This is a genomic window from Pseudomonas sp. LAMO17WK12:I5 (genome assembly GCF_900215165.1).
Lineage (GTDB): Bacteria > Pseudomonadota > Gammaproteobacteria > Pseudomonadales > Pseudomonadaceae > Aquipseudomonas > Aquipseudomonas putida_A.
Window position 1 is genome coordinate 225659 of record NZ_OBDS01000003.1, and the last position, 113118, is coordinate 338776.

The 113118-nt window shown below is 59.9% G+C and carries 109 protein-coding genes and 1 pseudogene (2 of these 110 only partly in view); 44 read left to right on the plus strand and 66 right to left on the minus strand.

Annotated elements, in window-relative coordinates; all coding sequences use genetic code 11:
* The 9 genes in view from CRO59_RS06490 to CRO59_RS06525 are tightly spaced (at most 28 nt apart) and all read right to left on the minus strand, a layout consistent with a single transcriptional unit that may run on beyond the window.
* Positions 1 to 282: the 5' end (the start) of an O-antigen ligase gene (locus CRO59_RS06490; protein WP_097088751.1), read on the minus strand. The gene continues 1089 nt to the left of window position 1, outside the view; 282 of the gene's 1371 nt are visible here — the first part of the coding sequence; the start codon lies at positions 280 to 282; its stop codon lies off the left edge, out of view.
* Positions 279 to 1370, minus strand: a complete 1092-nt coding sequence (locus CRO59_RS06495) for a glycosyltransferase family 4 protein (RefSeq protein WP_097088753.1) — start codon at positions 1368 to 1370, stop codon at positions 279 to 281. Before CRO59_RS06495 ends, CRO59_RS06490 begins: the two co-directional genes overlap by 4 nt.
* On the minus strand, positions 1367 to 2959 hold the full coding sequence (locus CRO59_RS06500) for a Wzz/FepE/Etk N-terminal domain-containing protein (RefSeq protein ID WP_097088755.1): 1593 nt from the start codon (positions 2957 to 2959) through the stop codon (positions 1367 to 1369). Before CRO59_RS06500 ends, CRO59_RS06495 begins: the two co-directional genes overlap by 4 nt.
* 17 nt (positions 2960 to 2976) lie before the next feature.
* A complete protein-coding gene (locus tag CRO59_RS06505) occupies positions 2977 to 4002 on the minus strand; it encodes a polysaccharide biosynthesis/export family protein (protein ID WP_097088757.1) in 1026 nt (341 codons plus the stop codon).
* Between the two features lie 21 nt (positions 4003 to 4023).
* Entirely contained in the window at positions 4024 to 4671 is a 648-nt protein-coding gene (locus tag CRO59_RS06510) for a CpsD/CapB family tyrosine-protein kinase (protein ID WP_041066276.1), read from the minus strand.
* Positions 4671 to 5345: a sugar transferase gene (locus tag CRO59_RS06515; protein WP_371917803.1), complete on the minus strand. Its 675-nt coding sequence runs from the start codon at positions 5343 to 5345 to the stop codon at positions 4671 to 4673. The genes CRO59_RS06510 and CRO59_RS06515 overlap by 1 nt, the downstream gene beginning before the upstream one ends.
* On the minus strand, positions 5300 to 5407 hold the full coding sequence (locus tag CRO59_RS29205; RefSeq protein WP_227698836.1) for an ESPR-type extended signal peptide-containing protein: 108 nt from the start codon (positions 5405 to 5407) through the stop codon (positions 5300 to 5302). The genes CRO59_RS06515 and CRO59_RS29205 overlap by 46 nt, the downstream gene beginning before the upstream one ends.
* 28 nt (positions 5408 to 5435) lie before the next feature.
* Complete coding sequence (locus CRO59_RS06520; protein WP_097088761.1) at positions 5436 to 6473, minus strand: NAD-dependent epimerase; 1038 nt, start codon at positions 6471 to 6473, stop codon at positions 5436 to 5438.
* Positions 6470 to 7822 carry a UDP-glucose/GDP-mannose dehydrogenase family protein gene (locus CRO59_RS06525; protein WP_096796216.1) on the minus strand — a complete coding sequence of 451 codons (1353 nt, stop codon included), beginning with the start codon at positions 7820 to 7822 and terminating at the stop codon, positions 6470 to 6472. The genes CRO59_RS06520 and CRO59_RS06525 overlap by 4 nt, the downstream gene beginning before the upstream one ends.
* Before the next feature lie 389 nt (positions 7823 to 8211).
* On the opposite strand from CRO59_RS06525, the gene CRO59_RS06530 reads away from it, so the two are divergent.
* The 7 genes from CRO59_RS06530 (at position 8212) to CRO59_RS06560 (ending at position 15653) form a co-directional block, all read left to right on the plus strand.
* Positions 8212 to 9909: a sulfatase-like hydrolase/transferase gene (locus CRO59_RS06530; protein WP_097088763.1), complete on the plus strand. Its 1698-nt coding sequence runs from the start codon at positions 8212 to 8214 to the stop codon at positions 9907 to 9909.
* A gap of 304 nt (positions 9910 to 10213) precedes the next feature.
* Positions 10214 to 10867, plus strand: a complete 654-nt coding sequence (locus CRO59_RS06535; protein WP_097088764.1) for an ABC transporter ATP-binding protein — start codon at positions 10214 to 10216, stop codon at positions 10865 to 10867.
* Positions 10864 to 13335 carry an FtsX-like permease family protein gene (locus CRO59_RS06540; protein ID WP_097088766.1) on the plus strand — a complete coding sequence of 824 codons (2472 nt, stop codon included), beginning with the start codon at positions 10864 to 10866 and terminating at the stop codon, positions 13333 to 13335. Before CRO59_RS06535 ends, CRO59_RS06540 begins: the two co-directional genes overlap by 4 nt.
* Entirely contained in the window at positions 13325 to 14395 is a 1071-nt protein-coding gene (locus CRO59_RS06545) for a lipocalin-like domain-containing protein (RefSeq protein ID WP_097088768.1), read from the plus strand. Before CRO59_RS06540 ends, CRO59_RS06545 begins: the two co-directional genes overlap by 11 nt.
* A gap of 151 nt (positions 14396 to 14546) precedes the next feature.
* Positions 14547 to 14789: a hypothetical protein gene (locus CRO59_RS06550; protein ID WP_097088770.1), complete on the plus strand. Its 243-nt coding sequence runs from the start codon at positions 14547 to 14549 to the stop codon at positions 14787 to 14789.
* A gap of 11 nt (positions 14790 to 14800) precedes the next feature.
* Positions 14801 to 14983, plus strand: a complete 183-nt coding sequence (locus tag CRO59_RS06555; RefSeq protein WP_027611616.1) for a hypothetical protein — start codon at positions 14801 to 14803, stop codon at positions 14981 to 14983.
* Positions 14984 to 15068: 85 nt separating this feature from the next.
* Positions 15069 to 15653 (plus strand): hypothetical protein, encoded by a 585-nt coding sequence (locus tag CRO59_RS06560; protein ID WP_097088772.1) that lies wholly within the window; start codon positions 15069 to 15071, stop codon positions 15651 to 15653.
* A gap of 329 nt (positions 15654 to 15982) precedes the next feature.
* Here CRO59_RS06560 and CRO59_RS06565 read toward each other — a convergent pair whose 3' ends face one another.
* Complete coding sequence (locus CRO59_RS06565) at positions 15983 to 16789, minus strand: glycosyltransferase family 2 protein (protein ID WP_097088773.1); 807 nt, start codon at positions 16787 to 16789, stop codon at positions 15983 to 15985.
* Between the two features lie 215 nt (positions 16790 to 17004).
* Here CRO59_RS06565 and CRO59_RS06570 point away from each other — a divergent pair, with 215 nt between their 5' ends.
* Entirely contained in the window at positions 17005 to 17817 is an 813-nt protein-coding gene (locus CRO59_RS06570) for a VanW family protein (RefSeq protein ID WP_097088775.1), read from the plus strand.
* A 37-nt stretch (positions 17818 to 17854) separates the two neighbouring features.
* Here the strand turns inward: CRO59_RS06570 and CRO59_RS06575 are convergent, their stop codons facing one another.
* From CRO59_RS06575 to CRO59_RS06650, 16 genes are all read right to left on the minus strand, one after another.
* Positions 17855 to 18352 (minus strand): hypothetical protein, encoded by a 498-nt coding sequence (locus tag CRO59_RS06575; protein ID WP_097088777.1) that lies wholly within the window; start codon positions 18350 to 18352, stop codon positions 17855 to 17857.
* Positions 18345 to 18737 carry an Imm50 family immunity protein gene (locus CRO59_RS06580; protein WP_097088779.1) on the minus strand — a complete coding sequence of 131 codons (393 nt, stop codon included), beginning with the start codon at positions 18735 to 18737 and terminating at the stop codon, positions 18345 to 18347. Before CRO59_RS06580 ends, CRO59_RS06575 begins: the two co-directional genes overlap by 8 nt.
* A gap of 377 nt (positions 18738 to 19114) precedes the next feature.
* A complete protein-coding gene (locus tag CRO59_RS06585) occupies positions 19115 to 19735 on the minus strand; it encodes a hypothetical protein (RefSeq protein ID WP_003226256.1) in 621 nt (206 codons plus the stop codon).
* A gap of 234 nt (positions 19736 to 19969) precedes the next feature.
* Positions 19970 to 20356, minus strand: coding sequence for a hypothetical protein (locus CRO59_RS06590; protein WP_097088781.1), 387 nt, complete (start codon positions 20354 to 20356; stop codon positions 19970 to 19972).
* Between the two features lie 249 nt (positions 20357 to 20605).
* A complete protein-coding gene (locus CRO59_RS06595; protein ID WP_097088783.1) occupies positions 20606 to 21076 on the minus strand; it encodes a hypothetical protein in 471 nt (156 codons plus the stop codon).
* A 333-nt stretch (positions 21077 to 21409) separates the two neighbouring features.
* On the minus strand, positions 21410 to 21742 hold the full coding sequence (locus tag CRO59_RS06600) for a hypothetical protein (RefSeq protein WP_045122541.1): 333 nt from the start codon (positions 21740 to 21742) through the stop codon (positions 21410 to 21412).
* Positions 21743 to 21744: 2 nt separating this feature from the next.
* A complete protein-coding gene (locus tag CRO59_RS06605) occupies positions 21745 to 26412 on the minus strand; it encodes an RHS repeat-associated core domain-containing protein (RefSeq protein ID WP_097088784.1) in 4668 nt (1555 codons plus the stop codon).
* Positions 26412 to 27149 carry a DUF4123 domain-containing protein gene (locus CRO59_RS06610; protein ID WP_097088786.1) on the minus strand — a complete coding sequence of 246 codons (738 nt, stop codon included), beginning with the start codon at positions 27147 to 27149 and terminating at the stop codon, positions 26412 to 26414. The genes CRO59_RS06605 and CRO59_RS06610 overlap by 1 nt, the downstream gene beginning before the upstream one ends.
* Positions 27139 to 29181 (minus strand): type VI secretion system tip protein TssI/VgrG, encoded by a 2043-nt coding sequence (gene tssI / locus CRO59_RS06615; protein WP_097088788.1) that lies wholly within the window; start codon positions 29179 to 29181, stop codon positions 27139 to 27141. Before tssI ends, CRO59_RS06610 begins: the two co-directional genes overlap by 11 nt.
* Before the next feature lie 133 nt (positions 29182 to 29314).
* A complete protein-coding gene (locus tag CRO59_RS06620) occupies positions 29315 to 29830 on the minus strand; it encodes an Hcp family type VI secretion system effector (protein ID WP_003226246.1) in 516 nt (171 codons plus the stop codon).
* Positions 29831 to 30287: 457 nt separating this feature from the next.
* On the minus strand, positions 30288 to 31676 hold the full coding sequence (locus CRO59_RS06625) for a VOC family protein (RefSeq protein ID WP_097088791.1): 1389 nt from the start codon (positions 31674 to 31676) through the stop codon (positions 30288 to 30290).
* A gap of 88 nt (positions 31677 to 31764) precedes the next feature.
* Entirely contained in the window at positions 31765 to 32985 is a 1221-nt protein-coding gene (glcF, locus tag CRO59_RS06630) for a glycolate oxidase subunit GlcF (protein WP_097088793.1), read from the minus strand.
* Between the two features lie 2 nt (positions 32986 to 32987).
* Positions 32988 to 34037, minus strand: a complete 1050-nt coding sequence (gene glcE / locus CRO59_RS06635; protein ID WP_096796514.1) for a glycolate oxidase subunit GlcE — start codon at positions 34035 to 34037, stop codon at positions 32988 to 32990.
* A complete protein-coding gene (gene glcD / locus CRO59_RS06640) occupies positions 34037 to 35536 on the minus strand; it encodes a glycolate oxidase subunit GlcD (RefSeq protein WP_097088795.1) in 1500 nt (499 codons plus the stop codon). Before glcD ends, glcE begins: the two co-directional genes overlap by 1 nt.
* A gap of 174 nt (positions 35537 to 35710) precedes the next feature.
* Positions 35711 to 36637 (minus strand): alpha/beta fold hydrolase, encoded by a 927-nt coding sequence (locus tag CRO59_RS06645; RefSeq protein WP_096796512.1) that lies wholly within the window; start codon positions 36635 to 36637, stop codon positions 35711 to 35713.
* Between the two features lie 21 nt (positions 36638 to 36658).
* A complete protein-coding gene (locus tag CRO59_RS06650) occupies positions 36659 to 38110 on the minus strand; it encodes an NAD(P)/FAD-dependent oxidoreductase (RefSeq protein WP_097088797.1) in 1452 nt (483 codons plus the stop codon).
* A gap of 190 nt (positions 38111 to 38300) precedes the next feature.
* Here CRO59_RS06650 and CRO59_RS06655 point away from each other — a divergent pair, with 190 nt between their 5' ends.
* Together CRO59_RS06655 and CRO59_RS06660 are read left to right on the plus strand one after the other, a co-directional pair.
* Positions 38301 to 39374 carry a diguanylate cyclase gene (locus tag CRO59_RS06655; RefSeq protein WP_097088798.1) on the plus strand — a complete coding sequence of 358 codons (1074 nt, stop codon included), beginning with the start codon at positions 38301 to 38303 and terminating at the stop codon, positions 39372 to 39374.
* A 208-nt stretch (positions 39375 to 39582) separates the two neighbouring features.
* Complete coding sequence (locus CRO59_RS06660) at positions 39583 to 40818, plus strand: M20/M25/M40 family metallo-hydrolase (RefSeq protein ID WP_097088800.1); 1236 nt, start codon at positions 39583 to 39585, stop codon at positions 40816 to 40818.
* A gap of 419 nt (positions 40819 to 41237) precedes the next feature.
* Here CRO59_RS06660 and CRO59_RS06665 read toward each other — a convergent pair whose 3' ends face one another.
* From CRO59_RS06665 to CRO59_RS06700, 8 genes are all read right to left on the minus strand, one after another.
* Positions 41238 to 42107: an oxaloacetate decarboxylase gene (locus tag CRO59_RS06665; RefSeq protein ID WP_007968750.1), complete on the minus strand. Its 870-nt coding sequence runs from the start codon at positions 42105 to 42107 to the stop codon at positions 41238 to 41240.
* A 185-nt stretch (positions 42108 to 42292) separates the two neighbouring features.
* Positions 42293 to 43327: an arginine N-succinyltransferase gene (gene astA / locus CRO59_RS06670; protein ID WP_027611635.1), complete on the minus strand. Its 1035-nt coding sequence runs from the start codon at positions 43325 to 43327 to the stop codon at positions 42293 to 42295.
* A gap of 61 nt (positions 43328 to 43388) precedes the next feature.
* Positions 43389 to 44405: an arginine N-succinyltransferase gene (locus tag CRO59_RS06675; protein WP_097088802.1), complete on the minus strand. Its 1017-nt coding sequence runs from the start codon at positions 44403 to 44405 to the stop codon at positions 43389 to 43391.
* Positions 44406 to 44524: 119 nt separating this feature from the next.
* Positions 44525 to 45874: an APC family permease gene (locus CRO59_RS06680; protein WP_097088804.1), complete on the minus strand. Its 1350-nt coding sequence runs from the start codon at positions 45872 to 45874 to the stop codon at positions 44525 to 44527.
* An 85-nt stretch (positions 45875 to 45959) separates the two neighbouring features.
* A complete protein-coding gene (locus CRO59_RS06685) occupies positions 45960 to 46712 on the minus strand; it encodes an N-formylglutamate amidohydrolase (protein ID WP_097088806.1) in 753 nt (250 codons plus the stop codon).
* Entirely contained in the window at positions 46696 to 48027 is a 1332-nt protein-coding gene (locus CRO59_RS06690) for a glutamine synthetase (protein ID WP_097088808.1), read from the minus strand. The genes CRO59_RS06685 and CRO59_RS06690 overlap by 17 nt, the downstream gene beginning before the upstream one ends.
* The gene (locus CRO59_RS06695; RefSeq protein ID WP_097088810.1) at positions 48024 to 48668 is read right to left on the minus strand and encodes an isochorismatase family cysteine hydrolase; all 645 of its coding nucleotides are present in this window, start codon (positions 48666 to 48668) and stop codon (positions 48024 to 48026) included. The genes CRO59_RS06690 and CRO59_RS06695 overlap by 4 nt, the downstream gene beginning before the upstream one ends.
* Before the next feature lie 2 nt (positions 48669 to 48670).
* Entirely contained in the window at positions 48671 to 49525 is an 855-nt protein-coding gene (locus tag CRO59_RS06700) for a MurR/RpiR family transcriptional regulator (protein ID WP_027611641.1), read from the minus strand.
* Between the two features lie 336 nt (positions 49526 to 49861).
* Between CRO59_RS06700 and CRO59_RS06705 the strand changes: the two genes are divergently transcribed.
* Positions 49862 to 50431: a histidine phosphatase family protein gene (locus tag CRO59_RS06705; RefSeq protein WP_097088811.1), complete on the plus strand. Its 570-nt coding sequence runs from the start codon at positions 49862 to 49864 to the stop codon at positions 50429 to 50431.
* Complete coding sequence (cobF, locus tag CRO59_RS06710) at positions 50431 to 51186, plus strand: precorrin-6A synthase (deacetylating) (protein ID WP_097088813.1); 756 nt, start codon at positions 50431 to 50433, stop codon at positions 51184 to 51186. The genes CRO59_RS06705 and cobF overlap by 1 nt, the downstream gene beginning before the upstream one ends.
* Before the next feature lie 107 nt (positions 51187 to 51293).
* Here the strand turns inward: cobF and ftrA are convergent, their stop codons facing one another.
* A complete protein-coding gene (gene ftrA, locus CRO59_RS06715; RefSeq protein ID WP_097088815.1) occupies positions 51294 to 52268 on the minus strand; it encodes a transcriptional regulator FtrA in 975 nt (324 codons plus the stop codon).
* A gap of 102 nt (positions 52269 to 52370) precedes the next feature.
* On the opposite strand from ftrA, the gene CRO59_RS06720 reads away from it, so the two are divergent.
* The 4 genes from CRO59_RS06720 (at position 52371) to CRO59_RS06735 (ending at position 56023) form a co-directional block, all read left to right on the plus strand.
* A complete protein-coding gene (locus tag CRO59_RS06720; RefSeq protein WP_027611645.1) occupies positions 52371 to 52799 on the plus strand; it encodes a rhodanese-like domain-containing protein in 429 nt (142 codons plus the stop codon).
* Positions 52800 to 53044: 245 nt separating this feature from the next.
* The gene (locus CRO59_RS06725; RefSeq protein WP_003226194.1) at positions 53045 to 53824 is read left to right on the plus strand and encodes an ABC transporter substrate-binding protein; all 780 of its coding nucleotides are present in this window, start codon (positions 53045 to 53047) and stop codon (positions 53822 to 53824) included.
* Positions 53825 to 54023: 199 nt separating this feature from the next.
* Positions 54024 to 55136, plus strand: a complete 1113-nt coding sequence (locus CRO59_RS06730) for a M14 family metallopeptidase (RefSeq protein WP_097088817.1) — start codon at positions 54024 to 54026, stop codon at positions 55134 to 55136.
* Between the two features lie 170 nt (positions 55137 to 55306).
* Positions 55307 to 56023, plus strand: a complete 717-nt coding sequence (locus CRO59_RS06735; protein WP_097088820.1) for an alpha/beta hydrolase — start codon at positions 55307 to 55309, stop codon at positions 56021 to 56023.
* A 3-nt stretch (positions 56024 to 56026) separates the two neighbouring features.
* Here the strand turns inward: CRO59_RS06735 and CRO59_RS06740 are convergent, their stop codons facing one another.
* Together CRO59_RS06740 and CRO59_RS06745 are read right to left on the minus strand one after the other, a co-directional pair.
* Complete coding sequence (locus CRO59_RS06740) at positions 56027 to 56593, minus strand: hypothetical protein (protein ID WP_086792572.1); 567 nt, start codon at positions 56591 to 56593, stop codon at positions 56027 to 56029.
* A gap of 88 nt (positions 56594 to 56681) precedes the next feature.
* The gene (locus CRO59_RS06745) at positions 56682 to 57464 is read right to left on the minus strand and encodes a hypothetical protein (RefSeq protein WP_097088822.1); all 783 of its coding nucleotides are present in this window, start codon (positions 57462 to 57464) and stop codon (positions 56682 to 56684) included.
* A gap of 131 nt (positions 57465 to 57595) precedes the next feature.
* Here CRO59_RS06745 and CRO59_RS06750 point away from each other — a divergent pair, with 131 nt between their 5' ends.
* Positions 57596 to 58132 (plus strand): chalcone isomerase family protein, encoded by a 537-nt coding sequence (locus CRO59_RS06750; protein WP_097088823.1) that lies wholly within the window; start codon positions 57596 to 57598, stop codon positions 58130 to 58132.
* A 71-nt stretch (positions 58133 to 58203) separates the two neighbouring features.
* Complete coding sequence (locus CRO59_RS06755) at positions 58204 to 59523, plus strand: Nramp family divalent metal transporter (protein ID WP_097088892.1); 1320 nt, start codon at positions 58204 to 58206, stop codon at positions 59521 to 59523.
* A gap of 195 nt (positions 59524 to 59718) precedes the next feature.
* Here CRO59_RS06755 and CRO59_RS06760 read toward each other — a convergent pair whose 3' ends face one another.
* Genes CRO59_RS06760 through CRO59_RS06770 form a run of 3 tightly spaced genes read right to left on the minus strand, consistent with a single transcriptional unit; the run spans position 59719 to position 62300 of the window.
* Entirely contained in the window at positions 59719 to 60900 is a 1182-nt protein-coding gene (locus CRO59_RS06760) for an acetyl-CoA C-acetyltransferase (RefSeq protein ID WP_047601805.1), read from the minus strand.
* Between the two features lie 11 nt (positions 60901 to 60911).
* Positions 60912 to 61577, minus strand: coding sequence for a CoA transferase subunit B (locus CRO59_RS06765; protein ID WP_096796497.1), 666 nt, complete (start codon positions 61575 to 61577; stop codon positions 60912 to 60914).
* A gap of 24 nt (positions 61578 to 61601) precedes the next feature.
* Positions 61602 to 62300, minus strand: a complete 699-nt coding sequence (locus tag CRO59_RS06770) for a CoA transferase subunit A (RefSeq protein ID WP_007919568.1) — start codon at positions 62298 to 62300, stop codon at positions 61602 to 61604.
* 150 nt (positions 62301 to 62450) lie between these two features.
* Here CRO59_RS06770 and CRO59_RS06775 point away from each other — a divergent pair, with 150 nt between their 5' ends.
* Positions 62451 to 63326, plus strand: a complete 876-nt coding sequence (locus CRO59_RS06775) for a LysR family transcriptional regulator (RefSeq protein ID WP_097088825.1) — start codon at positions 62451 to 62453, stop codon at positions 63324 to 63326.
* A 107-nt stretch (positions 63327 to 63433) separates the two neighbouring features.
* On the opposite strand, the gene CRO59_RS06780 is transcribed toward CRO59_RS06775, so the two are convergent.
* From CRO59_RS06780 to CRO59_RS06795, 4 genes are all read right to left on the minus strand, one after another.
* The gene (locus CRO59_RS06780; protein ID WP_097088827.1) at positions 63434 to 64276 is read right to left on the minus strand and encodes an NAD-dependent protein deacetylase; all 843 of its coding nucleotides are present in this window, start codon (positions 64274 to 64276) and stop codon (positions 63434 to 63436) included.
* Between the two features lie 152 nt (positions 64277 to 64428).
* Positions 64429 to 65475: a methyltransferase domain-containing protein gene (locus tag CRO59_RS06785; protein ID WP_097088829.1), complete on the minus strand. Its 1047-nt coding sequence runs from the start codon at positions 65473 to 65475 to the stop codon at positions 64429 to 64431.
* 310 nt (positions 65476 to 65785) lie between these two features.
* Positions 65786 to 67087 carry an ATP-binding protein gene (locus CRO59_RS06790; protein WP_097088830.1) on the minus strand — a complete coding sequence of 434 codons (1302 nt, stop codon included), beginning with the start codon at positions 67085 to 67087 and terminating at the stop codon, positions 65786 to 65788.
* Positions 67084 to 67824, minus strand: coding sequence for a response regulator (locus tag CRO59_RS06795; RefSeq protein WP_027611658.1), 741 nt, complete (start codon positions 67822 to 67824; stop codon positions 67084 to 67086). The genes CRO59_RS06790 and CRO59_RS06795 overlap by 4 nt, the downstream gene beginning before the upstream one ends.
* Positions 67825 to 68120: 296 nt before the next feature.
* Between CRO59_RS06795 and CRO59_RS06800 the strand changes: the two genes are divergently transcribed.
* On the plus strand, positions 68121 to 68384 hold the full coding sequence (locus tag CRO59_RS06800) for a DUF2790 domain-containing protein (RefSeq protein ID WP_097088832.1): 264 nt from the start codon (positions 68121 to 68123) through the stop codon (positions 68382 to 68384).
* 44 nt (positions 68385 to 68428) lie between these two features.
* Here CRO59_RS06800 and CRO59_RS06805 read toward each other — a convergent pair whose 3' ends face one another.
* Entirely contained in the window at positions 68429 to 68890 is a 462-nt protein-coding gene (locus CRO59_RS06805; protein WP_096796491.1) for a GNAT family N-acetyltransferase, read from the minus strand.
* A gap of 228 nt (positions 68891 to 69118) precedes the next feature.
* On the opposite strand from CRO59_RS06805, the gene CRO59_RS06810 reads away from it, so the two are divergent.
* Positions 69119 to 69391, plus strand: a complete 273-nt coding sequence (locus CRO59_RS06810; protein ID WP_007962415.1) for a DUF4242 domain-containing protein — start codon at positions 69119 to 69121, stop codon at positions 69389 to 69391.
* A gap of 30 nt (positions 69392 to 69421) precedes the next feature.
* Complete coding sequence (locus CRO59_RS06815) at positions 69422 to 70234, plus strand: class I SAM-dependent methyltransferase (protein ID WP_097088834.1); 813 nt, start codon at positions 69422 to 69424, stop codon at positions 70232 to 70234.
* Positions 70235 to 70372: 138 nt separating this feature from the next.
* On the opposite strand, the gene pcsA is transcribed toward CRO59_RS06815, so the two are convergent.
* Positions 70373 to 71095 carry a phosphatidylcholine synthase gene (gene pcsA, locus CRO59_RS06820; RefSeq protein ID WP_096796489.1) on the minus strand — a complete coding sequence of 241 codons (723 nt, stop codon included), beginning with the start codon at positions 71093 to 71095 and terminating at the stop codon, positions 70373 to 70375.
* Between the two features lie 250 nt (positions 71096 to 71345).
* Between pcsA and CRO59_RS06825 the strand changes: the two genes are divergently transcribed.
* From CRO59_RS06825 to ligD, 4 genes are all read left to right on the plus strand, one after another.
* On the plus strand, positions 71346 to 72113 hold the full coding sequence (locus CRO59_RS06825; protein WP_097088836.1) for a tellurite resistance TerB family protein: 768 nt from the start codon (positions 71346 to 71348) through the stop codon (positions 72111 to 72113).
* Between the two features lie 165 nt (positions 72114 to 72278).
* Entirely contained in the window at positions 72279 to 73658 is a 1380-nt protein-coding gene (locus tag CRO59_RS06830; RefSeq protein WP_097088838.1) for an iron-containing redox enzyme family protein, read from the plus strand.
* 10 nt (positions 73659 to 73668) lie between these two features.
* On the plus strand, positions 73669 to 74622 hold the full coding sequence (locus CRO59_RS06835; protein ID WP_097088840.1) for a class I SAM-dependent methyltransferase: 954 nt from the start codon (positions 73669 to 73671) through the stop codon (positions 74620 to 74622).
* Positions 74623 to 74639: 17 nt separating this feature from the next.
* Positions 74640 to 77258 carry a DNA ligase D gene (ligD, locus tag CRO59_RS06840; RefSeq protein ID WP_097088842.1) on the plus strand — a complete coding sequence of 873 codons (2619 nt, stop codon included), beginning with the start codon at positions 74640 to 74642 and terminating at the stop codon, positions 77256 to 77258.
* Here the strand turns inward: ligD and CRO59_RS06845 are convergent, their stop codons facing one another.
* Positions 77259 to 77681 carry a hypothetical protein gene (locus CRO59_RS06845; protein WP_096796484.1) on the minus strand — a complete coding sequence of 141 codons (423 nt, stop codon included), beginning with the start codon at positions 77679 to 77681 and terminating at the stop codon, positions 77259 to 77261.
* A gap of 68 nt (positions 77682 to 77749) precedes the next feature.
* Positions 77750 to 78064 carry a DUF2388 domain-containing protein gene (locus tag CRO59_RS06850; RefSeq protein WP_007962425.1) on the minus strand — a complete coding sequence of 105 codons (315 nt, stop codon included), beginning with the start codon at positions 78062 to 78064 and terminating at the stop codon, positions 77750 to 77752.
* A 188-nt stretch (positions 78065 to 78252) separates the two neighbouring features.
* Between CRO59_RS06850 and CRO59_RS29210 the strand changes: the two are divergent.
* From CRO59_RS29210 to mqo, 3 genes and pseudogenes are all read left to right on the plus strand, one after another.
* Positions 78253 to 79008: pseudogene (locus CRO59_RS29210) on the plus strand (MCP four helix bundle domain-containing protein); the annotation flags it as partial.
* Between the two features lie 132 nt (positions 79009 to 79140).
* Positions 79141 to 79866 carry a methyl-accepting chemotaxis protein gene (locus CRO59_RS29215; RefSeq protein ID WP_371917806.1) on the plus strand — a complete coding sequence of 242 codons (726 nt, stop codon included), beginning with the start codon at positions 79141 to 79143 and terminating at the stop codon, positions 79864 to 79866.
* Between the two features lie 448 nt (positions 79867 to 80314).
* Positions 80315 to 81961: a malate dehydrogenase (quinone) gene (gene mqo, locus CRO59_RS06860; RefSeq protein ID WP_007962427.1), complete on the plus strand. Its 1647-nt coding sequence runs from the start codon at positions 80315 to 80317 to the stop codon at positions 81959 to 81961.
* Positions 81962 to 82030: 69 nt separating this feature from the next.
* Here the strand turns inward: mqo and CRO59_RS06865 are convergent, their stop codons facing one another.
* The 3 genes from CRO59_RS06865 to CRO59_RS06880 all read right to left on the minus strand — a co-directional run bounded on the left by CRO59_RS06865 (position 82031) and on the right by CRO59_RS06880 (position 84973).
* Positions 82031 to 82462 (minus strand): nuclear transport factor 2 family protein, encoded by a 432-nt coding sequence (locus CRO59_RS06865; RefSeq protein ID WP_097088846.1) that lies wholly within the window; start codon positions 82460 to 82462, stop codon positions 82031 to 82033.
* Between the two features lie 606 nt (positions 82463 to 83068).
* Positions 83069 to 83935, minus strand: a complete 867-nt coding sequence (locus tag CRO59_RS06875; RefSeq protein ID WP_097088847.1) for a CAP domain-containing protein — start codon at positions 83933 to 83935, stop codon at positions 83069 to 83071.
* 264 nt (positions 83936 to 84199) lie between these two features.
* Positions 84200 to 84973, minus strand: coding sequence for an alpha/beta hydrolase (locus CRO59_RS06880; protein WP_097088849.1), 774 nt, complete (start codon positions 84971 to 84973; stop codon positions 84200 to 84202).
* Between the two features lie 112 nt (positions 84974 to 85085).
* On the opposite strand from CRO59_RS06880, the gene CRO59_RS06885 reads away from it, so the two are divergent.
* Positions 85086 to 86045 (plus strand): aldo/keto reductase, encoded by a 960-nt coding sequence (locus CRO59_RS06885; protein WP_177408962.1) that lies wholly within the window; start codon positions 85086 to 85088, stop codon positions 86043 to 86045.
* Between the two features lie 4 nt (positions 86046 to 86049).
* Here the strand turns inward: CRO59_RS06885 and CRO59_RS06890 are convergent, their stop codons facing one another.
* Positions 86050 to 86943: a LysR family transcriptional regulator gene (locus tag CRO59_RS06890; protein WP_027611674.1), complete on the minus strand. Its 894-nt coding sequence runs from the start codon at positions 86941 to 86943 to the stop codon at positions 86050 to 86052.
* 97 nt (positions 86944 to 87040) lie between these two features.
* On the opposite strand from CRO59_RS06890, the gene CRO59_RS06895 reads away from it, so the two are divergent.
* Positions 87041 to 87517 carry a cupin domain-containing protein gene (locus tag CRO59_RS06895; protein WP_027611675.1) on the plus strand — a complete coding sequence of 159 codons (477 nt, stop codon included), beginning with the start codon at positions 87041 to 87043 and terminating at the stop codon, positions 87515 to 87517.
* A 94-nt stretch (positions 87518 to 87611) separates the two neighbouring features.
* Here the strand turns inward: CRO59_RS06895 and paoC are convergent, their stop codons facing one another.
* The 4 genes from paoC to CRO59_RS06915 all read right to left on the minus strand — a co-directional run bounded on the left by paoC (position 87612) and on the right by CRO59_RS06915 (position 93414).
* A complete protein-coding gene (paoC, locus tag CRO59_RS06900; RefSeq protein WP_097088852.1) occupies positions 87612 to 89807 on the minus strand; it encodes an aldehyde oxidoreductase molybdenum-binding subunit PaoC in 2196 nt (731 codons plus the stop codon).
* The gene (locus tag CRO59_RS06905) at positions 89804 to 90760 is read right to left on the minus strand and encodes a xanthine dehydrogenase family protein subunit M (RefSeq protein ID WP_097088854.1); all 957 of its coding nucleotides are present in this window, start codon (positions 90758 to 90760) and stop codon (positions 89804 to 89806) included. Before CRO59_RS06905 ends, paoC begins: the two co-directional genes overlap by 4 nt.
* Positions 90757 to 91380: an aldehyde dehydrogenase iron-sulfur subunit PaoA gene (gene paoA / locus CRO59_RS06910; RefSeq protein ID WP_097088855.1), complete on the minus strand. Its 624-nt coding sequence runs from the start codon at positions 91378 to 91380 to the stop codon at positions 90757 to 90759. The genes CRO59_RS06905 and paoA overlap by 4 nt, the downstream gene beginning before the upstream one ends.
* 279 nt (positions 91381 to 91659) lie before the next feature.
* Positions 91660 to 93414, minus strand: coding sequence for an L-lactate permease (locus CRO59_RS06915; RefSeq protein ID WP_097088857.1), 1755 nt, complete (start codon positions 93412 to 93414; stop codon positions 91660 to 91662).
* 241 nt (positions 93415 to 93655) lie between these two features.
* Between CRO59_RS06915 and CRO59_RS06920 the strand changes: the two genes are divergently transcribed.
* The gene (locus CRO59_RS06920; protein WP_096796473.1) at positions 93656 to 93862 is read left to right on the plus strand and encodes a hypothetical protein; all 207 of its coding nucleotides are present in this window, start codon (positions 93656 to 93658) and stop codon (positions 93860 to 93862) included.
* Positions 93863 to 93907: 45 nt separating this feature from the next.
* Here CRO59_RS06920 and CRO59_RS06925 read toward each other — a convergent pair whose 3' ends face one another.
* Positions 93908 to 94180, minus strand: a complete 273-nt coding sequence (locus tag CRO59_RS06925) for a hypothetical protein (protein ID WP_003226119.1) — start codon at positions 94178 to 94180, stop codon at positions 93908 to 93910.
* 303 nt (positions 94181 to 94483) lie between these two features.
* On the opposite strand from CRO59_RS06925, the gene CRO59_RS06930 reads away from it, so the two are divergent.
* A complete protein-coding gene (locus tag CRO59_RS06930; protein ID WP_097088859.1) occupies positions 94484 to 95563 on the plus strand; it encodes a hypothetical protein in 1080 nt (359 codons plus the stop codon).
* Positions 95564 to 95565: 2 nt separating this feature from the next.
* Complete coding sequence (locus tag CRO59_RS06935) at positions 95566 to 95919, plus strand: DUF1428 domain-containing protein (protein WP_027611682.1); 354 nt, start codon at positions 95566 to 95568, stop codon at positions 95917 to 95919.
* 251 nt (positions 95920 to 96170) lie between these two features.
* Here the strand turns inward: CRO59_RS06935 and CRO59_RS06940 are convergent, their stop codons facing one another.
* Positions 96171 to 96365 (minus strand): hypothetical protein, encoded by a 195-nt coding sequence (locus CRO59_RS06940; protein WP_027611683.1) that lies wholly within the window; start codon positions 96363 to 96365, stop codon positions 96171 to 96173.
* A gap of 105 nt (positions 96366 to 96470) precedes the next feature.
* Here CRO59_RS06940 and thpR point away from each other — a divergent pair, with 105 nt between their 5' ends.
* Positions 96471 to 97010, plus strand: coding sequence for an RNA 2',3'-cyclic phosphodiesterase (gene thpR, locus CRO59_RS06945; RefSeq protein ID WP_097088860.1), 540 nt, complete (start codon positions 96471 to 96473; stop codon positions 97008 to 97010).
* Positions 97011 to 97252: 242 nt separating this feature from the next.
* On the opposite strand, the gene CRO59_RS06950 is transcribed toward thpR, so the two are convergent.
* From CRO59_RS06950 to CRO59_RS06970, 5 genes are all read right to left on the minus strand, one after another.
* Positions 97253 to 98350 (minus strand): polyamine ABC transporter substrate-binding protein, encoded by a 1098-nt coding sequence (locus CRO59_RS06950; RefSeq protein ID WP_097088862.1) that lies wholly within the window; start codon positions 98348 to 98350, stop codon positions 97253 to 97255.
* A 222-nt stretch (positions 98351 to 98572) separates the two neighbouring features.
* Entirely contained in the window at positions 98573 to 99445 is an 873-nt protein-coding gene (locus CRO59_RS06955; RefSeq protein ID WP_097088863.1) for an ABC transporter permease subunit, read from the minus strand.
* Complete coding sequence (locus tag CRO59_RS06960) at positions 99442 to 100323, minus strand: ABC transporter permease subunit (RefSeq protein WP_371917807.1); 882 nt, start codon at positions 100321 to 100323, stop codon at positions 99442 to 99444. The genes CRO59_RS06955 and CRO59_RS06960 overlap by 4 nt, the downstream gene beginning before the upstream one ends.
* A gap of 29 nt (positions 100324 to 100352) precedes the next feature.
* Positions 100353 to 101495: a polyamine ABC transporter ATP-binding protein gene (gene potA, locus CRO59_RS06965; protein WP_041073459.1), complete on the minus strand. Its 1143-nt coding sequence runs from the start codon at positions 101493 to 101495 to the stop codon at positions 100353 to 100355.
* A 368-nt stretch (positions 101496 to 101863) separates the two neighbouring features.
* The gene (locus CRO59_RS06970) at positions 101864 to 102625 is read right to left on the minus strand and encodes a gamma-glutamyl-gamma-aminobutyrate hydrolase family protein (RefSeq protein WP_097088867.1); all 762 of its coding nucleotides are present in this window, start codon (positions 102623 to 102625) and stop codon (positions 101864 to 101866) included.
* 282 nt (positions 102626 to 102907) lie between these two features.
* Here CRO59_RS06970 and CRO59_RS06975 point away from each other — a divergent pair, with 282 nt between their 5' ends.
* The 4 genes from CRO59_RS06975 to CRO59_RS06995 all read left to right on the plus strand — a co-directional run bounded on the left by CRO59_RS06975 (position 102908) and on the right by CRO59_RS06995 (position 108331).
* Positions 102908 to 104284: a glutamine synthetase family protein gene (locus CRO59_RS06975; RefSeq protein ID WP_027611689.1), complete on the plus strand. Its 1377-nt coding sequence runs from the start codon at positions 102908 to 102910 to the stop codon at positions 104282 to 104284.
* Positions 104285 to 104466: 182 nt separating this feature from the next.
* A complete protein-coding gene (locus tag CRO59_RS06985) occupies positions 104467 to 105957 on the plus strand; it encodes an aldehyde dehydrogenase (protein ID WP_097088869.1) in 1491 nt (496 codons plus the stop codon).
* 51 nt (positions 105958 to 106008) lie between these two features.
* Entirely contained in the window at positions 106009 to 107292 is a 1284-nt protein-coding gene (locus CRO59_RS06990) for an FAD-binding oxidoreductase (protein WP_097088871.1), read from the plus strand.
* Between the two features lie 490 nt (positions 107293 to 107782).
* Positions 107783 to 108331, plus strand: a complete 549-nt coding sequence (locus CRO59_RS06995) for a cupin domain-containing protein (protein WP_003226097.1) — start codon at positions 107783 to 107785, stop codon at positions 108329 to 108331.
* 152 nt (positions 108332 to 108483) lie between these two features.
* On the opposite strand, the gene CRO59_RS07000 is transcribed toward CRO59_RS06995, so the two are convergent.
* On the minus strand, positions 108484 to 108798 hold the full coding sequence (locus CRO59_RS07000) for a hypothetical protein (protein ID WP_097088873.1): 315 nt from the start codon (positions 108796 to 108798) through the stop codon (positions 108484 to 108486).
* A 369-nt stretch (positions 108799 to 109167) separates the two neighbouring features.
* Here CRO59_RS07000 and CRO59_RS07005 point away from each other — a divergent pair, with 369 nt between their 5' ends.
* Complete coding sequence (locus CRO59_RS07005; protein WP_096796462.1) at positions 109168 to 109452, plus strand: hypothetical protein; 285 nt, start codon at positions 109168 to 109170, stop codon at positions 109450 to 109452.
* Between the two features lie 77 nt (positions 109453 to 109529).
* On the opposite strand, the gene CRO59_RS07010 is transcribed toward CRO59_RS07005, so the two are convergent.
* Positions 109530 to 109961: a hypothetical protein gene (locus CRO59_RS07010; RefSeq protein ID WP_097088875.1), complete on the minus strand. Its 432-nt coding sequence runs from the start codon at positions 109959 to 109961 to the stop codon at positions 109530 to 109532.
* A gap of 166 nt (positions 109962 to 110127) precedes the next feature.
* On the opposite strand from CRO59_RS07010, the gene CRO59_RS07015 reads away from it, so the two are divergent.
* From CRO59_RS07015 to CRO59_RS07025, 3 genes are all read left to right on the plus strand, one after another.
* Entirely contained in the window at positions 110128 to 110517 is a 390-nt protein-coding gene (locus CRO59_RS07015; protein ID WP_027611695.1) for a hypothetical protein, read from the plus strand.
* A gap of 15 nt (positions 110518 to 110532) precedes the next feature.
* Positions 110533 to 110955, plus strand: a complete 423-nt coding sequence (locus tag CRO59_RS07020) for an HD domain-containing protein (RefSeq protein WP_097088877.1) — start codon at positions 110533 to 110535, stop codon at positions 110953 to 110955.
* 86 nt (positions 110956 to 111041) lie between these two features.
* Positions 111042 to 112061 carry an AbrB family transcriptional regulator gene (locus CRO59_RS07025; RefSeq protein ID WP_097088878.1) on the plus strand — a complete coding sequence of 340 codons (1020 nt, stop codon included), beginning with the start codon at positions 111042 to 111044 and terminating at the stop codon, positions 112059 to 112061.
* A 160-nt stretch (positions 112062 to 112221) separates the two neighbouring features.
* Here the strand turns inward: CRO59_RS07025 and CRO59_RS07030 are convergent, their stop codons facing one another.
* The gene (locus tag CRO59_RS07030) at positions 112222 to 112998 is read right to left on the minus strand and encodes an NAD(P)H-dependent oxidoreductase (protein WP_097088880.1); all 777 of its coding nucleotides are present in this window, start codon (positions 112996 to 112998) and stop codon (positions 112222 to 112224) included.
* Positions 112999 to 113082: 84 nt separating this feature from the next.
* Between CRO59_RS07030 and CRO59_RS07035 the strand changes: the two genes are divergently transcribed.
* Positions 113083 to 113118: the 5' end (the start) of a LysR family transcriptional regulator gene (locus tag CRO59_RS07035; RefSeq protein WP_177408963.1), read on the plus strand. 858 nt of this gene lie beyond the right edge of the window; the window shows 36 of its 894 coding nt (coding positions 1-36); the start codon lies at positions 113083 to 113085; its stop codon lies off the right edge, out of view.

A 113118-nucleotide genomic window follows, 5' to 3' on the forward strand; every position in this document is an offset into this window, starting at 1 on the left:
CAGGCGATCGCCGGGAATCTGGTGCAGGGCCAGTTGCAGCATCACGATCACCGCCAGCGAGGCGCCGATCAGTTTGCTTCCGGACAGTGCACTGTCCTTGAAGAAACCTTCAAACGGTACCAGCGCGGCAATGCCCAGCAGGCCCCAGGTTGGCTTGCGGTACAACACCGTGAACCCCACAAGACCAATGACCGCGCCGGGTGCGAGAAACGGATAAGGGCTGGCGAGCAGACCGATGCACACCATGCCGAGCAGGGTGACGATCGAGAGCGGGAAAATCATGCGCGTGCCTCCCGTGCCGTGCGGATGTACAGCTGCGACCAGCGTTCGGCCAGGGCCTTGAGGTCGTAGCGATCCTGTTGCGTACGCTTTGCGTTGTCGCACAAATGCCGGGCCAGCTTCGGCTCGCTCAGCAGGTTGTCGAGCTGACGGGCGAGGTCGGCGCTGTCGGCGGGTGTCGCCAGCAGACCGTTATGCCGGTGCTCGAGCACATCGGGTATGCCGCCGACGGCGAACGCCACCACCGGCACGCCGCTCTGCATCGCTTCGAGCAGAATCATCGGCGTGCCTTCGGTGCGCGAGCTGATCACCAGCGCATCCAGGCGCTGCCACCACGGTTGCATGGCGGTCTGGTAGCCGGGCAGACGAATCCGTTGCTGCAAACCTGCGGCGTCGATCCGCTCCTGCAGCGCCTCGCGTTCCGGGCCGTCGCCGAGCATCACCGCGTCCAGTTGCGGATGCTGGTGACACAGCGGAATCAGCGCATCGAGAAACAGGTCCGGGCCTTTCTCGCTGCTCAGGCGCCCGACGTAACCGGCGAGCCAGCGCTGGCGGTCAACGGTGCTGACCAGCGCGGCGGCGGCGGGCAATCCATTGGGGATCACCTGGAGTTTGTCCGCCTGCACGCTGGCCTGACGGTGCAGCACGGCGATGCTCTCGGCCACACACACCACCCGATCCACCGACGCCGTGCGGCACAACTGCAAACTCAGCCAGGTGTAGAACTTCTGCTTGCGGCTGCGCGGGGTGAAGCCGTGTTGGGTGATGACCAGCGGCAAACGCAACAGCGTCGCGCCGACCCAGCCGAACAACAGCCCTTTGAAGTTGTGCGTATTGATCAGCGGCCGTTCGCTGCGCCGGGCCCGCAGGTGGCGCAACAACTCGCCGAGCCCGGAGCAGCCACGGCAATCCACCCCGGCCTCGCGAAAGCGCGCGATCAACGCCGGCGGTGCATCGAGGAACAGCACCTGGTGCTGCCCCGGTGTCGCCAGACAGTGATCGAGCAACATGCGCTCGGCCCCATAGAAGCCGCCGCTGCTGAGCAAATGAATGATCGGCAGCGCGGCGTTCGGGGTGGACAGCGTGTTCAATTGCGCACCCAGTGCACGAAGCTTGGCACGGTCCAGTTCTTGTGCGGATTGCTCGGCAGCACGTTTTCGTCGTTGATCACCAGCAACACCGGCAGGCCCAGTTCGTGGGTGATTTGCGCCGGGTGTTTGAAACGGTGATCGAAGAACTCACGCACATAGACCAGGGCAATCGCCAGCAGCAGACCGGTGAACAGCCCGAACGGAATGATCAGCAGCGGTTTGGGGAACGCCGGCTCGGTAGGCTCGAACGGCGGGCTGAGCACCTTGGCGTTCGACAGGTCGTCGTTGAGCGAACCGGCGGTGCTGCTTTCGGCAAAGCGTTGCGCGTAGGTCGAGAACGCCGTGTGCAGCGCGTCGATTTCCGTGTCCATCTGCCGCAGCTTGCTCTGGGTCTGCTGCAAGGTGTGGATGCGGTTCTTGAACTCGGCGATGCGCGCGGTTTTCTGATTGATCACCTGTTGCACCACGGCCAGATCGTTGGTGCGCTCCTGAATGCGGTTGCTCACCACTTTGAGGAACTGCTGGCGAGTGCGGGCGATCTGCTCGCGGGTCAGCAGCATCGGCTCGCTGCCGGGCTGGAACACCGCGAGGTCATTCATGTAGCGGCTGACCTGAGTGGTCAGTTGCTCGCCCAACTGTTTGATTTCCCGATCCTCGAACGCCACGTTATCGACGGTGGTGGTGAAGGTGAAGGGGAAGGTGTAGTCGTTGAGCTTGTTGCTGCTGGCGGCCGTCAGCGCGGTTTTCAGGTATTCGAGCCAGCGCTGGCTCTGTAGCAGACGATCCTGGTACAGGTTCAGGGCTTGCTCTTCGGTGTTGATCGCGTTCAGGCGGAAGGTGATTTCTTCCTTCGGATCGGACGATGCAACACTTTCCAGCAGCGCTTGCCGATTACCTTCCAGCCCGTCGAGACGCACCTGATACAGGTGCTTCTTGGTTTCGTAGAAGGATTGCGGCAGGTCGATCGATTGCAGCGCCTGACGGCTGCCCAGATAGTTCTGCAGCAGGGTGGCGACGAACGTCGTGCCCTGATGCGGATCGGGGAAGCTGTAGACGATCGAAATCACGTTGGAGCCTGGGAGGGTCTCGATTTTCAGGCTGTTGATCGCATCTTGCGTCAGGCCGTCGAGCACGGTGTCACGTACCGGATCGGTTTGCAGCCCGAGCATGTTGCGCAGCGGGTTGATCAGGTACTGCCGCAGCGGCGACGTGACATAGCGGCGGAACGGTTCGCTCACCAGTTTGGCGAACACGCCCACCGGCGGGTTGTACTCGCCCTTGTCGCGCAGCTCGCTGATGGTCTGGCGGATCAGCGCCGGGGACCGCAGGATGTTGCTTTCGGTTTCCATGTCCGCCAGCGACGGCGGAATGAAGGTGGCGTTATCGACCGTCAGTGACGTGGTGGCGTCACCCTGGGAGAGTTTTTTCGACTGCACGATCACCTGGGCGGTGATATCGAAGCTCTGCTTGAGCACCAGCGGCAGTAGCAACGCGATGACTGCAAAGATCAGGAAGACCCGTTTCACCAATTGCTTGTTGGCGAAGAAGATCCTGAAGAACTCATGCAGGTAGTTTTCCTTTGGATTCATGATCGGTCACCTGAGAGTCAGTTGTTGTTACTGTCTTTGTTGTCGACGCGGTAGCCGAAGCTGAAGCCCACGCCCTGGAACAGCACCACGTCCGCCAGTTGCCGAGCCAGCTCACCGGCACTCGCCAGTTTGGTTTTCGGCACAAACAGCATGTCGTCCGGTTGCAGGTAGGCGATCTGCGACGCGTCGCCCGAGAGAGCTTTTTCCACGTCGTAGTGCACGGCCTGCACCTGGTTGCCGTTGCGGCGCATGATCACCACCGAGTCCAGACGCGCCTTGACGTTGGTGCCGCGCGCCAGGGTCAGCGCTTCAAGCACCGACACTGGACGGCGGATCGGGTAGGAACCCGGTTGGCCGACTTCGCCGAGCACGTAGATCTCGTTGCCGGCGGTGGACTTGAGCATCACATCGACGCTCATCCGCCCCGGCAATTGCGCGTACTTCTGGTTGAGGAAAGTTTCCAGTTGGTTGATGGTCATGCCTTGCAGCGGCACCGCGCCGATTTCCGGAAAGCTTGCATAACCGTCATTGCCCACGGTGATCTCGCGGCTCATGCCGGTGGCCGGGTGATTCAGTGCGCTTTTCAGGTTCTGCTCATTGGTCAGCGGGCTGATGACTTGCACCGTCAGCTGATTGCGGTTGGGCTGGAACAGTTGTTTGCGCTGGTAGGCACGCTGGATTTCATCGCGCGCCTCGTCGGCAGTCAGACCGGCGATTTTCACCGAGGTGTTGGCGCCTGGCAGGTTGATGGTGCCGTCGGGCAGCACCAACTGGTTGCCGTTGAGCTGGCTGGCAGCGGTGAAGTTCAGGCCGATCTGGTCACCCGACTGCACGCGGTAGGCGTCCGAACCGCTGGTGCTGATGTGGAAGATCACATCCAGCACGTCTTGCGGGCGAAGGGTCTGTTCGACCTTCGGCATATCGGTGGCCTGGGCGTTGGCCGGGGTGGCGGTGAGAATGTTCACCGGCATGTTCTGGGTTTCGGAAGTGCTGGAGCAGCCTGCAAGCGGCAGCATCAGCAGAACAAGTATCTTGGCGTTCATGGCGTCATCCTTCGCGTTTGCTTACAGGTTTTTGTAGAGCCACTTGGGCATGTAGTACTTGCGCCGGTTGAACACGCTGCCGACTACTTTCGCGCCGGCCTGGGTCAGGCGTTGCACGGCGGCCTGGGCGACTTCCCAGCGGGTGTCCTCGGCGCGCACCACGAACACCACGCCATCGACCTGAGTGGCGAGCACCAGCGTGTCGGCGGCGGAATACACCGCGTCACCGTCGATCACCACGAAGCGGTACTGGGTGCCAAGTCGGTCGAGCAGCGGGCTCAGGCGCTCGGCGGTCAGGTGTTCGAGGGTGCGGATCGGCCGGCCATTGGGCAGCACATGAAACGGCAGGCTCGAGACCTGCACCACGCAGTCCTGCAACAGCGGCGGGTTGTCCGGGTTGAACAGCAGGTCGCGCAGGCCACGCTCCTTGCCCAGGTTCAATTGCTGCGTGAGGCTGCCTGCCGACTGGCTGGCATCGACCAGCAACACCTGGCCGCTGCTCATCTGCGCCAGTTGGCTGGCCAGTGCCAGGGCACTGGTGGTGGTGCCCGCGCCGGGGTTGGCGGCGGTCAGGAACAGGATCCGCAGATCCAGATCCAGCACGGTCGAAATCAGGTTCGATTCGCTGGGGTTGGCAATACTCAGGCTTTTGTTGGTTGAACCGTCCATTAGCTTGCTCCGTGGCCGCTGAATACTTTGAAGGGGGTTTTCAACAAGATCTTCAGATCAAGCAAAAGGCTTTGCTCGGCGATATAGCTGAGGTCCAACTCAACGCGCTGGTCGAAGTCGATGTTGCTGCGCCCGGAGATCTGCCACAGGCCGGTCATGCCGGGGTAGATGCTCAGGCGTGCAAGGTGGTTGTCCTTGTAGCGGTAGGCGTTGAACGAAGTCGGCCGTGGGCCGACCAGGCGCATGTCACCGCTGACCACGTTGAACAGGTTGGGCAGTTCATCGAGGCTGGTACGCCGCAGGAAACCGCCGATGCCGGTGATGCGTGGATCCTTGTCGATCTTGAAATCGATGGCGTCGACCCCGTGCTTGTTGAGGTGACGCAGCGATTCCTTCAGTTCTTCGGCGTTGCAGACCATGGTGCGGAACTTGTACATGCCGAAAGTGCGGCCGCGATAACCGGTGCGTTTCTGCACGAACATCACCGGTCCCGGGCTGGTGAATTTGATGGCCAGCGCCAGGCCCAGCAGCAGCGGCAAAAACACCACCAGAATCAGCAGCGCACCGAAGCAGGCCAATACCCGGTTGGTGCGTGACAGCGTCCATGGCCGGCCGCCGTCGCGGCCGGTCAGCCAGCCACGGCCCTGCCGGTGGATGGCGCTATCGAGGCGCATTCGGTGCTCGGGATCCATGCGCTTGTCGCGGCGCATCTGATTGATCGGTACACCTTGTTCATGTCCAGTCATGGGGTCCTCCGCTGATGTTCAGCCGCGAGCGGCGCGTGGGCGATAGGCAGTGGGGTAGTAGTCGCGAAACCAGGCGATGAAACGCCCCAGTCCTTCATCCAGCTCGATCCGGGGCTGGAACCCGGTGGCCTGGGCCAGATCATCGGTCTCGGCACAGGTGTTGAGCACATCGCCCGGTTGCAGGGGCAAGAGCTCGACAATGGCTTTCTGGCCGAGGTGTTTTTCCATCAGCGCCAGATAGGTTTTCAGCTCCACCGGGTGGTGGCCGCCGATGTTGAACAGGCACCACGGCGCCATGCTGCTGCCCGCGTCGGGATGTTCACGATCCCACTCCGGGTGGCTGTGCGGCGGATGGTCGGTGAGGCGCGCGATGCTTTCGACGATGTCGTCTATATAAGTGAAATCGCGCTGGTGCTCGCCGTAGTTGAACAGCTTCAGCGGTGTGCCTTCGGTGATCGCCCGGGCAAACTGAATGGGCGACATGTCCGGCCGACCCCATGGCCCGTACACGGTGAAAAAGCGCAGGCCGGTGCTGGGAATGCCGAACAGGTGGCTATAACTGTGGGCCATCAGCTCGTTGGCTTTTTTGGTCGCGGCGTACAGCGACAGCGGATGATTCACCCCGTCATGCACCGAATACGGCGTGTGCTGGTTGGCGCCATACACCGAGCTCGACGAGGCGTAGATCAGATGCTCGACCGGATGATGCCGGCAGCCTTCGAGAATATTCAGGAAACCGCAGAGGTTACTGTCGAGGTAGGCCTTCGGATTTTCCAGCGAGTAGCGCACCCCGGCCTGCGCCGCGAGGTGGATCACCACTTGCGGTTGCTCGCGGACAAACAGCGCTTCAATCGCGGCGGCATCGGCCAGATCGATCCGCGCCAGCGGGAAATGCCCGACCTGATCGCGCACCCATTGCACCCGATCGTGTTTCAGTTGCGGGTCGTAATAGCCGTTGAAGTTATCCAGGCCGACCACCGCATGCCCGTCGCGCATCAGCCGCAACACGCAATGGGCGCCAATGAAGCCGGCTGCGCCGGTGACCAGGATTTTCATGGGCGCAGTCCTTCCGGAGCGATGTGGCGCAGGCCGATGCCGCTGTAATGCAGACCGGCGGCGGCCACGTGTTCCGGGTTGTAGAGGTTGCGACCGTCGACAATCACTTTCGAGCGCAGCTTGCTCGCCAGCAGCTCGAAATCCACTACGCGAAAATTCTTCCACTCGGTGCAGATCACCAGCGCATCGGCATCTTCCAGGGTGTCGTCGCGGGTGGCGCACAGGTGCAGGTCGTTGCGATAGCCGTACAGGCGCCGGCATTCGGACATGGCTTCCGGATCGTAGGCCTGCACGCTGGCGCCTTCGGCCCACAGCGCGTCCATCAGGTAGCGGCTGGGGGCTTCGCGCATGTCATCGGTATTGGGTTTGAACGCCAGGCCCCAAATCGCAATCGACTTGCCGGCCAGACCCTGCGGAAACTGCGCCTTGAGTTTGCCGAAGAGGATGTGCCGCTGGCTGTCGTTGACGTCGGTGACGCTGCGCAGCAATTTCAGCGGCATGCCGTTGTGTTCGGCGGTGTGCAGCAGGGCGCGCAGATCCTTAGGAAAGCATGAACCGCCGAAGCCGCAACCGGGATAGATGAAGTGGTAGCCGATGCGCGGGTCTGAGCCGATGCCTTTGCGCACCGCTTCGATGTCGGCGCCGAGCAGTTCGGTGAGGTTGGCCAGTTCGTTCATGAAGCTGATGCGCGTGGCGAGCATCGCGTTGGCTGCGTACTTGGTCAGCTCGGCGCTGCGGTTGTCCATGAACATCAGTTTTTCGTGGTTGCGGCAGAACGGCGCGTACAGCTCGCTCATCTGCTCGCGGGCTTCGTCATCGCGGGTGCCGACGATGATCCGGTCCGGGCGCATGCAATCGGCGAGGGCGCTGCCTTCCTTGAGGAATTCGGGGTTGGACACCACGCGGACCTTGAGGGCACTTTTGCCGCGACGGAGCAACTCTTCGCTGGCTTTGGCGGCGACCTGGTCAGCCGTGCCGACCGGCACCGTGGACTTGATGATCAGGGTGCGATCGGCCTCCATGTGCGAGGCGATCTCCCGAGCCACGTTCAGCACATGGGTCAGGTCGGCGGAACCGTCTTCATCGGCCGGCGTGCCCACGGCGATGAAAATCAGCTCGGCATGCTCCACCGCGTCGCTGGCCTGAGTGCTAAAGAGCAAGCGGCCGGCCTTGATGTTTTCTTCGAGGGTGCTGGAAAGACCAGGCTCACTAATAGGTGGCACAGCTTGTTGCAGTTGCTTGATCTTGTTGGGGTCAATATCGACACATAAAACCCGATGCCCTACATCTGCAAGTGCGGCGGCTTGAATTAATCCGACATAGCCGGTGCCAAATACGCTCACGTCCATCTGCGCACCCTCGATAGAGCGAAAAGAAGAAGTTCGGAAGAAGACTGTAAAAGGGGTATAGCGCAGGGTTTGGAAAGCGTGTCAGCAAAATGACATGTTGCACCTGTATAACACTTGAGCGCTTTTTGGCGATTGGCCATCAAGTCATTGCTGCGATTGGATTTGTTGTTTTTTTGCAGATTTGTTCAGATTCAAAATAAGCGATAAACGGTTGTAAGTCTTTAATTTAAAGGCTTGTAGCGTTTGGTGTGTGTCAGATTTGAGTCACCGGTTTTTTGACGCTTTCTAAAGAAAACAGTCAATTCTTGCGCTTTGATGGCTGGGTGCTAGTGTCAGGTTCTGACCGACAAACCTTTGACTCCCTGCCGTTTTGCACGAGCGGTATCGCCATGTTCAGATATGCCAAAGAATTACTTTTAATTGTTTATTTGCTGCTTTATTCCGGATATTACATTGATCGGTTAAATGCTATCGGCGTCGGTTTTGCTGTACTTCTTTTTGGCGCGATGTTTTTGGCGCTTACTTTAGCGTTATATCTAACGGCTTATATTCGTCAGGCTCTCATTCGCCACTTATTCGCAATAACACTGTTTGTCTCGGCGGTGTTTTTCGATGTCTATACCCGGGTCACCGCGGATTACCTGAGCTACAGCAGTTTTGTCTCGCTGGTGTACTCCGGCGGCTTCATTCAGGAGGCCGCCTACCAGTATCGCGACGCGATCATTCATGGCGCGCTCAGTGGTCTGCTGTTGCTGTTCGGCATCGGTCTGAAACCGCGCCATGCACTGGTGGTGCCCAACGCGTTGCGTGTGGCGGCGCCGGTGTGTGGTGTGCTGCTGTTGAGCGCGGTGTTGTTCCTGCGGGCGGGCGAGGGCGCGCGCGGTTTGCCGATCATGTATACGCCGCTGGCCTATCTGAACCTGTTCGCTTATGAAGCGCTGCACAACACGGTCGGCCCGCGCGAGCCGGTGACGCTGGCGCGCAACGCAGTGGCGATCAATCACGACATCGTGCTGATAATCGACGAAAGCATTTCCGGCAATTACCTGGACATCAACGCGCCGTTCGGAGTGCACAGCAACCTGAATCAGGCGCATCCGGGCGTCGACATTTTCAACTACGGCTACGCCGCATCCATCGCCAATTGCAGCGCCGACACCAACGTCACGTTGCGCTACGGCGGCACCCGCGCCGACTACATGCGCATCAACAGCACGCTGCCGTCGATCTGGCAGTACGCGAAAAAGGCCGGGTTGCGCACGGTGTACATCGACGCTCAGCGCACTGCCGGCAATCTGCAGAACCTGATGACCGACACCGAGAAAAAAGACATCGACGAATTCGTCCAGTTTGACCAGACCAGCGTGCGTGACCGCGACATGGCTGCCGCCGCCAAGCTGATCGAATTGCTCAACGATGATCAGCCGGAGTTGGTGGTGATCAACAAGGTCGGCGCGCATTTCCCGGTGCACGACAAATACCCCGACGCCTTCATGGCCTACCGTCCGACCTTGCCGCGCGGGCAATTCACCGAAGTCGCCGACACCGGCAAACGCGACGGTTTCAACGGCCAGCCGGATGACTGGGTGCTGTACCGCAACGCCTACAAGAACACCGTGCTGTGGAATGTCGGCGAGTTCTTCGCCCGGGTATTTGCCCAGGCCAATTTGCACAATGCGCTGCTGATCTACACCTCCGATCACGGCCAGGACCTGCATGAACGCGGCAACCCCGGGCTCAATACCCACTGCGGCGGCGATCCGGTGGAGGAAGAAGGGCTGGTGCCACTGGTGGTGATTCAGGGCGATCAGCTGCACGGGCCGGACTGGGCGCAAGCGTTGCCGGCGAACAAGGATCGCTCCAGTCACTACAACATTTTTCCGACGCTGCTGCAGTTGATGGGTTATGACCTAGCGGGAGTCGAGGCGCTGTACGGCAAACCGTTGACGCTGCCGACGGCGGACGACTTCACCTTCAACTACCGCTTCAATGCGCGGCTGGGGGCCAAGCCTGAGTGGAAGCACATTGATCTGAAGACCATCGTCACACCGGGTGCGGCGGCGACCAGTGTGGCGACCGGGGAGTGAGATTTGTGCCGGTTTCACTGGCCTCATCGCTGGCAAGCCAGCTCCCACAGTGTTTTAAGGTGTACTCAGTATTTGTGGACAACCTCAATCCCTGTGGGAGCTGGCTTGCCAGCGATGGGGCCAGTTCAAACACCGCTGATCTGAAGATATTTCCTACGGTGTTTGATGGTGAGTCCAGTATTTGTGAGCAACCTCAATCTCTGTGGGAGCTGGCTTGCCAGCGATGGGGCCAGTGCAAACACCACTGATCTGCTCAGGCCGCAATCCGCTATCCTTGCCCCACATTGACCCAACGGATGGCGGCATGCTTCAGGTTCAAGGCGTGTTCAAAAGTTACCTCACCCCCCAAGGCCCGCTCCCGGTGCTGCAAGGCGTCGACCTGACGCTCGAAGCCGGCAGCAGTCTGGCGCTGATGGGCGAATCCGGCAGCGGCAAAAGCACCTTGCTGCACCTGATTGCCGGCCTCGACAAGGTTGATCGCGGCAGCATCCACAGCGGCGAGCATCGGCTGGAGCAGATGAACGAAGCGCAACTGGCCGACTGGCGCCGTACGGAAATCGGTCTGGTGTTCCAGCAGTTCAACCTGATCGGCAGCCTGCGGGTCGAGGACAATCTGGCGTTCCAGGCGCGCCTGGCCGGGCGCCATGAACCGCGCTGGCAAGCGCATCTGGTGCAGCGTCTGGGGCTGGGCGATTTGCTCAAGCGTTATCCCGAACAACTTTCCGGCGGTCAGCAGCAGCGGGTGGCGCTGGCCCGGGCCTTGGCGTCGCGGCCGAAACTGCTGCTGGCCGACGAACCCACCGGCAGCCTCGACGAAGCCACCAGCGACGAAGTGCTGCGCCTGTTGCTGGAACTGCTCGACGACACGCCGACCACGCTGCTGATGGTCACGCACAGCCCACGCGTGGCGGCGCGACTGGCGCAGCGGGTGGTGTTGTCCAGCGGCCATCTGACGTGAACGTGCTCTGGCAAACCCTGCGTGCGCTGCTCAGTCATTGGCGGCGGCATCCGGTGCAGTTTTTCAGTGTGCTGACCGGGTTGTGGCTGGCGACCAGTCTGCTGACCGGGGTCGAGGCTCTGAACAGTCAGGCCCGCGACAGTTACGCCCGGGCCAGTCAGATGATTGGTGGCGAACCCCAGGCCAGTCTGGCCACACCGAGCGGTGCGACGTTCACCCAGCAGTGGTTCATCGATCTGCGCCGCGCAGGCTGGCCGGTGTCGCCGTTGCTGCAAGGCCGGCTGATGCTCAAGGATCACCCGGATCAGCGCCTGCAACTGATGGGCATCGAGCCGGTGTCGCTGCCGACGGACGCTGCGGTGGCCGGGCAGGCGATGCCGATCGAGCGCATCGTCGCGTTCTTCTCACCGCCGGGCAGCACCTGGATTTCCCCGGAAACCCTGCAGGCCTTGGGTCTGACCGAAGGCGCCACGCCGCAAACCGCCAGCGGCCAGACGCTGCCGCCGCTGCACGCGCAAAAGGACATGGCACCGGGCGTGTTGCTGGTGGACATCGGTGTTGCGCAAACCCTGCTCGAACAGCCCGGGCAACTGTCACGCTTGTTACTGCCGAAGGATTTTCATGCCGAGCTGCCGGCCGCGTTCAATGGCCGGCTGCAGCTCAAAAGCAGCGCCGAGGAAAACAATCTGGCGCGCCTGACCGAGAGCTTTCACCTCAACCTGGATGCCTTGGGCTTTCTCTCGTTTCTGGTCGGACTGTTCATCGTGCACGCGGCCATCGGTCTGGCGCTGGAACAGCGTCGTGGTCTGCTGCGCACGTTGCGCGCCTGCGGGGTCAGTGCGCGGATGTTGATCGGCTGTCTGGTCGTCGAGCTCGGTGTGCTGGCGTTGGCTGGCGGGGTGTTCGGAGTCATCAGCGGTTACTGGCTGGCGAGCGTGTTGCTGCCTGATGTCGCCGCCAGTCTGCGCGGTCTGTATGGCGCGGAAGTGGCGGGGCAGTTGCGCCTGAGCCCGTGGTGGTGGTTCAGCGGTATTGGTTTGAGCCTGTTCGGCGCGTTGCTGGCCGGTGCCAACAGTCTGCTGCGTGCGGCACGCTTGCCGCTGTTGGCGGTGGCGGATCCGCAGGCCTGGCATCAGCAACATGCGCGCTGGTTGCGCCGTCAGGGTTGGCTGGCGGCGGTGCTGGGACTGATCGCGCTGCTGGCGCTGGTCTGGGGCGACAGTCTGAGCAGTGGTTTTGTGTTGATGGCCGGGTTGCTGCTCGGCGCCGCGCTGGCGTTGCCGGTGGTGCTCAGCGCGGTGCTCAATCCGTTGCTCGGGCGTAGTCGCTCGGTACTCGGTCAGTGGTTTCTCGCCGATTGCCGCCAGCAACTGCCGGCACTCAGTCTGGCGCTGATGGCGCTGCTGCTGGCGCTGTCGGCCAATATCGGCGCCGGCAGCATGACCGCCGGTTTTCGCCAGACCTTCGACGACTGGCTCGAACAACGCCTCAGCGCCGAGCTGTACCTCAACCCGGTCAATCCGGCGCAATCGCGCGAGATGTACACCTGGCTCAAACAACAGCCGAACGTCAGCGCGGTGCTACCCAACTGGCAAGTCGCGGTCACCCTGCAAGGCTGGCCGGCGGATGTCTTCGGGGTGATTGATCATCCTTATTATCGCCAGCACTGGCCGTTGCTCGAGGCGATTGCCGGAGATCCGTGGGCGCATCTGGCAAATGACGACGCGGTGATGCTCAGCGAACAACTGGCGCGGCGCTTGAAGGTGCGCGCGGGTGAACATCTGAGTCTGCCGACCCCAAGTGGAGCGTGGTCGCCGCGGATCGTCGGGATCTACGCCGACTACGGCAATCCCAAGGGCCACGTGCTGATCAACAGCAATCATCTGCTGCGGTTGTGGCCATCACTGACACCGAACCGATTCAATTTGCGCATCGCGCCGCCCGATATCCCGCCGTTTTTGCACGCACTGCAAACGCGCTTTCAGCTCGATGACAGCCGCATCGTCGATCAGGCGCGGCTCAAGGGTTGGTCGGTGCAGGTTTTCGAACGCACTTTCGCCGCCACCGCCGCGTTGAGCAGTCTGACCCTGGCGGTGGCCGGTGTGGCGCTGTTCATCAGCCTGCTGACCCAGAGCCAAAGCCGCCTCGGACAACTGGCGCCGCTGTGGGCCTTGGGCGTGACGCGCCGCCAGTTGATGCTGCTCAACCTTGGCCAGACGTGGCTGCTGGCGGTGTTGACGCTGGTGCTGGCGTTGCCGTTGGGGATCGCGTTGGCGTGGTGTCTGGACGCGGTGATCAATGTGCAGGCATTCGGCTGGCGTCTGCCGTTGCGGATTTTTCCGCTGCAACTGCTGCAGTTGCTCGGGCTGGCGTTGCTGGCGACGCTGTTGGCCTCGGCGTGGCCGCTGTATTCGTTGTACCGCACACAACCGGCGGATCTGCTGAGGACGTTTGCTCATGAGGATTAACCGGGTTGCGCTGCTGTTCGCGCTGCTGCTGTTGGCCGGTTGCGATCAGCCTGTGCCTGAGCAGAAGGGCTTCGCCGGGCTTGGCGATCAGGCTGCGCAGTTCACCGCTGTGGTGCCGGGGCGGGTATTCAGCTTTCCGGCGGATCACGGCGCGCATGACGGTTTTCGTATCGAGTGGTGGTACGTCACCGCCAATCTCAAGGACCGGCAGGGTCACGATTTCGGTGTGCAATGGACTCTGTTTCGCAGTGCGTTAAAGCCTGCGGCAGAGCAGCCGGGCTGGGGCAATCAGACGATCTGGCTCGGGCATGCCGCGGTGACGTCGGCCACCGCGCACCATGCCGCCGAGCGCTATGCCCGGGGCGGAGTGGGGCAGGCCGGGGTGAACGTGGCGCCGTTCGAGGCGTGGATCGATGATTGGCGCTTCGCCAGTCAGGCGCAGGATCCGCTGACCGATCTGCAACTCAGTGCCAGCGACAAAGCTTTCAGCTATCAACTGCACCTCACTTCCAGTCGGCCGCTGGTGTTGCAAGGTGACAACGGTTTCAGCCGAAAATCCGAACAGGGCCAGGCCTCTTACTACTACAGTCAGCCGTTTTTTCAGGCCAGCGGCACCCTGCAAATTGACGGCCAGACCTACACCGTCAGCGGCCCGGCGTGGCTGGATCGTGAATGGAGCAGTCAGCCGCTGGCAGCCAATCAGACCGGGTGGGACTGGTTTTCCCTGCACCTGGACAGTGGTGAGTCGCTGATGCTGTTTCGCACCCGGAAAACCGACGGCGCGCCGTATCTGACCGGCACCTGGATCAACGCCGACGGCCAGACCGAAACCCTGCACGGCGCGCAGATCAGACTCACACCCAAGGACACCGCAAAAGTTGCCGGCCGCCATATGCCGGTGCGCTGGTCGATCAGCATTCCCGACAAACACCTCGACATCAGCCTCGACGCGCTCAATCCCGACGCCTGGATGAACCTGCGCATCCCTTACTGGGAAGGGCCGGTGCGGATCAGCGGCAGCCATGGCGGGCGCGGCTATCTGGAAATGACCGGGTACTGAGTTTCGTACACAAACCCCTGTGGGAGCGGGCTTGCCCGCGAAGGCGCCGGTACAGTCACCCACAGAGCAATTGCCCGGAACTCCGCCCCGTCTACCACCCTCTACCGAACAATCCCGGCCCATTTCCGAGACCCCGGCGAGGAGCCCGCCCATGAGCGACGACCTGCAACCCCCAGACCTCACCACCTGGCAGCGCCTGTTCGACGATCAGACCTACTGGCAGCAATCCCCCGACGCTCACTATTTCGACCTGCAACGCATTGCCGACGATCTGCTCGGCCAGGGCGCGATCGATCTGGAGCAGTGGCAGATCCTGCGCGCCAAGGCCGATGACCTGCACAAGGATTCGCCTGCCGTGAACGTTACCAATGAACTGGATGACCCTGACGCCTGAGGAGAACCACCATGAAACCCGTATCCCCCAGCGAACACCCCGACGAACCCCGGCCACCGGGAGAAACCGAGCGCGACAACGACGCCCTGCGCCCGACCGACCCCAAACAGCGCGAGGACAGCGGCAAGGGCACCACCAGTGGCGAATCCACCGCGCAGGAGACCGCCGCGGCAGAAACGAAAGCCAAGCCCTGAACAGCGTCTATGCTCAGTGGCACATTCGGCGCCAAATACGCGTTGGCGCCGGTTGCTGCCATTCATTACAGGGAAAGTACCGCTTATGAAGCTCCACGCTCTGGCCAAGGCCATCACCCTCGCAACCGTCCTGTCCGCCACCAGCTTCGGCGCCATGGCGGCCGATATTCCGCTTTCTGCTACCGTCGAGGCCGATCAGGTCACCACCAAAGTGCTGGCCGTCGATGCGGCCAACCATCAGGTGGTGCTGGAAGGCGCCGAAGGTCGTCAGGTTCACGTTCAGCTCAGCGACAAGGCGAAAAACCTCGCCAACCTCAAGGTCGGCGACCTGGTAAAACTCGAAGTGCAACGCTCGGTGGCGGCTTACCTCGATACCGATGTGGATAAAGGTCTGCCTGGCACCGTCGAGCGCAGCGGCGAGCTGCGCAACGCTCCGGGCACTGAAAACCCGGGCGGGGAGGCTTATCGCCAGATTCAGGTGCAACTGAAAATCACCAAAATTGATTTGAAGAATAATCAGGTGACCCTGGAAAACCCTCAAGGTCAGTCGAAAATCCTCGACGTCAAAAAGCCTGAAATTCAGGCCAAGCTGAAAGATCTGAAAGTCGGGCAGAGCGTAGTTGTCACTTATACCGATGTATTAAAAGTGACCAGTCAGCATGAAAGCTGAGTATTAACTCTACAAGATGATTGTTCTTGTACAAATTATTGTATGAGAACAATCATCTGAAATGAGCTGAGCCGTGCTTTGAAAGTTTCACGGAAGGATTTCGTCGATAAATATCTATTAACTTTTTCGTACATAAAATTTACCTTTGTGTATGACGACATATCTGCCAACTTCTATTAAAATCCTTCCCGTTCGCCCAGTGTCAGGGCTCTTTACCGGTGCATGGATTGCCAGGCCATTACACTGGGCGAACACCTCTTCGGAGCGGATGTATACAATTTCAGATAAAAAAAGGGCGACTTTGCAGTCGCCCTTTTTTGTGTTCGCAATTATGCCGATGCCTGCCCCGCAAAGCGTTTGAGGGTGGCTTCATACATCTTGGTGCGGCGGTGGTTTTTGCCGTACGTGCCAGCGGCGGCGACGGTTCCTGCCTGGATGTGATCCAGATAGCGGAAAATCTTGCGTGGTGACAGCAGCTTGATGCCATAGCCCAGACCGACCATTCGATCCTGCGGGGTATAACCGGGCACTCGGTCATCCATGCAAAAGTGCAGTCCATGGGACTTCATCAACTTGGCGTTCCACAAAGTGCAGAAACTCTTGAGATGAGTTTCCCGATAAGGTTTCGGCTCTTTACTGCGCAAACCCAACGCAGTTTTCGCCCGGCGAATATAGTGTTTGCAAAACCGCGAAGTTAGTCGCCAGGTGTCTCTCAGAATCCCTCGATTGATTTGCTCGACACACCCGACTGCGGCGATGTCCGCAGACTTTGTACACTCACGCAGCATCATCGCGAAGACTTCCTTGTCGTAGACAAAGGTGTCGGTGTGCAGCAGAAACAGATAGTCGGTTTCAACTTTTTCCAGCGCCAGATCCAGCGCCTTGCCATGCGCAATATGTCCCGCTTCTTTGCCGGGGGAGGGACGTTCGATCAGATTGATCCAGTCCAGCGAACGCAAGTAATCCAGGCTGGCATCCGCCGAATCATTGTCCACCACCCAAACCGGAATGCGCTGCGCCTGAACGTGCTGACGCAATAACTCCAGGCACATCCGGGTGATGTCCGGGGTTTTGTAATTTACCAATACAAGACTGAAATTCGGCTGCGTAACGGCTGGTAAATCAAGCTGGCTCATTCGGTAAGCTCATCCGCGGTTGATCGGCGACAAGTGTGTCTCGGGCCGGGATGCTAGCGACGCAAGCTTAGTTGAAGCTTAATTTGCCGTTCAGCAAGCCATTCGAAGTGTGTCGAGCCACGACATCTCGCGCACGACGCAAGCCGTCCCACAGGCTAAACTGCGCGCCCCTCAGACGCTTCAAGGACAAAACGGCGCCTGCCGCTGCCTCACGGATGAAACCACTTTCCCTCTACCACCCGGCCCTGTACTGGCTGCGCGTGTGGCAAAAAAGACTGTTCCGCCAGATCGCCTGGCGTTGCTCCAGCAAACGCTACGCACGCCTGGTTGCCGGCGCTGACCGTCTGCCATTTCGCTACCTCAAACACACCTCAAAACTTATCCGCAAACTCGGCGACTCCGACCTCGCCCTGCAACACAACAAAGTCATCAACCTCAAACTTGCCGTCGCCGCCATCGACGGCCTCATCATCGCCCCCGGCGAACACTTCTCCTTCTGCCGCCTCGTCGGCCGCCCAACCCGCAAATGCGGCTACGTCGAAGGCATGGAACTGTCCTTCGGCGAAGCACGCAGCGGTATCGGCGGCGGAATCTGCCAACTGAGCAACCTGATCCACTGGATGGCGATCCACTCACCGCTGATAGTCGTTGAACGCTCCAACCACAGCTTCGACCCATTCCCGGACGAGGGGCGGGTACTGCCATTCGGTTCTGGCGCGGCGATTTTCTACAACTACGTTGATCTGGTACTGCACAACCCGACTCATCGGAGTTTTCAGTTGAAGTTGAACGTGGGGGAGACGCAGTTGGAGGGCGAGTTGCTATGCGATCGGGTGCGGGCGTATCGGTATCACGTGTTTCAGGAAGGGCATCGGTTTGTGCGGCAGGGGGAGCGGGTGTATCGGGAGAATGAGATCTGGCGGGAAGTGCGGGAGAAGGGGCAGGTGGGGGAATTGGTGGAGAGGGTGAGATTGTATCGGAATCGTGTGGTGGTTAAGTATGAGGTGATGGACGAGTTGATCGGGTAGGGCGCACCAATAGCAACATGATATTGGCGCCCACTGGTCAGTTTCTGAAATAAAGCTCATCCAGTTGGCGTTTGCGTATGGACAGATACTCTTCCCATACCTTGGGGAAGTCTTCATCTTTGGTCAGCGGGAAGGTCAGATAGATGTGCCTTCCAACCACACTGATGTATTGCCTCACACGCTTGAAGGCGGGTTGTTCGTAAGCTGCCACGCTTTCGTCATAGGCGTCATGGTAGTGATGGATGCTCACTCGGTGCGGGGCGATCATGCACCGCGAGAAATCGATCACCCAGCAGCTGTCAACGGCTGTGCTCAAATAACCGTAGACACCGTCGCTGGATAGACGAATGCACGAATTAGCCTGGGTGCCGTCGTCATCGTTGACCAAAATGATCTTGTCCGCGAAGTAATTGATATTTCTGCCGTCAGGTCCTTGCAGGAGCAAGCTCCAGCCTTCGGCTCCCATGCGGAACTCACCGTTGTTTTCGAAGGTGGCGGTCCAGTTGTTGGCGAGTGTGATTTGATGTTTATTCATGGGTGCTCATGTAAACAGAAGGGCCACAAAGTAATGGGTATTTTGTTTTGAACTCTAATAGAGAGTTTTCATTTTCTGCGCGGATAAAAAAATACTCGTCAATCTTCTCTATTTTGATAGTGAGGCTCTCTCGAGTAGGTATGTTTTTTAAGAGTAATTCCTTGACTCCGTTGCAGCTCAAGCCAATGCGGCAAGTGTTGAATCCCATCTTTATCCATTTTTCAGGTGCGGAGTCGGGGATTTCTGGGATATCGAATTCGAAGGTTATGTTAGGTCTGTTGTTGTCGATTGTTATTTGGAATAACTTTATCGTGCTAATTTTAATAGGTTTGGTGAACACTCTATTGAATAAGGTGTAGCCATCAAGTTCATTCCAGGTTTTCATTTTTTTTCCTTGAAGGGGTAGTGTTCTTTGGTGCCGGGGACCTTTCAGGTTCTAGTGTCATCGAAGGTAAAAGAGGCAAAAGGGCCAGATTTGTTTTCAATATCTTTTGGGTTGTCATAAATAATAAATCTGTCCCCTTTTGTCTCAATAGGAAGTAATAGTAAAGGTAATATGTCGAGGCAGGGGTCTAGTTTCATTGTTCATATTTCGGAAAGTATTTTGTTTCATTGTTTTTGAAAGCTCTATCGAGCGGTTGAGGTTTTTGTTGTGTGCACTGCAATTCTTTTATGTTGGCCAATTTCCTAGAGTGCTTCTTTGATTGAAAATCTCTGCAAGGAATTCTGAACAATTTTTCTTTCTCCCGATTCGCCACTATTTTATATTGAGTGCAATCGATAGCCTGCATCAAAATCGCATATGGTATGCAAATTGCTGTAGCTAATATCGAATATACCCTGAATTTCAGGTTGAACGCGATTTGCCTGTGAGTTTAATATCCCTACTGATTTCTGAAGTTCGTCGTATGTGGGTATATAAGTGTGGTTTGAAGCAGTGAAGTCGAGGGTTACTTTTTTTGGTGAGATGATGGCAAGGTTGATTAATAATTCAGGAGTTGAGAATGATCTTCCGCCGATATCGTATATTTTATCTTTGTTCTCTAATTTTGGGCCGTAAGATTCGTGCGTCAAGTAGCCACTGTCCTGGTTTAATAAGCGTATTAATTTTTCGTGACCTTTTATTTTTTCAAATGTGATGATGGCTTGCTTAATGACCAGGAAACCGTCCTCGTCCATCTTTTCTAGAAAGCTTGGGTTCTGGTTTTTTATTGAAGAAACTACCGATTTTTCTATTAAGTTAAGGACAAAATTAAATAGTTCTAGTTGGAATTTGTCTTGAATATTTTCGTTTGGAGGTATGTTTATATACGAGATAAGTCCGCCTGCATTATCGAAGTCGATAGCGCCAAAGGATTCTGTAATGTCAATTGAAAAGTTCATTTTGCTCTCTCGATAAAAAATTGATCAAGTTTTTTTGAATCGATTTGGTTGCCATCAGTTGTTTTATGGTGTTTTGGGTTGAGTTTTGTTTATAAAGCTATTCTTAGACCTAATTAATTTTTTGTTTTTAGTGATTTTTATGTATTTGTTTGCGTGAAAATGGGGCTGAAAAGGGGGCAGATTTATTTCCTTCAACGAAAACAATCCGTCCCTCTCCTCATTGCAGTTCAGCAACTAGAGAGGATATTCACACCGCCATGGAGTAGTGAAAAGTTCTGGATCGACGTTAAGCTTTTCAAGAAAGGCGTTGATTTCCGCTTCAGAGTTCATGGTTTCTATTTTTAAGATGTTGATGTCTCGGTCGTCCACGCCGTCACTTGTTTCAAGTGTTTCGGTTGAGATTGTAAATATCACTGTTGCATATCGGAAATTTTTTGATTGATGGATGAAGTCATAATGGTTATATGGAACATTGGTAAAGGGGTATTTGTAAATGGCGTATACTGAAATCCATTTTCTTAGTGAAGGGTTTTCGGATTCTAGCTCTTGCGCAATGTTGTTGTAGCCTGTTCCGTCGAGCCCAAACCATACACTTCGTGGGATACATTTCTGGGTTGTCATTTTTCGACCCTAGAACCGATTTGGCCAATAAATTCGGATTATTTTTCAAAGCGGAAGGGAACAGATTTATTTTGATTGCTTTTTTGGGCTGCCTACACAAAAAATCTGTGCCCTTTATTCGTTTTTCTATCGTGTCGGGTGTTCGCTAATTTTAATGCGATATTTTTATGGGAGTAGCAGAGTTTTTAAACTTTGAATTCTTTAAATGGCTATCATCAGTTGTGCCGAAGTCCTGATCTGCATGTTTTTTCAAAGCTGTTCAAGATTAAGGGTGCATCCCTTTAGCTTTAATCGTTTGATTTTCTCATCAAATGTGTACTTTGGCAGATCTTTGTTTTTTAAATCGTACTGTTGCCTAAGCAGACGAAATAGTTTTCCTATATTTTTCTTGCTTCTCTCGTCAAGACTTTCGATTAAGTCGTAACTATTGCTCGATAAAAAGGCTATTTTATTTTTAAGTGTGTAGTAGGTGCTTATATTGGAGAATAATCCTTCGGCATCTGAATAATCTTCCTTCAAATATTTTGCGTAATCTTCAAATATCGATGTGAGTAAATTTTGTGCGGCTTTCTGATTTTTTAAAACGCTGCACATTTCCTGCCAGTTGCTAATAAAAAGATGGTCTCCCCAGTCGGAGCCTCGAGCAAAATATTGTCCATTTCCTTTAAAGAAATCAGATATTTCGTGAAGGTCTAAAGCAGTTTCAAAAGTGGTCTTCATTGAAGATTTTCCCAGTCATCGAAATTTTTCAATGAAAAAGGGGGCGGATTTATTTTCTGAAAAGAAGGCCAAAGGGAAGGCGTTCAATCCCTTTTGATCAAAAAGTGGCAAGCTGAAGCAGTATAGGTATGCTCAGTTTCTTGGTGAGTGATTTCACCAGAAATAGAAATCCATTATTTTTTATAAATTGAAAGTGTTTATGTGTTTATGTCATTCAGTTATATTGAGTTGCCATTTTTATCGAATAAAGAGTGGTTTTTTTCGATATTCTTTGAGTTGAGTATTAAATATGGATTTGTAGTTTTTATCAGTTTATATAATTCTGGGAAAAACTCAGAAGTAAAAAAACAATCCAGTATTATGTTTTATTGCTGATTCATTAAGCTTTAAGATTTTGTTTATTATTTCAGTGTTGGTGGTTTTTAATGCTTCTTGAAATATGTTGAGAGATGTTTGTAATTCTGAGATTCCTTGTATTTTTTCGTCTTCGTACTCGTCTATAAGTATTCCTAGTGTTGAGTTGATTTTTTCAATTGCTCCGGTCTTTACAAGGGTTGAGAATTCATCTTCGGAAAGAAAAATTTCTTCCAGATCTCCCGGTAAACATTCATCAAAGTCTAATCGATTCATTGCTTCCACGGTTACTGGCACTGAAATTGTTTTCACTTCTATGGTTCCTTGTTAAAGTGCGTAACTTCGTTGTATTCGCTTTGCGATCTGCCTGTTTGCTTTCCGTTCGGAAGCGTTTTGTTGCTAGGTACAATTCCGTCAAGGTTCAGATATTTACGTTTTCCGGGAAGTGAGGGGTCGTAAACTCTAAAATAGTTTCCATTCATGTCTTCTACTACTTCTACTCCGTTTTGAGGGTTTTTGTATATTTTCTTACCCTTATCAGTGGTGCTGATTATAGGATTGTTGCCGGCGAATTTTTCCACAGCATTATTTAAATTTGCTTTAGGCCAATTTGCAGAGTATTGAGCAGCTCGAGCTGCGCCTCCTGTCTCAGGTGCTTTTTGATCGCCCTCATTTACTTGTGGTTTTGTTGCAGCATCGTCAGCCCCCACTCCAGGCGTACAATTCTCGCCGCCTGGACAAGTACTCAGACCAAGCGGATCCACCCAACCCGTAGGATTAGGCACGTACTGATAGTTGTTCAACCCACCCGCGAGCTTGATCGGATCCGGCGTCAAAAAACGCCCAGTACCCGGATTGTAGTAGCGGTGCCGGTTGTAATGTAACCCCGTCTCGGCATCGAAGTACTGACCTTGGAAGCGCAGCGGATTATCAATCTCGCTGACGTCCAGCGCGGCGAGATTACCGTAGGCGCGGTACTTCGCCGACCACATGATCTCGCCGCTGTAATCTGTGAGTTCTTGCGGCGTGCCGAGGTGATCAAGCTGATAGTAGAACGGCGTAGCTTTGCGTGGACCTTCGCCGTCGAGCATTGCCAGAGGGCGGAAGCTGCCAGGTTCGTAAATGTAGCTGCGGTAGCGGTTTTCCGCGCTTTCAGCGATCAATCGTTCGCCTTGCCACAGAAACTCGGTAGTGTGGCCGTCGACGGTTTTTTCGATACGGCGACCAAAGGCGTCGTATTTGTAGGATGCGGTACTGCCGCCCGGCAGGCTGACGCCGATGAGGCGGTGCTGGCAGTCGTAGCGGTATTCGGTGACGAGTTTCTGGCCGGCACCACGGCGTTCGCGGATCAGGTTGCCGTAGGCATCGTAGTCGTAATGGCGGTCGCCCTGCATCAGCAGGCGGTTGCCTTTGACGTTGGCCAGGTTCGCTGTGCCTTCGTTGTTTTGACCCAGCAGGTTACCGGCCGGATCATGGGCGAAGCTTTCCGGTGTGGCGCCGCGCACGCTGATGAGTCGGTCGAGCGGGTCGTAGTGGTAGCTGCGCTTGCCTTTGCGGCTGTCATCGATACCGGCGAGATTGCCGTTGGCGTCGTAGTTGTATCGACGCTGAAACAGGTTCTTGTCTCGCTGGCCGACTGTGTGGGCTTGCAAGCGACCCTGCTCATCGTACTGGTATTGGCTGAGCAGCAGACCTTGTTGGCGTTGCTGTTCGCGTCCGGCGCTGAACTGGTGAGCGGTCAGGCGAGAGCCATTGAGGTCGATGCTGCTCAGACGTCCGCCGGGCAGGTGACGGTAGTCAAGTTTGCTGCCATCGGGCAGGCGGCAGTGGTTCAGTTGGCCGACGCTGTCATATTCGTAACGTGTGGTGCCCCAGCCTTGGTGTTCAGTGATCAGGCGATCTTGCACATCGTATTCGTAGGCGAGTGGCCAATTGCCGTCGTCGACATTTACCAGACGACCCAGTCCGTCGTAGCTGTAGTGAATCTCTTCGCCATCGGCGAGGATTTTTACCAACAGGCGGCCAGAAGCATCGCGCTGGTATTCGGTAACGAGTTCGCTGCCGTCATCGCCGAATTCGGTTTTCTTGACCAACTGGCTGTTGAGGTCGTACTCGTAGGCAGTGCGACGACCGTCGAAGCCGGTTTCCTGTTGGATCAGGCCGTTGGCGTAGTAGTCGAGGTGATATTGCTCGCCGCGCTCGTTCTCTATTTCGGTAAGCAGCAGTCCCGCATTGTCGTAGCGGTAGCGCAGTTGGCTGCCGTCCGGATTGATGCGACGACTGACAAGATGCAGGTTGTCAGCATATTCGTACTGGGTAATGCGCCCAAGTTCGTCTCGCTCGGCGGTGACGCGACCATACGGGTTATAGGTGAAGGCACGGCTGGCGCCACCGGGTAGGATCACCTGAATCAGACGGTCAACGGCATCCCATTGGTATTGAGTAATGGCGCCCGTTTCATCTTGGCGAGTGATTTGCCGCCCAAGTGCATCGTAACGGTATTTACGTTTCCCACCATCCGGTAACTGCTCTTCAAGCAATTCGCCGAGGTTGTTCCAACCTAACCTATGGCGGCTGCCATCCTGGTTTAGAATCTCTAAAAGACGACCTTGATCATCGTAAGAGTAATACGTTGAATTACCGTCGGGATCAATTTGTTGAGTGATATCACCTTGTTTGTTTCGTATATATTTCCAGATCGCATCGCCACGACGAACTTCGGACACAAAGCCGAATTTGTAGTCGTAAAGTGTAGGTGTGTCCTCTGGCGGAATTACTGCTTCCAATCGACCCGCGTCGTTGTACTGGTATTCCGTGATTGCGCCTAATGGATTCTTTTCGGCAACAAGACGGCCCTTTTCGTCGTAGATGTTGCTGTGTTCCGCTCCACCCGGTTCGACTTTGCTGATGAGTCTGGCGTGATCGTCATGAGTGTAGATTTCCTCACTGCCATCAGCGTTAGTAACAGTGACGCTTCCATTATCGTCCCAAGTATAGCGGGCATCCATCTGTGTAAAGTTTGCCCAATGATGGATGCATCGAGAGGATTTTCCTTCGTTCTCCCATTCCCAGAAGAAGCTCGCACCACCAGCTAGTTGCCTTTCGAGAATTACGTTTTGGTGGTTATAGGAATAAAGCTCACTTTCACCCGCGGCGTTTTTCGCTTCCACGAGGCGACTGTGCTCGTCGTATCGATAAGTGACAAGTGTTTGAATGGTGGCCCAAGCATCTTCCAGGTTGTCTGCAGGGATGAACTGCTGATAATCGACAGATACAATATGCTTGCGATTATAGCGAATTAATAATGCTCGTCCCGCACCGTTATCTACACGTTTGATTCGTCCATGAATATCGCGAGTAATATGAAGCCGATTACGATACCGGTCAGTAATTGCAATAAGTGTTGCGCCTTCGCTGTTGTACCTGAAGTGATAGAACAGCGGGCGCTCGCCTGCCTGGGTCAGAATGAGTTCAGATGGATCATCACCAATAAAGATAGCCGCTTTTGCTAGGCTATTGGTTATTGCTGACCGTTGTTCGCTAGGAAGCGGAAAGTTGGTGATGCGATTTTCATGATCTGTCCAGACAATCCCGTCGTCATTCACTTGGACTCGCTGTGCAAGAGCGTGACTCCACCCGTAGCCTAGTCCACAGTCTACTTCTGCTGCGCTAGTACGATATAGGCGGGTCCATTCGAATGGAAACAGTCCATTTAACTGGCCGTCAGTAAGCGTTAGCAGTTCCTCCCCTGTAACCATCGATACTGGGCAGCCGTTAACACAAGTTTCCCTGGTGCAGGCGACGTTTTTATCGTCGTGGTTGGTTGACTGTTTTGATTTGTCATCAACATGCTCTGAACTGCCAACTTTTGCATGGTCTTGTCGGTCCCAGCCAAGTTTGACCTTGCCCTTTTCAAAAGTCCCAGCGATCGCCCTTGTAGCGAGTTTTTTGTAGTGCTCGATCGCTTCCATGAACTTTTTAACAATACTGAATATGGATTTTACAAACCCAGAGACGGCTTCGATAACTCTTGCACCGTAGTTAACCAAGCGCACGCCGAGGTAGGCAATACCTGAGCCCTCTGCAGCGAACGTGAGAACGATCGCCAGAAGAATATCTATTAAAATAGTTACGATGGCGCTGGATATTTGTTCTGCGGTTTTTCCGGATATTACGCTGGGAGGGAGTTGTAGTAGCCAGATTCCTGACGCCTTCAGAATAAGAAAAAGTGCCGCTTGGTCGCTGGCTAGCAACATCAGCTTTTCCATCATCGCTGGTGTTTCTTTCGCTAGTCTCAACAAATCGCTCGCGCTTTCTCCCAATTCCTTTGCGAATTGTTTCGGATCCTTCAGGATCTCAAAGATTCGCTTAATGCCGTCAAATGCTGCCTTGATCGCCTCCCAACTTCCAATGAGCGTTCCCTTCATCTGGGCGAGGTAGGGGGAGGCAAGTGTTTCCTTCGGCCAAAGTGGTCTGTATTTTCTCCATTCTAAGTCGAGCCAGTCTTTTAACTGTGCGGTGAACCCGTCGTAGGAGCTAAATAGCTGATTTAGCTGATTTTTTGTTACTGAGCTTTGTACCCGAACGAAGTATTTTTTTCCTGGTACGCCCTTGTAAACACCTTTTCCATCAGCATCGAGAGTGATAGAAGTTGCTGTGCCGCCTTCTTTGGGAGTGACCTCGACCGTTATATTGCCAACGGGAATGTCGTTGACGGAGACAAACTTACTTTCGATCAGCAGTCTGCCATCCTTGGGGCACTGTGCAACCGTGGATTCGAACTCATCGTCTTTCACACTGACAGTAGCGTTCGCGCTCCCGAGCTTGATGGATCTGCTCAACCCAAAAAATGCTGGTCTATCGAGAAATTGAGGCCCCTTGTCCAGCCATTCCGCATATTTGCTTTCAGTCAGTTCTCGGTAGTCCTTCAAACTGTCCGGGAAGGTAGAGAGTTGTTTATCAACAAAGGCAACGCGATCCATCAGCCTTGCTCCAGAATCAGGTGGTTTAACAGTGCTTCTTTAAGGTTTTTCGGCGCATCCGGGCGGCGCACGAAACGGCTGACTTTCAGCTTCAGGTTGTTCTCAGGCCAAGCGTTGTAAATGTCCGGGCGGTCTTCTTCCAGCCACTGCATAAGGTTGCTGATCAGTGTCGTCGGGTTGTCCTTGGCTAAGCCATCCAGCAAATCCTTCGGCACCTCCCACCACGGCCAATCCTTCACCTTCGGCAACACCCGTGTCCCAACCTCCAGCGTCTGCCCATTAATCAAATACCGCTCAAACACCGGCATTACTTCCCCAGCCTTCTCCCCAAGCCCCTTCAGAATCGGGTAGATATGCCGCCCATCCCAGAACCGGAAAAACACTTCGGTCCCGTCCGGCATCTTCACCTGTGTCAGGCTGCGCAGGTACTCGAACACGTCGTTCGGTTCGGCGCGTGAGACCGCCAGCCAGCCCCAGTCGAGGGCGTCGGTTTCGGCGATCCACGGCAGGAATGCCGAGTTCGGTTTGAGCTCGGTGACGTAGGGCATCACTGGTTGCCAGGTGGAGTAGGGCGTGCCGCCCCAGATTGGCAGGAGTTGGGCAGTGGGTTCGGTCAGGTACAGGGTTTTCAGCGCGTCGGCATCGCTCGCTGCGCTGACGATCAGGTACAGGCGCTCGCCACTCTGCAGCGGCTGTTGCGCCAGCCAGTCCTTGGGTGTCAGTCGATCAGATGGCACAGGCACCTGCCTTGCATTTTTCGCATTCTTCGCAGAACGGCGCGTTACGTTTGAGGGTGTTGATCTGGGCTGGGGTCAGGACCTGGCCGGCCTTGTCGGCGTCGGCCTGTTTCAGCACGCCGGGCATCAGCGGGGCGGCGCCAGTGCCGCTGCCGGGGCTGCCGCCGGAGTTGATGTTGATCGTCGGGCCGCTCATGGTCACGCCGCCGGCGTCGATCTTGATGAAGCTGCCGCCGCCGACCAGGGTCAGCTCGGCGCCGGCTTCGAGCACGACTTTCATGCCGCTGCTCAGGTGGATTTCCTGGCCGGCGTCGATGAATTGGCCGGTGCCGATCTTGATGTGCTGGTTGACGCCCACGGTCAGGTGGTCGTTGGCGCGGGCTTCGACTTTGCGGTCGGCGTAGACGGTGTGATGTTCTTCGGCTTTGAGTTCCGTGTAGCTGTTCTGCTCGACGGTGTCGTGGCGTTCGTTACCGACGCGGATCTTCTGGTCGTGCTCGATGTTTTCGTCCCAGTCGCGCTGGGCGTGGAGGAAGATCTGCTCCTGACCTTTCTTGTCTTCGATGCGCAGTTCGTTGTAGCCGCCACCGCCCATGGAACTCAGGGTCTTGAAGGTGCTGCGAGTCTTGTTTGCCGGCAGCTCATACGGGACGGTGTTTTCCTTGTGGTACAGGCAGCCGCTGATCAGCGGTTGATCGGGGTCGCCTTCAAGGAAGGTCACCAGCACTTCCATGCCGATGCGCGGGATGGCGATGCCGCCGTACTGGGCGCCGGCCCAGGCGCTGGAGACGCGCAGCCAGCAACTGGTCTTGTCGTCGGCCTGGCCTTCGCGGTCCCAGTGGAACTGGACTTTGACCCGGCCGTACTGGTCGCAGTGGATCTCTTCGCCTTTCGGGCCGGTAACCACTGCGCTCTGGCTACCGAGGATGCGCGGTTTCGGGTGGCGCAGCGGTGGACGGTTCGGCACGTCCCACGGGGTCGCCTGGAAGCGGTTGCGATAGCCCTGATGGAAATCGTCTTTAAGGGCAGTGGTGTCGCTGGTCACCGACTCTTCCAGCACTTGCGGCTGTTTGCCTTCGTGCAGGACTTCGGTGAGTAGCCACAGGTCGTTCCATTTGGCTTTCGGGTGTTCGGTCAGGGCGAGGAAGTGGCCGCTGACCAGCAGCGGCTGATCACTTTTGCCTTCGGCGAGCTGGAAGTCGCTGCGGTGGCGTTCGAGGGCGCGTTTGGCCAGGTGTTTGCCGCGCTCGCGGTCGATGAACCGGCCCGGGTAATCGTAGTCTTCGAGGTCGGGAAGGGCGTCGCCGCGGTTTTCGCTTTCCAGCGTCAGGCGTGGTTTTTCGAAGTCGTAATCGCGGCGCGTGGTGCGGCTGGTGCGGGTTTCCAGGCGCAGGTCGAAACGCTTGATCACCGGGTTGCTGGCGACCATGCCGGAGTCTTGCTGGTAGGCCACAGGCTTGAGTTTCGGGAACACCGTCTGGTCATCGCCGAAGACGAGCTTGTGCGCTGTAGCGCTGTGCTGGAAGTGGTAGTGAATACCTTCTTCCTCGCACAGGCGCTGGATGAAATGCAGGTCCGATTCATCGTATTGCACGCAGTAGATGCGCTCGGGATAGATCGAACCGGTCTTGAATTCGTAGGCGTTGCTTTGAATGCCGTGCTCTTCGAGAACCATGCCGATGATTTTCGGCACCGTGAGGTTCTGGAAGATCCGTTGGTTGACGCGGTGCGCCAGGTACGACAGTTGCGGGCGCAGGGTTACCGAATAACGGGTCAGGCGCTTGCCGGAATCGCCTTGCGCGGCGCGGTAGATCTGGCCGTGGATGCCGCTGCCATCGGGCGACAGCTGCAGAAAGGCCGGTTTGTGCAGCAGGGTTTCGAGGTCCAGCGACGGCTGCTCACTGACCAGCTCCACCTCAAAGACAAAAGGCTGGCTGATGGCTTCCCGGCCGGTCAGGGTGAATACCTGAAAATCGGCGGAGAGCCCTTCGATGGTCAGGGCAAAGTGGGTTTCATTGGCCGGCGCGAACATCCCTTGTTCCTCGTGCTGTACAGCGGCGCTCGTCGACGGCCGCAAAAAACGGCTCAACGTACGCGAAATTCTGGAGGGGCGTAAACAACATCGACCAGCAGGGCTGGTCGATGCTTGTAACGATCAGCCGTAATTAAACGACTGGAGCACGCCAGTCATCGGAACCCGAAGTACCGGATACTTCGTGGGTCCAGGTGATTTTACGGTAGGTGAACTGCACTTCTTCCAGGTGGGTGAAGTGCGAGTTGCCTGGATCCTGGCAGTTGTGCATTTTGTTGTTGATGGCGACGATGATCGCGTCTTCCAGTTTGGTGGTGTAGTAGTGCTCTTGAGTACCTTGAGCAGAAGTACGGTACCACTGGATAACGATTTCGCTCATGCGCTCGCCGGAGGTCAGAGCAGCTTGCAGCAGAGGCGAAGCCTTGTCGTAGACCTTGGTGATGATCACTGGCTTGTGAACGCGCTGACCGGTTGGCTGACCGGATTGTGGGTCACGCGGGATGATCACGTCGTGGCTGAACGCCTGAACCATGACTTGGTCTTCGTGGCCTTCCTGGTAGGTGTTGCCAACGGAGTCGGCGGTGAAGGCGCCGGCAGTGATCAGGCCTTGTTTTTCGCCGGTAACCGACATGTACGCTGGTGTTGCCATGGGGTGCTCTCCTTGCGGATAAATTTAGGGTGCCCGGGAGGCGAAATCGCCCGGTGGGTGCCTGACTGTTATCAAGGAGCGTGCCAGGTTTGTCGAAGGTCCCGGCAACCGGGGGTGGAGTGGCTCTGGCGTGCGGTTTAGCCGATGTTTTTTGCTGAATCGAGAGGGAAAGTGCGCAACTTCTTGCGCAGTACTGCGCAAGAAGTTGCGCACTTGGCTGTAAGCCACGCCAGTCAAGGCCTGCAGCGCGATGAGTCGCCTTTTTCACCGATCAAGTGCGCAAGAAGTTGCGCAGTAAGGCCAAGGGCCAGCGTCGAGCGTTGCGTCTTGTCGTCGCGGTTGTGCTAGAAGCAACATTTGATTCTGTGGCGAGGGAGCTTGCTCCCGCTGGAGTGCGCAGCGCTCCCAAAACGAGGGCCGCTTCGCAACCCAGCGGGAGCCAGCTCCCTCGCCACAGTCAGAGCGGTTTCAGGCCCAAAACCTGGGCACACTCCTCGATTGAACGCCGCTGCGTCTCGGCATACAGCCCCAGCTCATCAATGGTCGCACGCCCCAAGGCCTGTTCAAACGCCTGACGGTTCGAGTGTTCGCCATAGTGCGTCTGCGCTGCATCTCCAAGGTTCGACTGAAAAATCCCCGCCGCACTCACCGGCAGGAAATCTTCGTACACCAAAGGTTCAGCTTTCACATGGCCCTCACGGAGCAAATCCTCCAGCGATGCCGACTTAAGGCTACCCGCCGCCAAGCCTTTTTCCGTAGGGAAGTAGCGAAAGTACGCCAGCCCCTGTTCGCGCATGCCGTCGACGCTGTCAGGAAATTCGCCAAAGTGCTGAGTCATCAGCGCGTTGTAGCGTGCGGCGTTGCCTTCGTTGGGGAAGTCACCGAGTTCATCGCGCGCGGCATTCAACAGGCGGTCATACAGCGCCCGGCCCTTGGGCGTCAGCGCCGCGCCGCGTTGTTCGATCTCGCCGAAGCGCGCGCTGTGGCTGCCACGGGTGTTGTGCTGGTCGGTGAAAGTGATCGGCTCATCCAGCGCTTTGAAACTGGTCTGGCGCAGCAGGATGGGGCAGTGCCGACGCGGCGGCCCTTCGATTACCGCTTTCGGGGTGATGCCATGCACCGGCATTTGCGCCTGAACCTTGTCGATGTCCAGAGTGCGCGGGGTCAGGTGGTTGATGTGCGGGCCTTTGAAAGCCACCACGTCGGCGATCAGACGGTGCTGAGCGCTGAGGGTCTGGTACTGCGCGGCGGTGACGGTTGCGCTGTGATGCCAGCGAAAGGTCTCAAGGGCCTGCAGGACAAATTCCTCCGCTTCAGGCTCATTCAGCCCACCCGCTGACTCAGCCTGCTCGATCAGGTGCAAGACAGTCGGGGTAAAGATCGAACGCTGATTCAGTACCGATTCAGCAAACGTGCGCAGTTCGGGATCTTCGATCAGTTCCAGACGCAGCAACGAAGTGAACACCCGAAACGGACTGACCTGCAGCGCCGCTTCATGCACCGCGCGAAACGCCGTGGAGTGCACCGGCACACCCGCCGGGGTCAAGTCGTAATAACCCACCGGTTGCATGCCCATCACCGCGAACAGCCGGGCGAGGGTCGCCAGCTCTGTAGCCGTGCCGACGCGAATCGCGCCGTGGCGCTCCATGTCCAGCCGTTCGATTTCACCGGTGCTGTCGAACTGCCGTGCGATGTCCGGCTGAGCGGACAGCACTTCGCGGTTGGTCTGTTCCACCAGTTCCATCAGCGCGCCGTACAACGGCACTTCTTCGCGGTACATGTCGGACATCGCTTTGGAGAAGCGTTGGCGGATCAGGTCGGGGCTGACGAAAGGCTGCACGGTCATGAAAAAAATTCCTGCCACGGTCACGGTTTGGATGGAGGAAAAGATCGCAGCCTTCGCTGGCGGCGGCAAACGAAGAATCCTACGAACTTCATTCTGCCAACGACTGATCCACCAGTTCGATCCAGTGCACAACCTGCGTCCGTCCAGCGCCCGCCAGGTGATTCTGACAACCGATGTTGGAGGTGACGATCAAGTCCGGGCGATCGCTTTCCAAGGCGTTGAGGCGGTTGTCGCGCAGTTGTCGGGCGAGAGTGGGTTGGGTCAGCGAATAGGTACCGGCCGAACCGCAACACAGGTGCCCATCCGGTACCGCCGTGAGGTTGAAGCCCAGCCGGGTCAGCAGCGCCTCCACCGCGCCGCCGAGTTTCAGCGCATGTTGCAAGGTGCAGGGGCAATGCACGGCGATCCGGCGTTGGCTGGCGGCGCACAGTTTCTCCAGGGGCTCCCGGGCCAGGATCTGTACCAGATCCAGCGTCCGTTCGCTGATCTGCCGCGCCTTGTCGGCGTAGCGCGGATCCTGTGCCAGCAAATGCCCGTAATCCTTGATGAACGCGCCGCAACCGCTGGCCGTCTGCACGATCGCTTCGGCACCGTTTTGCAGGTGTGGCCACCAGGCGTCGATGTTTTGCCGGGCGCGGTCGAGGCCTTTGGCCTGGGCGTCGAGGTGATAGTCCAAGGCACCACAACAACCGGCCTCGGCCACCGGGGTGACGCTGATGCCCAGCCGATCCAGTACCCGCGCCGTCGCGTCGTTGGTGTTAGGCGACAGGCCCGGTTGCACGCAACCTTCGAGCAACAGCACCCGACGCGCATGGCGCGGGGCAGGGCGTGTACCGGACGCTGGCGAGCGCTGCGGCAATTTGCTTTCGAACATTCGCGGCAGCAAGGGTCGGAACGTTGTACCAACGCGCAGCAAACCCTTGAACACGCCGGGGTTCGGCGCCAGTGCGCGCAGACCCTCGCGCAACAAGCGCTGGGCGGCGGGGCGCGGCACCGCCTGATCAACCACCGCTCGGCCAATGTCGAGCAGGTTGTGGTAATCGACGCCGGACGGGCAGGTGGTTTCACAGTTGCGACAGGACAGGCAGCGATCCAGATGCAACTGAGTCTGTGCGGTGGCCGGCGCGCCTTCGAGCACTTGCTTGATCAGATAGATGCGCCCGCGCGGCCCGTCAAGCTCATCGCCGAGTAACTGATAGGTCGGGCAGGTGGCGTTGCAAAAACCGCAATGCACGCAGGTACGGAGGATTTTTTCCGCCTCGGCCGCGCGCGGCAGTTGTCGGGACTCTTCGCTGAGGGTGGTTTGCATGGCTAGAACTCCGCGTACATCCGGCCGGGGTTGAATAGCCCTTGCGGGTCGAGTTGCGCCTTGAGTTGCCGGTGATAACGCATGAGCGCCGGGGCTAGCGGCTGGAACGGTGTGTCGCTGGCACCATGGGTAAAGCAGGTGGCGTGGCCGCCGAGTTCCTGGGCGAGGATTTGAATGTGTTGGTGATCGGATTTCAGCCAGCGTTGCGCGCCGGCCCAGTCGAGCAACTGCTGGCCGGGCAAGTCCTGCGGCCCGAGATTGTTCGGCAGCGACAGGCGCCACAGCGGCAGGCCTTCGTCGAAAAAGCTCAGGCGTTGCTCGTTCAGGTCGCGCCAGAACGTCGAATCCAGCGGTTCGCCGCCGAGCCGTTGATGCGCGGCGGTGACCGAGCCTTCGCCGCCCTCAAGGCGCAGATACAGGCTTTGCCCGTCATGACAGGCGCCGCTGATCGGCAACGGTTGCTGGCCCCATTCGGCCAGTCTGGTCAGCGCCCGTGCGCAATCGATATCGAGGCGGATGCTCAGGCATTGACGCGGTTTCGGCAGGACTTTCAGCGAGACTTCGGTCAGCACCCCAAGACAACCAAAACTGCCGGTCAACAGGCGTGAGAGGTCGTAGCCGGCAACGTTTTTCATCACCTCGCCACCGAACCGCAAGTGCTCGCCGAGACCGGTGATGACCCGGGTGCCGAGGACAAAATCGCGTACCGAACCTGACCAGGGCCGCCGTGGCCCGGACAGTCCGCTGGCGATCATCCCGCCCACCGTGGTGCTGTCGCCGAAGGCCGGCGGCTCGCAGGGCAACATCTGCCCGGCCGCGTCGAGCGCCGCGAGCAGCTCGCGCAACGGCGTACCGGCGCGCACGCTGACCACCAGTTCCGTCGGTTCATAGCGCACGATGCCGCGATGCGCGCGGACGTCGAGCACTTCACCGGCCACTTCGCGGCCGAGAAACGCCTTGCTGTTGCCGCCCTGAATTCTCAGCGGTGTGGCGTTGGCCCGGGCCTGGTTGACCTGATCGAGCAGCGCGTCGCTGGCGTCGAAATCAGCCATCAGAAACGCTCCAGTTCGGGAAATGGCAGTTGCCCGGCATGAATGTGCATCGCACCGAACTCGGCGCAGCGATGCAGGGTGGGGATATTCTTGCCGGGGTTGAGCAAGCCTTGCGGGTCGAACGCGGCTTTGACCGCGTGGAACAGGCTCAGCTCAGCGCTGTTGAACTGCGCGCACATCTGATTGATTTTCTCGCGGCCGACCCCGTGTTCACCGGTGATGCTGCCGCCAACCTGCACGCACAGTTCGAGAATCTTCCCGCCTAACGCTTCGGCGCGATGTAGTTCGCCGGGCTGGTTGGCGTCGAACAGGATCAGCGGGTGCATGTTGCCGTCGCCGGCATGGAACACGTTGGCCACACGCAAGCCGTATTCGGCGCCGAGGCGGGCGATGCCTTGCAGCACGCCGGGCAACTCGCGGCGCGGGATGGTGCCGTCCATGCAGTAGTAGTCCGGCGACAAGCGGCCGATCGCCGGAAAGGCATTTTTGCGCCCGGCCCAGAAGCGCACGCGCTCGGCTTCATCGCGGGCCTGCCGCACTTCGCTGGCGCCGGCCTGGAGCATGACCTCGCGCACCCGCAGGCAATCGTCGTGGACATCGGCTTCGACGCCATCGAGTTCGCACAACAGAATCGCCTCGGCATCAACCGGGTAACCGGCGTGAATGAAGTCTTCAGCGGCGCGGATCGCCAGGTTGTCCATCATTTCCAGGCCCCCGGGAATGATCCCCGCGGCAATGATGTCGGCCACGGCGCGGCCAGCCTTTTCCACCGAGTCGAAACTGGCCAGCAAGACTTTGGCGACCTGCGGTTTGGGCAGCAATTTGACCGTGACTTCGGTGATGATCCCCAGCAAACCTTCGGAGCCGGTGAACAACGCCAGCAGATCGAAACCCGGCGTGTCGAGGGCGTCGCTGCCCAGCGTCAGACGTTCGCCTTCGATGCTCAGCACTTCGATTTTCAGCAAATTGTGCACGGTCAGGCCGTACTTGAGGCAATGCACGCCACCGGCGTTTTCCGCGACGTTACCGCCGATCGAGCAGGCGATCTGCGACGACGGATCCGGCGCGTAATACAGGCCGAACGGCGCGGCCGCCTGGGAAATCGCCAGATTGCGCACCCCAGGTTGCACCCGCGCGGTACGGGCCGCCGGGTCGATGTGCAGAATATTGTTGAAGCGCGCCATGACCAGCAGCAGGCCTTTTTCCAGCGGCAGCGCACCGCCCGACAACCCGGTGCCAGCACCCCGGGCAACCACCGGCACGTTGTGTTGATGGCAGAGCTTGAGCAGGGTCTGCACCTGATCGAGCCGCCGGGGCAGGGCGACCAGCATCGGCGTGGTGCGATAGGCCGAGAGACCGTCGCACTCGTACGGTTTGAGCTCGTCTTCGCGCCAGAGCAGGTCGAGATCCGGGAGGGCGCGCTGCAGGGTTTTCAGCAACTCGGCCTTGTTCACCTCCGGTAGCGGTCCATCGAGGCGTTCGTCGTAGAGAATGTTCATTTCGACCCCATCGGCGGACGTGATTAGCTGTGGTGAGGGGATTTATCCCCGATGGCTGCGCAGCAGCCCCAACCCAGAGAATGCGGTGTGTCTGATTCAGCTTAGTGCTGGAACTGGGGCTGCTGCGCAACCCATCGGGGATAAATCCCCTCACCACAAGGATAGTGTTGGGACTCATCGCTGATTGCCCAGAAACTCCCGATACAACCGCGCGGTATTCCCCGGTTGTTCGACCATCGGCATGTGCCCGACGCCATCCCACACTTCGACCCGCAGATTGGCGATGCCCTTGCTCCACACCGGCACGCTGCTGACGTCGATCAAGCGATCCTTGCGCCCCCAAAGCAGCAGCGCCGGGCATTTGATCTCGGCCAGTTTCGGCTCCATCGGCGGGCTGGCGCGGAAGTCGCGGAAGATCTCTTCCAGTTCATCACGCTGGCGTTCGTATCGCTGAGCGATGGCGTCCAGCACCAGCCCGGGCACCCACGGCGGCGAGGCCATGGTCATCGCATAAAACTGGCGGAACTCTTCCCGGGAGTTGATCAGGAACGGGTTATGCCCACGGGCGAGGTGGCGCTCCATGTCGCTGGCCTGCGGTGCAGTGACGCCGGCCGGGTCGATCAGCGCCACCGAGGCGATCCGCTCCGGGTAAGTTGCTGCCAGCCATGCCGCGATGTAGCCACCCATCGAGTTGCCGATCACGTGGACTTTCTCCACGCCGCACACGTCCAGCAGCTGGATCATGCGCTTGGCCTGCAGCGCAATGTCGTAGCCGCCACCGGCCTTGAACCCGGTTTCCCCATGACCGGCGATGTCCGGAATGATCACCCGGTACTGGCGGACAAAATGCCTGGCGAAGCGCAGCCACAGATTCTTCTCGGCGCTGTAGCCGTGCAGCATCAGGATCGCGCTGGCTGCTTCATAGGGACCACCCTGCCAGGTCGAGACGGTCATTTCGGCAATCGGCACCTCGATTTTGTGCAACTTGTACAACTTGGCCTCGAGCGCCGTGCTGAGGTCGTACAACCAATGCCCGATCGCTGGATAACTCAACCAGCTCCAGGCCACGAAAACCGCGAGAGCGACAAACAGCACAAGCATCGACGTCTTCCTTTTACGTGTTCAGGACAGAATGTGGTCAGCCGGTTTCAGCGTCCGGGTCAACCGGTAGTAGCTGAAACTGAAGCCCGGAAATATCGCGATCACATGACCGCTCTTGCTCTGATACCAACTGTGACAGCCGCCGGACTTCCACACCGTGCGTTCCATCTCACGGTGGATCATTGCAGTGTAGGTACGTTCCGCTGCGGGGCGCACTTCGATGCTGCGCAGGCCTTTTGACTGCAGCGTGTGGATGCAGTCGAGGATGTAGTTCATCTGCGCTTCGATGATGAACAGCGCCGAGGTATGCCCGATGCCGGTGTTGGGCCCGGTGACGATAAACAGGTTGGGAAAGTCCGGCAGGCTGGTGCCCAGGTAGGCGCGCGGGTACTGCGCCCAGACGTCCTTGAGTTGCACGCCGTGCCTGCCGGTCACCGGATAGGAGACCACACCGTCGGTGGCGTCGTAGCCGGTCGACCAGATAATCAGATCGACATCGATGTGCTGGCCGTCGGTGGTGGTGATGCCGGTTTCGTCGATTTCGGCGATGCCTTGTTCGCGGCTGTGCAGCGTGACGTTGGGCCGGGTCAGCGCCGGGTAATAGGTGCTGGAAAGCAGGACGCGCTTGCAGCCGATAGTGAAGTCCGGAGTGAGTTTTGCGCGTAGAACCGGGTCCGGCACCTGCTGTTTGAGAAAGCGCAGGGCCTGACGCTGGACCAGATGAATCGCCGGTTTCGAATATTTGAAGGCGATGACCCGGGTTTCGAATTGCCAGTAGAGCAACCAGCGCAGCAGCTTGTAGGCCGGTTTCACCCCCAGCAACCAGCGCTGGAAAGGCCCGAACCTGCGATCGGCGCGCGGCAGCACCCAATGTGGCGTGCGCTGGAACACGTGCAATCGCTCGACTTCTGGAGCAATCGCCGGAATCACCTGCGCAGCACTGGCGCCGCTGCCGACGATGGCCACGCGTTTACCGCGGTAGTCGTAGCTGTGATCCCAATTGTTGGTATGAAAAGTCTTGCCCTGAAAGCGATCCAGGCCGGGGAAGGGTGGGATCACCGGTTGGCTCAACGGGCCGGAGGCGTTGATCACGAACTGAGCGTAGAAAATCCCCTTGCTGGTATGCACCGCCCAGCGCTGTTCGGCGTCGTCCCATTCGATGCGTTCGACGTTGGTTTGCAGCTCCACGCGCTCGCGCAGGCCAAAGCGCTCGATGACGTGTTCGGTGTATTGGTGCAGTTCAGCCTGGGCGGCGAACATCTGCGTCCAGCGGTACGGCGCGAAGGACAGCGAATACAGCGGCGACGGCACATCCACCGCCGCGCCGGGGTAGGTGTTCTGGCACCAAGTGCCGCCGAGGAAGTCGCGTCTTTCCAGCAGGCGAAAATCGTCGATACCGGCCTTGAGCAAATTGACCGCCGCACATTGGCCGCCAAATCCGCTGCCGATGATCAACACTCGGTAGGTCTGCATGGGCCTCCTTCTTATAGTCGTTTTTCCGTTTTCGTCCTTTCAGGTATAGCTAAAAATTTGCCCTGTGCGCGACGGCGATGGCGCGGTATTCAGCGGCTGGCCGGTGATAGCTATTTAACGGCTGCCTGTTAGACTTCCAGCACATCCGTCTGACGGTGTGCGCAGGTTCCGTTGAGTGGTCGAGGCCCTTATGCGAAACAAGGGGGGAAAGGGACTTTCATTGGCCAGGAGGCTTTATACATCGCGAACCCTCGGGCTGGTGCTGGGGCTGTTGTGCGTGAGCGCGGCGATGTACCCGCTAGACCCGCCGCTGTGGGTCTGGGCGTTGATGCTGTTCAATGGCCTGCTCTGGCCGCACCTGGCGTTTCAATGGGCCCGTCGTGCCAGCGTTCCTTACCATGCGGAACACCGCAATCTGTTGGTTGATGCCTTTATGGGCGGCTTCTGGGTCGCCGCCATGCAGTTCAATCCGCTGCCCAGTGCCACCACCATTTCGATGATGGCGATGAATAACGTCGCCATCGGCGGATTACGTTTTCTCGCGGCGGGTCTTGCCGCGCAGGTTCTTGGTATCGGCGTCGGCCTGGTGGTTTTCGCCCCGGCGTTCATCCCGCAAACCTCGCCTCTGCAGCTTTATGCCTGCCTGCCGTTGCTGATGCTGTACCCGCTGGCGCTGGGCTGGATCTGCTTTCGCCAGGCCTACACGCTGGGCCTGCACAAGCGTGAGCTACTGGCCCTGAGTCGCACCGACAGCCTCACCGGACTGCTCAATCACGGCGCGTGGAAGGATCAACTGGAAATCGCCTTTCAACGTTGCCGCCGGCAGCAGCAGGGCGCAGCGATCGCGTTGATCGACATCGATCACTTCAAGGCGATCAACGACACCTACGGGCATGTGGCGGGTGACATCGTGCTGCGCCAGTTGAGCAAAATGCTCAAGCAGAACCTGCGCGCTGCGGACGTCGCCGGGCGCTATGGCGGCGACGAGTTTTGCGTGATCCTGCCTGACCTGCCGCTGTTCAATGCCGCGCAGGCGATGGAAGCCTTGCGCGAACGTTTCGCCACCCTCGGTTACGAACAGAACCCGGCGCTCAAGGTCAGCCTGAGTATTGGTCTGGCGGCATACGATCCGGCGCATGGCGACGCGACACGTTGGCTCAATGATGCGGATCAGGCGCTGTACGAGGCCAAGGCCACCGGGCGCAATCGGGTGATCTGCAACAGTGATGATCTACCGAAGCAGGAACTGCTCGATTCGGTCTGACTGCCCAGCACTATCACCTGTGGGAGCGGGCTTGCTCGCGAAGGCGTTCTGTCAGTGGCATGGATGTCGGCTGACACTCGGCTATCGCGAGCAGGCGAAGGCCTACAAGTGTTCGGTGTCGGCCGCAGAGATGTCGCATCCGGTATAGAGCCTTGCGTCGATGTCAGGTACGGTTCAATTCCCCCCGACGCGAAACAAGGATCGATTCATGACGTTCTCATTTTCCCGCTCGCTGCTGGCCGCCAGCCTCGGCCTGTCCCTCGTCCTCAGCTCCGCCAGCGCCTTCGCCGAACCGCACAAGCAAGTGCTGGCGGATGCCGAGCAGTATCAGCCCGAAGCCCTGAAACTGCTGGAACGGCTGGTCAACATCGACTCCGGTTCCGGTTATGAACCGGGCCTGAAACAAGTCAGCGAGATCGCCATCGATGAGCTGAAGAAGCTCGGCGCCACCATCGAGCTGGTACCCAATACCCCGGAAAAATCCAACCACGTGCTGGCGACCTTCAAGGGCACCGGCAAGGCAAAAATCCTCTTGATGGCGCACATGGACACGGTGTTCAAGGAAGGCTCCGCCGCCGAGCGCCCGTTCCGCATCAAGGACGGCCGCGCCTACGGGCCGGGGGTGATGGACGACAAGGGCGGCATCGTCGCCGGGATCTACGCGCTGAAAATTCTGAAGAACCTCGACTTCAAGGATTACGCGCAAATCACCTTTTTGCTCGACGCCAGCGAGGAAACCGGTTCCGACGTCGCCACCGACCTGATCAAGAAAACCGCCAAGGCTCATGACGTGACCCTCAACCTCGAACCGGGGCGTCCGGCCGATGGTCTAGTGGTGTGGCGCAAAGGCAGCGCGACGGCGCTGGTCGAGGTCAAAGGCAAGGCGGCGCACGCCGGAGTCGCGCCGGAACTGGGGCGGAACGCGGCGATGGAAGCGGCGCACCAGATTCTGCAACTGGGCAAACTCGGCGACGAAGCGAAGAAAACCACCATCAACTTCACCGTGCTCCAGGCCGGTGATCGCACCAACGTGATCCCGGATCACGCCACCGCCAAGGCTGACGTGCGTGCGGCGGTGCCGGAAGAGTTCGACCGGATCGAGAAAGACCTGGCGCGAGTGTCGCAGGACAAGCTGATCGCTGAAACCGAAGTTACCACCAGCCTCAAACGCGGACTGCCACCGATGCCGCAAACGGCGGAGTCGGATCGCTTGATGGCCATGGCCCAAGGAATTTACGGCGAAATCGGCCGCAAGCTGACCGAAGAGGGCAGTGGTGGCGCGGCGGATGCCAGCCTGTCCGCCGGGGTGGGTACGCCGACGCTGGACGGTTTCGGGATTGTCGGCGGCAATATCCATACGCCTGAGGAATACGCCGAAGTGGCGAGCGTGGCGCCGCGGATTTATCTGTTGTCGCGGATGATCATGGAACTGGCCAAGCGCTGACTCCCTCGGATTGGCGGTGCTGCAACTGACGCCTTCGCGAGCAAGCTCGCTCCCACAATGGATCTGTGCCGAACACCGATGCTGTGTTCACTGAAGATCCACTGTGGGAGCGGGCTTGCTCGCGAAGGCGGGGGGGCAGGCTAAATGGGTGTTGAATGTGCCGACGTCATCGCGAGCAGGCTCACTCCTACATGGGATCTGTGTTCAACACCAAAGCTGTGTTCACTGAAAGATCCACTGTGGGAGCGGGCTTGCTCGCGAAGGCGGCGGGTCAGGCTAGATGGGTGTTGAATGTGCCGACGTCATCGCGAGCAGGCTCACTCCTACATGGGATCTGTGTTCAACACCAAAGCTGTGTTCACTGAAAGATCCATTGTGGGAGCGGGCTTGCTCGCGAAGGGGCCAGATCTGACCGCAGCTTATTCCTTGACGCTCATGTATTCCTTCGCCCACAGAATGTAATCCTCAGGCTGGGTATAGGTGTGCGTCAGCTCGGTGGCGCTCAGGTCCGAGGCCTGGGTGAAAATCTGGCGTTGTTCGCGCAGGCTGTCGTAGGTCGCCTTGATCGCGGCGAAGTAGGCGCCGTGGCCGTCGATGGTCACGCGCACCCCGAGTTCGGCCAGGCGCTTGTCGTCGCGCAGCGCCGGGTTGCCGTAGGTCACCAGCATCAGCGGGACCGTCAGGTGTTCGGCGATTTGCTCGAGCTGATCGAAGTCCTGCACCCCGACCATGCAGATGCCGTCGGCACCGGCGGCCTGATACTGCTTGGTGCGGCTGATGATTTCCTGATTCGGCAGAATCCCGGCATTGGTGCGGGCGATGATTGCCATTTCCGAATCGACCCGGGCTTCCAGCGCCGCGCGGATCTTGCCGACGCCTTCGGCGACCGAGATCAGGTCGGTGGACTTACGGCCGAATTGCGCCGGCAGCAGGGTGTCTTCGATGGTCAGGGCGGCGACGCCGGCGCGTTCCAGTTCGACGATGGTGCGCATCACGTTGAGGGCGTTGCCGTAACCGTGGTCGGCGTCGGCGATCACTGGCAACTGGGCAACGCGGCCGATGCGGGTGGCCTGTTCGGCGAATTCGCTGAGGGTGATCAGGGCAAAGTCGGGGGCGCCCAGCACCTGCAGCGAGGCCACGGAGCCGCCGAGGATCCCCACTTCAAAACCCAGGTCTGCGGCAATGCGCGCGGACATCGGGTCGAACACCGAGGCGGTGTGGTAGCAGGTGTCGGAAGCCAGCAATTGACGGAAGTTACGGCGCAAATCTTGATGGGAAAGCCTGGTCATACGAGTTCCACCAATACAAAGGAATGGAACGGCTTGAGCAAAGGTGTCAACGCCGAAGAATGAAAAGGCTATCACGCGAATGGGTCAAGGTTCATGACGAATTTGCGAGTGAGGCGTTGATGAAGGATCCAGCGGCTGAAAGGTTTCATCGGCAGTCAGCGGATTTTCACTGGCTAAACCGCAGATCAGGCCGCTACCGCCTGTTGCTGTTGCCTGGGCAGCAGCACGGCGCGCACCGAATTGCCCGGTTGCAGTTGCAGGCGCTTGGCGGTGAGGCGATCGACCACCAGGGTATTGCCGACCAGACGACCGGGGGCCACGGTGATGCGGCAGTTCTCCAGGCGCCGGTTGTGGATCAGCCACAACGGTGCCTGATCGTCCGGCGTGCCGAGACTCAGGGTCAGCGCCAGGCTGTCGCGCACGGTACGAATGTTGCCGATCGGTGCTTCGATCACCGGGCCACCGTCGAAGATGTCGATGTAGCCCTTATGCACAAATCCTTCTTCGCGCAGGATCTTCAGCGCGGGCTCGGTATTGGGATGCGCCTGGCCGATGGCCGCCTGTGCCTGTTCGGTGAGCATGCAGGTGTACAACGGCTGGCGCGGCATCAGTTCGGCGATGAACGACTTGTTGCCCAGACCCGATAAGTGGTCAGCATGGCTGAAGTCCATCTGGAAGAAATGCCGGCCCAGACTGTCCCAGAACGGCGAGCAGCCGAGTTCATCGGCACTGCCGCGCAGTTCGGCGATCATCTTCTCGCCAAACAGTTGCGGAAACTCGGCTACGAACAGGAGCCGCCCGAGCGACAGCAGCCGGCCATTGTTGCCATGGCGTTGCTCATGCTGAAGGAACAGAGAACACAGTTCCGACTGGCCGGTCAGCTCGTTATTGAGAAACAGTGTGGGGATCTGCCGCGAAATGCCCAGATCCGGTGCCGAACTCACGGTCAGGCCGACTCGGTAGTTGTACCAAGGCTCGCGCAGGCCTACCGCGCCGGTCAGGGCGCTGACGCCGACCACCCGCAGGTCGTCATCTTCAAGCACGAACAGATAATCGGCGTCGGCCCGTTCCACTTGTCCGGAAAACGCGCGCTGGGCCCAACGCACCCGGTGGGCGAGGCGATCCTCATTGGCCGGGAGGGTGGTGAACCCCGGGCCGGCCTGTTGCACCAGAGTCATCAGTGCTGGCAGGTCGCTGACTTTGACCGGACGGACGATCATGCGGTAACTCCTTGTACGCGCCGGTTCGGGCACTGTCGTTGGGTATGCAACCGGGCGCGGTTCACAGGGCGGTCAGCCTGATCGTGCAGCCATCGCTGACCTTCAGCGCCGCGCACAGGGCCGGCGTCAGCGACAGCGGTTGATCGGGCTGGTAATCCAGTTCGGCGACGATGGCCCGGAAACCGTGCAGCGCGTCGTTGCTCAGCAGGTAATGGCCGCGGGCGTCGATCTGCGCCTGCTCGCGCACGCTGGCTGTCTTGCTGTGGGCGATAGAACGGATGTTCGCGGTGCGCGCATACAGGGTCGGACCGGCGTCGAACAGATCGATGTAGCTGTTGGTTTCAAAGCCTTCGCGTTCGAGGATGTCGAAGGCTTCCTGACCGTCCGGGTGAATCCGGCCGATGCACTCCTGTGCTGCCGGAGGCAGCATCGGTACGTAAATCGGGTATTGCGGCATCAGTTCGGCGAGAAACGTGCGGCTTTGCAGACCGCACAGGCGCTCGGCCTCGACGTAGGGCAGGTCGAAGAAGTGCTTGCCCAGTGCGTCCCAGAACGGCGAATGACCGTTCTCATCGCTATAGCCGACGATCTCGGTGATCACCGCATCGGCGAAACGTTGTGCGTGAGCGGCGATGAACAGCAGCCGTGCCCGCGACAGCAATTCGGAAAAGGCGCTGCGCACCAGTGCGTTGTCGATGTGAAACCCGCGCAACAGCGTGTGTCCACTGAGGTCGTGACACAGTGACAACGCCGGCACCCCGTGCTCGATGTTCAGTTCCCGCGAAGCACTGGTGAAGTGGCGATTGCGCAAGCTGTAGAACGGTTCGTTGAAACCGGCCGTGGCGAGGATCTCCGAGCAACCGACCAGCCGTTGAGTGTCGAGGTCTTCCAGCACGAAGAAGTAGTTCTCCGGGCCTTGCGCCTGAATGTCGTTGTCGAACGAGGCACAGGAGCCGGCGATTTTTTCGCGCAGGCGTTCGACGTCGTCAGGCAGCGACGTGACGCCGACCAGGCTGTCGCGGGCCAGCTGCTGCAATTGCGGCAGGTCGGTTGTCTCGACTGGGCGTAAGACCAGCATGGATGCACTCCTGTATCAAAGGGTCCGGTGATCCCCACCGAACCTGACTATCACTGTCGGTTGCCACGCTTTAAAGCGGCGGTCGCCTGATTTGATGTCAGACGCCGCTCTTTTTCTTGTCAGCCATTGCTCGGGTCAGGCAGCGCTGTGCTGGCGCCGAGCTTGTTCAGGAAGAACAGGTACACCAGACCCAGCGCAATCCAGATCAGGCCGAGTTTCTGCGCATCGACGCCCATGTTGTACATGATGGCGGCGACGATGATGAAGCCGATCACCGGGCAGATCAGATGGCGTACGACCTGACCGGACTTCTGCCGACGCCAGTAGTAGTTGATCACTGTCAGGTGCAGCAGCATGAAACCGCTGAGGGCACCGAAGTTGACCAGCGAGGTCAGGGTGTCGACCGAATTGATGAACAGGTAGCAGATCACCAGCGACAGCACCGCCACCAGATAAATGCTCAGGTACGGGGTGTTGTGCTTCGGGTGCACCTTGGCCAGGACTTTTGGCAACTTGCCATCGCGGGCCATGCCGAACAGCAGGCGCGACACTGCCGCTTGCGAGGTGATCGCTACTGCGACACCCCAGGCCAGCGCGGTCGCCACCCCGGTCAGGGTGGCCAGCCAGCTGCCAGCGGTGATTTCGGCGATTTCATAGAACGCGGTGTCGGCGGACTTGAAGCCCATGCCGGCGGCCAGATCGGTGGCGATCCAGGTCTGTACGACGAAAATCACGCCCATCACCACCAGCGTGATCAACGCTGCGCGGCCGACGCTGCGGCCCGGATCGCCTTTGATTTCTTCGGCGAGGGTCGAGATCGCATCGAAGCCAAGGAACGACAGCACGGCAATCGACACCGCTTGCATCAGCAGGGCGAAATTGAACGTTTCCGGGTGATACAGCGGCGCCAGGGTCAGCTCGCCGTTGCCGCCACCGTTGTGCAAAGCGTTCCAGGCATAGAACAGGAAAATCCCCAACACCACCAGCTGTGCCAGCAGGAAGATGATGTTCATCCGTGCGGTGAAGGTGATGCCGCGCAGGTTGACGAATGTCGCGCTGACCAGAAACGCCAGAATGAAGCCGACCTTCGGAATGTCCGGGTACAGATGGTTCAGGGCCATCGCCGCGTAGACGTACAGCAGCGGTGGAATCAGCAGGTAGTCGAGCAGCATCAGCCAGCCGGCGATGAAACCGACGTGTTGATTGAGGCCGCGTTGTGCGTAGGAATACACCGAGCCTGCGATCGGAAACGCCTTGGCCATGCTGCCGTAGCTCAGCGCGGTGAACAGCATCGCGACCATGCCGATGATGTAGGCCAGCGGCACCATTCCGGGCGCCTCGGCATTCACGTAGCCATACACGCCGAAGGGGGCGATGGGGATCATGAAGATCATCCCGTACACCACCAGGTCGGTCAGTGTCAGGCTACGTTTCAACTCCTGTTTGTAGCCGAACTCTTCTATTTCCATGAAGCGCAACTCCTTGTCAGCCTATCCAGCGTTTTAGTTGTTATGTCGATCCATCGTTACAGCGTCAGCAGTCTTGCAGCATTCTTTACAGCAGCGGCGCCAGGCGCTCGGCCCACAACGATACCGCTTCGGGGCTGCGCAGCAGGTCGTTGCGCACCTCGATCAACACCGATTCCAGCCCCCGGGCATCGCCGTGCACTGGCACGGTCATGTCGCCCAGCGGATCAACCCGGTACGGCTGGTTGCCCGCGACGTTCAACGGGTGCTGGCCGAGGCCATCGATCACCCGTTGCGCATAGGCGCCGGCCTGACCGAACAGCACGCCGACTTCCAGCGGGCGCGGCTGGCCGTAATACACCGGGGTAAAACTGTGAATCCCCACTACCCGCACCGCCTGGCCTTGTGCAACGCGCTGGTCGATCAGGGTCTGCAGCCGGGCGTGAAACGGTTTGAACAGGGTCTGGCGCCGGTATTCGCGCGTGGCTTCGTCCAGCTCGCGGTTACCCGGCACCTGATAAATCTCGCTCTGCGCCGGAATGCTGTCGGGCGCATGCCGGGGCCGATTGAGGTCGATCAGCAGCCGTGAATAGTTGGCGCTCAACAGCGTTGCCCCGAGTGTCTCCGAGAGCTTTTCGGCCAGTTGCAATGCGCCGATGTCCCAGGCGATGTGCTCGCGCGCGGCTGCATCGTCCAGGCCCAGATTGTTCAGGGCCTCGGGGATGTAGCGGCTGGCGTGCTCGCACACGAGGATCAACGGATGCGATGAATCTTCGCGGCTCAGGTTGTAGACCGGGCGGGTGTACAACCCCAGCTCGGCGGATTCAGTACAGGCGTGCATAGTGCTCACACAGGTCAGCGGGCGAGAGCTGTTCCGTCAGCGCCAGTTCCTCGGTTTTAAGGGCGTGGTAAGTGTCGAGCAGCGGCTTGGGCAGCCATTGATTGAAGGCTGCACTGTCACGCAGGCAATCCAGCGCCTGGGCCAGCGAGGCGGGCAGGGCCACAATGCCCCGGGCCTTGCGTTGCTCGTCGTTGAGTGAATCGGGAATTTCATCGGTGATCGCGTTTAGCGCCAGACGCTGTTCAATGCCCAGCCGTCCGGCGATCAGCAGCGCGGCCATTGCCAGATGCGGCGAGGCGGTGGCGTCCATCGCGCGGAATTCGAGGTTGTACTGCGCCGCCACGGATTTGCCGCCCAGGCTCACGGTCGGGCAGATGCGCAGCGCCGCTTCACGGTTCTGCTGCCCCAGACACGCATAGGACGCGCTCCAGTGGTGCGGCTGCAAACGCTCGTACGACACCGGTGTCGGCGCGGTGAACGCACACAGCGCCGGCAAATAATGCAGGATCCCGGCGGCCCAATGCTGGCCGAGGGTCGACAGACCGTTGCTGGTGCCGGCGTCGTAGAGCAGCGGCAGACCTTGCAGGTCGAGCAGACTGACGTGCAGGTGCACGCCGTTGCACACCGCGTCGGCCTTGATTTTCGGCGCGAAGCTGACGTCGACACCCATTTGTCGGGCGATTTCGCGGGTGATCTCGCGCACGTTGACCGCACGATCCGCCGCCGCCACCCCGAGGGTCGGCCGGCAGGTGATTTCGTATTGGTGCTTGCCGTATTCGGGCAGGAACATTTCCGGCTCGACACCGCCGGCGCGCAACGCGCTGAGCAGCCAGCCGCCGAATTCGGCACCCTGCCGCTGGGCTTCAAGGGAAAACGCCAGATGCTCGGCAAAACCGGCATGCAGGTTGAATTCGTGTTCGAACGCCGCGTTGACCTGCAAACCGAGGTCGTCGCGATAGCGCTCGATTTCATCGCGCAACAGCGTGCGCGGACAGGCGCTCCACGGTCGGCCATCGGTCTCGCGGATGTCGCCGTGGATGAAGTCCAGCGCCGGTGCTGCGGCGTCCGGGCCATTACCGACCGTCACGCGACTGGCCAGATCGGGAATCAACCGCAAATCACCATAGGCGCCCCATGGGTTGGTCGAGGCGATGATGTCCTGAGGCGTCAGTGCGCTGTTGGCTGGCACCCAGCCGCACCCGGCCGCTTGATAATGTTCCAACTGATCGGTGGGAAACGAGCGGCCACGGGTGATGCCGATCAGGTCGGTGGTGACGATGGTGGTCATCGGCAACGGCGTCAGGCGCTCGCTCATGGACGCATCTCCTGCAAGCGGCCGAGCACGGTTTGTGTGTCAGTGATCCAGCAGTAACCCTTGATCGCGTTCAGGCAGGCGTCATGCCGCGCCGGGGTGTAGGTGGCGCAGGCGTCTTCGACCAGCGTCACCAGATAGCCACGGTCGGCGGCATCGCGCACGGCCATGTCGACGCACTGGTCGGTGACGATGCCGGCAATGATCAGGTGGCGGGTTTCGAGGTTACGCAGGACGTAATCGATGTTGGTCGAGTTGAACACCCCGGACGAGGTTTTCGGCAACACGATTTCGTTTTCCACCGGGGTCAGGTCGTCGATGATCCGCGCCTGGGTGCTGCCCTTGGGCAGGTGCATGTCCGACAGTTTGTGATCCAGCGAGCGGTCGCGACCGTCGGCGGTCAGGCTTTCGATAATCGTATGCAGCACATTCTGCCGCGCTTCGCGAAAGGCACTGAGCAAACGGCGCTGGTTGGGCACCACCTGCATGTGCGCGCGGGTCAGGAAATACTCGGCATCCGGGCCGTTCAGGTGCGGGTCGAACTGCGGTTCGAGCCAGGCACGCTGCATGTCCACCAGCAACAGAGCGGTGTGACCGGTGACGAACGACAAATCCCGCGGCGAGCGGTGGGGAAGACTGAACATCCTTATTTATCCTCCAGCAGATGGGTGTTGAAGTCGTTGCGCAGGGCGTCGATGCCTTCCAGGCGATCGGCCAGATCGGGGCTGCGCAGGGTCAGGCAGGCAATCAGCGCCTCGACCTGGGCCAGCGCCGGCACCATGGTGTCGAACGGCGAGGCCGATTCCACCGGAGCACTGATGATCAGGTCAGCCAGTTCACGCAGTGGCGAGGCATAGATGTCGGTGAACAGCACCACCCGCGCGTTGTTGTTCTTCGCCGCCGAGGCCACCCGCAGGGCCTGGGACTGGTAGCGGCGGTAGTCGAACAGCAGCACCACGTCCTGGCGTTGCAGATCGAACAGGCGGTCGGGCAGTTGCGCGTTGTCTTCCAGCGCAAAGCAGCCGGGTCGCAGCAGGCGCAAGTGGTTGAGCAGGTAGTTGGCCATCAGGCTGCTGAAGCGCCCGCCGAAGCAGTAGATCTGGTGCCGGGTATCGAGCAGCCAGTCGAGCAGAATGCGCACGTCTTCGGGTTGCGTCAGAACCTGGGTTTCCACCAGCAGGCGTTGGCTGTCAGCCAGATAATGGCCCCAGGCATCGTCTTTATTGAGGTGCGAGCGTGGCTGCAACAGGGTGCGCGGCGAACGCAGGCGGTGGTCCATGTCGCTGAGCAGGGCGTCCTGAAACTCGGCATAACCGCCAAATCCGAGCTTCTTCACCAGCCGCACGATGGTCGGATCGCTGACGCCGGCGTGTTCGGCCAGACGCGCCATCGGACCCAGGCCGTTGCGTGGATACTGGTCGAGCAGGGCGCGAATCACTTTGCGCTCCGACGGCGTCAGTTCCAGGCCGGGGTCGGTGATCAAGTCTCTGAGAGGGGGCATCCGGGCTCCTGCTGGATGAAGGGGGGGGGTGTTGAATTCGTTTCACAATCCGTTAAAACAGTATTTATGTAACTCAGGTTACATGTCTAGTGAATTTTTAGCGTTGGCGATTCGACGTTTAAATAAGCTCACAACCCTGAGTAACAAGGGCTACACCTAAGTCTGTGCCTCTTGTAGTCCATTGCCTCCAGGCGTGTCAGACATTGCCGCTTTTTCTACTTCAAAGTACTGGGGTGGAGGTTCACGAGATCCCCTGAATCGACCGGGTTACGGCACAATTGCCACAAGACCGGCGATTTGCCGCCGATTCAGCTGATGCTTATCGAGTGAAATCCTGTGCAGTCCACCCGTTTGACTTTGATTTGCCACGCGCGAACCGTCGCACAGAAATTGTCGCGCTTTCCTACGAACGAGCCTGTTGAAAATTCGCCATTCGCGATCGGCGCGTTGGCCGCGAAGTTCGCCAGCGCCAGTCGTTTGTTGTGCGGGCCGGAATTGCGTACGCGCCAGACTGCCGAGTGGTTCGGTGCGGCGCCGCAAGTGGACGAAGCGCTGCGCGATTGCGATTTGGGGCGCTGGCACGGGCAAGCGATCAAGGATCTGCAAGTGCGCGAGGCCGAGGCCTTGCAGGCGTGGATCCATGATCCGCAGGCGGCACCGCATGGTGGCGAGTCGGTAATGCAGTTGAGCGAACGCGTGGCGGAATGGCTGACCAGTCTGCAAGGCGTATCGGGGCACATCGTCGCCGTCACCCATCCGTTTGTGGTGCGTGCGGCACTGATGCAGGTGTTACAGGGCGCGGCGTTCAACGCCATTGATGTTGAACCGTTGTCCATGGTTGAACTGCGGTTCAACGGCATCTGGCGGCTACGCTTGCCGGGTATCGATCTTGCGGGAGCACTGTGATGAAACGACTGTTGGTCATCGGCATCGGCGCCGGAAATCCCGACTACATCACGATGCAGGCGGTGAAGGCGCTGAATCAGGTCGACGTGTTCTTTCTGATGGACAAAGGCCCGAGCAAGGACAAACTGATCGATCTGCGGCGCGACATCTGTGCGCGCTACATCACCGACCCTGGGTATCGCTTCGTCGAAGCCCACAGCCCGGAGCGCGAGCGCGGCGAAGTGGATTACACCCGCGCGGTCGATGATCTGAACCGCGCCAAGCAGGAAACCTTCGAACAACTGATCAAAGAAGAATTGGCTGACGAGCAGTGCGGCGGATTCCTCGTGTGGGGCGACCCGGCGCTGTACGACAGCACCGTTCGTATCCTGCAGGCGATTCTCGCGTCGGGCCGTTGTGCTTTCGAGTTTGAAGTGATCCCCGGGATAACCAGCGTTCAGGCGTTGGCGGCGCAGCATAAAGTGCCGTTGAACAGCATTGGCCGGTCAATTGAAATCACCACTGGCCGGCGTCTGGCGGCAGGGCAGGTGAGTGACACGGACAGCCTGGTGGTGATGCTCGATGCGGAAGATTCCTATCACCATGTGGCGGATCAGCAGACCGAGATTTACTGGGGCGCTTACCTCGGCACGCCGGATGAGATTCTGATCAGCGGCAAGCTCAAGGATGTTGCGGATCAAATCGAGCGCACGCGTAAAGCGGCGCGGGCCGAGCATGGGTGGATCATGGATACCTATCTGTTGCGCAAGCCCTAGATTATGTCTGTCTGGGCTGGCCTCTTCGCGAGCAGGCTCGCTCCCACAGGGGTACCCATTTCAAATGTGGGAGCGAGCCTGCTCGCGAAGGGGTCATCACAGCCACCTCAGGAAATGGCCTTGATCCCACGCCCAAACCGCTCCCGATACACCGACGGCGGCACCCCGACCACGCTGCGAAACGCCACGCGAAAACTTTCCACCGAGCGATAACCGCAGCGCTGGGCGATCTGCTCGGTGTTATGCACGCTGCTCTCCAGTAATTCCCGCGCCCGGGCCAGCCGCTCGTGTTGCAGCCACGCTTTGGGCGATTGCCCGCTGGCCTCGGTGAAACGGCGCAGAAAGGTGCGCTCGCTCATCGCCGCTTCGCTGGCCAGATCGCGCACTTCCAGCGGTTGATGCAGACGCTCGCGGGCCCACTGCATCACCCGCGACAAGTCGTTGCGCGGCGTCGCGCTGACCGGCGTCGGGATGAACTGTGCCTGACCGCCAGTGCGTTGCGGCGACATCACCAGACGTCGGGCCACTGAATTGGCGACCTGGGTGCCGAAGTCCCGCGCCAGCAGATGCAGGCAGGCATCGATCCCGGCGGCGCTGCCCGCCGAGGTGATCACCTGTCCGGAGTCGACGTAAAGCACATCCGGATTGACCGCGATCGCCGGGTAGCGTCGCGCCAGTTCATCGGTGTAGCGCCAGTGGGTGGTCGCACCGTGGCCGTCGAGCAAGCCACTGGCGGCCAGCACAAACACCCCTGAGCAAATTGACAGCAACCGCGCACCCTGGGCGTGGGCCTGTCGCAAGGCGTCGATCAGCGCCGGCGGCACCGGGGCCTCGCGGTCGCGCCAACCGGGAATGATGATGGTGCGCGCCTGCGTCAGCAGCTCCAGGCCGCCGTCGGCCAATACGTGAATCCCGCCCATGGCGCGCATCGGCCCTTGATCGACGGCGACGATGCGGTGCTCGTACCACGGGAAATCGAATTCCGGCCGGGGCAGGCCGAAAATCTCCACGGCGATGCCGAACTCGAAGGTACAGAGGCCATCGTAGGCCAGAATCGCAACCAATCCAGGTGAGTCAGGCATTTGGCGGAAAATTCCCGGTGAGTGTCTTGCGCGCCACTGTAGCGCCAAGCGCTGGCCCGATAAAGTCTGCTCACACCCCAACAGATGAAGGAGCCACACAACATGACCAGCCTGGTTCGCGACATTCCTGCTGCACCGTCGGCGATTGCCCTGATGCATTTCAGCAACCGTCTGACGTTTGAAACCGATTGTTCTGACGTGTACAGCAGCCAGGAAGCCGGTGAAGTCGATTTTGTCCTGGTCGATGTGCGCGGGCCTTTGGCGTTCGAGCGCGGTCACGTGCCGGGCGCGATCAACATTCCGACCCGCTTGCTGACCGCCGAAGGCCTGGCGGAGTATTCGACGAGCACGTTGTTCGTGGTCTATTGCGCCGGCCCGCACTGCAACGGCGCCAACAAGGCTGCGGTGAAACTGGCGGCGTTGGGTTACCCGGTCAAGGAGATGATCGGCGGCGTGACCGGCTGGCTGGATGAGGGTTTTTCGCTGAGTGTCGAACAGCCTGCCCGAGTTGTCATTGCCTGCGAATGCTGACAGGTTTTTCAGCCATTTCCTGAGCAGAATCGGAGTTTGTCCTACAGCCTTTGCACCATGTCGGCGCACTGTTGATCCCGGTCAACGCGTGCGCCGATTTTCTGTAAGTATTTGTCGCCTAAACACAATTTGCCCTGTGCGCGCCGCCATAGACTGCCGGCCACGTCGGTTTTTGCTGCTCAATGGCCATGACCGAACGCCAATCGAAAGCTGCCAATAAAAGCCTCCGCACACAGGAGTAATAAATGAAGAAGCTAGTGATGTTCGGTGCCCTGGCACTGTCGATGTTGTCCCTGACCGCTGTGGCCGAAGATGCCAAACCGATTCGTCTGGGGATCGAAGCCGCTTACCCGCCATTCTCGATGAAAACCGCTGATGGCAAACTCACCGGGTTCGACGTCGATATCGGCGATGCCCTGTGCAAACAGATGGACGTCAAATGCGTGTGGGTCGAGCAGGAATTCGACGGTCTGATCCCGGCACTCAAAGTGAAGAAGATCGACGCGATCCTGTCCTCGATGACCATCACCGACGACCGCAAGAAAAACGTCGATTTCACCATCAAGTACTACCACACCCCGGCGCGCTTCGTGATGAAGGAAGGCTCCGGTGTCAAAGACCCGCTGACCGAGCTCAAGGGCAAGAAAGTCGGCGTGCTGCGCGCCAGTACCCACGACCGCTACGCCACCGACATGGCCAAGGACGCCGGGTTTGAAGTGGTGCGCTACGGCTCGCAACAGGAAGCCAACCTCGACATGAAATCCGGTCGTCTCGACGCGATGCTCGCCGACTCGGTCAACCTCAGCGACGGTTTCCTGAAGACCGACGCCGGCAAAGGCTTCGAATTCGTCGGCCCGACCTACGAAGACGCCAAGTACTTCGGCGGCGGCGCGGGCATCGCGGTGCGCAAGGGCGATACCGAGCTGGCCGAGAAATTCAACAAGGCCATCACCGAAATCCGCGCCAATGGCGAGTACAAGAAAGTCCAGGACAAGTACTTCGACTTTGACGTGTACGGCCATTAATACGCTGTAGAAAAAAGTGGTCCCGTTTGCGCGGTGGCCACTTTTTTTGTGCTCTGATTCATAGGAGAACCCTGTAGGAGTGAGCCTGCTCGCGATAGCGGTTTAACATTCAGCCGCTTTAGTGCCTGACACACCGCTATCGCGAGCAGGCTCACTCCTACAGGGGATCTGCGTGATCCAGCCATTCAGGAGTTTTCCCATGCAACGCATCGACCATGTCCTGCCCTGGAGCCATCTGGGCAGCGAACGTTCCCTCAGCGTCTTCCGTTACGGCGCGGGCAGCCGCAAGGTGTACATCCAGGCCAGCCTGCACGCCGACGAACTGCCGGGGATGCGCACCGCGTGGGAACTCAAGCAACGCCTCAATGCTCTGGAACAGCAGGGCCGTCTGCAAGGCGTGATCGAGCTGGTACCGGTGGCCAACCCGATTGGCCTCGACCAGCATCTGCAAGGCAGCCACATGGGGCGCTTCGAGTTGGGCAGCGGCAAGAATTTCAACCGCGCGTTTGTTGAACTCAGTGCGCCGGTGGCGGCGCGAATCGGTGAGCAACTGGGCAGCGACGCCGAGGCCAACATCGCGCTGGTCCGCCAGACCATGGGCCAGGTGCTCGATGAGTTGCCAGCTCCGGCCTCGCAACTGGAAGCGCTGCACCGCTTGCTGCTGCGCCATGCCTGCGACGCCGACATCACCCTCGATCTGCATTGCGATTTCGACGCGGCGATTCACATTTACGCATTGCCGCAACACTGGCCGCGCTGGCAATCGCTGGCGGCGCGACTGAAGGCCGGCGTGGCCTTGTTGTGCGAAGACTCCGGTGGCAGTTCGTTCGATGAATCGTGCTCGTCGGCGTGGCTTCGTCTGGCCCGAGCGTTTCCAAACGCGGCGATTCCCCCGGCGAACCTCGCCACCACCCTGGAACTGGGCAGCATGGGCGACACCCGGGTCGATCAGGCGCAGGCCAATTGCGAAGCGATTCTCGGCTTTCTCGCCGAGCAGGGTTTTATCAGCGGCGAATGGCCGGCGGCGCCGAGCGAATGCTGCGAAGGCATGCCGTTCGAAGGCACCGAATACCTGTTCGCCCCGCACCATGGCGTGGTCAGTTTCCTGCGCAATGCCGGGGAGTGGGTCGAGCAGGGCGATGCGCTGTTCGAAGTGGTGGATCCGTTGAATGACCGCCTCACCACCGTCCGCGCCGGCACCAGTGGCGTCCTGTTTGCGATTGATCGTGGGCGCTACACCCAGCCGGGGATCTGGCAGGCCAAGGTGGCGGGGCGTGAGCCGATTCGGGTGGGCAAGCTGATCAACGACTGACAGATTTCCTTGGATTTTCCGGCCTCATCGCGAGCAGGCTCACTCCTACATTTGGAATGCGTTTTCCCTGTAGGAGCGAGCCTGCTCGCGATAGCGGTCTCGCCAGCACCACAATCTTCAGAGAGTGTTAGGCTCACCGACGAACCCGACACTCTGTGAAGGAAGGCTCTATGTTGAAGGCGTTTGCCCTGTTAACCCTGCTGGCGTCCAGCGCCGTCCACGCGCAAACCACGCTGCAAAGCGATTTGCCACTGAAATACATCGAACAGGTTCACCCGGACGCGGACACTCGGCCGCTGGTGATTTTTCTGCACGGTTACGGCAGTAACGAAGCCGATCTGATCGGTATGAAGTTTCAGCTGCCGGCGCAGTACAACTACCTTTCGGTGCAGGCGCCGTTGGCGTTGGGCGAAGGGCGTTTCCAGTGGTTTCGCAAAAAAGGCGAAGGCGCCTACAACGGTGAGACCGATGATCTGAAGGCCAGCGGTCAGAAACTGCGGGAGTTTGTCGCCCAGGCGGCGAAGAAATATCACGCCAGCCCGGACAAGGTGTACCTGATCGGCTTCAGCCAGGGCGCGATGATGACGTACGAGGTGGGCTTGCGTCCGCCCGTGGCGGTCGGTGGCATCGCGGCGTTGAGCGGACGCCTTTTGCCGGTGTTGAAAACCGAGCTCAAGGCGCAGCAGCCACCGTTGCCGCTGAAGGTCTTCATCGGCCACGGCACCGCCGATGATCGAGTGCCGTACCGCGACGGCACCGAAGCCAATGCGCTGCTGCAGAAACTCGGCTACAGCCCCGAGTTTCACGCTTATCCCGGTGTCGGCCACAGCATCAGTTCTGCCGAACTGCGCGACTTGAACGCCTGGCTGCAGCAACTCAATCCGTAAGGATCACTTGTCCTTGAGGATGGTTTTCACCAGCGCATCGTGACCGCTCTTGTCGCTGGCCCGGGAAATCACCTGGACCAGCGCCATGCGCTTGCCGGAGGCGGCGAGCAGGGTGGTGTTGAGTGTCTGGCCGCCGCCCTGAGTGGCGGTGCTGTCGACCTGACGCACACCAAGGCCGCTGCTTTTCTGGGTCAGGCTTTTTTCACTGAGCTTATTGAAATCCGGCAGAGCCTTGCGTTGATCATCAATGAAACTCGCCAGGCTGCCATCGAGAAATTCGTTGTCGTTGTCCTTGACGCTGGCGCCGCCGGCGATCTGGTTTTCCGCGGCGATGACCACGGTCTTGGTCGCCTGATTGGTGTACATCGTGCCCTTGGCACCGGTTGGCCCGGCCGGCAGCGGGTCGGCGGTGAAGCCTTTGGGCAGGACGAAGGTGAACTTGCCGTCGAGCATCGACACGTTGTTGGTCGAGGCCTTTTCCTTGGGCTTGGCTGCCTGGGCGTTGAGGGCGCCGAGGCCGGCGACCGCCGCCAGCAACAGGACGACGGCTTTCTTGCTGAGCAATGACATGTGAATCTCCGAGGGATGGTCGCGCCAGGGCGGCGATGATCCCACGGAGCATGCCTGGCATTCCAGCGCGGTTTTTCAGGCGTTTGCGTCAGCCTTGAGGTTGTGGGCTTTTGGCGGGAGTCGGTCGGGCCAGCAGTTTGCGGGTGACCCCGAGCATGGCCACCGACACCGCGACACCGGTGATGAATCCGCTGAGGCCGAGACTCGGCAGGGTCAGCGCCGTCACCAGGCAAAACGCCGAAAACGAGTACATGCCGGTCGCCGTCGCCCGCAGCAATGCCGCGGTAAACGCCGGGCCGCGAGTCTGCTGAGAGAACACCGCCATCACACTGCCGAGCACCGGGAACACCGCGAGCAGGCCGCTCCAGCGCTCGCCCACGGTACTCGCAAGCATGGTCACCAGTAGCGTCAGCGCCGCGCCGGCAATCATCCGCCAGAGCAGTTTGTCCGACTTCGGTGCCGGGCCGCTCAGCACCGGCTGCACGTCGGGAAACAGGTACGGCGCGGCGAGCAGGGCAATCGCCGCCGCAGCGACCGAGAACGTCAGTGACGACGGAATCAGCGACAACACCAGCGCCAGTACCGCCCACACCGACAGTGACGCCGTCAGCGCCAACGGCCAGTTCGCCCGCTGCGCCACCTGCGCGTAGGTGATGCAGAACGCGATCATGGCGAACATCGCCGACAGCGCCGCCACCGCCGATTGCGCAGCAAACTGCGGCCCCTGTTCGATGGCGAGGAAAAACAGAATCGGCCCGACCACCACCGGCAGCCCCGACAGCCAACCGGCGACGCTTGGTCCCCAGCGCTTGCCGGCGAGAGAAATCAGCAGCAGAAAAGCGGGGATCAGCAGTAATTTGAGGATCAGCACGCGGGAGGCCTCCGGGGATGGAACGGCCAAGGTAACCGATTGCTGCATTGATCGACAATTTTTGTATACAAAGTCTGCGAGTGATATCCGCTATGCTCTGAAGATCAGGTTTTAACGGAGTCGATGCCGCGATGAGCAAACCATCGAAGTTGCTGCGTGGGTGCTGTGGCATCGGCTTGTGGGCGTTGTTGCTGACGCCGACCTGGGCCAATTGGCAGGACGCCGTGCCCGGCGCGCAAATCATCGGCACCGGTGATTTCAGTGTGTTCGGCTTTGACGTCTACAACGCCCGGTTGTGGAGCGCGGCACGCCCGTTGTCCACCGAGCAGCCCTTCGCTCTGGAGCTGATCTATCGGCGCAAGATCTCCCGTGACGATCTGGTGCAGGCCAGTGTCGATGAAATCAAACGGCTGGCAGGCTCGAGCGTCAGTCCCGCACAACTGTCCAGGTGGCAAGAGCAAATGCAGCAATCGTTCGTCGATGTGCAGGCCGGCACGCGGATTACGGGCGTGTATCTGCCGGGGCAGGGTGCGCGGTTTTTTATCGGTCAGCAGTTGCAGCATGAAATCGATGATCCGCAATTTGCCCGGGCGTTTTTCGATATCTGGCTGGATCCGCGTACGCGCAATCCCGAACTGCGTGAGCAACTGTTGGGCATGAGCCGATAGAGTTTTTGTTCTTCAAGGCGCTGACTGAAACCTCTAAGCTGCGTCTTTCGAACTTGTTTCTGGATGTGTGCGTGAAATTCAGCTTACCCAAAATAGCCACCGCGCCGTTCTGCCCGCCGGAAGTGGCCGGCAGCGTCGCGGTGGATCCGAGCGCTTCGTTCTTCAAACGCGTGCTGCGTTTTGCCGGTCCGGGCTTGCTGGTGTCGATCGGCTACATGGACCCGGGCAACTGGGCGACCGCGATCGAGGCCGGTTCGCGTTTTGGTTACAGCCTGCTGTTTGTGGTGTTGCTGGCGAGCCTGGCGGGGATGGTCGTGCAATGCCTGTGCTCGCGGCTGGGCATCGCCACCGGCCGCGATCTGGCGCAATTGTCCCGCGAGCGCTACAGCACCCCGACCGCACGCCTGCAATGGGTGCTGGCGGAAATCTCGATCATCGCCACTGATCTGGCCGAAGTGCTCGGCTGCGCCCTGGCGTTTCACTTGTTGCTTGGCTGTTCGCTGACCTTCGGCATTGCCCTGACCGCCTTCGACACGCTGCTGGTGCTGGCCTTGCAGAACCGTGGCTTCCGTCGGCTGGAGGCGATCATGCTGGTGCTGGTGGCGACCATCGGCGTGTGTTTCTTCGTTGAACTGGCGCTGATCAAGCCCTACTGGCCGGATGTGTTCGCCGGTTTCAAACCGTCGCTCTCGGCGATCAGCGATGCCGCACCGCTGTATCTGGCGATCGGTATTCTCGGCGCGACGGTGATGCCGCATAACCTCTACCTGCACACTTCGATCGTGCAGACGCGGATGATCGGCAAGGACCTGGCCAGCAAGCAGGACGCGGTCAACCTGGCGCGCATCGACACTATCGGCTCGCTGGCGCTGGCGCTGCTGGTCAACGCGGCGATCCTGATTCTGGCGGCGGCTGCGTTTCACCAGTCCGGGCATACCGACGTGGTCGACATTCAGGACGCCTACCACCTGCTCGACCCGCTGGTCGGCGGCGCGCTGGCCAGTGTGCTGTTCGGCGTGGCGTTGCTGGCGTCGGGGCAGAGCTCGACGTTCACCGGGACCATCGCCGGGCAGGTGATCATGGAGGGGTATTTGAACCTGCGGATTCCCTGCTGGCAGCGGCGGTTGATCACTCGCGGACTGGCACTGATCCCGGCGTTCCTCGGCGTGTGGCTGATGGGCGATAACGCGGTGGGCAAATTGCTGGTGCTGAGTCAGGTGGTGCTCAGCCTGCAACTGCCATTTGCGCTGTACCCGCTGATCCGCATGACCAGCGACAAGCAACTGATGGGGCCGTTTGTGAACCGGCTGCCGACCCGGGTGCTGGCGTGGGGCTTGTTTGCGGTGATCAGTGGCGCGAATGCCTGGTTGATTCTGCAGATGGTGGTGTGATTTTCAAAGCACCCTGTGGCGAGGGGATTTATCCCCGATCCAGTGCGAAGCGCTGGCAAAGATGTGTGTCGAGGCAATAAAAACTGGGGCTGCTGCGCATCCCATCGGGGATAAATCCCCTCGCCACAAAAGCGATGAAACCAGGCAGCGAGCGGATGTCGTGGATCCGTCCGCCGCCTGTATTGCTCCTTTGGGTTAACCGCGTTCCAGCGCCAGCGCCACACCCTGACCGCCGCCGATGCACAGGGTCGCCAGACCTTTTTTCGCATCACGCTTGATCATTTCGTGCAGCAGCGTCACCAGCACGCGGCAGCCCGACGCACCGATCGGGTGACCGAGGGCGATGGCGCCGCCGTTGACGTTGACCTTGTCCAGATCCCATTGCAGATCCTTGGCCACTGCCAGCGATTGTGCAGCGAACGCTTCGTTGGCCTCGATCAGGTCCAGTTGGCCGATGTTCCAGCCAGCCTTGTCCAGGCAGCGACGGGTGGCCGAGACCGGGCCGATGCCCATGATCGCCGGGTCCACACCAGCATTGGCATATGCGGCGATTTTTGCCAGCACCGGCAGGCCCAGGGCCTTGGCCTTTTCGGCGCTCATCAGGATGACTGCAGCGGCGCCATCGTTCAGCGACGAAGCATTACCGGCGGTGACGCTGCCGTCCTTCTTGAACGCCGGACGCAGTTTCGCCAGCGATTCGGCGGTGGTGTCGCCACGTGGTTGTTCGTCGACCTTGAACGCCACCGGGTCACCTTTGCGCTGCGGGATCAGAATCGGGGTGATCTCATCGACAAAGCGTCCGGCCTCAATGGCCGCAGCGGCTTTGCGCTGCGAAGCGGCGGCGAAGGCGTCCTGCTGTTCGCGGCTGATCTCATATTTATCGACCAGATTCTCGGCAGTGATGCCCATGTGGTAATCGTTGAACGCATCCCACAGACCATCGCTGATCATGGTGTCGACGATTTGCGCGTGACCCATGCGCAGACCGGTGCGTGCGCCCGGCATCACGTAGTTGGAAAGGCTCATGTTCTCCTGACCGCCGGCGATGATCACCTCGGCGTCGCCGCAACGGATCGCTTGCGCGCCCAGGTGCAGGGCTTTCAGGCCCGAGCCGCAGACCTTGTTCAGGGTCATGGCCGGCACGGCGTGGGGCAGGCCGGCCTTGATCGCGGCCTGACGCGCCGGGTTCTGGCCAGCGCCGGCCGTCAGCACCTGGCCCATGATCACTTCATCGACCTGCGCACCGTCCAGACCGGTCTGTTCGAGCAACTGGCGAATCACCGCAGCGCCCAGATCCACCGCGGACACGCTGGCCAGCGAACCCTGGAAACTGCCGATCGCGGTGCGGGTGGCGGCAACAATTACGACGTCTTGCATTTTCGAATTCCTCACTGGGCAGCGAACTGCATTTCCGGTACGTGATCCGGGACGATCAGTTTACCAGCGGTTTTGGCGACGATTTCCTCGACGCTGACGCCAGGTGCGCGTTCCTTGAGGACAAAAGCGCCATTTTCGATTTCCAGGTAGGCGAGGTCGGTCAGCACGCGCTTGATGCAGCCGGCGCCGGTCAGCGGCAGGCTGCACTTGGCCAACAGTTTGGACTCACCGTCCTTGGAGGCGTGGGTCATGATCACGATGATGTTGTCGGCACCGGCCACCAGATCCATCGCACCGCCCATGCCCTTGACCAGTTTGCCGGGAATCATCCACGAGGCGATGTTGCCTTCAACGTCGACTTCGAACGCGCCCAGCACGGTCAGGTCGACATGCCCGCCGCGGATCATCGCGAAGGATTCGGCGGAGTTGAAAATCGATGCGCCGATGCGCGCGGTCACGGTCTGTTTGCCGGCGTTGATCATGTCGGCATCGATGGTGTCTTCCGTCGGAAACGGGCCCATGCCGAGCAGGCCGTTTTCCGACTGCAGCATGACTTCCATGCCGTCGGGAATGTAGTTGGCGACCAGGGTCGGAATGCCGATGCCGAGGTTCACGTAGTAGCCGTCCTGCATTTCGCGGGCGACGCGCTGAGCCATTTGTTCGCGGGTAAGTGCCATGTTTTTATTCTCCGTCAGCCTGGATTATTTGCGGATGGTGCGCTGTTCGATGCGCTTTTCGAACGTGCCGCAAATGACCCGGTCGACGTAGATGCCGGGGGTGTGGATCTGCGACGGATCCAGCTCGCCGGGCTCGACGATTTCTTCGACTTCGACCACGGTGATCTTGCCGGCGGTGGCCGCCAGCGGGTTGAAGTTCTGCGCGGTGTGACGGTAGACGACGTTACCGAAATGGTCGGCTTTCCAGCCTTTGACGATGGCGAAGTCGCCGGTGATGGACTCTTCCATCAGGTACTTGCGCCCTTTGAATTCACGCACTTCCTTGCCTTCGGCGACCGGGGTGCCGACGCCGGTGGCGGTGAAGAAGGCCGGGATGCCGGCGCCGCCTGCACGCATTTTCTCGGCGAGGGTGCCTTGCGGGGTCAGGATGACTTCGATGTCGCCCTTGAGCAATTGCTCTTCGAACAGTTTGTTTTCGCCGACGTAAGAGGCGATCACCTTGCTGATCTGGCGGTCGGTCAACAGTACACCGAGACCGAAACCGTCGACGCCGCAGTTGTTGGAGACCACAGTGAGGTCGCGCGTGCCCTTGCGTTTGATCTCGGCGATCAGGTTTTCCGGGATGCCGCACAGGCCGAAGCCGCCGGCGATCACGGTCATGCCGTCTTCAAGACCGGCCAGAGCTTCCTCGTAGGAACTCACGCGCTTGTCGAAACCTGCCATATGCACCTCTTTTATTGTTTGTCGGGCGGCTGGCTAGCCGAATGACTGGAGTGTCTCGCTGGAGAATATATTTGTTAAGTTGATTTTTAAGGTTGATTGATTGATAAAGTTAAACAATTGGCTGATTGCAGATACGGAAGCATAGCGCTCATGACCATCAAACAGATCCGTGCTTTCCTCGCTGTGGCTCAGAGCCTGAGCTTCGCCGTGGCCTGCGAGCGTCTGCACTTGTCGCAATCGGCCCTGAGCCTGACCATCAAGGCGCTGGAAGAGGGGCTGGGCGGGCGGTTGTTCAGTCGCAACACGCGCAATGTGGCGCTGACCGCCGAGGGCGAATCGCTGCTGCCGCTGGCCCGGCGTCTGATTGCCGACTGGGACAACGCCGAAGACGAAATGCGTCAGCGCTTCAGCCTGCAACGCGGGCGGGTGACGCTGGCGGCGATGCCGTCGTTTGCCGGCAACCTGCTGCCGCCGATCCTCAAGACCTTTCGCGCGCGCTATCCGAACGTCAATGTCACGGTCAACGACGTGATCAACGAGCAAGTGCTGGAAATGGTTCGCGACCGCCACGTTGAGCTGGGTGTCGCGTTCGAACCGATGCAGAACACCTCCCTGACCTTCACTCCGTTGTACATCGACCGCTTTGTCGCCGTGGTGCCACAGGATTCAGCGCTGGCCGGGCTTGGCGAAATCGACTGGCAGACCTTGCTGCAGGAACCGTTCATCACCCTGCAACGGCCGTCGACAGTGCGGGTGATGCTCGAAGAACACTTGCAGGCCCGGGGTCTGAAGCTGCCGGTGGAATTCGAGAGTCATCAACTGGCAACCGTCGGGCGCATGGTCGCCAGTGGCCTGGGGGTGAGTGCGGTGCCAGCGTTGTGCGCCGAGCAGATGCTGGAGCTGGGCGCGCATTGCCTGACCTTGAATGATTCAGTGGAGCGGGCGATTGGTGTGCTCACGGAGCCGGGCAATGAGCTGTCGGCGGCGGCGCAGGCACTGTTCGACATCCTCAAAGCCGAACATTGATCCTGTGGGAGCGGGCTTGCTCGCGAAGGCGGGGTATCAGTCGAGGAAAGTCTTGGCTGAAAGGACGCTATCGCGAGCAGGCTCGCTCCTACAGGGGATTTCGCGAGTCAGGAAGTCAAGCGTTGCACCAGCAACGGCAGCAGCTGTTCGCATGACGCCTCGATCTTCAGATCCAGCAGGTCATCGGCGCGAGTCTTGCCCAGATTGATCGCCAGCAACGGCTTGCTCCGATCGGCGATCACCCGGCACAGACGAAACGCCGAATACGCCATCAGCGACGACCCCACCACCAGTAATCCCGCAGCATTTTCTGCCGCCGCCATGGCCCGCGCCGCCGTCGGCTGCGCCACGTTCTCACCGAAAAACACCACGTCCGGTTTCATCCGTTCACCCTCGCAATACGGGCATTGTGGCGTCTGAAAACGTGCTTCGAAGGCCGGATCGAGCAGGGTATCGCCGTCCGGCGCCTGCACCGCGTCGACCCCGGCCAGGTACGGATTCTGCTCGACCATCCGCTGCTGAATGTCATCGCGCGCGCTGCGTTGGCCGCAATCCAGGCACAGCACCCGGTGCAGGCTGCCATGCAGTTCGATCACGTTCTGACTGCCAGCCTGATCGTGCAGGGTGTCGACGTTCTGCGTGATCAAGTCGCTGATTCGCCCCTGGCGCTGCAACTCGGCCAGTGCTGTATGCGCCGCATTGGGCCGCGCCTGGCGCACCCGTGGCCAACCGAGCATGGCCCGTGCCCAGTAGCGGCGACGGGATTCCGGAGCGGCGAGAAATTCCTGATACATCATCGGCTGCCGGCCACGGCGCACACCTTCGCTGTCGCGGTAATCCGGGATGCCCGACGGCGTGCTGATACCGGCGCCGGTCAGCACTACAAAGCCGCCATCGGCCATGACTTGGTGCAAGGTGTCGAGGTGTTCGCGGGTCGGGCTGTCGAGCATGGTCAGCACTCCGGGGAGGACGATGCCCGCAGGTTAGCATTAACCGTGTGGCGAGGGAGCTTGCTCCCGCTGGACTGCGCAGCAGGCTTGTTTTGGGCTCGCTTTGCAATCCGACGGGAGCAAGCTCCCTCGCCACAGGTGATAGCGGTGATTTATTTGCGCGCCTCCAGTATCAGATTGAACGGCGTCTGCGTCGCCCGGCGAAAATGCTTGAACCCGGCCTCGGTAAACACCTTGCGCAAGCGCATTTCACCGGCCTGCGCACCCAGCCCCAGGCCAACTTCCTGGGACAGCGAATTCGGCGTGCAGATAAAGGTCGAGGCCGCGTAAAACAGGCGTCCGACCGGGTTGATGTTGTCGTCCAGCGCATCATTGGCAAACGGCTCGACCAGCAGCACCGTGCCGTCCTTCTTCAATGATTTGAATGCATGCCGGGCCGCGCCGACCGGGTCGCCCATGTCGTGCAGACAGTCGAAATAGCAGATCAGGTCATAGTCGTCGCCGGGGTAGCTTTTGGCGTTGTTCTGGAAGAATTTTGCCCGGCTGCTGACGCCGCCTTCTTCGGCGCGCTGGGTGGCGACGGTGATCGACGGCGCGTGATAATCGAAACCGACGAAGCGCGAGTTGGGATACGCCTGGGCCATGATCACCGTCGAGGCGCCGTGGCCGCAGCCGATGTCGGCGACTTTGGCGCCTTTTTCGAGTTTGGCGACCACGCCGTCCAGCGCCGGCAGCCATTCAGCGATCAAGTGACCTTTGTAGCCGGGGCGAAAGAAGCGTTCGGTGCCGCTGAACATGCACGGATGGTGATCGCCCCAGGGCAGGGCGCCATTGCCGCGCATGGCTTTGACCAGTTTGTCCTTGTCGTGGAAAAACGAGGCCACCACACCGAGTCCGCCGGCGACGTACACCGGCGAGTCTTCCACGGCCAGTGCCAGCGCCTGCTCTTCCGGCAACCGAAACTGGCCATCGTGATGCTCCATATAGCCGGACGCGACATGCGCGCTGAGCCATTCGCGTACCAGACGCGGGTTGCAGGTGGTTTTTTCGGCGAGGGCTTGCGGGGTGACCGGCTGACTGTCGGCCATCGCCCGGTACAGCCCGAGTTCTTCGCCAACGATGACGTTCGCCAGCATCGCGGCGCCGCCCATGTCGTTGACCAGTTTGCCCATGAAGGCGTTGAGTCGTGTTTCGTCCATCACGAGTGCTCCTGATACAGGATCACCGTCCGGTGGCAAAACGTTGTCGAGGCATGGGCCGCTGGGCGGTGGTCACAGAAGTGGGCAGGGCACAGCTGACGTCGTCCTGCATTCCCCCTCGACTGGGTAATGAATCAGTCTAGCCGGGCTGGGGCAAGATGCAGTGTTTGTGCGCCATGCAAATTCCAATGTGGGAGCGGCGGTACGAAGCTTCGACTTGCTCGCGAACGCGGTGTGTCAGTCGATGCATCAGGGGCTGATACGCCGCTTTCGCGAGCAAGCCCGCTCCCACAGGTGATTGGTGTGGGGATCAGCGCAGGGGCAATTTCAACTCCGCGCACAGGCCTCCGCCCTCGCGGTTGCTCAGGGTCAGCGATCCGCCGAGGGCCATGGCCAGTTGCTGGGCGATGGCCAGGCCCAGGCCGGTGCCGCCGGTGCTGCGGTTGCGCGAGTTTTCCACCCGGTAGAACGGCTGCATGACCTGTTGCAACTCGGCTTCGGCAATGCCTGGCCCGCGATCGAGGATTTTGATGCAGAGACCGTCGTCGGTGTCGACCTGCAACTGCGCAGCACCGGCGAATTTCAGTGCGTTGTCGGTCAGGTTCACCAGCACCCGGCGCAGGGCCTGGGGACGGGTATCGATCACCGCCGCACTCTTGCCGATCAGTTGCACGTCCTTGCCCATGTCCTGATAGTCGAACACCAGGCTGTCGAGGAACGAATCGAGGTCGGTGCGCCGGCTTTCCTCGGTCGAGCCGTGGATGCTGCGAGCGTACGCCACGCCTTCGCGCACCAGATGCTCCATCTCGCCGAGGTCGTTCCACAGTTTGTCTTTCTCGACCGAGTCGTCCATGAACTCTGCGCGCAATTTCATGCGGGTGATCGGGGTTTGCAGGTCATGGGAAATCGCCGCCAGCAGTTGCATGCGCTCCTTCAGATACGCAGCGATCCGCGCCTGCATCGCGTTGAAGGCCCGTGCGGCGTAGGCCACTTCGGTTGGGCCTTGCTCGTCGAGCATCACCGGGTGCGCGTTGGGGTCGAGGGATTCCACGGCATTGGCGAGGCGGGCGAGGGGGCGTATGGCAATGCGCACCGCCAGCCAGGTGCAGGCGATCAGCAGCGCCAGTTGCCCGAGCAATACCCCCGGCAGCCACGGCGACAGCGGCGGCATGGCCGGACGCACATCGATGGTCAACGGGCTGCCGTCGCTGAGGCGCAAATGGGCCTGGAAGTGTTTTTTCTCTGCGGAAAATCGGCTGAAGGACAGCGGATGGGCGCCGCCGATCGCACCGCTGATCGAGGTCGCGGCCACCGGTACCTCCTCGGCGTCGAGCGGGGCGCCGGGATCGCCGTCGTTCAACCGATAATCGTAGTTGGTGCGAGCCAGTCGTGGCAGCCAGGCGGGGCGTTCCTGCGCGGGCAGGCGGTCGAGGATTGCAACCGACGTCGAAACGTCGTTTTGCATATTGCTGAGCATGGTGCTTCTGGCGCTTTGGAAACGCTCGTAATACTGCGCGCCAAACGACAGGGCCTGGGCCAGGATCAGCCCGATCAGAAAGATCAGCGACAACCGCGAAGCCAGGGTGCGTGGCCAATGCAGCTTGAGGCTCATGCCGAGGCCCCGAGGATTTCCACCGGTAGCGAAAAAACATAACCCTCGCTGCGCACGGTCTTGATGTAGGCCGGCTCACGCGCATCATCAAGCAGGCGCTGGCGCAAACGGCTGACCAGCAGATCAATCGAGCGATCAAACAGATCGGCTTCGCGGCCCTGGGTCAGGTTGAGCAATTGATCACGGCTGAGCACCCGTTGTGGATGATCGAGGAACACCCGCAGCAAGCGGTATTCGGCACCACTGAGGGCGACCAGTGTGCCGTCATTGTCCAGCAGATGCCGGGCCGAGGTGTCCAGTTGCCAACGGCCGAAGGCCAGCAGGCGACCGCTTTCGGTGACCACCAGATTCGGCGGCAGCATTCGTGTGCGCCGCAGCACCGCGTTGATCCGCGCCAGCAGTTCGCGGGCGGCGAACGGCTTGGTCAGGTAATCGTCGGCGCCCATTTCCAGGCCGATGATGCGGTCGGTTTCATCGTTGCGCGCCGTGAGCATCAGCACCGGCGTGGCCTTGTGCTTGCCCACGCGCAATTCGCGGCACAGCTGCAGGCCATCGTCGCCGGGCATCATGATGTCGAGCACGATCAGGTCGACAGTGTTGGCTTCGAGAAAACTGCGCATCTGCCGACCATCGGCGACCACGGTGGTGCGCAGTCCGTTCTTCTTCAGGTAATTGCCGACCAGCTCGCGGATCTCGCGGTCGTCGTCGACGATAAGGATGTGATCGACATGTTCCATCGGTGCAGAACCTCTATCAAAGGGCAATGCCATGCAGTCTATCGAGCCTGCGCCGGCTTGCCTGCCCGGGTTTGTATTGCAGTGTATCTGGCGTAATGGCGGATACACACACATGCAAAAACGCGATTTTTTCAGGGTTTTGTATCGCTGTGTATCTCCGGGCGGTGGGGATACACAGTGATTGATAGCGGCCGTTTCCTGACACAGACGCGATACCTCACGCGCCTCAAATAGGCTCCATCGAGGCCCACACAACTTGCCTCGGCTCAACCCATACAAGCCTTGAGGAAACCACCATGACGCACAAAACCGTTGTCGCCGCCTGCCTGTTCGCCGCCCTGAACATCTGCACCCTGTCGGCCCGGGCCGAATCCGATGTCAGCCCGCACACCTACACCTACGGCACGCACCTGGACATCCAGAAAGTGCTGTCGATGACCGAGGACAACGCGGTGAACTGCGGCATTATCGATGCGCGCATGACGTACCTGGATTCGGCCGGAAAAACCCAGGTGCTGGATTACCGCAAATTTGCCGATGGCTGTAACAACCAGAACTGAGTGCTCAGATGCATCGACAGTCACCGCCCGCGCATATCAATGGCTCACAGGTCGCGCACCATGAGCCATTGCTCGTTGTCCCAGGCGCGAAAGCGCTCCAGCACTGTCCAGCCGCGTTTCGCGTAGTAGTCCTGCTTGTTCTGTGTGTGCAGATAGAAACGTGCGAAACCGCGCTGTTTCGCCGCCTGGCTGATGCCATCGATCAACCGCTCTGCCAGCCCCTGGCCACGAGCTTGCGGGCTGACAAACACGCACGCCAGCCAAGGGCCGAGATCCGGACGCAGGGCCAGATCCGCCCGGGCCAGCGCCGCACCGCCGAGCAGACGCTCGCCGTCCAGCGCAATCAGGCATGACCAGTCGCCATTGTTCTGGCCGGCAGCGAACTCGCGTTGCCATTCGGCCAAGGGTTGCTCGGCGTATTCGTAGGCGAACTGGCGGTGGATCCACTCGGCGTAAGTGTCGCTGTGCTGCGGGTGATTGACGAGCCATTCAAAACGCAGGGACATGATGGAATCCATTCACGGAAGACGGGAAGGCATAAAAGCCGATTGCCCCACGCAATGGCAATCTCGGAGTGTCTCGAGGCCTTTACAAAAAACCGCCACTCATCGGCCCGGCCGTTGTTTTGCCGGCTCTTCGGACGATTGGCAGGGACGCCATCGACCCTCGGCGCGATAGTGGATGAGCAGGGCCACTGTCGGCCCTGTCACTGATAAAAAGAACGCGAGGTTGCCATGCCGAAATTCGTGATTGAACGCGAGATTCCAGGGGCCGGAAAGCTGTCGCCGCAAGAACTCCAAGCCGTATCGCAAACCTCCTGCCAGGTGTTGCGTGAACTCGGGCCACAGGTGCAGTGGCTGCAAAGTTACGTCACCGCCGACAAAATCTATTGCGTCTACATCGCCCCTGACGAAGAGCAGGTGCGCGAGCACGCCAGGCTGGGTGGATTCCCGGCCAACAGCGTGGCGCGGGTGATGACGGTCATCGACCCGACCACGGCCGAATGAAGTCCTTCTACCTGCTGCGGAGCACGATTGATGAGTACTCCCATTGATCTGACGGGTCTGAAAGAGCGCCAGAAAGTCGCCTGGGCCAGCGGTGATTACGCGGTGATCGGTACCACCTTGCAGATCGTCGGCGAAAACCTCGCCGAGGCCTGCGACCTGCACTGCGATGAGGAAGTGCTGGATGTCGCCGCCGGTAACGGTAATGCGACTCTGGCGGCGGCGCGACGTGGTTGTCAGGTGACCTCGACCGACTATGTCGCGGCGCTGCTGGAGCGGGGACAGGATCGGGCACGGGCCGAGCATCTGGATGTGATTTTTCAGGTCGCCGATGCCGAAGCGTTGCCGTTCGCCGACGAGAGTTACGACGCGGTGCTGTCGACCTTTGGCGTGATGTTTGCCCCGGATCAGGCGACTGCCGCAGCGGAACTGGCGCGGGTCTGCCGAAGGGGCGGGCGCATCGGTCTGGCGAACTGGACGCCGGAAGGTTTCGTCGGCCAGATGTTCAAGGTGCTCGGTCGCCACGTCCCGCCCCCCGCCGTGGCCCAGCCGCCGTCGAACTGGGGCACCGAAGCGTGGTTGCACAGCCACTTCAATGAGCGCGAATTTTTGCTGCAGGTCACCCGCCGCACCTTCAATTTCCGCTATCGCTCGGCGGCGCACTTCATCGACATTTTCCGCCACTGGTACGGGCCGGTGCACAAGGCCTTCGCGGCATTGCCGCCGGAAAGCGGGCAGGCGCTGGAGAGTGATCTGGCGGATCTGCTGAACCGCTCGAACCGGGTGGGAGAGAAGTCGCTGGTGGTGCCGAGCGAGTATCTGGAGGTGGTCATCACCAAACGCTGAATGTTCAGAATCATGCCAAAACCTGTGGGAGCTGGCTTGCCAGCGATGGCGGCCGTCCTGTCCAAACGATGTCGACTGGCAGTCCGAAATCGCTGGCAAGCCAGCTCCCACAGGTATTCGTGATTGGCAGGTCTGGTGCTATTTCAGGTGCGGCCGATCAAACCACTCCAGCGCCGTACGCCAGATGCAGATCCCCAGAAAGTACGCCGACGCCAGCAACCACAAACCCATCACCAGCGGATTGATCATCGGGTGATTAAGCACCAGCGACAGGCTGCACAGCAGCCAGATGGCCGTCACCGCGATGTTGATCGGCATGAACCGGCGTACCCGGAACGGGTGCAGGAACTTCATGCGGGTCACGGTCAGCAGCGCCAGACCGATGATGGTCAGAAAGGTGATCCACGGCCCCGGGTCGATGATGTACAGGCACAGGGCAACCACGTTCCACGCGGCGGGGAAACCGACGAAATAGTTGTCCTTGCTCTTCATGTTGACGTTGCAGAAACAGAACAGCGACGACACCAGAATCAGCGATACGCTCAGCAGCAGGGTGTAGTCGGGCAGGGGAATGTAGCGATAGATGAACAGCGCCGGAATGAACACGTAGGTCAGGTAGTCGATCACCAGATCGAGGATCGAGCCGTCGAAACTCGGCAGCACCGACTGCACATTGACCTTACGCGCGAGCGCTCCGTCGAGACCGTCGACGATCAATGCCACGCCCAGCCACATCAGGCAGTGAGTCGGCTGGTTTTCCAGCAGGGCGAGGGTCGCCAGAAAGGCTGTGACCACGCCGGTCGCGGTAAAACCATGGGCGCCCCATGCTTTGAGCCTGGCGATGTGTACGGTCGATATCACAGGGGCGTTCTCCAGAAAAATGAAGCATGCCGGTTATCACCCTCGGGCAAAGGGCGCCGGCAAACCGGGTCGGGGTTGCAGCTATCGACCGGTTTGGCCGGGATAAGGTTCACCACCTTTGAATCTTAGCTGCCCGCACAAAAAATACCTCGGCGAAATCTGCCAGCGTCAGCCAGACGGTGCTGGCGCGCCGGCGTCGGCGGTCTATTGTTGCCTGACGCATTTATTGCCAATGGCTGAGGACGAGATCATGAACACCAGTGATTTGCTCGAACAACTACTGCGGGGCCAGGCCTCGGTGGGACAACCAAGTGGCGCTTCGGCCGGCGCAGGTCTGGGCGGACTGGGCGGCTTGCTCGGTGGCCTGTTGGGCGGCGGCGCGAGTACAGGCGCCAGTGGCGCGCAGTCCGGTGGGCTGGGCGGTTTGGGTGGATTGCTGGGTGGTCTGCTTGGCGGCGGTGGCGGCGGTGGATTGGGCGGCGCGTTGGGCGGGGCACTCGGTGGCGGCGGTACACAAAGTCGTTCCGGCGGCACCAATTATGCGGCACTGGCCTCGTTGGGAATGATGGCGTTCCAGGCGTATCAGGCCTGGCAGCGCAGTCAGGCGTCGGCGGCGCCACAGCAGATTCCGCCAACCGCAAATCTGCTGGCCGGGCCCGAAGTCGAGGAGCACGGGCATGCTGTGCTGCGGGCGCTGATCGCGGCAGCCAAGGCTGATGGTGAGATCGATGACCGGGAACGGCAGATGATCGATGAAGAGATTGGCAAACACACCGACGATCCAGAATTGCAGCAATGGTTTAACGCTGAAGTTGCCAAACCGCTGGATGCGAACGAAGTCGCGCAGGCGGCCAACGACGACCCGGCGACGGCCGCCGAAATGTACCTGGTCAGCGTGATCCTAGTGGACGACCAGCAAGACGCCGAACGCAACTACCTGGATGAACTGGCTGCCGCGCTGCAGATCGCCCCGCAGTTGCAGGTGCATCTGGAGGCTCAGGCCAAAGGTCGGGCCTGAAGCACCGTCAAAAATCGCGGTCTCGGGCAGCCCTTGCCGGGACCACGATGCTCCGTCCGTCAGGGCGATTTTCATGTCGATTGAATTTTTTTCCGTAGCGGTTGCTCTGCTGATGTAGAGGCGTGAAACAACGCCCTGACCGGCCAACCGAACGAGAACACTGACATGACTGCCCTGACCCCTCTGCAGGCGCCGAGCGCGCAGCAACAGCCCATCATTGCCGACGGCGATCTGCGGCGTATTTATGAGGCACTGCTGCTTGAGGATGCGCCTGAAACCCTCGCGCGGGATTTTCTCGCCGAGCAGTTGCAACGTGCCGCGCTGTTGCCCGAAGAACTTCCGCAGGATCCGTCGGCGTGGCAAAACTGGGTCGCCGGGCACTGCACGGAAGTTGCCCGCCAGTACGCCGATTACCTGCAACAACGCCAGGCCGGCGGACCGCGCCAGTTTTTCAGCAACAAGGCTCACGCGTTGTACTTTCTGCAAGCCGTGGCGCCGACCAAACTGGTGGATGGCGCGTGGCTGTACGGTTTGTTGGCGCAGTGGCGCGACCCGCGTTTCGACGGGTTGCTGTGTACCTATCTGGAAGAATTGGGCGACGGCAATCCGGCGCAAAACCACGTGGTGATCTACCGCAAACTGCTCGCTGAGCACGGTTTGCAGGACGCCAGCGCGATTGCCGATGAACGCTACTTGCAAGGCGCGCTGCAACTGGCACTCGGTGCCTGTGGCGAAAGCTTGCTGCCGGAGGTGATCGGCTACAACCTCGGCTACGAACAACTGCCGCTGCACTTGCTGATCAGTGGCTATGAACTCAGCGAGTTGGGCGTTGATCCTTACTACTTCACCCTGCATGTGACCATCGATAACGCCAGCACCGGCCATGCGCAAAAAGCCGTGCAGTCGGTGCTCGACCTGTTGCCGCTGGAAGCCGATCGCGGCGAATTCCTGCGCCGGGTATCGCTGGGCTATCGACTCAACGACCTGGGGCAGGGCAGCCGCGCGATCATCGAAGGTTTTGACCTGGAGCAGGAAGTGCTGGCGATGCTAGAGCGCAAACGCCCGTTCGGTCAGCACATGCATTCCGACTACTGCCGTTTCGAAGGCAAAACCGTCAATCAATGGCTGGCCACGTCCGAGCAACTGCCCGGATTTCTTCAGGCGATGCAGGACAAGGGCTGGATCAAACGCAATGAAGATCCGCAAGCCAGCCGTTTCTGGCAGTTGATCGATGGCGACGGTGCGGCGATGTTCGGCGTGTTCAGTCCGTATGAAAAGCAACTTCTGCACGACTGGATTGCCGGCGACTGGACCCCATCCGACCAACGCAAAGCGCCACGACGCAGCCGTCAGGTGGCAACCCCGGACGCCGCCGTGCCCGAACACGATCCCGACGTACAACGCCTGACTTCTGCGCTGCAAGGTCAGGACGGACACGCACAAATGGCCACGCTGATCCCATGGTTGTCACCGGCCCGCCATGCCCACCCGGCGGGGCTGCTGGCGACACGTCGCTTCATCGAACTCAAATCCAGTCTGCGCTAAGGAAATCTCCATGAATCAGGAAGAACAACTGTCCGCCAACGACCTGACGCTGCTGCAACTCGGCCGGCGCTTGCAGGCTGACGGCTACCGTTTCGTCACGCCGACGCCCTTGACCCATCAGCGCGTAAACCAGCGTGACGAAGGGCAGGTCGCCGATACCCTGCGCGACGTGTTCGGCTGGTCGCGTCCGTTCGAACCTGGCTTGCTGTCCGCCGATGAACAGCGGCAGTTGCAGGATGCGCAAGTGATTGACGTCTACGACGGCCGCTTGAAAAGCCGGGTGCGCTGGTCGAGTCTTGATGACTTGTTGTTCGTGCATTCCGGCTTTCCCACCGATGCCGCCGATTCGGTGTTTTTCGGCCCGGACACTTACCGGTTTGCACAGCTGATTCACGCGCATCTGCAACAGAGCTTCGCGCCGATTCAGCGTGCGGTGGACATTGGCTGCGGCGCCGGCGTCGGCGCCATCCTGATTGCCCGCGCACGGCGTGAAGCGCAGGTGCTGGCGGTCGACATCAATCCCGCCGCGCTGCGCCTGACTGCGATCAACGCGGCATTGGCCGAAGTCGCGAATGTCGAGGTGCAGGCCAGTGATGTGCTGCAGGGCACCGAAGGCAACTTCGACTTGATCGTCGCCAACCCGCCGTACATGGCTGACCCGGCCGGGCGTGCTTATCGGCATGGCGGTGGCTCGCTCGGCGCCGGATTGTCGCTGCGTATCGTCGAGCAGGCGCTCAATCGGCTGGCACCCGGTGGCTCCTTGTTGCTGTACACCGGCGTGGCGATGGTCGATGGCGGCGATCCTTTTTTCGACACCGTGGTGCCGCGCCTGGATTCGACGCGATTCGGCTGGACCTATCGCGAGCTGGATCCCGACGTGTTCGGTGAAGAGTTGTTGAACCCCGGTTACCAGCGCGTGGACCGGATCGCCGTGGTCGTGCTGACCGTGACCCGCATTGGCTGACACAAGGCAGGTGCGCCATGAACAGGAACCTCGACGACTACAATCGTATGCGCGACTTTTCCGCGACGTCGGAACCCGCCGCGGTCAAACGCCGTGGCCGCAGCAAGGCCAGTGAACATGCGCTGCAGTTCTGCATCCAGAAGCACGACGCTTCGCACCTGCATTATGACTTTCGCCTCGAACTCGATGGCGCGCTGAAGAGCTGGGCGGTGCCCAAGGGGCCGTCACTCGATCCCAAGGTCAAGCGTCTGGCGGTACACGTCGAAGACCATCCGCTGGATTACGCGACGTTCGAGGGCAGCATTCCCGAAGGGCATTACGGCGCCGGAGATGTAATTGTCTGGGATCGCGGTGTATGGATTCCGCAGGAGGATCCGGCCAAGGCCTATGCCAAGGGTAAACTCAAGTTCGAGCTGCAAGGCGAAAAGCTCTCCGGGATCTGGAACCTGGTGCGCACGCACATGCCGGGCAAGAAGGAAAACTGGTTTCTGATCAAACATCAGGACAGTGCGGCGCGCCCGCAGGACGATTACGATGTGCTCAGCGCCGAGCCGGACAGCGTGCTCAGCGAACGCACCCTGATCAGCAAACCCAAGCTCGCCGCCGAACAAGTCAAACCCGTGAAAAAGACCCCGGCGAAACCGCGCAAAGCGGCATCCGGGACACTCACTGGTGCGCGCAAGGCCAAACTGCCGGCGCAACTCAAGCCGGAATTGGCGACCCTGGTCGACAGCGCACCCGAAGGGCAGTGGAGCTACGAGATCAAGTTCGACGGCTACCGGATCCTGGCGCGCATCGATCACGACCAGGTGCAACTCTTCACCCGCAACGGTCACGACTGGACGCACAAACTGCCGCAACAGGCGCAAGCCCTCGCTGAGCTGGGGCTGGAATCGGCATGGCTGGACGGCGAAGTGGTGGTCACCAACGAGCAGGGTGTGCCGGACTTTCAGGCGCTGCAAAACGCCTTCGAAGCCGGGCGCAGCGGCAGCATCATGTACTACCTGTTCGACATGCCCTACCTCAACGGCGTTGACCTGCGCGAAGTGCCGGTCGAGGAGCGCCGCGCGGCGTTGTCCACGGTACTCGGCGGGCATGAGCAGCCGTTGCTGCGCTTCTCCGAAGCCTTCGATGAAACGGCGGACGCACTGCTCAACAGCGCCTGCCAGATGCAGATGGAGGGGCTGATCGGCAAACGCCTCGGCTCGCCCTACGTGTCGCGGCGCAGCAGCGACTGGATCAAGCTCAAGTGCAAGCATCGGCAGGAATTCGTGGTTGTCGGCTACACCGATCCGAAAGGTGCGCGCAGTGCTTTCGGTGCGCTGTTGTTGGGCCTGCATGATCGCGACAGTGGCGAGTTGCGCTATGCCGGCAAGGTCGGCACCGGTTTCAACGAAACCACACTGAAAAGCATCCTCGCTCAGCTCAAGCCGTTGCAGGTGAAGAAGGCTGCCGTGGTCAATCCGCCCAGCGGCTTCGAGGCCAAAGGTGTGCACTGGCTCAAACCCAATCTGTTGGCAGAAGTGGCATTCGCCGAAATGACCAAGGACGGTTCGGTGCGCCACGCTGTGTTCCATGGGCTGCGCAATGACAAACCGGCCAGGTCGATTACCGAGGAGCGCGCGAAACCCGTGAAGACTTCAGCGAAAGCCACCCCGTCGAAAAAAGCTGCCTCGACGAAGAAAACTGCAGAATCAAAGAAAGCCACTGAGCCGAAGAAAGCCGAACCGGCGCCGTTCCAGCTGGGGCTGGCCAGCGGCAAGGTGCGCATCACCCACCCCGACCGGGTGATCGATGCGGTCAGCGGCGCCACCAAGATGCAACTGGCCGAGTATTACGCCAGCGTCGCCGAGTGGATCCTGCCGCAGCTCAAGGATCGCCCGGTTGCGCTGGTGCGGGCGCCGGACGGCATTGCCGGCGAGCTGTTCTTCCAGAAAAACGCCGAGCGCCTGGCGATTCCCGGCATCACCACGCTGGACAAGGACGTTACCGGGCAACCGGTGATGTTGATCAACAATGCCGAGGCCTTGATCGGCGCAGTGCAGATGAGCACGGTCGAGTTGCACACCTGGAACGCCACCACCGTCGATCTGGACAAGCCTGACCGCTTCGTCCTCGATCTCGACCCAGACCCTGCGCTGCCGTGGAAAAGCATGGTCGAAGCCACGGCGCTCACCCTGACCGTGCTGGATGAACTGGGGCTCAAGGCGTTTCTCAAGACCAGCGGCGGCAAAGGCATTCACCTGGTGGTGCCGTTGACCCGCAAGCATGGCTGGGACGAGGTCAAGGATTTCAGCCATGCGATCGTCAGTCACATGGCCAAGCTGTTGCCGGAACGCTTTTCCGCGGTGTCCGGGCCGAAAAATCGTGTCGGTCGGATCTTCATCGACTACCTGCGTAACGGCCTGGGCGCCACCACCATTTGTGCCTACGCGGCGCGCACCCGTGAAGGACTGCCGGTGTCGGTACCGCTGTTTCGCGAAGAAGTAGGGGAGATCAAGGGTGGCAATCAGTGGAACATCAGCAATGTCCATGAGCGTCTGAACGAAGTCGGCGATGAGCCGTGGGCCGACCTGAAGAAAACCCGCCAGAGCATCACTGCCGAGATGCGCAAACGGGTTGGCATGAAAAAATGATCAGGTGTCGCGCAGCAAGTCGTGAGCGTTGAGCAGTTCGAAGGCGATTTCGGGGTGGTTGTTCAAGCCCCGACGAATCGCCGCCGGAATTGACTTGCGGGTCTTGCGGCACAGTCCCGGCAGCGCCTCGATCTGAATCTCGATGCCGAGCATGCTGCGCACTTCATGAAAGCCCGGGGAGATTTCCACCCGCAGGCCCAACTGTTCGTGCATGCGCTGTTGCAGATGCCGCAAGTCCGCAAGGTCTTTAAGTTGTTCCAGCCGGGAGAGGAGGATTTTTTCCTGCTCGCGGGTCAGGCGCAGAATGCGCAGATCCGTGCCCGGCGTTTCCAGCAACGCGTCGCGCCCGCAATCGCAGGCGCCGGGCGGGCAGGGTGAGCGCAAAGGCGCAGGAGGCGCAAGAGTCGTCATGGCCTCCATCATAGAGGCCGTCAGACGGTTTTGCCTATGCGCCCTCAGTTGCCGTCCATCGGCCGCTGCGTCCCTGGCAACTACTGATTCAGGCCTTCGTAATGCACCAGAATCGCGTTGGCGAGGTCTTCATCGCTGGCATTGAGGCCGGGGTTGTCGTGCCGCACCTGTTGCAGTACCGACTCCAGATAAACCCCACGGATGGCCCCGCCGCTGGCGACGAACGCTGACAGGTCGTCGCGCGCCGGGATCACCATTTTGTGATCCTTGAAGGTCGAGTACAGCGACGCGGAAACGCCCGCCGAGGTGGCGACATCGCCGGCGTCGACACGGGCCAGCGCCGAGCCGACAGGGAGGCAGAGCAGGAGAGAAGAAATGAGCACTAACTTGCGCATGACGATGTTCCTCCACAAGCGCGAAGCAAAAAGGAAGGACTACATAATCTCAGAGGTGCGACCTTTGCCGGAGTTCCGTTCGAACACGCGGATACTTGCTGAAACGCTCTGAAGCGGCACATCTGCACAAATAAGCTTAACTGAAATCCTGAAAGGCGCATTCGGCGCGCCTCACGGAGGAACCCACAGTGTCGATCAAATTGCGTTTGCTGTTGCTGATTGCAACCAGTCTGTTGACGGCGCTGATCGTGAGTCTGGTCAGCTATGTGGGGAATACGCGCATGTCCGCAGCGGTGAACGACAACGCGGTGAGCATGACCGCGCTGCGCAATCACATGGAAGCCGACATGATGCACGACGCGCTGCGGGCCGACGTGTATTCGGCGATGCTGGTGGGCCTGGGCAAAAGTACCGGCACGGCCGCAGAGGTGCGGGACTCGATCAACGAACACGCTACGCATTTTCGCGAAGTGCTGGATGAAAACCTCAAATTGCCGGTCAACCCGACGATCAAGTCTGCGCTGGAACACATAAAACCCAGCCTGGACACTTACATTGCGGCGGCCGAGCGCATAGTCGGCCTGGCACTGGACAACCCGGACAGCGCGCAACGGGAGCTGGGCACGTTCAATGCGGCCTTCAGTCAGCTCGAAGAGCAGATGGCGGCCCTCAGCGAACTGATCGAAAGCAACACCCGTGACACCAGCCAGGCCACCGAAAGCGCCATTCGCAACGCCAACATCGCCCTCGGCGCAGTATTGCTGGCCAGCCTGCTGCTGTTATTGGCGCAAGGGCGCTGGGTGACCCGCAGCATCATGGGGCCGCTGAAATCCGCTAACCAGATCGCGCAGAGCATTGCCCAGGGCAACCTCAGCGAACCGATCAGCGAGCCGACCGGCAAGGACGAGGCCAGTACGCTGATCCGCAGCCTGGCGACCATGCAGCGCGACCTGCGCAACATGATCGACGTCGTTCGGCGCAACGCCCATGGGGTCAGCGGCATGAGCGAGCAACTGAGCCACGGCTGCCATCAGGTCGCCGACAGCAGTCAGCAGCAAAGCGCCGCCGCCGGCACCATGGCCGCCGCCGCGAGCCAGATGACCGCCAGCATCGAGGAAATCACTCGTCATGCCGAACGCGCGCTGGGCATGGCCAATCAGGCCGAGTCGCTGGCCAAGAGCGGCGGGCAGGTGATCCATCAGGTGGTCAGCGACATGGACGACATCGCCCGCTCGGCGCAACAGTCGGCGCAGGTGATCCGTACGCTGGATCAGGAATCCGAAGGCATCTTCAACATCATTCAGGTGATCAAGAGCATCGCCGACCAGACCAACCTGCTGGCACTCAACGCCGCCATCGAGGCAGCGCGGGCCGGCGAGCAGGGCAGGGGCTTTGCCGTGGTTGCCGACGAAGTGCGCAGCCTGGCGGCACGCACCAGTGCCTCAACCCAGGAAATCGCCGCGATGGTTGCACGGATCCAAAACAGCACCCGGGAGGCGGTCAGCAGCATGGAGGCCGGCGTGGCCCAAGTCGACAAGGGCATGGCGGTCACGGCTGAAGTCGAACGGGCGATTCGCGAAATCCTCGACGCCACCCTCAGCACCACGCAACTGGTCAACGACATCACCCGCACCATCGGCGAGCAAAGCCAGGCCAGCAACGAAATCGCTCATCAGGTGGAAATGATCGCCGGGATGTCCGAGGGCAACAGTAAAGTGATCGGGCAGACGGCCAATACCACCGATGAACTGTCGAGTCTGGCGGGGGCGTTGGCGTTGTCGGTGGATCGGTTTCGGTTGTAGTGCCGCCATCGCGAGAGCAGCCCATTCCCTGTAGGAGTGAGCCTGCTCGCGATGGAGCCAACCCAGCCACCACAGGTTTCTGAATCATGTTCAGCCCAAACCGGCCGATAACGCCCACAGCGGAAAAAGACTCTCAAGTCGGGAACAGACGCGCGGGTTTGCCCTGACGTGATATTCTTCGCGCCAACTTGGTTTGACCTTATTCGGTTTGCCTGCCTTTGGGGCGGGCTGACGGAATCCCTGTCGCTCAAGTAGCTGAAGCCAATAATGATAAGAAGTCAGTTCAGAAGGGACATTAACTGAGGTCGATGCGGTACGTCGGCCTTGTGTGCCCACCCGTCAAAATTGAAGTGTGCTGGAATCTGCGACGCGAGCCTGAGCGTCATCAAAGCGGATCGCATACAGATAACAGCGGCGGGCGGAAGGCGTTTTATCATAGGTGCAACGGATGTTTAAGAAAGTGAACACAGCCTTGCTCGGGCTGGCTTTGGCGATGGGGATGTCGTCCGCCAATGCTGCAGAAGCAAAGAAAGTCGACGTTCTGCTGATCGGCGGCGGCATCATGAGCACCACCCTGGGTGTGTGGATCAATGAGCTGGAGCCAAGCTGGTCGATGGAAATGGTCGAGCGCCTCGACGGCGTCGCCCTGGAAAGCTCCAACGGCTGGAACAACGCCGGTACCGGTCACTCCGCCCTGGCTGAGCTGAACTACACCCCGGAAGACGACAAAGGCAACGTGACGATCCCGAAAGCGGTCGAGATCAACGAAGCGTTCCAGGTGTCCCGTCAGTTCTGGGCCTGGCAGGTTCAGCAAGGCGTTCTGAAGAACCCTCGCTCGTTCATCAACACCACGCCGCACATGAGCTTCGTGTGGGGCGATGACAACATCAAGTTCCTGAAAAAGCGCTACGAAGCCCTGCAAGCGAGCCCGCTGTTCGCCGGCATGCAGTACTCCGAAGACCCGGCTGTGATCAAGAAGTGGGTCCCGCTGATGATGGAAGGGCGTGACCCGAACCAGAAAATCGCGGCCACCTGGAGCCCGCTGGGTACCGACATGAACTTCGGCGAAATCACCCGCCAGTTCGCCGGTTACCTGCAGACCAAGCCTAACTTCGACCTGAAGCTGTCGAGTGAAGTCGAAGACATCACCAAGAACGCCGACGGCACCTGGCGCGTCAGCTACAAAAACCTGAAAGACGGCACCAAGACCGAAACCGACGCCAAGTTCGTGTTCATCGGCGCTGGTGGCGGCGCTCTGCACCTGCTGCAGAAGTCGGGCATTCCTGAAGCCAAGGAATACGCTGGCTTCCCGGTCGGCGGCTCGTTCCTGGTGACCGATAACCCGGCCATCGCCGAGCAGCACCTGGCCAAGGCCTACGGTAAAGCTTCGGTTGGCGCACCGCCGATGTCGGTTCCGCACCTGGACACCCGTGTTCTGGACGGCAAGCGCGTCATCCTGTTTGGCCCATTCGCGACCTTCAGCACCAAGTTCCTCAAAGAAGGCTCGTACCTGGACCTGCTGACCAGCACCACCACCCACAACATCTGGCCAATGACCAAGGTCGGCATCAAGGAATACCCGCTGGTCGAGTACCTGGCCGGTCAACTGATGCTGTCGGATGAAGACCGTCTGAACGCGCTGAAGGAATACTTCCCGAACGCCAAAGCCGAAGACTGGCGCCTGTGGCAAGCCGGCCAGCGCGTGCAAATCATCAAGCGTGATGAAGCCGCTGGCGGCGTGCTGAAACTGGGCACCGAAATCGTTGCTGCACAAGACGGCTCCATCGCCGGCCTGCTGGGCGCATCGCCAGGCGCGTCGACCGCTGCACCGATCATGCTGAGCGTGCTGCAGAAAGTCTTCAAAGACAAAGTCGCCACCCCTGAGTGGCAGGCCAAGCTGCACCAGATCGTTCCAAGCTACGGCACTCAGCTGAACAACGATCCGGCCAAAGTGGCACAAGAGTGGGCGTACACCGCCAAGATCCTCGAACTGCCAACTCCACCGGTGATCGGTCAGGCTGCTGCCCCGGCTGCACCTGCAGCTGAAAAAGCTGAAGCACCGAAGGAAAATGCTGCACGTGACATGGCGCTGTAACTAGACGCCTGATGCACAAAAGCCCACTGAACCGGGAACGGTCAGTGGGCTTTTTTGTGGCGCCTGATCCTACTTGGGTTTCGCGCTTGCCAGATACGCACCAAGCCGCCGTCCCATCTCTTCGCCGAGGGCCTGCAAACCGCTCAACGGCCGCACCATCACCTCGAACTCGACAATCTTCCCGCTCTCATCAAAGCGAATCATGTCGATCCCCTTCAACTCCTTGGTCCCGACCTTGGCGCTGAACTCCAAAACCACATTCAAGCCATCGGCAGTCACCAGTTCGCGGTGATATTTGAAATCTTCAAACACGTCGAACACGGTGTTGAGGATCATCGTCACCACTGGCGCGCCGGGGTAAGGCGAGTGGGCCATGGGCGAGCGGAATACCGCGTTCGGGTCGAGCAGTTCGGGCAAGGCCTTGAGATTGCCGGTGCGGATCATCTCGTGCCAGCGTTTCAGGGATTCGGCGGCGTTGGGTTGCAGGTTCAGTTCGGACATTGACCACTCCTGGAATTGTTGTTGTTCTGCGCGCGACGGCAATCACTCTAGTTCAAAGCGGTGGATCTCGAACCGTTGTGTGCCGATCTGAATACCAGATCATGTCCGGAGCGGATCAGATGGGCATCTGATCCGTATTTTTCTGTTGGATCTGCCTCTGTAACCGGCTCAGTCAGGCGCTCAGAATAGCCTGGCAATTCGGTCACCCGCGGCAGCCCTTCATCCCGAAGCGCCCGGTGCACCGCAAGCTCAACATTAAGGAGAGCAGCATGAACAAGATGGCGATTTTCCTCGGTGGGTTTCTGACGTTGACCATTCTGATCGGAATGCTTGCGACGATTTCTCCGGTCTGAACCCCGGTCGTTTTACACCAGACTCCAGCGCCCTTTTTGTCGAAGGGCGCAACTGTTTCTACTGCGCTGTAACTTCTCGCATCACACCGAACTGGACTGAACCGGGAGGCGGCGCAAGCGATTGAGGTGTCTGTACCGGCCTCTTCGCGAGCAAGCCCGCTTCCACATGGATTTGTGAACAACACAGATCCAGTGTGGGAGCGGGCTTGCTCGCGAAGGGGCCAGTAGCGTCACTGAAAAGCTCTCAAGCGAATCAAGGCGCGCCAAACACCATCGTCCAGTAAACCCCTTCATCACTGCGCGCCTCACTGGCGAACCCGGCACCGACCTGAGTGAACATCGGGTTCATCAAGTTGGCGCAATGGCCGGGGCTGGCCAGCCATCCGGCCATCGCCTTGCCCGGTGAACTCTGGCCGGCGGCGATATTCTCGCCGATCTGCCGACCTCGATAACCCGCCGCCCGCGCGCGATCTGCCGGCATATCGCCGTCCGGGTCGCGGTGGGCGAAATAGTTGCCGTAGGCCATGGCCTTGCTGTGGCCTTGTGCGGCGGCGCCCAGCGCGGCGTTCCAGCTCAGGGGGCGGGCGGCGGCGAAGCGTTGGCGCCCGCACATCCGGGGGCGTGCCCGAGCGGCGTTGACTTCGGCGAGCAGGGCCTTGCCGACGCTGCGGTTGTCGCCGACACGACTGTCGAGCACCGGTTGCGCCAGCACCACTTGCCATTCACCACGGGAGCGGCTGACGCCGATGTCGGCATACTGGGCGTCGAGCAGGGCGGTGCAGTGGCTGTCTTGCAGCTGTTCGAAGGCTTCCTCGGCATCCCCGGCCCCAATGATGCGGATACTGCGCACCACCACCGCCGAATACCCCGAAGACTTCAATCTCTCGCGCAAGCCACCGCCGTAGCCATAGCCGATCGGCAGCGCCAGATTCGATTTCAGCGACAGTGGCGCCAGGCGCTGGGCCGGGCGGCGGTCGCAGCGTTGCGGATGAGCGCGGTAGTCGTTGATCGCGGCCACCAGTTGCCGCTCTTCGCTGGCGTGGGAGGTCTCGGTGAACAGTGGGGCAAGGATCAGCAGGCACAGCGAAACGAAGCTTGATGAGCGAACGACATGGCGCATGGGACGGCAGACTCAGGGAAAAAGACAGTGCTGAAGTGGGCAGCCGCGGAATACGGCGCCACTAGGACTGGGCTTTTTGCACTTGGTTCATGCTGGCCATCTGGCTTTTTTGGTGGGTGATGAAGGGGAGGGCGATCCTTGGATTTTGTGTTGTTCGCACTGGCGCCTTCGCGAGCAAGCCCGCTCCCACAGGGGATTGCATTATCAAGGTGGGAGCGAGCCTGCTCGCGAAGGGGCCAGTTCAGCCAACGCAATAATCGGCTATCAGCGATCAAGCACTTCCTGCATCCACTGCAGGTATTGCGCCTGCTCGGAAATCGAGTTGTGCCCCGAAGCCGGCACCACCCGCAGCGTCGCCACGCCTTTGGGGAAGTGCGCCAGCAACCGCTGCGTACTGTCCCGTGGAATCACTTCGTCATCGCTGGCCGCCAACAGCAACGTCGGCACGCGAATGTGCGCGGCATAGCGGCCCGACTCGAAGCGATCCTTGAGCAACCATTTGACCGGAAACCACGGGTATTGGCGGACGGCAATTTCTTCGAGGCTGTTGTACGGCGTCACCAGAATCAATCTGGTCGCCGGACGCTGACTCGCCAGCCGCACCGCCACCCCCGATCCCAGGCTGCGGCCGATCACGGCAATCTGCGGATGGCTGGCGTACACCTGATCAAACAGCGCCAGCGCATCTTCGGCAATCGCTTCTTCCGAAGGTGAGCCGCCGCTGCCACCGAAGCCCCGGTAGTTCAGCAAAAACACCGCGTAGTCGGGAAAAGCCTCGCTGAACGACGGCAGATTGCGCGACACATCTTCGGCATTGCCGCCAAAGTAGATCAGCGCTTTTGGCCCGGCATGCGCGCGCGTGGTCACCCACACATCGGCCTCCGGCATCGCCAGTTTCAGCCGCGAATCTTCCGTAGTCACGGCGTTGTCAGGCTGGGGGAAATAGATCAGCGAGCGCTGAAAAATGAACAGCGCCCCGCACAGCAACAGGTAGAGGGCGATGAGCAAGGCGACGAGTGACATCAGTTTTCTGGACATTCGACTAACTTTAACGGGGCGCGGGTGTTCGCAGTCGCAGTGTAGTCCAGCGAATCCGGCTGGCCGTCGTCGCACACAACGTGCAACAGATTCACGCAGCAGGGGAACCCGCATGAGCCACACTGAGGGTTGCTCCCGTCGCCGCTTGCTCACGCTGGCTGCCGGGGTTTCGGCGGTCCTGACCTTTGACCGGGCGTTGGCCACTGCCATCACGCCGACTGCCACTTCGCCGAGCCAGGCAGGAGACCAGACCATGCAGACCCGCGCCATCCCTTCCATCTCCGAGCTGTTGCCCATAGTGGGCGTGGGCACTTATCGCGGCTTTGACGTTGCCCCCGGCGATCCGGCTTATAAGCTATTGCCAGCAGTGCTCGACGAGCTGTTCAAAAAGGGTGGCACGTTGATCGACAGCTCGCCGATGTATGGCCGCGCCGAGCAAACTACTGGCGAGCTGCTATCGATTCACGAACCGCGTTCACCCGCGTTTCTGGCGACAAAGGTCTGGACCCGAGGGCGCAAGGAAGGTATCGCGCAGATGGAGGAATCCTTCCGTCTGCTGCGCACCGAACGCATCGACCTGATGCAGATCCACAATCTGCTGGACTGGCAGAACCATCTGCCAATCCTGCGCGAATGGAAAGAACAGGGGCGCATTCGCTACATCGGCATCACCCATTACACGCCGTCGGCCTACGATGAAGTCGAAGCAGTGCTCAAGGCCGAACAACTGGATTTTTTGCAAATCAACTACGCCCTCGATGACCGTGGCGTGGAGAAACGCATTCTGCCGCTGTGCCGTGAACGCGGGGTGGCGGTGATCTGCAATCGGCCTTTTGGCGGCGGCGGGTTGCTCGCCCGTCTCAAGGTCAAGCCGTTGCCGGCCTGGGTCTCGGACGTGCAGGTAAACAGCTGGCCGCAACTGGCGTTGAAGTTCCTGCTGTCGCACCCGGCGGTGACTTGCGTGATTCCCGGCACCGGCAATCCGCGCTACATGGCCGACAACGCTGGCGCCGGATTCGGGCCGATGCTCACCGATGCGCAGCGGCATCAGTTGATTGCGCTGCTGGGGTAGGCGGTCAACCGCGATACCGCAACGCCTCCACCAACAGCGCAAACGCCGGCGCCGCCTGCCGTCGGCTCGGGTAGTACAGGTGGTAACCGGCAAACGTCGGGCACCAGTCTGCCAGCACTTGCACCAGACGCCCGTCGGCCAGATACGGCGCGACGATGTTTTCCGGAATGTAGCTGAGGCCGAAACCGTCGACTGCGGCGTCGAGTAGCGGGTAGACGCCATTCAGTGTGACTTGCCCGGACACTCGTACCTTGAGGCTTTCGTCACCCTTCTCGAATTCCCAGGTGTACAGCCCGCCGTTGGTGGGCAGACGCAGGTTGTTGCAGGCGTGGTCAGTCAAGTCTCTTGGCGTTTGCGGGTGTGTACGGTTGGCGAAATAGGCCGGCGAGCCGACCACCGCCATGCGCATGTCGGGGCCGATGCGGGTGGCGATCATGCCTTGGGCCACGTCTTCGCCCAGCCGAATGCCGGCGTCGAAGCCTTGTCCGGCGATGTCGACGAAACCGTAATCGCAGATCACCTCGACGGCGATGTCCGGGTATTGGGGCAGGAATTCCTTGAGCACCGGTCGCAACAGCCAGTTCAGCGAATGGTCGGTGGCACTGATGCGGATCCGGCCGGCCGGGGTTTCGCGCAGGTTGCTCAGGGCCGCCAGTTCCTGTTCGATCTCTTCGAAACGCGGGCCGATGGTCTGCAGTAAATGTTCGCCAGCCTCGGTGGGTGAGACGCTGCGCGTGGTGCGGGTCAGCAGGCGCAGGCCCAGGCGCGCTTCAAGGGCGCGGATGGTATGGCTGAGCGCCGATTGCGAGACGCCGAGTTTGGCTGCGGCTTTTGTGAAGCTGCGCTCGCGGGCCACGGCAAGGAAGGCGAGCAGGTCACTGGCGTTTTCTCGAAGCATTGATGAGTGTCCTGCATAAGTTTTTTCGAATTCTAGTCGATTATCTGAACAGTCCGGCTCGGTAAAGTGCGGCTATTGATCACCGGAGACCATCGCCATGAACCCGATTGCCGCTTCTGCACTGACCCTGTCCTTACTGGCGGGTGAGGCCCAGGCCAACGAATCCCCGCGCGTCACTGTCACTCCCAACGGCTCGCAACCCTCGGCCAAAGGCCCGACAGACTGGTTCACCGGCACTGTGCGTGTTGACGCGCCGTTCAAGGGCAGCGATGCCGCGCGTGTCAGCGGCGCCACGGTGACCTTCGAACCCGGCGCACGCACGGCGTGGCATACCCATCCGTTGGGTCAGACGCTGATCGTCACCGCCGGTTCAGGTTTTGTGCAGGAGTGGGGTCAGCCAGTTCGGCAGATCCGCCCCGGCGATACGGTGTGGATCGCGCCGCAGGTGAAGCACTGGCATGGCGCCGCGCCGACCACGGCGATGACGCACATTGCGATTGCCGAAGTGCTGGACGGTGAAGTGGTGGAGTGGATGGAGCAGGTGAGTGCGGCACAATACCCAAGATCGGAATAACTTCCGCATCCTCGACCCCTAGCACCCCATGCTAGTGCGCTACCGAAGCCCTCACCCCATATCGCTTGGGGAGAGGGCTTGAATGTGCAGATGACTAGATCATCTCCGGCAACGAATCGAGGATCTTGTCCAGCGTAATCGGATACTCACGCACCCGCGCCCCGGTGGCGTTGTAGATCGCATTCGCTACCGCCGCGCTCACGCCGCAAATCCCTAGTTCCCCCACACCCTTGGCTTTCATCGGCGATGAAATCGGATCGGTCTCATCGAGGAAAATCACCTCCTGATGCGGGATGTCGGCGTGCACCGGCACCTCGTATCCGGCAAGATCGTGATTGACGAAAAAGCCCAGCCGCTTGTCCACCGCCAGCTCTTCCATCAACGCCGCTCCGACGCCCATGGTCATCGCGCCGATCACCTGGCTGCGCGCGGCTTTCGGGTTGAGAATCCGTCCCGCCGCGCACACCGCGAGCATGCGCCGCACGCGGACTTCGCCGGTCGCTGCATCCACCGCAACCTCCACGAAATGCGCGCCGAAAGTCGATTGCTGATACTGCTTGGCGAGGTCGGCGAACTCGATGCTGTCCTCGGCCTCGACCACGCCATCTTTTGCCGCATCACGCAGCGGCAGGGTCTTGCCCCCGGCGCGCACCTGACCGTCAGCAAACTCGACGTCACTACCGCTCATGCCCAGCTTCGTCGCCACCGCTTCGCGCAGTTTCATGCACGCGGCATACACCCCGGCAGTCGAGCAGTTGCCGCCGAACTGGCCACCGGAGCCGGACGATACCGGGAAGGTCGAATCCCCCAGATGCACACTGACATCCGCCAGGTCCACGCCCATCATCTCGGCCGCGGTCTGGGCGATGATGGTGTAGCTGCCGGTGCCGATATCGGTCATGTCGGTTTCCACCGTGACCTTGCCGTCGCGCTCCAGCCGCACCCGGGCGCCGGACTTCAGCAACAGGTTGTTGCGAAACGCGGCGGCGACGCCCATGCCGATCAGCCAGCGACCTTCGCGACGGCTGCCGGGAGTAGCATTGCGCTGGTTCCAGCCGAATTTCTCGGCACCGGTCTGCAAGCATTCGATCAGGCGTCGCTGGGAAAACGGACGCTCGGTTTTTACCGGATCAACCTGGGTGTCATTAAGGATGCGGAACTGCACCGGGTCGAGCTTGAGCTGCTCGGCCATTTCGTCCATGGCGATTTCCAGCGCCATCAGCCCCGGTGCTTCACCCGGCGCGCGCATGGAGTTGCCTTCGGGCAAATCCAGCGGCGCCCGGCGCATGGTCACCCGGCGGTTTTCTCCGGCATAGAGCAACTGACTCGGCTGCGCGGCGACTTCGACCTTGCCGTCCTTGAGGTTGCCCGACCAGCCTTCGTGGGCGATGGCGCTGAGCTTGCCGTCCGCCGTGGCGCCCATCCGAATGCGCTGGATCGTGGCCGGGCGGTGGGTGGTGTTGTTGGCCATTTGCGGGCGGGCGAGGGCGACTTTCACCGGGCGGTTGGCCAGGCGCGCACCGAGGGCGGCGAGGATTGCGTCGGCACGAATGAACAGTTTGCCGCCGAAGCCGCCGCCAATGTACGGCGAGATCAGGCGCACGTTTTCCTTGGGCAGGCCAAGGGTCGTGGCGACGTCGCCGACGCTCCAGGCGATCATCTGATTGGAGGTCCACAAGGTCAGATGATCACCCTTCCAGGCGGCCAGCGTCGCGTGCGGCTCCATCATCGCGTGGGACTGATCGGGAGTGGTGTAGGTCTGGTCGAACTGCACCGGCGCAGCGGCGAAGGCTTTGTCGAAATCGCCGTGGGTGACGTCGGGCAACTCGTCGTCTTCGACGCCTTGGTCAAGCACGTTGGCCAGTTCGAACTCGCCTTTGGCCGCGACGTAATCGACCTTGATCAATTGCGCCGCAGCGCGAGCCTGTTCGAAGGTCTCGGCGACCACCAGCGCTACGGCCTGGTGATAGTGCTGCACCTCGGGCCCGGCGAGCAGCGGCGCCGAGTTGTATTGGCCTTTGCCAAGCTTGCCGGCATTGGCGGCGGTGACGATGGCCAGCACGCCGGGCGCCGCTTGTGCAGCGTCGAGATCGATGTGGCTGATGCGGCCCTTGGCGATGGCCGAGCCGACCATGAAACCGTAAGCCTGATTCGCCACGGCCTCGTGCTGCTCGTAGGCATATGGCGCCTGACCGCTGGTTTTCAGCGGGCCTTCGATGCGGTCGGTGGGTTTGCCGACGACCTTGAGCTGGTCGATCGGGTTGGTGGTGGCGGGCGTGTCGAATTTCATGCTTCATCCCTCGCTTGCGCCAACACCGAGCCGAGCGTGCGCTCGACCAGGGTCAGTTTGAATTGGTTGTCGTGGGTTGGCGTGGCACCGTCGAGCAAGCGTTCGCTGACGGCTTTTGCGCCTTTGGGCAGCAACGCGTCGGCGGCTTCCACCCGCCACGGTTTCGGCGCAATACCGCCGACCGCCACACGGCCGCTGCCGTCCTTTTGCAGGATCAGACCGACCGACACCAGCGCGAAAGCGTACGACGAGCGATCGCGCACCTTGTGATAAATGTGCGTGCCGCCGACTGGAGCCGGCAGGGTTACCGACGTGATGAACTCGCCAGGCGTGAGGCTGGTTTCGATGTTCGGCGTGTTGCCGGGGAGCTGATGGAAATCGGTGATGGCGATGCTGCGGGTGCTGCCGTCGGGTTTGACCGTTTCAACCTGTGCATCGAGGGCGCGCATGGCAATTGCCATGTCGCTGGGGTGGGTGGCGATGCAGGCGTCGCTGACGCCGATCAGTCCCAGTTGCCGACTGACCCCGCCAATCGCCGCGCAGCCGCTGCCGGGCTGGCGTTTGTTGCAGGCCTGATTGACGTCATAGAAATACGGGCAGCGAGTGCGTTGCAGCAGGTTGCCGGCGGTGCTCGCCATGTTGCGCAACTGGCCGGAAGCGCCGGCGAGCAGGGCGCGGGAGAGCAGCGCGTAGTCCTTGCGCACGCGGCTGTCGGCGGCCAGATCGGTGTTGCGCACCAGCGCGCCGATGCGCAATCCGCCTTCAGGCGTGGCTTCGATCTGATCGAGGCCCAGGTGGTTGACGTCAATCAGGTGCAGCGGGGTTTCGATGTCGAGTTTCATCAGGTCCAGCAGGTTGGTGCCACCGGCGATGAACTTCGCGCCTTCGACCTGCGCCGCCAGCGTTGCGGCTGCGGCGGGGGAATCGGCGCGGCTGTAATTGAACGCTCTCATGCTGGCACCTGCGCGACTTCAGTGATGGCTTCGATGATGTTCGAGTAGGCGCCGCAGCGGCAGATGTTGCCGCTCATGCGTTCCTGGAATTCGCTGGCGATCAGTTGCGGGGCTTCGGTCAGGCTCGGGCTGACGTGGCTGGGAATGCCCTCGCGGATTTCCTTGAGCACCGCCACCGCCGAACAGATCTGCCCCGGCGTGCAATAACCGCACTGGTAGCCGTCATGCTTGATGAACGCGGCCTGCATCGGGTGCAGGTTGTCGGGCATGCCCAGGCCTTCGATGGTGGTGATCTCGCTGCCTTCATGCATCACCGCAAGCGTCAGGCAGGAGTTGATCCGGCGGCCGTCGGCGATGACGGTGCAGGCACCGCACTGGCCGTGGTCGCAGCCTTTTTTGCTGCCGGTCAGGTGCAGGTGCTCGCGCAGGGCGTCGAGCAGGGTGGTGCGGTTGTCCACCTCAAGGGCTTGGGGTTTACCGTTGACGTTGATCGTCAGTTTGGCCATGGCGGGTTGCTCCAGACTGGCCGCGTAGGCCTTGAGGCTAATGAAGGGGGGCATTGCAAACGCGGTGGCGGTCACCGCGCCGAGGATCAGGAATCTTCGTCGGGAAATCGTCATGCTTCGATTCCTCTCTGGCTTAATCAGGACGGCAGGGATTGAAGGGCCCAAACGGGCGCGCCGGCATGTTTACCGGTCTCGTTCTTGGAATGACCTGCGCGGAGGGGAAAAGGTTTTTGCGGATTTGCGCTATAGAGTTATGCGCATGGCTCATCAATTGGCTGGGCAATGCTTAACCTTGTGGGAGCTGGCTTGCCAGCGATGAGGTCGTGTCAGTCAGCCTTTCGCTTAAATGACACACCGCCATCGCGGGCAAGCCCGCTCCCACAGAGTTTGTGATCAATGCCCGCCAACCACCATGTGCGTAAACGGCGCCACATACGCCTGCAATGTCACCAGCCCGCCCACCAGGATGGCTAGCACGATCGAGTGGAAGAACACGTAGCGCAGAATCTCGCCCTCATGCCCATACCAGCGGGTCGCGGTGGAGGCGACCACGATCGATTGCGCATCGACCATTTTGCCCATCACCCCGCCGGAACTGTTGGCTGCGGCCATCAGTACCGGGCTGATGCCGAGCTGTTCCGAGGTCACCCGTTGCAGTCCGCCGAACAGCACGTTCGAGGCCGTATCCGAACCGGTCAACGCGACGCCGAGCCAGCCGAGCAGAGTGCCGAACATGGGGTAGAAAACCCCGGTCGCGGCAAACGCCAGACCCATGGTGGCGTCCAGTCCGGAATAACGCGTGAGGAACCCCAGCGCCAGCATCGCCGCAATGGTGATCAGCGAAAAGCGCACCACCCACAACGTGCGCAGGTATTGCTTGATCAGTTGCGGGATCGAATAGCCCATCAGCAGCCCGCCGACAATCGCCGCCAGCAGGATGCCGCTGCCGGTGGCAGTGAACCAGGTGAACTTGTAGATCGCCTCTTCGGCTTTCGGCGCCGGCACCACTGGCGGGACTTTCTGCACTTGCAGGTGCAGGGTGGTGAAGGTCAGCGCCGGGGAGAAAATCGGGTTGGCCTCATTCAGCGGTTTGCCTTGTGCATCGAGTTTGACCGAATGGGTTACCGGATCCAGCGCCGGGCGCACGTCGAAGATGTTCTTGAAGCCCTGGGTGCCCCAGGCAAACACGAACACCGTGAGGATGATCCACGGCATCCACGCGCGCGTCACGGCGGGGCGTGCCTGATCACTGAAGGCGGCGCTGGCGGTGACTTTTTCTTCCTCGACCCTGGAGTTGTCGACCCGCCCGGATAGGGCGGCCGAGGTGTACACCGTCGCCGGTTTCCAGACCCGCAGAAACAGGGTCAGGCAGGCCATGGAAATCAGCGCGGCGATGACGTCCACCAGCATCGGCCCGTGGAAGTTCGACACGAGGAATTGCGGCACCGCGAAGCTGACCCCGGCCACCAGAATCGCCGGCCAGATCTCCAGCATCTTGCGCCACCCGGCAAACGCCCAGATCAGCCAGAACGGCACCAGCACCGAGAAAAACGGCAGCTGTCGACCGACCATCATCGACAGCTCCATTTCGTCCAGTCCGGTGACTTTGGCCAGGGTGATGATCGGCGTACCGAGGGCGCCGAACGCCACCGGTGCGGTGTTGGCAATCAACGCCAGACCCGAGGCGGCCAACGGCGAAAAACCGAGGCCGATCAGAATCGCCCCGGTCACCGCCACCGGCGTGCCGAACCCGGCCGCGCCTTCGAAAAACGCGCCGAAGCAGAAGGCGATCAGCAGCAGCTGCAAACGCCGGTCATCGGTGATCCGAGCGAGGGAGTCCTGCAGCACTTTGAATGAGCCGTTCTCGGTGGTCAGGCGATGCAGAAAGATGATGTTGAGCACGATCCAGCCGATCGGCAGCAAGCCATTGGCGGCGCCGAACAGCGCCGCCGAACCGGCCATGCTCGCCGGCATGCCGAAGGCGAAGATCGAGATGAGCAGGGCCGACGCCAACGCCAACAGAGCGGCCAGATGCGCCTTGACGTGAAAGAACGCCAGCGCCGCGAGCATCACCACCACCGGCACCGCGGCCATGAGCGTGGAGATCAGCGGATTGCCGAACGGGTCGTAGATTTGCTGCCAGACCATGATCCACCTCTGCTTGTTGTTATCGAGGCGCAGATCCGTTGCGTGGGAGTCGCTAAGCAGCAGTATAGGTGGCATTTCGCCGCCGCCCGGATGCCGGCGGCGGGCCGATCAACGGTCGTGGTCGGGCAGTGAATCAAAGTCCTTTTGTCCGGTCGTATCAGCGGCTGCGCGCACTGCGTCCTGAAGGCGCGGGCAGTGACAGCCGTTCCGTGGTCAAGACCTTGGTGTTAGGGAAGTTTGAATGAAGCGTGCAACAACCTTGCTGTTGACGATATCCGCTGCTGTTTTGCTGGCTGGCTGTGTGGCGGACTTTGATGATGATCATCGCCACGGACGACATTACGACCGTGATCACGGTCGCTACTACGACCATGACCGGCGTTGGGATGACCGCGACGATGGTCGTCGCGACGGGCGTCGTTACTATCGTGATCGCGACGATGACTGAGTAGAAATCAAAAGGGCGTTCCCGCAACGGGAACGCCCTCGTCGATTAAAAATGAGCGCTCGCCCGGACGCTGGAATGCGCAGGCGCGGTGGCCTCGAGATCCAGCAAATGGGTGGCGAGTATGTCGCTCAGAAAGCGGAACTGATCGTTGATGCCGACCACTTCATTGCTGAAATGATTGCTCGCGGCGGGCATCAGCACATCGTCGAAATCTTCGTTGAACAGCAGCGCCTGGGTCTTGCGCGAGACGACTTGCTGGTCGTAGTAGTTGCTGCCGAACACCGGGAAGCTCACGGAGAGGGTGATGGTGCGAATCATGATGGGTACTCCTCGTTGCGTCTCGGATGGGTGAATCGTGCCTTCGCCGGGCGGCGGGCGGAAGGCAATCGTGGCGATGGTGAATATCGACGGCGTTGATGGTTGAGAGGTGTGGTGGATTGACTGGCCTCATCGCTGGCAAGCCAGCTCCCACAGGTTTTTCGGATGATCATTGGATTCATGGCCACTGAAGATCTCTGTGGGAGCTGGCTTGCCAGCGATGGCGTCGGTACAGCCAACATCCTCGGAAACTGACACACCTATACTCAATGCTGTTTTCCTCCATTCAAGGACTCCACCACCGTGAACCTGCGTGCGCTGAGCCTCGCCGCACTGTGTCTGCTGGCTGGCTGTGCCTCCTCGGCGCGGGCCCCGGTGGCGCCGCGAGCGGTGGTGGTATCGCCGGCGATCTGGCAGCAGATCGATCGCGACATCGTCAGCGCCTCGCAGCAATCCACCGAGCAAGTCAAAGTATTTGCCCGTGGCTCAATGGAACATTGGCGCACTCGCGTCTATCAGCAAACTGAAGAAAATTTCATTCCGTGGTTCAGCAGCTACTGGACCCAGGAATGGCTGTCGATGAAAGTCAGTTGGTACACCATCAATGCCGGCGGCGAACAGGATGCTTCGGCCAAGCGCCTGGCGAGCTATCTGCTTGAGCAATATCAGGAAAGAGTGCTGGCACCGGTGGCGGTGGAGATCGATCCGGATGCGATCCTCGGTCAGGCAACGGCGTTCTATGCACAACTGATGGCCCAGCAGATGCCGCTCATCGCTCAGCGTTATGGCGTGCCGGTTGCGCAACTCAACGGACGGCTGCAGAAGGTTCCGGCCATCGCCCTGGGCCCGCCGCCGGCGCGGGATGCTTCGCTGTATCAGATCGTCAGCACCGAGCCGCTGAACACCTTGCCGGCGTATGCCGCGCTGATCGACAAGATCCACACCGAGGGCGGCAGCAAGGGCATCGCTTCGACCGACGCCGGCATGGCCCCCGTGGCCAAACGCGCCAGCCAGCGGATGGAGGCGGAAATGGCTCCGCGCGGAGCGGCCAGTGCCGTGGCGGCTGCGGCGGGCAAGTTGGTTGGTGGGGTGATTTCGATTGGTGTCGCGGGCATTCGCGCGATCATCCAGGCCAACGACCGGCCCGACAGCGAAGCGCTGATTCGCAGCAGCCTGGGCAGCACGTTCGACAAGGCCTGGGCGAAACTGCTGCAGAACCCGACCACCGGGGTCATGGCCGGAACCCTGCATATCGCCGGGCAGGTCGAGGGCAGCCTTGGCGGGGGCGAACAACCGTCGGTCGGGCAGGGCGTGAATCGTGTCGAATGGCAGCCGCCGCAATCGACTACCCGGCAGATCGAACCCAACGTGCAAGGAGAGTGATCATGGCTTACATCGATATTTTTGTAGCACCCGTGCCGAATGCCAATCGCGAACAGTACAAAAAACACTGTGAGATCGCCGCGAAACTGTTCAAGGAATACGGAGCGAAGGAGGTGGTTCAGTGCTGGGGCGATGACGTGCCGGAAGGCAAAGTCACGTCATTCCCGATGGCGGTAAAACTCAAGGACGGCGAGACGGTGTCGTCCGGCTGGCTGATCTGGCCCGACAAAGCCACCCGCGATGCCGGCATGGCGAAAATGATGGAAGACCCGCGCATGCAACCGGACGTCAACCCAATGGGGTTTGATGGGCAGCGGATGATCTTTGGGGGCTTCAAGAACATTCTTGAAGCCTGAAACTCACCAGATTCCGTGTAGGAGTGAGCCTGCTCGCGATGACGGTGTGTCAGTCAGCGGGTTTGCAAAATGTGCCGGCCTCTTCGCGGGCAAGCCACGCTCCCACAGGGTTTTGCGGATGGCGGCGATCATGGGCACGCCACAAATCCAGTGTGGGAGCGAGCCTGCTCGCGAAAGCGGCGTGTCAGGCAATGTGAGGCTGAATGTGCGGACGCTTTCGCGAGCAGGCTCGCTCCCACATGGGAGGGTGATCACTCTGGAGAGGGGGTGATCCGGCAGCTTTTGCGGTGGCGGATTTCTTCTTCCGTGGGCCGTTCGCGGACGAATTCGAAACGCGGTTCACCTTCGCTGTAATGCACCAGCCAGCCCCATTCCAGCTCGCTTTCATCCTGCCCTGGGCTGGGTGGCCGGGCCCACCACGGTTCTTTGCTGAGGATCTCGCGCATGGCGACCTCCGGTTCGATGGCAATCCTTGAACTATAGCCGGGTGTCGCCAGTCGCCAGAAGAGCCTGTGTAGAATCGGCTGATCGACGAGCGAAGGAGTTGGCCCATGACCGATGATGCGCGCAGGGATGAACCGTTCAAGCGACTGTTTTTTGCCCTCGACTGCCCGCCACCGCAACGCAAGGCCATCGCTCAGTGGCGCGGCGAGTTGGGGTTGCGCACTGGCAAAGCGGTGCCGGCGGATAATTTTCACCTGACGCTGCTGTTTCTCGGTGCCGTACCGCTGGCGCAGATCAATGAAGTGTGCGAGGCCGCCGGCAAGGTGCGCACGCCGGCTGAACCGTTACGGATTGCGCTGGATCGTCTGCAGGTCTGGCATCGGGCCGGAATTCTGTCTCTGGCGCCGGAACAGGCGCCTGCGGCGCTGTTGCGTCTGGTGTATGCGCTGGAGCAGGCGATGTTGCCGTTCGGCTTCGAAGAATCGCCACGCGAGTTTCGCCCGCACCTGACCCTGGCTCGGGACTATCGGGCAGAAGAGCCGGAATCCACCACGCCGCCGGAATTCTTCCTGCGCGCCGAGCGCTTTGCCTTGTTCGAATCGCACAAGGGCCGCTACCGGATTCTGCAGGATTGGCCACTGAATTGAGCGCAGAAAAAAAGGCGCCCGAGAGCGCCTGAAATTCACCTGAGCCGAGGGAGCCAGGTGAGGCCGTTCATTGCAGGGTGCAGCGGTGGTAAGGCGCTGCGTGAACGGGAAACCGAAAGTCAGACACAGACCCTGTGGGAGCGAGCCTGCTCGCGAAGGCGTCGGCACATTCAGCATTTTGGTTAACTGAACCACCGCTTTCGCGAGCAGGCTCGCTCCCACATTTTTTGATTTGCAGTGAATTATTTACCGAGCTTCACCCGGGTCCAGCCGCGGGTCATGATCCGTTGGGTGGCAATCGGCTGATCCGGCACCGCATACAACGTCGCCATTACCGCCTGCGACGGATACGAACCCGGATCGTTGCGGATCGCTTCTTCTACCAGTGGCGTAGCGGCCGAGTTGGCGTTGCTGTAGCCGTTGCTGTTGGTGATCTCGGCGATGATGTCCGGGCGCATCAGGAAGTTCATGAACAGGTAGGCGTTCTCGACGTTCGCCGCATCGCGCGGGATGGCGACCATGTCGTAGAAACTGCCGGCACCTTCCTTCGGAATGCTGTAATCGATCTGCACTTTGTTGCCGGCTTCCACCGCACGGGCCTTGGCCTGCAGCACGTCACCGGAGTAACCGACCGCCACGCAGATGTTGCCGTTGGCCAGGTCGGAGATGTACTTCGAGGAATGGAAGTACGCCACGTACGGGCGGATCTTCATGAACAGCGCTTCGGCTTCGAGGATGTGCGCCTTGTCCTTGTCGTTCACCGGGTAGCCCAGGTAGTGCAGGGCGGCCGGGATCATTTCGGTCGGCGAGTCGAGGAAGCTGATGCCGCAGGCTTTCAGCTTTTCAGCGTTTTCCGGCTTGAACAGCAAGTCCCAGGAATTGGTCGGAGCCTCGGCACCGAGCACTTCCTTGACCTTGTCCGGGTTGTAGCCGATGCCGATCGAGCCCCACATGTACGGGAACGCGTGAGCGTTGTCCGGATCACTGGCGGCGGCGTTTTTCAGCAGCACCGGATTGAGATTCTTCCAGTTCGACAGCTTCGATTTGTCGAGCGGCTGATAGACCCCGGCCTTGATCTGCTTGGCCAGGAAACTGTTGGACGGCACGACAATGTCGTAACCGGATTTGCCCGCCAGCAAACGCGCCTCGAGGGTCTCGTTGCTGTCGAACACGTCGTAGGTCACCTGGATGCCGGTCTCGTCTTCGAACTTCTTGACGGTGTCCGGCGCGATGTAATCGGACCAGTTGTAAACACGCAGCACCTTGTCGTTGGCCTGGACGCCCGTGGCGATTGCGCCCATTAAGGACAGTGTCAGCAGAGTCCTGCCAAACATTTTCATCGGTGAAACTCCATTTTTTTTATTCAAAAACACAAACCGGGTGTACGTAAAACCTGTGGCGAGGGAGCTTGCTGTGGTGAGGGGATTTATCCCCGATGGGTCGCGAAGCGGCCCCAAGCCAGGCACTTGCGGTGTAACAGGGACACCGCATGCAATGGTTTGGCGACTGCTTCGCAGCCGATCGGGGATGAATCCCCTCACCACAGTGTTCATCGTTGTTGCTTAGGCCGTCGCGGCGCGTTGCGGCTGCCACGCCTCATTCGCTGTCTGATCCATCGCTTCCTGAATCGCTTTCTTGCGGTTGGCTTCTGCCCTGCGGCCGAAGTACCAGACCAGGAAGGTCACCAGCGACACCGCGAGCAGAATCAGGCTGGCCACGGCGTTGATCTCAGGCTTCACCCCCAGACGTACTGCCGAGAACACTTCCATCGGCAGCGTGGTCGAACCCGGGCCGGAGACGAAGCTCGCCAGCACCAGGTCGTCCAGCGACAGGGCGAACGACATCATGCCGCCCGCTGCCAGCGACGGCGCGATCATCGGAATGGTGATCAGGAAAAACACCTTGAACGGCTTGGCTCCCAGATCCATCGCGGCTTCTTCGATCGACAGATCCAGCTCCCGCAGGCGGGCGGAGACTACCACCGCCACATAGGCGGCACAAAACGTGGTGTGGGCGATCCAGATCGTGACGATGCCACGCTCCTGCGGCCAGCCGATCAACTGCGCCATCGCCACGAACAGCAGCAACAGCGACAGACCGGTGATCACCTCAGGCATCACCAGTGGCGCCGTCACCAGACCGCCAAACAGCGTGCGACCCTTGAAGCGCGTCACTCGCGTCAGGACGAAGGCGGCGAGGGTGCCCAGTGCGACGGCGGCAATCGCGGTGTAGCAGGCGATTTCCAGCGAGCGCACCACCGAGCCCATCAGTTGCGTGTTGTCGAGCAGGCCGACGTACCACTTCACTGACCAGCCTCCCCATACTGTCACCAGTTTTGAGGCGTTGAACGAGTAGATCACCAGAATCAGCATCGGCAGATAAATGAACATCAGGCCGAAGATCAACATGAACTTGGAAAAACCGAAGCGTTTCATCCCCGTGCCTCCATCTCTTTGGCCTGGCTGCGGTTGAACAGCAGAATCGGCACAATCAGGATCAACAGCATCACCACCGCCAGCGCAGACGCCACCGGCCAGTCGCGGTTATTGAAGAACTCTTGCCACAGCACGCGACCGATCATCAGCGTCTCCGGGCCACCCAACAGTTCCGGAATCACGAACTCGCCGACCACTGGAATGAACACCAGCATGCAGCCGGCAATGATGCCGTTCTTGGCCAGCGGCACGGTGATTTTCCAGAAGTTGTTGAAGTTGCTCGAACCCAGATCTGACGCGGCTTCCAACAGGCTGCCATCGTGTTTCACCAGGTTGGCGTACAGCGGCAGCACCATGAATGGCAGGTACGCATACACCACGCCGATATACACCGCGGTGTTGGTGTTGAGGATCTCGATCGGGTGATCGGTCAGCCCGGTCCACATCAGAAACGCGTTGAGCAGACCGTTGTTGCTGAGGATGCCCATCCACGCGTAAACACGGATCAGGATCGCGGTCCAGGTCGGCATCATGATCAACAGCAGCAGGACGTTTTGCGCTTCCTTGCTCGCTTTGGTGATCGCATAGGCCATCGGGAAACCGATCACCAGGCACATCAGCGTGCTCAGCGCCGCGACCTTCAGCGAACCGAGGTAGGCCGACAGGTACAGCTCGTCTTCGCCGAGCAGGGTGTAGTTGCCGATGTTGAGCATCAGCTGGAATTTCTGTTCGGCGTAGGTGTAGATCTCCGAGTACGGCGGGATCGACAGCGCGGCTTCCGAGAAGCTGATCTTCATCACCAGGAAGAACGGCAACATGAAGAACAGGAACAGCCAGATGAACGGGATGCCGATGACGAACTTTCGCCCGCTGGGCACCAGGCGCAGGAATTGCTGATTGAAGGTTCTCATGAGCGCAGTACCACGCCGCTGTCGTCTTCCCACCAGACGTAGACCTTGTCGTCCCAGGTCGGACGCGCGCCACGGCGTTCGGCGTTGGCCATGAACGACTGGACGATCTTGCCGCCGGGCAGTTCGACGTAGAACACCGAGTGGCCGCCGAGATAGGCGATGTCATGCACCTTGCCTTCGGACCAGTTGTAGCGGGTCTCTGGCTTGAGCGTACTGACGAGCATTTTTTCCGGGCGGATTGCGTAGGTGATCGACTTGTCCTGCACCGACGTGCTGACGCCGTGGCCGACGTAGATCTTCTGCTGCAGGTCCGGGCTGTGGATGATCGCGTGACCTTCAAGGTCTTCCACCACGGTGCCGTCGAAGGCGTTCACGTTACCGATGAATTCGCAGACCATGCGGCTGACCGGCGCTTCATAGATGTCGACCGGGCTGCCGATCTGGGCGATCCAGCCCAGATGCATGATCGCGATGCGCTCGGCCATGGTCATGGCTTCTTCCTGGTCGTGGGTCACCATCACGCAGGTCACGCCGACGCGCTCGATGATCTCGACCAGTTCCAGTTGCATCTGCGAACGCAGTTTTTTATCCAGCGCGCCCATCGGCTCGTCGAGCAGCAACAGCTTTGGACGCTTGGCCAAAGAGCGGGCGAGGGCGACGCGCTGGCGCTGACCGCCGGACAACTGATGAGGTTTGCGTTTGGCGTATTGGGTCATGTGCACCAGGCGCAGCATCTCTTCGACACGGGCATCGATTTCGCTGGCCGGCAAACGGTCCTGCTTGAGGCCGAAGGCGATGTTCTGCGCCACAGTCATGTGCGGGAACAGCGCGTAGGACTGGAACATCATGTTGATCGGCCGCTCGTACGGCGGCATGTCGGTGATGTCCACGCCGTCGAGCAGAATCCGCCCTTCGGTCGGGCGCTCGAAACCGGCGAGCATGCGCAGCAGGGTCGATTTGCCCGAGCCGGAGCCACCGAGCAGGGCAAATATTTCGCCCTGATGGATCTCCAGGGACACATCGTCCACGGCCGTGGTTTCGTCGAACTTCTTGGTGACACGATCGACTTTCACCAGAACCTTTTTCGGTTGCTGGTGGCCTTCAAGTGCCTTCCGGTAAGTGCTGGAGGCGTTTGCCATGTGAAACTCCCAACAGGTTTCGTTCGCTCGGCCAACGTGGCCGGGCTTAAGTGGATTGCAAGCCTGTAAGCGCAATTTCAGTCATTACATATCCCCCTGTAGGAGTGAGCCTGCTCGCGATGAGGCCATCTCAGTCGACATCTCTGTTGACTGGTCTACTGCTATCGCGAGCAGGCTCACTCCTACAGGGGAATTGCGCATGCCTGACTGACCTTGCGCTGCCGAGGGCTTGGTCGGCGCCGCCGTCCTGGCTGCCTGGGTCGTACTTGTTGTTATTACGGTTTGTTGTTTTCACGGATGACGGATGCGCACACGCGCAACCGCCGACCCCGTGGGGGCAGTAAACAGTTTTGAAATCCTGGGTGGTGTCAGCGCTGGTTGCGTCGCGCTGCCCGTTGCCGGCAGGCCGCGCCGAATGCCTGGAAAATCTTCAGGTAGTTCGGGTTGTCCAGCACCTGCCATTCCGGGTGCCATTGCACGCCGAGGGCGAAGGTCGGGCTGTGCTCGACCGAGATCGCCTCGATCAGGCCATCCGGCGCCACCGCTTCGGCACGCAGGCCGGGCGCGAGGCGGTCGATGCCCTGACTGTGAATCGAGTTGACCTGGAACTCGCCCGGCAACGCCAGCGCTTCGAACACACCGCCCGCCAGCACGCTCACGGCATGCGCCGGTGCGTATTGCACGGCCACGTCCGGGCTGTCGGCTTCACGGTGATCGAGCATGCCCGGCAGCTCATGCACTTTCTGGTGCAGGCTGCCGCCGAACGCCACGTTCATTTCCTGGAAGCCACGGCAAATGCCGAGCACCGGAACGCCCGCGGCAATGGCTGCACGCAATAAAGGAAGGGTAGTGGCGTCCCGCGCCGGATCGTGATCCGTACCGGGTTCGCTGGCCGGGCCTTGATAGTGGAAGGGCTCCACGTTCGAGGGTGAGCCGGTCAGCAACAGACCGTCGAGTTGACCGAGCAGGTCTTCGATTTCAGTCAGTTTGCCAAGGGAAGGAATGACCACTGGAAGACCCTGAGCGCCAACGCTGACAGCACGTACGTACTTGTCGCCGCTGATGTGATAGGGGTGCAGGCCAATCTGTTTGACGCACGCAGTAACGCCGATCAATGGCTTGAATGCCATTTTTATTCACCTCGAAGTTTGACACTTGAACGAGCTTTTCCGGAGCTTAGCCTCGTTGATTTTAATTAACAACTGCCATGTAAAAAATTCTAAACGCCGTTCATCCAATCTTCATGATTCCAGGCCTTGCGGCGCCTGCATTGGCACGTGAGTGTTAAAAAAAGCCCGAAAAATAAACGCTGAGCGGCTAGGTGTTCGCTATTGACTTCACTTTGCCTTTCGGATTGACTGGCTCGGCGAAACAGCAGTGAACATAATAATTAACAGCTAAATAGGTGCATCATGTCGGTCCCTCTGCGTGCCGTTCAACTCAACGAAGCAAACGCATTCCTTAAGAAACATCCTGAGGTTTTGTACGTCGACCTTCTGATTGCAGACATGAACGGTGTGGTGCGCGGCAAGCGCATCGAGCGCACCAGTCTTCACAAGGTTTACGAGAAAGGCATCAACCTGCCGGCCTCGCTCTTCGCCCTCGACATCAATGGCTCCACGGTGGAAAGCACCGGTCTGGGCCTGGACATCGGCGACGCCGACCGCATCTGCTACCCGATCCCTGGCACCCTGAGCATCGAGCCGTGGCAGAAGCGCCCTACCGCACAACTGCTGATGACCATGCACGAGATCGAGGGCGAGCCGTTCTTCGCCGACCCGCGTGAAGTGCTGGCCAACGTGGTGCGCAAGTTCGATGAACTGGGCCTGACCATCTGCGCCGCGTTCGAACTGGAGTTCTACCTGATCGACCAGGACAACGTGAACGGCCGTCCGCAGTCGCCACGTTCGCCGGTGTCCGGCAAGCGCCCGGTGTCGACTCAGGTGTATCTGATCGACGATCTCGACGAATACGTCGACTGCCTGCAAGACATTCTGGAAGGCGCGAAAGAGCAGGGCATTCCGGCTGACGCCATCGTCAAGGAAAGCGCCCCGGCGCAGTTCGAAGTCAACCTGCATCACGTCTCCGACCCGATCAAGGCTTGCGACTACGCGGTGCTGCTCAAGCGTCTGGTGAAGAACATCGCCTACGACCACGAGATGGACACCACCTTCATGGCCAAGCCGTATCCGGGCCAGGCGGGCAACGGTCTGCACGTGCACATTTCGATCCTGGACAAAGAAGGCAACAACATCTTCGCCAGCGAGGATCCCGAGCAGAACGCCGCGCTGCGCCACGCGATCGGCGGTGTGCTGGAGACCCTGCCTGCGCAAATGGCGTTCCTGTGCCCGAACGTCAACTCGTACCGCCGCTTCGGCGCGCAGTTCTACGTGCCGAACTCGCCGAGCTGGGGCATCGACAACCGCACCGTTGCGGTACGTGTACCGACCGGTTCGGCTGACGCCGTGCGCATCGAACATCGCGTGGCCGGTGCCGACGCCAACCCGTACCTGCTGATGGCTTCGGTACTGGCCGGCATTCACCACGGCCTGACCAACCAGATCGAGCCAGGCGCGCCCGTTGAAGGCAACAGCTACGAGCAGAACGAACAGAGCCTGCCGAACAATCTGCGCGACGCATTGCGTGAGCTGGACGACAGCGAAGTCATGGCCAAGTACATCGACCCGATGTACATCGACGTGTTCGTCGCGTGCAAGGAAAGCGAGCTGGCCGAGTTCGAGAACTCGATTTCCGACCTTGAGTACAACTGGTATCTGCATACGGTGTGATTTGCAGACCAACACCGACCCAATGTGGGAGCGGGCTTGCTCGCGAATGCGGTATGTCATTCAAAGTTAATGTTGGCTGACACGACGTCTTCGCGAGCAAGCCCGCTCCCACAGGGGATTCGGTTACCCAATTCGATTGACGGGTGTTTGCCCGTCATCCACCCCCTTGTCGAGCCACAACAATGACAACCACCCGCAACGACTGGGAACAACGCTTCCAGTCCCTGACCATCGAATCCCGCGCGTTCATCAACGGTGAATATCGCCCGGCGATCAGCGGCGCCACCTTCGAATGCCTGAGCCCCGTCGACGGCCGTTTTCTCGCCTCCGTGGCCAGCACCGATGAAGCCGACGCCAACCTCGCCGTCGAAGTCGCGCGCCAATCGTTCAACTCCGGCGTGTGGGCCAACAAAGCCCCGGCCGAGCGCAAACGCATCCTGATCCGCTTCGCCGATCTGATCCTGCAACACCAGGAAGAACTGGCGCTGCTGGAAACCCTCGACATGGGTAAACCGATCAGCGACTCGATGAGCATCGACATTCCGGCGACCGCCAACGCGATCCGCTGGAGCGCCGAAGCGATCGACAAGATCTACGACGAAGTCGCCGCCACCCCGCACGATCAACTGGGTCTGGTGACCCGCGAGCCGTCCGGCGTAGTCGCCGCGATCGTGCCGTGGAACTTCCCGCTGATCATGGCCAGCTGGAAATTCGCCCCGGCCCTGGCCGCGGGCAACTCGTTCATTCTCAAGCCTTCGGAAAAGTCGCCGCTGACCGCGATCCGCATCGCCCAGCTCGCGCTGGACGCGGGCATTCCGAAAGGCGTGTTCAACGTGTTGCCGGGTTTCGGCCACACCGTCGGCAAGGCGCTGGCGCTGCACATGGACGTCGATGTGCTGGCCTTCACCGGTTCCACGGCGATTGCCAAACAACTGATGATTTATGCCGGCCAAAGCAACATGAAACGCGTCTGGCTCGAAGCCGGGGGCAAGAGCCCGAACGTGGTGTTTGCCGACGCCCCGGACTTGCGCGCGGCAGCTCAGGCTGCGGCCGGCGCGATTGCCTTCAACCAGGGCGAAGTGTGCACTGCCGGTTCGCGCCTGTTGGTCGAGCGTTCGATCCGCGAGCAATTCATCCCGCTGCTGGTGGAAGCGCTGCAAGCGTGGAAACCGGGGCACGCGCTTGACCCGGCGACCACCGTCGGCGCCGTTGTGGATCAGCGTCAATTGGAGAACGTGCTGCGCTATATCAACATTGGCCGCGAGCAGGGCGCCGAGCTGATTGCCGGCGGCCAGCGCACCCTCGAAGAAACCGGTGGCCTCTATGTGCAACCGGCGATCTTCGACGGCGTGACCAATGCGATGACCATCGCCCGCGAAGAAATCTTCGGCCCGGTGCTGTCGCTGATCACCTTCGACACCGTTGAAGAAGCGCTGCAGATCGCCAACGACAGCATCTTCGGCCTCGCCGCCGGCGTCTGGACCAGCAACCTGAGCAAGGCACACACCTTCGCCCGTGGCCTGCGGGCCGGCAGCGTCTGGGTCAACCAGTACGACGGCGGCGACATGACCGCACCGTTCGGTGGCTTCAAACAGTCGGGCAACGGTCGCGACAAATCGCTGCACGCGTTCGACAAGTACACCGAGCTGAAAGCGACCTGGATCAAGCTCTGATTTTCTACAGCGGTGGTCGCCCTTGATGGGCGACCCTCGGAGAACAATAAAATGAAGCAACAACACGTCAATAGCTACTACGCCGCCACGCGCAACGAAGTCATCGACTTCCCGACCCTTGAAGAGTCGGTCGAGTGCGACGTCTGCATCATCGGCGCCGGCTACACCGGCCTGTCCTCGGCGCTGTTTCTGAGCGAGGCCGGTTATAAAGTCACGGTGCTGGAAGCGGCGAAAGTCGGCTACGGCGCCAGCGGTCGCAACGGCGGGCAACTGGTCAACTCCTACAGCCGCGACGTCGATGTGATCGAAGAACGCTACGGCGACAAGACCGCGGAAATCCTCGGCAGCATGATCTTCGAAGGCGCCGACATCATCCGTTCGCGGATCAAGGAATACGACATCCAATGCGACTACCGTCCGGGCGGCATTTTCGCAGCGATGAACAAAAAACAACTCAACGGTCTGGCCGAGCAGAAGCGCAGCTGGGAACGTTACGGCAACAAGAACCTGAAGATGCTCGATGCCGCTGACATCCGTCGCGAAATCGGCTCCGACGCCTACGTTGGCGGCCTGCTGGACATGCAGGGCGGCCACGTTCACCCGCTGAACCTGGCCCTCGGTGAAGCCGCGGCCATCGTGCGTCTGGGCGGCAAGATCTACGAGCAGTCCGCCGCCGCCGAAATCAAATACGGCGAGCCGAACGTCGTGCGCACCGCCAAAGGCCAGGTGCGCGCCAAGTATCTGCTGATCGCCGGCAACGCCTACCTGCCGCAAGGTCTGGACAATCGCGTGACCGCGAAAAGCATGCCCTGCGGCTCGCAGATCGTCGTCACCGAGCCACTGACCGAGAAGCAGGCGCGCAGCCTGATCACCAACAACTACTGCGTCGAAGACTGCAACTATCTGCTGGATTACTACCGCCTGACGGCCGATAACCGTCTGCTGTACGGCGGCGGTGTGGTCTACGGCGCGCGGGAACCGGACGACATCGAACAACTGATCCGGCCGAAGATCCTCAAGACCTTCCCTCAGCTCAAGGACGTGAAAATCGACTACCGCTGGACCGGCAACTTCCTGCTGACCATGTCACGCATGCCGCAATTCGGCCGCATCGAGAAAAACGCCTACTACATGCAAGGCTACAGCGGCCACGGCGTCACTTGCTCGCATCTGGCCGGCAAACTGATCTCGGAAATGATCCGTGGCGACGCCGAACGCTTCGACGCCTTCGCCTCGCTGCCGCACATGCCAATGATCGGCGGCCGCACCTTCTCCGCCCCGTTGACCGCCCTCGGCGCCGTCTACTACTCGCTGCGCGACCGTTTCGGCATCTAGTTACCTCCCCGGCGGCGGCCCCCAGGACCCCGCCGGTTTTTTACCTGAAACACCAAGGTGACCACTGTAGGAGTGAGCCTGCTCGCGATGGCGCCAGTACAGGCACCATCACTCCCACAGAAACACTGCAAACCCTGTGGGAGTCTGGCTTGCCAGCGATGACTCCCTGACAACCGCCACAAAGCCAACTGACACAAAAGTGATCCAACTGTGGGAGCGAGCCTGCTCGCGAAGAGGCCATATCAACCAACATCGTTGTCGACTGACACACCGCTTTCGCGAGCAGGCTCGCTCCCACAGTGACTGTATTAACAAGGCAAGAGGGACTTTTGCCCCACCGTCCATCGAACCTGCTGAGCAACACCGGCAAACGTGATTTAATAGCCGCCTTTCACGGTTCCGGGACACGGGAGCAACGTGATCCGCGCGCCTTGCGCGGCACCCGCCACCCACCCCCATTACCCTTAAGTACTACTCACATAAGGCTGTCATGGATACGGGTTCTCGACTCAAACTAGTACGCGAAAGCTACAAACTCTCCCAGCGCGAGCTGGCCCGGCGTAGCGGCGTGACCAATGCCACCATCTCCCTGATCGAACAGAATCGCGTCAGTCCTTCCGTCAGCTCGCTGAAAAAGCTGCTCGAAGGCATCCCGATGTCCCTGGCCGACTTCTTCACTTTCGACCAGCCCCCGCGCGAACACCAATACGTGTTCCGCGCCAACGAACAACCCGACCTCGGCCGCCACGGCCTGCGCCTGCTGCTGATTGGCGCCTCGGTGCCGAGCCGTCAGATGCGCTTGCTTCGTGAGCAGTACGCTCCGGGCGCGAGCTCCGGGGAAGAGCCGATCGTGCATGCGGAAGGTGAGGAGTGTGGGCTGGTGACGCGTGGAACGGTTGAGTTGACCGTGGATGGGCAGGTGAGTGTGTTGAATGCCGGGGATGGGTATTACTTTCCTACGACGCTGCCGCATAAATTTCGGAATATTGGGGCGGATGAGGCGGAGATTATCAGTGCGAATACGCCGGCGAATTTTTGATTTGTTTCACTTTGAAATTCAATTTAATTAATTGTGCTTGAGCATGTTTGCTGAAAGTGTACCGCTGAACTCGAAAGAGACAGCGGTTCTTCTTTAAGGCGTGCAGAGCAGTTTTTATAGATCAGTAAGTTCGAAGTTATTGCTTTTCGTGCTTAGGGTTTTCTCCAGGTAGTATCTTTATTATCCGATGATGGAGGGGGGTATTCTGGCAACTTTATTTTTATAGGGGGGAGTGTCTTGGGATCAGGTGAAGTCCTGTATTTTTCGCGATTGATTTCAAATTCCTGCGCAGTGATGAACTTTTGACTATTTTCATCGTAATACCAACCCTCTTTTATTTCCTCCGTGCATGAAACGCTCTCACCTTCAAAATGCATCGCCTCTGCCCCTCTCATGAGTCCAACTTTTATTATGCAATGGGCAGAAAACTCGTTGGACTTATTGTAGTAGGCATATAACGCACTCATGGATAATCTCCTGAACGATAAATATTGATCTTGCCGAAAACATAGGTTATCGCAGTAGCCGTTTTTTCTAACCTGTCATTACTGACAGGTTTTTAAATGAAAAACTAATAATCTGCCTTTTAATCAGTTATAACGCTTCACGTTTACTGACTCGACGGTACCGCTAGCAAAACGGACCATCCGGTTTTGGGGCCGCTTCGCAGCCCAGCGGGAGCAAGCTCCCTCGCCACATGAAGTGTTTTCCTACGAAGTTTTCAGATATCGAAACTGCGCGAAATGACTGGGCGATAACCATTCGTCCGACACTCCGCACCTTCGCCACACACCTTCTTCCAATGCTGTAACTCCCCACGCAGAGGAAGAGCCACCATGCTGAACCATAAAATCGCGGTGTTTACCCTCGCGGCGTTGCTGTCCGGCAGCTCGCTGTATGCGATCGCGGCCGGCGATATGCCCACCCCAACGGCAAACGACGGCAACAGCCAGACTCGCGACCCGGCGTCCCCTGCCACCCATGCCGATCCGGATGCCAATTCGCTGCCTGAAGGTGGGGATGGTGGCAAGACCGACAATGGGCCGGTGCCTTCTGCCTCCAAGCCCAGCTCCGCGGGTCAATCGTCCGATAGCAGCAGTGGGGGTAACGGCGGTGGTTAACGGATATTGCGCATTAAAAAGCCCGGTCTTTTGAGCCGGGCTTTTCTTTGCCTGTCGCAAACACAGATATCAAACGCTTACTTCGCCTTCCAATGCCCACCACCATTCTCACAATCAATTCGCGCCTGGGCCAAATGATCCACGTCATAGTAATACGTGGTCACTTGGGCGTTGTCGGGGATATTCAGCGCCTTGGCATTTTTGTCTTTGCTGGTGGAGTGAGGGTTGGCCAGGGATTCCTGAGTGATCGTGGCGATACACGTGGCCTGATAGTGGTCGGCACAGTGCTCGACCTTGGTTTTCTTACTGTTGAGCATGTCTTTGCTTTCATTGCTGCACGACCAGTCGATGGAGCTGACGGGCATGCCTTCGTATTCGTAGCAGCTGTGCGTTTCCACCGCTGGCACCGAAGCGCTGGAGGATTGGGTCTGAACGTCGCAGCCTTCGGCCATGACGCAGGTGGGGATGACGGCGAACGTGGCGATTAGAAGCAGGAAGCGAATGTTCATCGGGGTTTCCTCTTCAGGGGCGCCGGGTCTGATCGAAGCTTTTGGCGCTTTATAGTTTCGAGATGGCGTGGAGGAGGGAGGTTCCATCGGGTTTTTGATTTGCTCCTGTGGCATACACTGCGAAACAATCGGAAACATTCAGCGCCCAAGGATTGGAGCATTGCCCATGATCGAAATCGGCAGCCGCAATAACGCGCTCCCCTCGCAGCACCCCTTTCACGACATCTATCTGTTTCACATTGACCCTGCAAAGCCAGACTCGCCTTTCTGTTTCGAGCAGTCGATGTCTGGCGGACACATGGAACACGGCGGTGCGCGGTGGTTGGCGCTGGATGAGCTGGACGCTTGGCCGGGCGAGTGGCGTGAACACCTGAGAAAAGCTGATTGTGCGTGGGTTGCCGAGTTGATCGATGCCCATCCAAAAGCCGATCAGTCAACCGTGGTCTCGCTGATTCTTCAACGTCATTCCGGGCCAGCGAAGCCAACCGGACGGCTTGAAGCGATCCGCAATTGGCTCAAACGCAACATCCACGTTGGCGGCCGCTATGGCGTTTAAACCACGGAGACTTCCATGACCCAGACCCTCGAACGCGCCATCGCCATCGCTGCCACCGCCCATGCCGGGCAGGTCGACAAGGGCGGTGCGCCGTACATTCTGCATCCGCTGAAAGTCATGTTGCGCATGAGTTCGCTGGAAGAGCGCATCGTCGCCGTGTTGCACGACGTGGTCGAGGATTGCGGCGTCAGCCTCGATGACTTGCGCAAGGAAGGTTTCAGCGAAGAGGTGCTGACGGCGATTGAATCAGTGACCAAAGTGCCGGGCGAGTCTTACGAGGATTTCGTCGAGCGTGCGGCGCAGAATCCGATTGGCCGGGTGGTGAAACTGGCGGATCTGGAAGAGAACAGCGACCTGTCGCGCATTGCCTCGCCGAGTTGGGAGGATCTTGAACGGGTTGAGAAATATCGGCGGGCGATTGGGCGGTTGCGCACGTAAAAACGAATACCCCCCTGTAGGAGCCTTCGGCAGCTCCTACAGGGGATTGATGTCGGGTCAGTTGAATAGCCAGGAAGGCGAAGAATATGAAATCGATTCTGTGTTTGTTGATCGCTGCCGCTGTCGGCGCTGCGTTGCAGGTCAGCGGTGTTCCTCATGGCCTGTTGCTGGGGGCGATTCTTGTCACCGCATTGGTCGCCACCAAGTTCGGGTTTGCCCCCGCAACCCCTTATGGTCTGGGCTACATCCAGGTCACGCTGGGCATCGCCACCGGGCTGATGTTCGAAGCGTGGGACAGTGCGACGGCTTCGGCGATGTTGCCAAGCCTCGGCGTCCTGCTTCTATGCCTGACTCTACAGATCGCCCTCGCCGGATGGTGGCTGACTCGCGGCGCAGGCTGGAATCGCACCGATGCGCTACTCGCGGTGTACCCCGGCGCACTGGCGGCGGTGTTCGATTTGCTGGAGTCGGAAAAGGCTTCGAGCAAAGTCATCATCGTGCACCTGATGCGCTTGCTGTTGATCACGGTGCTGGTGAGCTTTTTGATTCCCGGGCAAGCCTCGTTGACAGTGGTTGAAAGCGCTCCGTTGAGCACGGGTATGGCGTTGACCGTATTCGTTCTGATTGGCCTGAGCGTGGTGCTCGGGCGCTTGCTGCTGGTGATCGGCGTGCCTGCGCCGTTCATGTTGACGGCAATTCTGCTCACTGCCGTGTTTGTGAAATCGGGATGGCTGCACGGCTTTCACATGCCGGACTGGAGCCTGAACCTGGCGGCGCTGATTCTCGGCGTGCGGATTGGCTCGCGCTTTCAGGGACTCGGCCTTGCGGAGCTGGGGCGGCACGGGCGGACGGCGTTGGTGTCGGTGGGGCTGATGATCGTGGTGGCGGCGGCATTTGCCAAAGTGGCGGCGCGGTGGCTGGGCAGTGATCCGCTGTCGCTGTGGCTGGCGTACATGCCGGGGGCGATCGAGACGATTGCGATTGTCGCGTTTGCCGGCGGGCTGAATGTGGTGTTCATCCTCACTCACCACTTGGCGCGGATGGTGCTGCTGCACTTTGCGCCGGCGTTGTTGGTGCAGATGCGGCGGGCGCGGGAGGAAGTCTGAAGCACATCCCCCTGTGGCGAGGGAGCTTGCTCCCGCTGGGCTGCGCAGCGGCCCCAAACCCCGATGCCGCGGTGTTTCAGGTGTACGAAAATCGCAGGTTTTGCGACGACTGCGTCGCCGAGCGGGAGCAAGCTCCCTCGCCACAAAGGTTCAGTGATCTTTACAAAGTGTGGGCGGCGAAGCCTTGCTCACTCGGAGCAATATCATCCTTGAGCGTCAACGCCGGGATCTCGTAATCCCCGGCATTCTGCTGCCGATACGCTATCGGCCGCGTGCTCCACAACTCATCCAGCCGCGTGCCCAGCGACTCGCAGGTCTCGGCAAACCGCGCTTGATCCATGCGACTGGCGCGGTACACCAGGAAGGGCGGCACCACGTCGAAACCGGGGTAGAACAGCACGCCGTGCTGAATCGGAAACAGCAAATCATCAATCGGCCCGTTGATCCCGCGCGGGCTGTAGTGAGAATCCCAGCCTCCGGTGGTGACCAGCAGCATCGCGCGTTTGCCTTTCATCTTGCCTTCGCCGTAGCGCTCGCCCCAGCGCGCATCGGAGTGTTCGCCGACACCGTAGGCAAACCCGTAGGCATACACGCGCTCGACCCAGCCTTTGAGGATCGCCGGCATGGTGAACCACCACAGCGGGAATTGCAGGATCAGCGCGTCGGCCCACAACAGTTTTTCCTGCTCGCGGGCGATGTCGGCGGACTGCCGGCCCTGTTGGTAAGCCAGTTTCGAATCGATCGAGGCGTGGAATGGCCGGCTTTCATCGCGACCGGGGGCGTCATCGGCGTCGATCGTGGTCTTCCAGTTCATCGCATACAGGTCGGAGACCTGCACGGTGTGGCCGGCGGCTTGCAGGCGCTGGACGGTGAAGTCCCTGAGCGAGCCGTTGAGCGAAGTAGGTTCGGGGTGGGCGTAGACCAGTAGCACATTCATGTGGCAACTCCTTGGTTGAATGCAGGCAGGATCAATCCTTGATCGGTATATTGGAAATGAATGTCTGATATGTCAGGTATAGCCATGAATAATTTACGACGTCTGGATATCAACTTGCTG

Excerpts from the sequence above, each read along its gene's own strand:
- astA (WP_027611635.1), bottom strand. The coding sequence starts at position 43,327 with ATGATCGTCCGTCCGGTCAAAGTCAGCGACCTGCCAGCACTGATGACT.
- CRO59_RS07025 (WP_097088878.1), top strand. The coding sequence starts at position 111,042 with ATGAAATCGATTCTGTGTTTGTTGATCGCTGCCGCTGTCGGCGCTGCG.
- CRO59_RS07010 (WP_097088875.1), bottom strand. The coding sequence starts at position 109,961 with ATGAACATTCGCTTCCTGCTTCTAATCGCCACGTTCGCCGTCATCCCC.
- CRO59_RS06570 (WP_097088775.1), top strand. The coding sequence starts at position 17,005 with ATGAAACCACTTTCCCTCTACCACCCGGCCCTGTACTGGCTGCGCGTG.
- CRO59_RS06650 (WP_097088797.1), bottom strand. The coding sequence starts at position 38,110 with ATGCAGACCTACCGAGTGTTGATCATCGGCAGCGGATTTGGCGGCCAA.
- CRO59_RS06970 (WP_097088867.1), bottom strand. The coding sequence starts at position 102,625 with ATGGCATTCAAGCCATTGATCGGCGTTACTGCGTGCGTCAAACAGATT.
- CRO59_RS06690 (WP_097088808.1), bottom strand. The coding sequence starts at position 48,027 with ATGAGCGAGCGCCTGACGCCGTTGCCGATGACCACCATCGTCACCACC.
- CRO59_RS06695 (WP_097088810.1), bottom strand. The coding sequence starts at position 48,668 with ATGTTCAGTCTTCCCCACCGCTCGCCGCGGGATTTGTCGTTCGTCACC.
- CRO59_RS06850 (WP_007962425.1), bottom strand. The coding sequence starts at position 78,064 with ATGCGCAAGTTAGTGCTCATTTCTTCTCTCCTGCTCTGCCTCCCTGTC.
- thpR (WP_097088860.1), top strand. The coding sequence starts at position 96,471 with ATGACCGATGATGCGCGCAGGGATGAACCGTTCAAGCGACTGTTTTTT.
- CRO59_RS06510 (WP_041066276.1), bottom strand. The coding sequence starts at position 4,671 with ATGGACGGTTCAACCAACAAAAGCCTGAGTATTGCCAACCCCAGCGAA.
- paoC (WP_097088852.1), bottom strand. The coding sequence starts at position 89,807 with ATGAAATTCGACACGCCCGCCACCACCAACCCGATCGACCAGCTCAAG.
- CRO59_RS07030 (WP_097088880.1), bottom strand. The coding sequence starts at position 112,998 with ATGAATGTGCTACTGGTCTACGCCCACCCCGAACCTACTTCGCTCAAC.
- CRO59_RS06800 (WP_097088832.1), top strand. The coding sequence starts at position 68,121 with ATGACGCACAAAACCGTTGTCGCCGCCTGCCTGTTCGCCGCCCTGAAC.
- CRO59_RS06520 (WP_097088761.1), bottom strand. The coding sequence starts at position 6,473 with ATGAAAATCCTGGTCACCGGCGCAGCCGGCTTCATTGGCGCCCATTGC.
- potA (WP_041073459.1), bottom strand. The coding sequence starts at position 101,495 with ATGGCAAACGCCTCCAGCACTTACCGGAAGGCACTTGAAGGCCACCAG.
- paoA (WP_097088855.1), bottom strand. The coding sequence starts at position 91,380 with ATGACGATTTCCCGACGAAGATTCCTGATCCTCGGCGCGGTGACCGCC.
- CRO59_RS06730 (WP_097088817.1), top strand. The coding sequence starts at position 54,024 with ATGCAACGCATCGACCATGTCCTGCCCTGGAGCCATCTGGGCAGCGAA.
- CRO59_RS29215 (WP_371917806.1), top strand. The coding sequence starts at position 79,141 with ATGGCCGCCGCCGCGAGCCAGATGACCGCCAGCATCGAGGAAATCACT.
- CRO59_RS06810 (WP_007962415.1), top strand. The coding sequence starts at position 69,119 with ATGCCGAAATTCGTGATTGAACGCGAGATTCCAGGGGCCGGAAAGCTG.
- CRO59_RS06565 (WP_097088773.1), bottom strand. The coding sequence starts at position 16,789 with ATGAGCCAGCTTGATTTACCAGCCGTTACGCAGCCGAATTTCAGTCTT.
- CRO59_RS06940 (WP_027611683.1), bottom strand. The coding sequence starts at position 96,365 with ATGCGCGAGATCCTCAGCAAAGAACCGTGGTGGGCCCGGCCACCCAGC.
- ftrA (WP_097088815.1), bottom strand. The coding sequence starts at position 52,268 with ATGCCTGACTCACCTGGATTGGTTGCGATTCTGGCCTACGATGGCCTC.
- ligD (WP_097088842.1), top strand. The coding sequence starts at position 74,640 with ATGAACAGGAACCTCGACGACTACAATCGTATGCGCGACTTTTCCGCG.
- glcF (WP_097088793.1), bottom strand. The coding sequence starts at position 32,985 with ATGCAAACCACCCTCAGCGAAGAGTCCCGACAACTGCCGCGCGCGGCC.
- CRO59_RS06590 (WP_097088781.1), bottom strand. The coding sequence starts at position 20,356 with ATGACAACCCAGAAATGTATCCCACGAAGTGTATGGTTTGGGCTCGAC.
- CRO59_RS06830 (WP_097088838.1), top strand. The coding sequence starts at position 72,279 with ATGACTGCCCTGACCCCTCTGCAGGCGCCGAGCGCGCAGCAACAGCCC.
- CRO59_RS06550 (WP_097088770.1), top strand. The coding sequence starts at position 14,547 with ATGAGCGACGACCTGCAACCCCCAGACCTCACCACCTGGCAGCGCCTG.
- CRO59_RS29205 (WP_227698836.1), bottom strand. The coding sequence starts at position 5,407 with ATGAACAAGGTGTACCGATCAATCAGATGCGCCGCGACAAGCGCATGG.
- CRO59_RS06760 (WP_047601805.1), bottom strand. The coding sequence starts at position 60,900 with ATGCAAGACGTCGTAATTGTTGCCGCCACCCGCACCGCGATCGGCAGT.
- CRO59_RS06890 (WP_027611674.1), bottom strand. The coding sequence starts at position 86,943 with ATGCTTCGAGAAAACGCCAGTGACCTGCTCGCCTTCCTTGCCGTGGCC.
- CRO59_RS06915 (WP_097088857.1), bottom strand. The coding sequence starts at position 93,414 with ATGGTCTGGCAGCAAATCTACGACCCGTTCGGCAATCCGCTGATCTCC.
- CRO59_RS06685 (WP_097088806.1), bottom strand. The coding sequence starts at position 46,712 with ATGCACGCCTGTACTGAATCCGCCGAGCTGGGGTTGTACACCCGCCCG.
- CRO59_RS07020 (WP_097088877.1), top strand. The coding sequence starts at position 110,533 with ATGACCCAGACCCTCGAACGCGCCATCGCCATCGCTGCCACCGCCCAT.
- tssI (WP_097088788.1), bottom strand. The coding sequence starts at position 29,181 with ATGTTCGCGCCGGCCAATGAAACCCACTTTGCCCTGACCATCGAAGGG.
- CRO59_RS06950 (WP_097088862.1), bottom strand. The coding sequence starts at position 98,350 with ATGAAAATGTTTGGCAGGACTCTGCTGACACTGTCCTTAATGGGCGCA.
- CRO59_RS06500 (WP_097088755.1), bottom strand. The coding sequence starts at position 2,959 with ATGAATCCAAAGGAAAACTACCTGCATGAGTTCTTCAGGATCTTCTTC.
- glcD (WP_097088795.1), bottom strand. The coding sequence starts at position 35,536 with ATGAACATTCTCTACGACGAACGCCTCGATGGACCGCTACCGGAGGTG.
- CRO59_RS06770 (WP_007919568.1), bottom strand. The coding sequence starts at position 62,300 with ATGGCAGGTTTCGACAAGCGCGTGAGTTCCTACGAGGAAGCTCTGGCC.
- CRO59_RS06620 (WP_003226246.1), bottom strand. The coding sequence starts at position 29,830 with ATGGCAACACCAGCGTACATGTCGGTTACCGGCGAAAAACAAGGCCTG.
- CRO59_RS06985 (WP_097088869.1), top strand. The coding sequence starts at position 104,467 with ATGACAACCACCCGCAACGACTGGGAACAACGCTTCCAGTCCCTGACC.
- CRO59_RS06875 (WP_097088847.1), bottom strand. The coding sequence starts at position 83,935 with ATGCGCCATGTCGTTCGCTCATCAAGCTTCGTTTCGCTGTGCCTGCTG.
- CRO59_RS06995 (WP_003226097.1), top strand. The coding sequence starts at position 107,783 with ATGGATACGGGTTCTCGACTCAAACTAGTACGCGAAAGCTACAAACTC.
- CRO59_RS06700 (WP_027611641.1), bottom strand. The coding sequence starts at position 49,525 with ATGCCCCCTCTCAGAGACTTGATCACCGACCCCGGCCTGGAACTGACG.
- CRO59_RS06920 (WP_096796473.1), top strand. The coding sequence starts at position 93,656 with ATGAAGCGTGCAACAACCTTGCTGTTGACGATATCCGCTGCTGTTTTG.
- CRO59_RS06560 (WP_097088772.1), top strand. The coding sequence starts at position 15,069 with ATGAAGCTCCACGCTCTGGCCAAGGCCATCACCCTCGCAACCGTCCTG.
- CRO59_RS06825 (WP_097088836.1), top strand. The coding sequence starts at position 71,346 with ATGAACACCAGTGATTTGCTCGAACAACTACTGCGGGGCCAGGCCTCG.
- CRO59_RS06750 (WP_097088823.1), top strand. The coding sequence starts at position 57,596 with ATGAGCAAACCATCGAAGTTGCTGCGTGGGTGCTGTGGCATCGGCTTG.
- CRO59_RS07015 (WP_027611695.1), top strand. The coding sequence starts at position 110,128 with ATGATCGAAATCGGCAGCCGCAATAACGCGCTCCCCTCGCAGCACCCC.
- CRO59_RS06655 (WP_097088798.1), top strand. The coding sequence starts at position 38,301 with ATGCGAAACAAGGGGGGAAAGGGACTTTCATTGGCCAGGAGGCTTTAT.
- CRO59_RS06580 (WP_097088779.1), bottom strand. The coding sequence starts at position 18,737 with ATGAAAACCTGGAATGAACTTGATGGCTACACCTTATTCAATAGAGTG.
- CRO59_RS06545 (WP_097088768.1), top strand. The coding sequence starts at position 13,325 with ATGAGGATTAACCGGGTTGCGCTGCTGTTCGCGCTGCTGCTGTTGGCC.
- CRO59_RS06720 (WP_027611645.1), top strand. The coding sequence starts at position 52,371 with ATGACCAGCCTGGTTCGCGACATTCCTGCTGCACCGTCGGCGATTGCC.
- CRO59_RS06515 (WP_371917803.1), bottom strand. The coding sequence starts at position 5,345 with ATGCGCCTCGATAGCGCCATCCACCGGCAGGGCCGTGGCTGGCTGACC.
- CRO59_RS06925 (WP_003226119.1), bottom strand. The coding sequence starts at position 94,180 with ATGATTCGCACCATCACCCTCTCCGTGAGCTTCCCGGTGTTCGGCAGC.
- CRO59_RS06645 (WP_096796512.1), bottom strand. The coding sequence starts at position 36,637 with ATGCTTGTGCTGTTTGTCGCTCTCGCGGTTTTCGTGGCCTGGAGCTGG.
- CRO59_RS06775 (WP_097088825.1), top strand. The coding sequence starts at position 62,451 with ATGACCATCAAACAGATCCGTGCTTTCCTCGCTGTGGCTCAGAGCCTG.
- CRO59_RS06880 (WP_097088849.1), bottom strand. The coding sequence starts at position 84,973 with ATGTCCAGAAAACTGATGTCACTCGTCGCCTTGCTCATCGCCCTCTAC.
- CRO59_RS06680 (WP_097088804.1), bottom strand. The coding sequence starts at position 45,874 with ATGGAAATAGAAGAGTTCGGCTACAAACAGGAGTTGAAACGTAGCCTG.
- CRO59_RS06805 (WP_096796491.1), bottom strand. The coding sequence starts at position 68,890 with ATGTCCCTGCGTTTTGAATGGCTCGTCAATCACCCGCAGCACAGCGAC.
- CRO59_RS06780 (WP_097088827.1), bottom strand. The coding sequence starts at position 64,276 with ATGCTCGACAGCCCGACCCGCGAACACCTCGACACCTTGCACCAAGTC.
- CRO59_RS06530 (WP_097088763.1), top strand. The coding sequence starts at position 8,212 with ATGTTCAGATATGCCAAAGAATTACTTTTAATTGTTTATTTGCTGCTT.
- CRO59_RS06765 (WP_096796497.1), bottom strand. The coding sequence starts at position 61,577 with ATGGCACTTACCCGCGAACAAATGGCTCAGCGCGTCGCCCGCGAAATG.
- mqo (WP_007962427.1), top strand. The coding sequence starts at position 80,315 with ATGTTTAAGAAAGTGAACACAGCCTTGCTCGGGCTGGCTTTGGCGATG.
- CRO59_RS07005 (WP_096796462.1), top strand. The coding sequence starts at position 109,168 with ATGCTGAACCATAAAATCGCGGTGTTTACCCTCGCGGCGTTGCTGTCC.
- cobF (WP_097088813.1), top strand. The coding sequence starts at position 50,431 with ATGAAACGACTGTTGGTCATCGGCATCGGCGCCGGAAATCCCGACTAC.
- CRO59_RS06990 (WP_097088871.1), top strand. The coding sequence starts at position 106,009 with ATGAAGCAACAACACGTCAATAGCTACTACGCCGCCACGCGCAACGAA.
- CRO59_RS06975 (WP_027611689.1), top strand. The coding sequence starts at position 102,908 with ATGTCGGTCCCTCTGCGTGCCGTTCAACTCAACGAAGCAAACGCATTC.
- CRO59_RS06625 (WP_097088791.1), bottom strand. The coding sequence starts at position 31,676 with ATGACCGTGCAGCCTTTCGTCAGCCCCGACCTGATCCGCCAACGCTTC.
- CRO59_RS06555 (WP_027611616.1), top strand. The coding sequence starts at position 14,801 with ATGAAACCCGTATCCCCCAGCGAACACCCCGACGAACCCCGGCCACCG.
- CRO59_RS06605 (WP_097088784.1), bottom strand. The coding sequence starts at position 26,412 with ATGGATCGCGTTGCCTTTGTTGATAAACAACTCTCTACCTTCCCGGAC.
- CRO59_RS06660 (WP_097088800.1), top strand. The coding sequence starts at position 39,583 with ATGACGTTCTCATTTTCCCGCTCGCTGCTGGCCGCCAGCCTCGGCCTG.
- CRO59_RS06595 (WP_097088783.1), bottom strand. The coding sequence starts at position 21,076 with ATGAAGACCACTTTTGAAACTGCTTTAGACCTTCACGAAATATCTGAT.
- CRO59_RS06935 (WP_027611682.1), top strand. The coding sequence starts at position 95,566 with ATGGCTTACATCGATATTTTTGTAGCACCCGTGCCGAATGCCAATCGC.
- CRO59_RS06865 (WP_097088846.1), bottom strand. The coding sequence starts at position 82,462 with ATGTCCGAACTGAACCTGCAACCCAACGCCGCCGAATCCCTGAAACGC.
- CRO59_RS06790 (WP_097088830.1), bottom strand. The coding sequence starts at position 67,087 with ATGAGCCTCAAGCTGCATTGGCCACGCACCCTGGCTTCGCGGTTGTCG.
- CRO59_RS06795 (WP_027611658.1), bottom strand. The coding sequence starts at position 67,824 with ATGGAACATGTCGATCACATCCTTATCGTCGACGACGACCGCGAGATC.
- CRO59_RS06955 (WP_097088863.1), bottom strand. The coding sequence starts at position 99,445 with ATGAAACGCTTCGGTTTTTCCAAGTTCATGTTGATCTTCGGCCTGATG.
- CRO59_RS06835 (WP_097088840.1), top strand. The coding sequence starts at position 73,669 with ATGAATCAGGAAGAACAACTGTCCGCCAACGACCTGACGCTGCTGCAA.
- CRO59_RS06575 (WP_097088777.1), bottom strand. The coding sequence starts at position 18,352 with ATGAATAAACATCAAATCACACTCGCCAACAACTGGACCGCCACCTTC.
- CRO59_RS06895 (WP_027611675.1), top strand. The coding sequence starts at position 87,041 with ATGAACCCGATTGCCGCTTCTGCACTGACCCTGTCCTTACTGGCGGGT.
- CRO59_RS06905 (WP_097088854.1), bottom strand. The coding sequence starts at position 90,760 with ATGAGAGCGTTCAATTACAGCCGCGCCGATTCCCCCGCCGCAGCCGCA.
- CRO59_RS06740 (WP_086792572.1), bottom strand. The coding sequence starts at position 56,593 with ATGTCATTGCTCAGCAAGAAAGCCGTCGTCCTGTTGCTGGCGGCGGTC.
- CRO59_RS06785 (WP_097088829.1), bottom strand. The coding sequence starts at position 65,475 with ATGGACGAAACACGACTCAACGCCTTCATGGGCAAACTGGTCAACGAC.
- CRO59_RS07000 (WP_097088873.1), bottom strand. The coding sequence starts at position 108,798 with ATGAGTGCGTTATATGCCTACTACAATAAGTCCAACGAGTTTTCTGCC.
- CRO59_RS06675 (WP_097088802.1), bottom strand. The coding sequence starts at position 44,405 with ATGCTGGTCTTACGCCCAGTCGAGACAACCGACCTGCCGCAATTGCAG.
- CRO59_RS06505 (WP_097088757.1), bottom strand. The coding sequence starts at position 4,002 with ATGAACGCCAAGATACTTGTTCTGCTGATGCTGCCGCTTGCAGGCTGC.
- CRO59_RS06725 (WP_003226194.1), top strand. The coding sequence starts at position 53,045 with ATGAAGAAGCTAGTGATGTTCGGTGCCCTGGCACTGTCGATGTTGTCC.
- CRO59_RS06525 (WP_096796216.1), bottom strand. The coding sequence starts at position 7,822 with ATGGACGTGAGCGTATTTGGCACCGGCTATGTCGGATTAATTCAAGCC.
- CRO59_RS06585 (WP_003226256.1), bottom strand. The coding sequence starts at position 19,735 with ATGAACTTTTCAATTGACATTACAGAATCCTTTGGCGCTATCGACTTC.
- CRO59_RS06815 (WP_097088834.1), top strand. The coding sequence starts at position 69,422 with ATGAGTACTCCCATTGATCTGACGGGTCTGAAAGAGCGCCAGAAAGTC.
- CRO59_RS06665 (WP_007968750.1), bottom strand. The coding sequence starts at position 42,107 with ATGACCAGGCTTTCCCATCAAGATTTGCGCCGTAACTTCCGTCAATTG.
- CRO59_RS06845 (WP_096796484.1), bottom strand. The coding sequence starts at position 77,681 with ATGATGGAGGCCATGACGACTCTTGCGCCTCCTGCGCCTTTGCGCTCA.
- CRO59_RS06535 (WP_097088764.1), top strand. The coding sequence starts at position 10,214 with ATGCTTCAGGTTCAAGGCGTGTTCAAAAGTTACCTCACCCCCCAAGGC.
- CRO59_RS06885 (WP_177408962.1), top strand. The coding sequence starts at position 85,086 with ATGAGCCACACTGAGGGTTGCTCCCGTCGCCGCTTGCTCACGCTGGCT.
- CRO59_RS06735 (WP_097088820.1), top strand. The coding sequence starts at position 55,307 with ATGTTGAAGGCGTTTGCCCTGTTAACCCTGCTGGCGTCCAGCGCCGTC.
- glcE (WP_096796514.1), bottom strand. The coding sequence starts at position 34,037 with ATGGCTGATTTCGACGCCAGCGACGCGCTGCTCGATCAGGTCAACCAG.